Below are 85771 nucleotides of genomic sequence, written 5' to 3'. Positions count from 1 at the left end.
TGAAATCGAAGGCGCAGGGACCGACGATGCTCGACCGCATGCAGGGCGACGCCTACGGCATGTTCCTGGTGCACTATCCGATCGTGCTGTGGCTGCAATACTGGCTGTTCGACATGGAATTGCCGGCGATCGCCAAGGCCGCGATCGCGTTCTTCGCCACCGTGGCGCTGAGCTGGGCCGCCACCGCCGTGCTGCGCAAGCTGCCAGGCGCCAAATACGTGCTGTAACTACGCAGCACGTACTATTCGCGACGTCGAGACTGCGCTGCCTCTCCCGCTTGCGGGGCAGCGCCAGGTGGAGTCTCTCTCCGCGCATCCCACTTGGAGAACGCTGACGGCAAGATCGCGGCCGACAAGTTGCGCACAACCTGCCATTGGTCACATGCCGCGACGTGATTCTCGGTTATGCTGGCCGGACTGCTGACCCTAGGGAGTCCTGAGATGAACGACCCTCAAGTTGGATGGATCGCCGCTATCATCGTCGGCGGATTGGCCGGCTGGCTCGCCGAGATGTTCATGAAGACCGGAACCGGCATCTTCATGAATATCATCCTCGGCATCGTCGGCGCCGCGCTGGCGAACTGGCTATTGGGTCTGCTCGGCGTGTCGCTCGGCGGCGGATGGATCGGCTTTCTCGTCGCCGGCTTCATCGGCGCCTGCATCATCATCTTTGCGTGGCGCGCGATCCGCGGCGCGACGTAGGCTTGATCCGCAGGGACAGCGGTCGAATAGACGAAAATAGCGCGATGATGGGTTCATCGCGCTATTGAGATCGTTGCTTCGCGCCGCAGCGGCGGATCAGGCGGCAGCGCCGTGCATGTAGTTCGGCAGCCAGTGCTCGAAGGCGCGGGACAGGCTTTCGATCGTCACAGGCGGCTCGCCGGCGACCGCAATCGCGTCGCCGCCGGTGGTGCCGATGCGCGCACAGGGCACGCCGGCGCCCTTCATCTTGGCCAGCACGAGGCCCGCGTCGGCCGCAGGCACGGTGACGATGTAGCGCGCCTGATCCTCGCCGAACCAATAGGCATGCGGCACGATCGAGGACGGCGCCGCCAGGAGCTGCGCGCCGATGCCGCTTGCGATCGCCATCTCGGCGAGCGCGATCAGGAGCCCGCCGTCGGAGACGTCATGCGCCGCACTCGCGGTGCCGGCGTGGATCATGCCGCGCACCACGTCGCCGTTGCGCTTCTCGGTGGCGAGATCGACCGGCGGCGGAGCGCCCTCCTCGCGGCCGCAGACATCGCGCAGGTAGACCGACTGGCCGAGCCAGCCTTGCGTATCGCCGACCAAAAGAATTGCCTCGCCGGCCGCCTTGAACGCCAGGGTCGCCGACTTGGTGAAGTCGTCGAGCAGGCCGACGCCGCCGATCGAGGGCGTCGGCAGGATGCCGCGGCCGTTGGTCTCGTTGTAGAGCGAGACGTTGCCGGACACGACCGGGAAGTCCAGCGCGCGGCAGGCTTCCGAAATGCCCTTCAGGCAGCCGACGAACTGGCCCATGATCTCGGGCCGCTCCGGATTGCCGAAGTTGAGATTGTCGGTGATGGCGAGCGGCCGGCCGCCGACCGCGGTGATGTTGCGCCAGGCTTCGGCCACCGCCTGCTTGCCGCCCTCGAACGGATCGGCCTCGCAATAGCGCGGCGTGACGTCGACGGTGAGCGCGAGCCCCTTCGGCCCGTCCTCGACGCGGACCACCGCGGCATCGCCGCCGGGACGCTGCATGGTATTGCCCAGGATGACGTGGTCGTACTGCTCCCAGACCCAGCGCTTCGAGCACAATTCGGGCGTGCCGATCAGCTTGGTCAGCGCCTCTGCGATCCCGAGCGGCGGCTTGACGTCCTGCCCGCGGATCACCGGCAGCGCAGTCGATGCGACGTGCGGGCGGTCATAGACCGGCGCCTCGTCGCCGAGCTCCTTGATCGGCAGATCGGCCATCACGTCGCCGCCATGCTTGACGACGAAGCGCTTGCTCGGCGTGGTGTAGCCCACGATGGCGAAATCGAGCCCCCATTTGCGGAAGATCGCTTCGGCCTCTTTCTCCTTCTCGGGCTTGAGCACCATGAGCATGCGCTCCTGACTCTCCGAGAGCATCATCTCGTAGGCGCTCATGCCGGTCTCGCGGGTCGGCACCGCGTCGAGATCGAGGTCGACGCCGAGATCGCCCTTGGCGCCCATCTCGACCGCCGAGCAGGTCAGGCCGGCCGCGCCCATGTCCTGGATTGCGACCACGCAATCGGCTGCCATGATCTCGAGGCAGGCTTCGAGCAAAAGTTTCTCGGCGAAGGGATCGCCGACCTGCACGGTCGGGCGCTTCTCCTCGGAGGCGTCGTCGAATTCGGCCGAGGCCATCGAGGCGCCGTGGATGCCGTCGCGGCCGGTCTTGGAGCCGAGATAGACGATCGGCATGTTCACGCCGGAGGCCGCCGCGTAGAAGATCTTGTCGGCGTCGGCGAGGCCGACCGCCATCGCGTTGACCAAGATGTTGCCGTCATAGCGGGTGTGGAAGCGCACCTGGCCGCCGACCGTCGGCACGCCGAACGAATTGCCGTAGCCGCCGACGCCCGCGACCACGCCGGACACCAGATGCCGGGTCTTGGGATGCTCAGGGGCGCCGAAGCTCAGCGCGTTCAGGCAGGCGATCGGGCGGGCGCCCATGGTGAAGACGTCGCGCAGGATGCCGCCGACGCCGGTGGTCGCGCCCTGGTAGGGCTCGATGTAGCTCGGGTGGTTGTGGCTCTCCATCTTGAAGACCACGGCCTGGCCGTCGCCGATATCGATCACGCCGGCATTCTCGCCGGGCCCCTGGATCACCCAGGGAGCCTTGGTCGGCAGCCCGCGCAGATGGATGCGCGACGACTTGTACGAGCAATGCTCGTTCCACATCGCCGAGAAGATGCCGAGCTCGGTGAAGGTCGGAACCCGCCCGATCAGCTTCAGGATGCGCTCATACTCGTCCGGCTTCAGCCCGTGGGCAGCCACGAGTTCGGGGGTGATTTGAGGCTCGTTCTTGGGCGCGGTCATGGGACCCTTAATAGGTAGATCGAACGGGGGCGAAAAGGCCTTTTACGGCCCATTTCCGGCCTGTCCAGAGCTTTGCGGCGGTTTGGCGCGGCCCGGGATTTGCAGCCCGGAATTGCACCTGGAATTTGCACAATGGGGATGGATCGGATTTAAGGTCCCGAACCCGATAATTGAAGGCCAGATTTCGTGAACGAGCTCGCCAAGACCGCACTCACTACGGCATTCAACCGCCGCCCCGACCTGCACGTCGAGACCGAAGGCGAATTCGCCGGCTGGCGAACCTGGACCCGGGACAGTTTCGAGACCCATACCGGCCCATTCTACCACCGCATGGACGAGAACGGCCGCATCGCCTGCGCGTTCCGGGTCGGCCCGAAGCACCTCAACGGCTCCGGCAACGTCCATGGCGGCTGCCTCATGACCTTCGCGGATTACTGCCTGTTCGCGCTCGCCTCCCCGGTGCTCCAGGGCCCCGGGGTCACGGTCTCGTTCGCCTCGGAATTCCTCGATGCGGCGCGCGAGGGTGCCTTGATCGAATGCACCGGCGAGGTCACCCGCGCCGGCGGATCGCTGATCTTCGTACGCGGCATGCTGACATCGGCCGAGCGGCCGCTGTTCAGCTTCTCCGGCACCATCAAGCGAACGAAGCGCAAGGCGCCGGCGGCGACGACAGCGTAAAGCGCGCGAGGAGGCCGTTCCGATTGAATCGGAACGGGCTTCGGATTTTTCTTCGACGCGTTTCTTCGCGCGAACCGCTACCCACTTCGCTCGAAAACGCTTCGCGCCTGTGGACACCCGCCGTCATCCAGCCGTTACATCGCCACGGGATGAATCGACAGCACCGCGCTAGCGCGTTGTGTTCACGCGCGTTCTTTGCATGAAGCATTCAACGCCAGTTGTGACGCGACGACATGCTGTCGTTGCCTCGTCGCGCGCGCGTCACATGCTCGTCAGCCAAGCCCCCGAAGATTGCTGAACGGTTTCTGTTTGTGCATTCGCGCAGCGAAGTTGGGGCATTCTCATGAAATTAAAGACGCTTGTTTCCGTCACGTCGGTGATGTCGCTTGTCGCATCGCTGGCGTGCGTTGCAACTCCGGCGCGCGCCGGCCAGGACGGCGACAATGGCGATCGCGGCGTCGGCGAGTCCCGCGGTCACGATCAGGATCAGGACCATGACGGCGAGCATCGTGGCCGCAAGCCGCGCGTGGTGATGATCTCGCTCGATGGTGCCAAGCCCGATTTCATCCAGAAGTTCATCGAGGAAGGCGTGCTGCCACGCGACGGCGGGCTCGCCCGGCTCAGCCGGCGCGGCGCAGTGGCGCTGCAGAACGTGACGGCGTCACCGTCGCTCACCGCGGTCTCGCATATTGCGATCGCGACCGGTTCGACGGCGGTCCATAACGACATCCCTTCCAACACGTTCGAGCCGATCGTCGGCCCGATCTCCAGCAGCATCAGCGGCTTCGCCGCGCCGATCGGCGGCTACAACGAAAGCCCGCTCGGGCCGTCGGCGCACCCGACGGCACAGCCGCTCTGGGTGCAACTGCGCCAGCAGGGCAAGAAGGTCATCACCGCGACGTGGCCCGGCGGCGACGGCGCCGACATCTCGATCAACAAGACCGTGGTGCAGCCGGCCCACCCCACCCGCGTGACCGACTTCACGGTGCCGTTCGGCGCGTTCGGCGGCATCGGGGCCCAGGGCTTCACGCTGTCGCGCAGCGACTTCACGACCGATCCGGGCATCGTGGCGGCGCTGCAGGCTGCCGGCCATTTTTCATTCAGCCCGGTGCTGGTGACCTCGGCACCGATCGAGACGTTCTCATGTTCCGCGGCGGCAACCGCGACCTGCACCAATGCCGCGACGCTCGACGTCAAATATTCGATCCGCGTCGCCGCCATCGACACCACCAATGACCGCAAGGTGAACTACGACACGCTGGTGTTCTTCGATGCCAACAGCGGCATCACCGCAGGACCGTTCCACGCACCGTCGACCGGGCCGGCCTACGTCAAGTTTGGTGGCGAGAACGCACCGTTCTTCTTCGAAGGCAGCGGCGCGAAGGTCGGCGCCGCCTACTTCGTCTCGGAGCTGTCGCCGGACCTCTCGGTGGTGCGCTTCGCCCGCTACGGGGCCAACTTCATCCCGCGCAACACGCCGGTGCTGGCCGATGTCGACGACATCAACAACAATATCGGGTTCTGGCGTCCGCAGGCCGACTTCCGCATTCCGGAGCGCCTGAGCCCGGGCTTCACCAATTTCCCCGACGTCGAGATCGAGACGATGTACGAGGACATGGTGAAGACCTTCGTGCGCTACCAGGCCAATATCGGCGAGCGCGCGATCAAGACCCACCCGGACGCCGACCTCGTCATGGTCTATATCGAGCAGCCCGACGGCTCCGAGCACCAGTTCCTGCTCACCGACCCGCGCCAGGGCACCAACCCGACCGACGCGAATTCGATCGGCGCCAACCAGGATTCCGCCAAGGTCAAACGCTACGCCTCCTACATCCGCTTCGCCTACCAGACGGCCGACAGAGCGGTGAAGCAGATTGCCGACGCGGCGGGCCGCGACAGCAACGTCGTCGTGGTGTCGGACCACGGCTTCGCGCCGTTCCACACCTCGGTCAATCTCACCAACATCCTCCGCAACGCCGGCATCGACACCAGCAAAGTCGGGATCCGCACCTCGGGTCCTGCCGCCGACATCTACGTCAACCTGCAGAACCGCGAGCTCGGCGGCACCGTCGATCTGGCGACCTACCGGGCCCTGGTGGCGCAGATCACCGACGCGGTGAGAAACGCGGTCGACCCCAATGCGCGCTTCAACTACTCGCTCAAGGATCAGCGCATCTTCACCGTCGTCGAGACCCGGCCGCTGCAATGCGACGCCGGTACTGGACAGTGTACCAGCAAGACCGTCGGCCAGGACTATGGCGACGTGTTCGCGCTGATGGCGCCCGGCTACAATTTCGACGGCGTGCAGAATCCCGGCGTCGCGCGCCAGGGCGACGCGCCGTTCAACGCGGCGACCACCGCGCTATCGATGCCGAATTTCTACGGCGCCCACGGTCACGACCCCGAGCTTCCGGTGATGAGCGCGACGTTCATCGCCGCGGGGCCGCAGATCCGAAGGGACGCCGTGGTGCGGCACATGCGCAATATCGACGTCGCGCCGACCATCATGCGGCTCCTCGGCACCACACCGCACCAGGTCGACGGCGAGGTGCTGAGCGAGGTCCTGCGCTAGGATCCTTCGGCAAATTCAGTGCGGTGGACGTCAGACCGGCGTCCACCGCCTCTCCTGTCACGGCCCTCAATCCTCACGTGCGCGGCGTGCCGAACCGCTCGATCACCTCGGCAAGCGGAACGTGACCGGCGCAGCCGCCGGCGCCCCGGCTGTGCTCGCCCTTCTCCAGCGCCGTCGCGTAGATCACGGCCGGATCGGCCTCCAGTCGCGCGCGAAGGGCGGCCAATTTCGGCCAGCGATTGCGGTCGGCGACGGCATGGAAATCGAGCCAGCGCGCGACACCGATCAGCATCCCATCCGCCAATGTCGGGTGGTCGCCGAGCAGGAACGTCGCATCGCCGACCAGTTGCTCGAGCCGGTCGTGGCGCTGCACGGCATTGTCCTTCCCCCACTGCCGCAGCGCAGACTGCATCGCGGGATTCGGCGTCTGCATCTCCAGCGCCGCCCATAGCGGACTAAACGCGGCGGTGAAGCCGGTGTTCACGAAGGCCATCAGCTGACGCATCCGGTCGGCCTGCGGCGACAGCGGGTCGAAGCTGACGCGGCGCTCGGTATCGCGTGCCGCGAGCCAGCTTGCGATCGCCATGTTCTCGGTGAGCACCCTGCCCTGGTCCGTGACGAAGGCCGGCGTCTCATGCCGCGGATTGATCCGCGCATAGGAAGGATCGCGCATTTCGCCGAGCATGTCGACGCGGCAAAGGCGATAGGGCTTGCGCAGCCATTCGAGAGCTGCAACGAGCCCCATGGAGCTTCCCAGCGGGAAGCCATAGATGAGGATAGGTTCCATGATGTGGTCTCCGGTGATGTCAGACGATCACGCTGCGCAGCGGAGCCGGACCCTATTCGCCACAACCGTGAAGTAAATTACGCACCTTTTTGTAACCACGAGCCGCCATGAAATCTCTCGTCTCCCGCTGCCCGATCGAGGAAGTGATGCAGATCCTGAGCGGCCGCTGGCCGACGCTCCTGATCTACTATCTGAAGCAGGGCACCAAGCGCTTCAGCGACCTGCGCCGCGACAACCCGACCATCTCGCACAAGATGCTGACCCTGGAGCTGCGCAAGCTCGAGGACACAGGCATCGTCGAGCGCACCGAATTCGACGGGTATCCGCTGCGCGTCGAATACCAGCTGACGCCGGCCGGCCACCGGCTCGTGCTGCTGATCGACGCGCTGGGCGAGTGGTGGGAAACGACGTCGAGTGCCGCAGCCCCGTGCAGTTCCGTGGATGCCGAGCCGGTCATTCCGAATACCGTCTCGCGGGATTGAACGGCACGAAGCGCCGTCAAACTTGCGCTGGCATTGGATAGGCTCCCGAAGTATCAGTCTTGATGCGCGGCAATGCGCGGGGGAGCCAATCAAGGTGCCGAAGAGCACGGCCAGAGCATGATCCGGAAAAGTGTGAAGCGGTTTTCCGAAAAGATCATGCTCAGACAAAGAGCCAAGACGGGCGGCGTGACGGCTCCCGCTATCACGCCGATCCTGCCCACCGCGCCGGGTGCGCGCGGCTGGCGCGACTATGCCCTGCTCCTGGCGCTGGCCTGCTGCTGGAGCTCGACCTATCCACTGACCAAGATCGGGCTCGGCTCGATCCCGCCGGTCACCTTCATCTCGGCGCGCTCGCTGGTCGCAGCCCTCTTCCTGCTCCTGGTGCTGCGGATTCGCGGCATCCGTATCCCGACCGACATCAAGGCGTGGAAGCTGTTCGCCTTCCAGCAGACCATCAACTCGACGATCCCGTTCCTGGTGATCACCTGGGCGCAGCTCTATGTGCCGGCATCCAACACCGTGGTGCTGGCCTCGACGACGCCGATCTTCGCCTTCCTGATCACCTGGGCGATCACGCGGCACGAGCCGGCCTCGCTGCTCAAGCTCGTCGGCGCGATCCTCGGCCTCGCCGGCACGGTCGCGATCATCGGCCTCGACGCGCTCTCGGGCTTCGGCAAGGAGATTGTCGCCGAGATCGCGATCCTGCTCGCCACCGTCTCGTTCGCCTGCGCCACGATCTTCGGGCTTCGTCTCTCCGACTATGACCCCATGGTGGTGGCCGCCGGCTCGCTCTTGTTCGGCGGCACGGTGCTTCTGCCGGTCGCCCTGATCGTCGACCATCCCTGGACGCTGCACCCGACGCCGCAGGCGCTGGTCGCCACCGTCGTGATGGGCATCTTCTCGAGCGCGTTCGGCCTGATGCTGTTCTACATGTGCCTGACGCGGCTCGGCACGCTCACCACGAACGCGCAAGGCTATTTGCGGATTCCGATCGGCGTCGCGTTGTCGGTGATCCTGCTCGGGGAATCCGTGCCGTCGAACCTGGCGCTCGGCCTCTTGCTGGTGATGGCCGGCGTCGCGGCGATGACGGTGCCGGCCGAGGCCTATAAGCGCGCGCTGAGCCGATTGCGAAACCGCTAGCCTGTGTCGCAGCTCACGCCGACAATTGCTTCTCGGCGATCGAGAGCCACTCGGCCTGCGCATCGCGCAGGTATTTCGGCGCCCGCCGCATCTGGATCAAGAGCTCGTTGAACACGATGCGCGCTTCGGCGGTGCGGCCGACCAGCTGCAACAACAGGCCATAGCGGACCCGCGCTTCGGCTCCCGGAAAATACTGCGTGACCGCCTGGTATTCCTCCAGCGCCTCGTCGAGCCGGCCCGTTTCGGCGAGCGAGCGGGCGTAGAGCAGATGCCACTCGGCGGATTCGAAATCGGGCCAGCGCTCGCGCAAGGCGTCGAGCGTGGCCAGTGCCTCGGCAGGTAGCTTGCGGGCGAACTGGGCCTGCGCCTTGGCCAGCGCGTAGGCCGGATCGTCGCCCTGCGGCAGTCGCAAGACGTGGTCATAGTGGCCCTCCGCCTCCTCGAAGCGCCCGATGGTCTGGCACTCCGCAGCCAGCGCTGCGCGGTTGGCGATCGTGTCGGATGTCGCGAGCCGGTCGGACAGTTCGCGATACCGCTTCTCCGGATCGATACGGTTGGCGACGCGCCTGCGCGCCTGCGCGGCAGCCGGTCCGCCCCACCATTCCGGAACGAGCTCGACGACGATGTAGGCGAGCGCGCCGATCAGCGGCACCATCAGGATGATGAAAGCCCATGGCTGCAGGCGCCCGGTGCGCGAGGCGTGGTAGATCAGCGTGATGTCGAGCAGCAATATGACCAATGCAACGGGCATCAAGGATCCCAGCGAGCCGGACAAATCATCCAAATCGCCTCCGTCATAACGTGCCCGGCACGCTGCGACAATCCTCGGTTGCTATTCCGGCAGCGCTAGCGTGAAGAGATTGTAAAACGGAGGTAACTATCCCAGCATTGGTGTCTGATAGAACGGATCAGGTTCATTGGTCCGGGCGTCCGAGCGGGGCCCCATAAGCGCTATTTCTTGTCGTCCGCGAGCAACGTGCGGTATTTCGCGACGTCGCGGGTCACAAGCTGCTGCAACACCTCGGGTGCGAGCTCGTCGGCATCGGGCGCAACCGTCGACAACTCGACGAAGCGCTTCTTCACCGCCTCGCTCGCGACTGCGGAGCGCGCGGCGGCGTTGAGCTTGGCGATGATCTCGCCCGGGGTGCCCTTCGGCGCGAACAGGCCATTCCAGCCCTGCGCCTCGAACTCGGCTAGGCCAGCCTCGGCCGAGGTCGGCAGCTCCGGCAGCGAGGCGAGCCGCACGGTCGAGCCGACCACGACCGCCTTCACCAGTTTGTCGTCGATCGCCTGCGACACCGAGGCGGCGGCATCGCAGACGCCGTCGATCTGGCTGCCGATCGCGTCCGTCAGCGCGAGCGCCGCGCCGCGATAGCCGACCAGCTGCACGTCGATCCCGGCGGCATGCACGAAGCTTTTGCAGATCAAATAGTTCGACGAGCCGACGCCGGCATGGCCGAGATTGACCTTGCCCGGATTCTTCTTCGCGTAGTCGATGAATTCCTTGAGATCCTTGGCCGGAAAATCCTTGCGCAGCGCGACGATGCCGAAGGTCTTCGCCACCACGGCGACCGGCGCGAAGGAGTCGGGCGTGAACGACAGCTTTGGATAGATCGTGTAGGTCGCGGCATTGGTGCCGGCGTTGCCGATCGCGATCGTGTAGCCGTCCGGCTCGGCCCGCGCGGCAAGGGTCAGCGCGGTCGAGCCGCCGGCGCCGCCGACATTCTCGATGATGATGGTCTGGCCGAGCGCGGCGCTCATCTGGTCGGCCACCGCGCGGGCAATCACGTCCGAGGTGCCGCCGGCCGTGAACGGCACGATCATCGTGATCGGACGCTTCGGGAAGTCCAGCTTCGAGGTATCTTGGGCGTTGGCCGCCGTCGCAAGCAGCAGGACCGCGGCTGTCGCCACGGCAAGGAACCTTCCAAACATGGTGGTTACGCCGCCTTGTCGAACTGCTGGACCAGCCCTGCGAACAGGCCGCGGCCGTCGGTGCAGCCCATGATCTCTTCGACGTGGTTTTCCGGATGCGGCATCATGCCGAGCACGTTGCCGCGCTCGTTGACGATGCCGGCGATCGAATGCGCGGCGCCGTTGAAGTTGGAAGCTTCGTCGACCACGCCCTCGGCGGAGCAGTAGCGATAGAGCACCCGGCCCTCGCCCTCGAGCCGCTTCAGCGTCTCCTCGTCCGCCTCGTAATTGCCCTCGCCATGCGCGACCGGCACGCGGATCACCTGGCCGGCATTGTAGCCGCGGGTGAACGGCGTGTCGGAGCGTTCGATTCGCATATGCACGTCGCGGCAGACGAATTTCAGCCCGGCATTGCGCATCAGCACGCCCGGCAACAGCCCGGACTCGCAGAGGATCTGAAAACCGTTGCAGACGCCGAGCACCAGCCCGCCCGAGGCTGCGAAGTCGCGCACCGCGTCCATCACGGGCGCGCGGGCCGCGATCGCGCCACAGCGCAGATAGTCGCCATAGGAGAAACCGCCGGGCACCACCACGAGGTCGGTGCCCTTGGGCAGCGCGGTCTCGGCGTGCCAGACCATCGCGGTCTCATTGCCGGATGCAAGCTTGAGCGCGCGAGCCATGTCGCGCTCGCGGTTGATGCCTGGGAAGACGAGGACGGCTGATTTCATTGCATCACCTGGTTTTGGGTGCCAGCACGAGCTTAACTGCGGCGGCAAACTTCGCGTAATTGTCGTTGCTGGCCTTTTCGTCACGCGCCGAGCTGATCAGGCTGGCGGAGCCTTGTCCGGCAAGCAGCAAGCCGCTGACCTGATACTCGCTTGCGCCGTTGGCTGTCACGGTCAGGCGCCGTGCCTTGAACATGCGCGGCCCCGCGGTGCCCTTGTCGCCATCAACGCCGAGCAGCGTAATGCGCTGCCCCGGCGTCCGCTGCTCCAGCGCCTTGATGATCTGCTCCTGCCCCTCGCGGAACTGGTCGAGCGTCATCTGTTTTCCGCCGGTATAATACCGGTAGCTCACCTTGGAGCCCGCACCGCAGGACGATTGCGCGCAGCGGAACATATGCACATCGGAGCCCCGGCGCTCGTAGCTCCATCCGCTGACCGTGAACGGCGGCGGCTGCGTCGTCGCGGCAGGCGCCGCCGGTGCCGGTTGAGCCGAGGCCCCGCCGATACCGGCCGCGGTCAGCAAGCCGATGCAGAGCGCTCCGATGAAGATTCGGTCACGGCGAGCAGCGGCGGGAGCGGCTGTTATCATTTGGCTCGCTCGCTAGCTCAGAACCTCGACCCGGTAGTTCTCGATGACGGTATTGGCCAGCAGCTTGTCGGCGGCGGCCTTCAGCGCCGCCTCCGCCTTGGCCCTGTCGGTTGCGGCGAGCTCGATGTCGAACACCTTGCCCTGGCGAACGCTGGCGACGCCGTCGACGCCGAGCGATTTCAGCGCGCCCTCGATCGCCTTGCCCTGCGGATCGAGGATGCCCGACTTCAATGTCACAGTCACGCGTGCCTTCACGGTCGCCCCTTAAGCTTAGCTCTTCACCAGCACCGGGCCGCTGCCGGCCGGCCGCTCGTTCTCGATCAGAATGCCGAGCCGCTTCGCGACCTCGGTGTAGGCCTCAAGCAGGCCACCCAGATCCCGGCGGAAACGGTCCTTGTCGAGCTTCTCGTTCGACTTGATGTCCCACAGCCGGCAGGAGTCCGGCGAGATCTCGTCGGCGACGATGATCCGCATCATTTCGTTCTCGAACAGCCGCCCGCACTCCATCTTGAAGTCGACGAGGCGGATACCGATGCCGAGGAAGAGGCCGGTCAGGAAGTCGTTGACGCGGATGGCGAGCGCCATGATGTCGTCGATCTCCTGCGGCGTGGCCCAGCCGAACGCGGTGATGTGCTCTTCCGACACCATGGGGTCGTTGAGCTGGTCGTTCTTGTAATAGAACTCGATGATCGAGCGCGGCAGCTGGGTGCCCTCCTCGATCCCGAGCCGCTGCGACAGCGAGCCGGCGGCGACGTTCCGCACCACCACCTCGAGCGGCACGATCTCGACCTCGCGAATCAGCTGCTCGCGCATGTTGAGGCGGCGGATGAAGTGGGTCGGCACCCCGATGTCGTTGAGGTGCTGAAACAGGTACTCCGAAATCCGGTTGTTGAGGACGCCCTTGCCCTCGATCACCTGGTGTTTCTTGGCGTTGAACGCGGTCGCGTCGTCCTTGAAGTGCTGGATCAGGGTTCCCGGCTCGGGGCCTTCGTAAAGCACCTTGGCCTTGCCTTCATAAATACGGCGTCGACGGCTCATTGGGATGTACCGTGTTTTGTTGAAATCCATGGATTTGGGTGCTCCGGATGACTTGGGGTTACGACCCACGACGGAGCTGCCGCGGAGGCCTGGAACCTGGGCAATCCAACTGGAAACAGAACAAGAACCATGCCTGTTGGCAACCTATCCGATTGGCCCATCCAGCACAATCGATAGTGCCCCCATCGGGGCACTTATACCGCGCTATCAAAAGGGCCCGATTCCGCCTGTTTTGCCTGCGGCTTAACGGCTCGTTGTCTTGCCGATTCCTCCCGCTTATCTAGGCAGGCATCGGGGCTGCCGCAACGAGCATCACCCCGCATTCAGCAGGAATTGGAACTTCGGCATGAACGAATTCAACAAGCGCGAGGAAGGTTTCGAGAAGAAGTTCGCCCTCGACGAGGAGCAGAAGTTCAAGGCCGAAGCGCGCCGGAACAAGCTGCTCGGCCTGTGGGCCGCCGAGAAGCTCGGGATCACGGGCGATGCCGCCAACGCCTATGCCAAGGAAGTGGTGGCCGCCGACTTCGAGGAAGCCGGCGACAATGACGTGCTGCACAAGGTTCTGAGAGACCTCACCGCCAAGGGCCAGGCCACGACCGAGCGCGACGTTCGCGCCAAGATGGACGAATTGCTGGCCGTGGCGGTGGCCCAGGTCAAAGCCGGAACGTGAAGGAGGGAACTTAAGTTCTCGCGCCGCCTGAGCTCCGATTCGACTTTTTATGCACGCCGGACACCGTTCCGGCGCGACCTGTTTGTGCCCCTCGCTTTGGTAAAGTCGGCCCGGATGATCTCGAGCAGGCGGCGCGACGCGGCGCTGAGGAAGCCGCCATGCCGCGTCACCGCGACGACCTCATGACTTGCGGTGAGATTGCCGACACGAATCGTCGCGATCGAGGAGGCACGCAGCTCCTCCGCCGCATTGCTTCGTGACAGCAGGGCGATCCCGAGCCCCGCCTCGACCAGCCGCTTCTGCGCCGTGAGGCTGTCGACCGGCGTCCAGGCGACCTCGCCGAGCCCGTGCGTCAGGAACAGGGCGAATACATGCGAGGCGGTGATCTCGCGCCGTCCGGGCACCTCGGGAAAGGCGATCCAGCGCTCGTCCCTGAGATCGGCGAGACGGCCGACCCGGCGTCCCGCCAGCGGATGGTCCGGCGCGCAGACCACCCCGAGCGGCTCGGCGAACAGCACCTCGCAATCGAGGTCGCCCGAGCGGTCGCGGTCGTAGCGCAGCCCGATCGTCGCCTCGCCGCGCCGGATCAGATCGCTGACCTCGGCACTGGTCGCGGTGCGCAGCGTCAGCGCGACATCCGGATGCCGGCGGGTAAAGCGCTTCAGCACCTTCGAGAGCCGCTCGCCCGCAAGCGTGCCGGTCACCGCCAGCGCCACCGGGCCGGAATTGTCGCGCAGCAGCGCGCGCACCGCATTCTCGGCGTCCTGCGCCGCCGCCACCGCACGTTCGGCATAGGGCACCATCACCCGCCCCGCATCGCTCAATCTGGTCTTGCCCGCGATCCGCTCGAACAACGGCACGCCGAGCTCCTGCTCGAGCAGCGCGATGCGCCTCGAGATCGCCGGCTGCGAACGATGCAGCGCCTTCGCGGCGTTCGAGATTCCGCCGCGGCGATGCACTACCAGGAACGTGTTGAGCGCGTCGCTGTCCATCCCCACCTCATGCAAAAAGCTGATGATATCGAGAGAAATAACAAATTTGTCTGATGGCCGAAACCGCCCTATCGCTTGAGCCGGTCGCTTTTTCCAATCATCAGGAGTTCACATGCGCACCCAGGCAGACAAGGCAGCACGGTTTCGCGAGTTGCATCAGCGCCCCGGCACCTTCATCATCCCGAATCCCTGGGATGCCGGCACGGCGAAGCTGCTCGCGGCGATGGGTTTCGAGGCGCTCGCGACCACGAGCCTCGGGCTCGCCAACACGCTCGGCAGCGCAACCGTCAGCCTCGATGCCATCATCGAGAACTGCCTGGCGATCGCCGATGCCACCGACCTGCCCGTCAACGCCGATCTGGAGAATTGCGGCGCGGATGATCCGATGACCGCGGCAAAGGCGATCACCCGCGCCGCCGAAGCCGGCGTCGTCGGCGGCTCGATCGAGGATTCGACCGGCAATCCGCAGCATCCGATCTACGACTTCTCGCTCGCGGTCGAGCGGGTTCAGGCCGCCGTCGAAGCGGCACGGGCGCTGCCGTTCCCATTCACGCTGACCGCGCGCGCGGAGAACTTCCTGCACGGCCGCAAGGATCTCGACGACACCATCAAGCGGCTGCAGGCGTTCGAGGCCGCCGGCGCCGACGTGCTGTATTCGCCGGGCCTCTACGACATCGGCACCATCAAGACCGTGGTGTCGGCCGTGAAGCGGCCGTTCAATCTCGTGATGGGCTTTGCCGATCCGACCTTGACGGTCGAGCAGCTCTCCGCCGCCGGCGTCAAGCGCATCAGCGTCGGCGGCGCGATGGAGCGGCACGCGCTGGCCGCGTTCCTGCGCTGTGCCCGCGAGATGAAGGATCAGGGCGCGTTCACCTTCGTCCGCGACATGGCGCCGGTGAAGGACGTACGCGAGGCGTTTGCTGCCGCGAAAGGCGAGTAGCGCGTGGGACATCCTGTCCCGCGCCAGGGAATGCCAGCGCCGCCCCGGGATTTGCCTGAGGCGGCGTATCCACTGATCTGGTATGGTAGCGCCAACACCGCAAGTCCGGCCAAGGCACTACCAGACCTGACAATTCATGACAGGTCGCGACTTGCAGGCAGCCTCAGGCAATGCCAAGAGAGCGGGATCATGTCCCAGGATCACATTTCCAACGTTCTCGCTGAACGTTATGCCTCACCCGCCATGCGCGCCATCTGGAGTGGCGAGGGCAAGGTTCGCCTCGAACGCGACTACTGGATCGCCGTGCTGAAGGGCCAGCGCGATCTCGGGATTCCGGTTCCGGACGGCGTGATCGAAAGCTACGAGCGCGTCAAGGACCAGATCAACCTAGCCTCCATCATGCAGCGGGAGCGTGTCACCCGCCACGACGTCAAGGCGCGCATCGAGGAGTTCTGCGATCTGGCCGGCCATGAGCACCTGCACAAGGGCATGACCAGCCGCGACCTCACGGAGAACGTGGAGCAATTGCAGGTCTACCGCGCGCTGCAGCTGGTCGAGACCAAGAGCATCGCCGCGCTGATTCGGTTTGCGAAGCGCGCCCAGCAGTTGCGCGACATCCCGTTCACCGCACGCACCCACAACGTGGCCGCGCAAGTCACGACGCTCGGCAAGCGCATCGCCATGTCGGGCGAAGAAATGCTGCTGGCGCATCAGAGCCTGGTCAATGTGCTGCAGACCTACCCCGCTCGCGGCCTGAAGGGCGCAGTGGGTACCCGTCTCGATCAGATCACCCTGTTCAATGGCGATGCCGGCAAGGCGCGCGCGCTCGAGGAGCGCATCCTCGTTCACCTCGGCTTGCCGAAAGCGCTCGACGCCGTCGGCCAGGTGTATCCGCGCAGCCTCGACTTCCGTGCGGTCAGCGTGCTCACCGAGCTCGCCAGCGGTCCCGGCAACTTCGCCAAGACCATCCGCCTGATGGCCGGCCACGAACTCGCCAGCGAAGGCTTTGCCAAGGGCCAGGTCGGTTCCTCGGCCATGCCGCACAAGATGAACAGCCGCTCCTGCGAGCGCATCAATGGCCTGCATGTGATCCTGAAGGGCTATCTCGCGATGGCCGCCGGGCTCGCCGGCGATCAGTGGAACGAGGGTGACGTCTCCTGCTCGGTGGTCCGCCGCGTCATGCTGCCCGATGCCTTCCTCGCCACCGACGGCCTGCTCGAGACCTTGCTCACCGTGCTCGATCAGATGGAGGTGTTCGAAGCCGTCGTCGAGACCGAGCTCAACCGCTATTTGCCCTTCCTGCTGACCACCACGGTGATGATGGAAGCGGTCAAGAAGGGCGCCGGCCGTGAAGGCGCCCACGAGGCGATCAAGGAGCACGCCGTCGCCGCCATCGGCGACCTGCGCACCGGCAAGATCGTGCAGAACGACCTGCTGCAGCGTCTCGCGGCCGACCAGCGGCTTGGCTTGAGCGAAGCCGAGCTGCAGCTTGTGCTCGAGCAGGGTCGCGCCAACTCCGGCGACGCCGCCGCCCAGGTCGATCACTTCGCCGAGCAAGTCGACGCGCTGGCTAAGGCCGTGCCGGAAGCCGCGCGCTACACGCCAGGCACGATCTTGTAGCTGATAGTGAGGAGCGAATAGCGAGCGGACAAGATTCCGTTCGCTACTCGCAATTCGTCGCTTCGCCTCACTCTTCCTTGAAGCCGTATTCCGGCACGTTGCCGCTGGCGCCGTAATATTTGTAGGGCAGGAACTTGCCCGACATCGTGATCTTCACGCGATCGCCCTTCGGATTCGCGACACGCTCCATCGCCATGTCGAAGTCGATCGCCGACATGATGCCGTCGCCGAACTCCTCCTCGATCAGCGCCTTCCATGCCGGGCCGTTCACCATCACCATCTCGTAGAAGCGGTAGATCAGCGGATCGGTCGGCGGCATCGGCGTGCCGGCGCCGCGCATCGGCACCTCGTTGAGCATGGCGGTCTCGGCCTTCGACAGCCCGAACAGCTCGCCGGCATTCGCCGCCTGCGGTTTTGTCAGCTTCATCTGGCCGAGGATCGCGCCCACGATCAGCACCTCGGAATAGCCGCCGATCTTCTCGCAGATATGCTTCCAGCTCCAGCCCTTCTCGCGCTTGATGTCGAGCAGCTTCTCGGTGAGGTCTTCGCGTTTCATAAGGTTTCCTCCTCAGGCTTCAGCGCGCAACGCTCTGCGCGGGATTGGGTTCGACGACGCGCGGCGGCGAGACGATCGTGGGCTCCCCGACGCCGGGCCGCACCGTCGGGACGTGGCGCGGGTCGTGATCGGTCACCTCAGCGGCAAAGCTCTTGCTGCGGCTGACCAGGAAATCGACAATATGGTTGCGCAGCGCATAGTAATAGGGATGACGGTGCAGGTCGATCCGGCCGCGCTCCTTCGGCAGCGGGTTCTCGACAATCTCGGCCAGCACCGCGCCGGGCCCGTTGGTCATCAGGAAGATCTTGTCGGCGAGGAAGATCGCCTCATCGACGTCATGGGTGATCATGAAGGTGGTCTGCCCGGTCTCCAGGCAGATGCGCCGCACCTCGTCCTGCAGCGTGCCGCGGGTCAGCGCGTCCAGCGCCGAGAACGGCTCGTCCATCAGCATGATCTTCGGCGTGATCGACAGCGCGCGCGCAATGCCGACGCGCTGCTTCATGCCGCCCGACAGCTCCGACGGATGCTTGTGCTCGGAGCCGGTCAGCCCGACGAGATCGATGAATTTCTGCGCGTGGGCCCTGACCCGGGCGCGGTCCCATTTGCGCCATTTCGAGCTCACGGCATAGCCGACATTGCCGAGCACCGTACGCCACGGCAGCAGCGCATGGCTCTGGAAGATCACGGCGCGGTCGAGGCTGGTGCCCTCGATGCCCTGGCCATCGACGATGACCGTTCCCTCGCTCGGCTCGTCGAGCCCGGCGAGGATGTTCAGCACCGTGGTTTTGCCGCAGCCGGAATGGCCGATCACGCAGCCGAATTCGCCGCGCGTCATCGACAGCCAGAAGTCCTCGAATACAGTGGTGGTGCCGCCGCCGGCGCCGGGATAACGCCGGGCGATTCCCTCGATGGAGATGAACTTGTCGGTCATCGCTACTCCGGAAACGTCACCATGCGCGTGAAGCGCGCCAGCACCTGGTCGAGCAGCATGCCGACGAGGCCGATCAGAAGGATCGCGATGATCACATTGGTGATCGACAGATTATTCCACTCGTTCCAGACGAAGTAGCCGATGCCGGTGCCACCGACGAGCATCTCGGCAGCGACGATCACGAGCCAGGCGATCCCGATCGAGATCCGCATGCCCGTGAGGATCGTCGGCGCCGCCGCCGGCAGGATCACGGTGAAGGCGCGCCTGATGGTGCCGACCTCGAGCGTCCGCGCGACGTTGATCCACTCCTTGCGCACGCCGGCGACGCCGAACGCGGTGTTGAGCAGCATCGGCCACACCGAGCAGATGAAGATCACGAAGATCGCCGAGATCGAGGAATCCTTGATGGTGTAGAGCGCGAGCGGCATCCAGGCCAGCGGCGAGATCGGCTTCAGCAGCTGGATGAAGGGATCGAGCGCCTTGCTGATCAAAGGCGACATCCCGATCATGAAGCCGAGCGGGATCGCGACGATGACCGCGATCAGATAGCCGAGCCCGACGCGCCCGATCGAATAGGCGAGCTGGATGCCGAGCCCCTTGTCGTTCGGCCCGTTGTCGTAGAACGGCCGCTTCAGGTGCTCCCACAGCTTGGCGCCGACATCGAGCGGTCCGGGCATCGCCGACTTGCCCTGCGTCGCGGTCAGCCCCATCAGCCTGGCGTATTCGGGGCTCATGACCGCCGCCGTGCCGCTGCTGCGGGTCGCGAGGTGCCATGCGCCGAGGAAGGCCGCGAGCAGCGCAAGCGAGACGATGGCGGCGCGGAGGCGGAGGGAGAGAGTCATACGCGTTCCCTCCCCGCGTCGTCCCTGCGAGAGCAGGGACCCATAACCACCGGCCCCAATTGTTGCGCTGAGTGTCTCCCCGCGCGCCTAACCGAGACAACACGGCGTATGGGTCCCTGCTTTCGCAGGGACGACGGCGTGGATAGAATTTCGCCCCTCACGACGACTTCCTGATCTTGAAGCTTGCGAGATAATCCTCGGGCTTGGCCGGATCGAAACTCTTGCCCATCACCGAGAACGACTTGTAGGCGGTGGTCGGCGGCGTGAGCCCCATCTCGGCCATCACCTTTTTTGTGTCGGTGGCGAGATAGACCTGCTCGGCGACCGCCTTGTAGTCGACCTCGCCCTTGATCTGGCCCCAGCGCTTCATCTGCGTCAGCATCCACACCGCAAAGGACTGCCAGGGGAACGGATCGAAGTCGACGCGCTTCGGATCGGTCTTCACGCCGCCAAGGCCGTCGGCGTAGGTGCCGGTCAGGACCTGCTCCAGCACCGTCACCGGCGCGTTGATGTAGTTGGCCGGCGCGATCGCCTCCGCGATCTGCTTGCGGTTCTCGGCCTTCGCAGCAAAGCCGGTGGCGTCCACGATCGCGCGGGTCAGCGCCGCGAAGGAGTTCGGCGCCGTCGTGATGAATTCGCGGCTGGCGGCAAAGCTGCAGCAGGGATGACCGTCCCAGATCTCCTTGGACAGGGTGTGCAGGAAGCCGACCCCGTCATAGATCGCGCGCTGGCAGATGTTGTCGGGCGCGAGGAAGCCGTCGATGTTGTCGGCGCGCAGATTGGCGACCATCTCCGGCGGCGGCACCGAGCGGAGCTGCACGTCGGTATCCGGATCGAGCCCGTGCTCGGCGAGATAATAACGCAGCAGATAATTGTGCATGGAGTAGTCGAACGGAATGGCGAACTTCATGCCTTTCCAATCCTTCGGATCACGCTTGTCCTTGTGCTTCATGGCAAGCGTGATGCCTTGCCCGTTGATGTTCTCGATCGCGGGCACGGTGAAGGGTATGGCGTTGGCACCAAGGCCGAGCGAGATCGCGATCGGCATCGGCGCCAGCATGTGGGCGGCGTCGTATTCCTTGTTGATGGTCTTGTCGCGAATCACCGCCCAGCCGGCGGTCTTCACGACCTCGACGTTGAGGCCCTGCTTGGCATAGAAGCCGAGCGGCGCGGCCATGATGATCGGGGTTGCACAGGTGATCGGGATGAAGCCGACCTTGAGATCCTTCTTCTCCGGTGGTCCGGCGTCGGCGAACGCTTCCGTCGCGGTCTTCAACGGGAAGAACTGCGACAACGCGGCAAGCGCCGTCGCCGCCCCCACCGATTTCAGAAAGGCGCGGCGCGCAACGTCCTGCGGAAACACCGCGCGCATCACCGCCGACGCGACGATGCCTTCGTAACGCTTCTGTTCGCTGAGATCGGCGACCGGCTCGCAGCGCAGCGTGCGCGCGGCATGCGCATGCTCGGCGGCCGAGCGATACCGGCCACAGGCGCAGCCGGATCGCACGAGCGCGCGGTCGGCGTCGAAGGGATCGTCTGACGTGGACATGCTGCGCCCCATTGTCGCACCGAACCACGGAGAGCTCCGCGATCCGGTTCATTGATCGGCGTCCGGCCGCGTTTTGCGCCGCCGGACGCCGACAAACATGCAGGTTCTATGCCGCCTTGTCCGTGACGACGGCCGCGGTCGGCAGACCCTCGTCGATCGGCAGCGCCGGGTCGCGCGACCACTCGTTCCAGGAGCCGAAATACATCCGCACGTCCTTCACGCCGGCGTTCTTCAGCGCCAGGAAGGTGTTCGAGGCGCGCGCCCCCTTGAAGCAGTAGAGATAGACCGGCGTGGTCTGCGAGATGCCGACGGTGGCACATTCCGCCAGGATCTCGTCCTTCGACTTGAAGCGCGGGCCCTCGGCGGTCGGCTTCATCATCCGATACCATTCCAGCCAGACGGCGCCGGGGATGCGGCCCTTGCGCGGGCAGAAATCCTTGCCGTAGGGCGAGGAGCTTTCGCCAATCCACTCGTCGACGTCGCGCACGTCGAGGATCGCGACGCCGGGCTTGCCGACCGCCGCCAGCATCGCCTTGGCGTCGATCATGATGTCGCCGGCCTCCGGCACGATCGCAAAGGAGGCCTTCGCCGGCACCGCAACGTCGGTGGTGACAGGCAGATCGGCGGCTTTCCAGGCATCGAAGCCGCCATGCAGCACCTTGATCTTGGGATAGCCCAGCATCGTGAGGAGATAGTAGCCGCGGCAGGACTGGCCGAAGCCGGAATTCATCGACTGCTCGTAGATCACGGCGGTCTCCTTGCCGGAGAGACCGGCGGCGCCGAACGCGTCGGCGAACTTGGTCTTCAGCTCGTGGATGCCTTCCGGCGTCGAGGTCGCAAGGAATGTGAAGATGTCATGCACATTGACGGCGCCGGGCAGATGGCCGGCCGCATAGGCATCCGGATTCCGCGTGTCGATGATGACACATGGTTCTTTCTTGACGAGCTCGGCAAGTTCGCCGGCGGTGATCAGAACGTCCGTCATGGCTCTCTCCTGTTTGTGGTTGCAGTTGTGGTGGTCCCGAACTCCTGGTCAGCCGTCCGCCAGCATCTTGCGCAGCTGCTTGGTGGCAGGCGTGACGATGGCGACGAAATAGGCCTCGCGCAGCCTGCGCTGGGCGCGGTGGCTCATCAGATAGCCGCGCGCGCCGCAATGGAGCATCGCCGCATGCGCGAACGCGACGCTGGCATCGCCGATCCGCAGGCGCAGCGCGACGACGCGGCGCCAATAGCTGTCATCGGCGTTGTAGGGATCGCTTGCCAGCGTCATCGCCTCCTTCTCGAACTCGGCATAGAGCTCGCGGAATTGCAGCGGCTGCTGCGGCAGATAGCGGTTGACGTGACCGAGCGGCGCATGGACTTCGTCCATGATGTTGATGCAATCCTTCATCAGGCCGAGGCCCATGCCGGCCTGCAGCAGGATGAAGCCGGCGCGGATCTTCTTGACGAACGGCGCAGCCGGCTCGGCCAGGATCAGCTCGTCCGGCACGAACACGTCGCGGAACTGGACGCCGTAGGTGCCGGTGCCGTCCATCGCCAGGAACGGCTTGCACGGCGTCAGCGTGATCGCGGGGTCGGAGCAATCGGCAAGGAACATCACGGTGCTGCCTGGCTCGCCCTTGCTGCCCTCGTCCTCGCGCTCGAAGATCGTGCCGAAGTAATGGTCGGGTCCGAGATTGGACACCCAGGGCAGCGCGCCGCGGACGATGTAGCCGCCATCGACCTTGCGGCCCTTCAGCTTCAGCCGCTCGATGCCGAAGAAGCTCTTCATCGGGTTGGAGAGCCCGGTGCCGCCGAGCGCGCGCCCGCTGGAAAAGCAATTGCCGAAGCGCGCGGCGAGCTTCATGTTGGTGGAATTGGCGACGTACCAGACCAGCGTGTTCTGGCACCACGCCATGAAGGCGGTGGCGCCGCAGACCTCGCCGAGCGCGGCCATCGACTGGATCGCCCAACGCAGGTCGGCAGGCCCCTCCTGCGGTACGTGGCTGCTCCACGCGCCGACCTTGCCGAGCCGGCGCAGGAATTCGCCGGGATAGACCGAGCCGGCATCGATCGCGGATGCGAGCGGTGCCAGCTCCTGACGCGCCAGACGCGCGACCTCGTCCGTAATGGTCGGTGCGGGATCTTGAGCTGCGACCCGCGATAAAGCCAGTGAACCCATGGTTGGTCTCCGCACCTTGAATTGCCGGTCGAGCCTTACGCGCTGACCTCGAGATTGACGGGACGGGTGAAGGTGTTGGCGACCGGCGACCACTTCTTCACATGCGCCACCAGCGCGTCGATCTCGTCCTGCGCGACGCCCTCGCATTCCATGTCGACCTTGACGCGGACGTCGGTGAAGCCGACCGGCTTCTCGCTGACGTCGCCGGTGCCCCACACCGCGGTGATGTTGAGATCGCCCTCCAATTCCAATTCGAGCTTGTTGACGATCCAGCCGCGATGCACCGCGTTGGCGTGCAGGCCGACCGCAAGGCAGGAGCCGAGCGCGGCGAGCGAGGCCTCCGACGGATTGGGCGCGGTGTCGTCGCCGAGCAGCCCCGGCGGCTCGTCGACGATGTAGGGCGCGAGGTTGCGGATGTAGTTGGCATGACGGAACTTGCCCTCGGCCACCGTCCTGCACTTCAAGGTCTTGATGACCTTCGGGTTGGCCTTGCCGTTGGCAATCAGCTGCTCGAGCCCGCCTCTGTCGATCGGCGCGAGGCAGCCGGTCAGTGCGGTTTTTTGAGCGACAGCGGTCATCAGTTTTCTCCCTGGGAGCGATGGATTGGGTCAGGATACCGAACGGTCTGTTTCCTGCACGAAGCGTGCCAGCCCCGCCCCAAATCAAAAGGCGAAATCCCGCAGGCGCTTAGCCGTGCCTGCCTGCGGATTGATCAGGGCGCGACTGCTCAAACGCGGTGCATCTGCCGCGCCGCCGCGATTATTTTGAGCGCAGGACGGCGCACATGCCCGCCCCCGTGAAGATGCGGCTTGATGATTTCGCCGCGCTCCGATTTACTGCCGCGCATGGTCAAATCGCTTGCGAAGAAAAAACCTGCCGCGGCGTTCGCCGCCGGCGACGATGAATCGGCGCGTGGGCGCCTGCTGAATGCGGCGACGCATCTGTTCTGCAAGAACGGCATCAACGCCACCGGCATCGATGCGATCATCGACGAGGCCGGAACCGCCAAGACCACGCTCTACAAGCTGTTCGGCTCGAAGACCAACCTTGTGCATGCCGTGCTGGAGAGCGAAGGCAAGCAGTGGCGTGAGTGGTTCATCGGCGCGATCGAGGCCGGCGGCGGCGATCCGCAGACCAAGCTGGCACGGATATTCCCCGCCCTGAAGAGCTGGTTCGCCGAGGAACGCTTCTACGGCTGCCCCTTCATCAACGCGGTCGCCGAGCACGACAAGGACGCCAAACAGTTCCGCAACATCGCGCTGAAGCACAAGAGAGTGGTGCTGGCGCATATCGAGAAGCTCGCCGGCGAGATGGGCGCGACCGAGCCGGCCGTGCTCGCGCATCAGCTCGCGCTGTTGATCGACGGCGCCATCGTCGCCGCCATGGTGTCCTGTGACCCCACGGTCGCCGACACCGCGGGCCTCGCCGCAAGCAATCTGTTCGCGCCGGCGAAACTGAAGAAGGCGAAGCGCGCGGGCCGCGCGGCGGAGCAGCTGGTCGCGGTGTAGCGCGGAAACGGCTACAGATCGAAATTCGTCGGCAGCATCACGACGTCGCGGATGGTCATGCCGCGCGGCCGGGTCAGCATGAACATCACGACCTCGGCAACCTCGCTGGCTTCCAGCAGGCTGCCCGCCGCCTTGGCCTCCTCAAGCTTCTCCGCCGGCCAGTCTGCGAGCAGCGCGCTGATCACGGGCCCGGGCGAGATTGAGCCGACGCGGATGCCGTGCTTGAACACCTGGCGCCGCACCGTCTGCACGAAGCAGTTGATCGCCCATTTCGACGACGCATAGACCGGCTCCCACGGCGTCGGGAAATGCGCGGCGAGCGAGCTGGTCACGATGATGTCGCCGGTCCCGCGCGCGATCATGTGCGGCAGCACGTCGTGCACGTTCTTCATCACGACGTTGACGTTGAGGTTCAGCATCCGGTCGATGGCGCTGGTATCGGCATCGACGAGGTCGCCGCCGACATAGATCCCCGCATTGGCGTGCAGGATGTCGAGCTGGCCGGCGCTCTCGAGGATCGCGGGCAACAGCGTCGCGCAGGCCTTCGGATCGAGCAGGTCGATGACCAGCGGGATCACCGCATCGCCGTGCCGGCTGGCGAGCGCTTGCAGCGCGGCCGCGTCACGGTCGACCATCACCACGCGCGCGCCCGCGGCCAGCATCGCCTCGCTGCTCGCAAGTCCAATGCCCGACGCCGCCCCGGTCACCGCCGCGACCTTGCCTTCCAGTTGCTTCGCCATCGTCTCCACCCTGTCCGGTCAGTGCGGCACGCATGGCAACACATCGCGGCCGCGATGTCAGCTCCCATGCGATGAACGGCGGTGCGCATGTCTTTCACATGCGGAGCATCGGCGGTCGCGCAGCGAAGCGACGACGCAGCCATTTTGCCGCCGGCCCCGCCGGCCGCTGCTTGTGCCAGACCACTTCGAGCGCAACGGGATGCGCGCCCTCGTCGAATTCCAGCTCGGGAATTGCCAGTTCGTCGGCAACCTGCGAGCTCGCCATGATGTGCCCCGGGATCAGCGCCCAGCCGACGCCCTGCTTGAGGATCTGCAGGATCACCCAATGGCTCTCGACCCACCACACCTCCGCGGCGACACGAAGCCGATGCCGCTCGGTGCCTTCGTTGCGCACCGTGACCATGATCTGGCGATGCCGCTTCAGCTCCTCCCAGTCCACCCGCCCATGCGCCAGCGGATGATTCTTTCCGCACACGAGCTGCAGCGGCACCCAGCCGATGGTCTTGAAGCCGAGCTCGGGCGGCAAATGCTCCTGCCGCCACATCACGCCGACATCGGCCTTGCCGTCGAGGACGAGACGGCTGACGTCCTCCATGATCGGAAACAGCAGCTCCACTTCGACATGAGGAAAGCGCTTGGCGAATTCCGCAAACAGCTCGCCGACCGCGCTCTCCGGATAGAGCTCGTCGATCGCCACCACCAACCGCTTCTCGACATGCGCCTCGAAACTGCTCGCGACGCCGATCAGATGCTCACGGCGATCGAGGATCAATCTTGCTTCTGGCAACAGCCGCGCACCGGCTTCGGTCAGCACCGGGTTGCGACCGGTCCGGTCGAACAGCGCGATCCCGAGGTCTGTTTCCAAATTGGCGACGTGGGTGCTGACGGCCGATTGCGCTTTCTTCAGCAGCCGGGCCGCGCCGGAGAACGAGCCCTGCTCGGCCGCCGCCACGAAGGATTCGAGCTGGTCCATGGAAACGGCCATCTATCTCTTTTCCAGATATTACCTAACTTTCTTATCCCACAATATCAGATAGAAATCCGTTCACAACGACAAGAAAGGGTTTCAAAATGTCCATGCGTTCCTTCTCCGACCGGATCAGGCACGCAGTCCTGTTCGAACTGATCGGTATCGCCATCTTCACGCCGGCAGCCGCCTGGCTGTTCAATCAGCCGGTCGCCCATATGGGCGTCATCGGTGTCGTCTCGGCGACGGTGGCGACGATCTGGAACTTGCTGTTCAATCTCGGCTTCGACCACGCGCTGGTCCGCGTCACCGGCCGTGTCGTCAAGACGATGCCGATCCGTGTCGCTCACGCGATGCTGTTCGAGGCCGGCCTGATCGTGCTGCTGATCCCGTTCGTCGCCTGGTATCTCGGCATCTCGCTGTGGGCCGCGCTGATGATGGATATCTCCATCGTCGCGTTCTATCTGGTCTACGCGTTCGCCTTCAACATCGCTTACGATCGCGTCTTCCCGGTCCGCGAGCTCAGCGCGCACGGCCGCACGGCAAGCCGGGCCCTGCCGGCCTGATCGGCCCTCGGCGCCTCAGATCATGTGATCTGCGGCGCCGCGCCGGACCCTGACACCGCAGCAATATTCCTGATGGTAGCGACTGCGCACAAGTTCCGCTGTGCCGCGCTCATACACTGGCGCGGTACGATGCCTGAAGCCGACATGCCCGTCAGAGGCTACCAAACGGCCAACAATGCCAAAACGGCCAACAAGAAGAAGCAGAGGACTACAATGCCAAGGAACCGTTCACACCAGCTCACCCGCCGTCATCTCATCAAGGGCGCGGCCGCTACGTCGGCCACGCTGCTGCTCGGCAAGCCTGCGATTGCCAAGGGCAAGACCGAGATCGTGATCGGCAACATCGACGCCTATTCGGGACCGGCCGCGGTCTATTCGTCGATCGGCCGTACGCCTGGCGGCTATTTCAAGATGATCAACGAGCAAGGCGGCATCAACGGCCGCATGATCAGGTACATCACCTATGACGACGCCTACAGCCCGGCCAAGACCGTCGAGCAGGCGCGCAAGCTGGTCGAAGGCGACGAGATCGACGTGCTGTTTGCGCCGCTCGGTGCCCCGACCAATGCCGCGATCATGAAGTACATGAACCAGAAGAAGGTCCCGCACCTCTTCATCGCCTCGGGCGCCACCAAGTTCGGCGACTACAAGAACTTCCCCTACACGATGGGTTTCCAGCCCTGCTATCAGATCGAGGGTCGGGCCTTCGCGCAACATGTCCTGTCGACACAGAGTGATCCCAAGATCGGCATCGTCTACCAAAACGACGATTTCGGACGCGACGTGCTCAAGGGTTTCAAGGACGGACTTGGCGCGAAGGCGTCCGCAATCGTCGCCGAGTTGTCCTATGAGACATCAGACCCGACCATCGACAGCCAGGTGGTCCGCTGCAAATCCGCCGGTGCCAACGTGTTCATGAGCATGACCACGCCGAAATTCGCCGCGCAAGGCATCAAGAAGATCGCCGAGCTCGGCTGGCAGCCGGCGCATTACATCGGCAACAACGCCTCCTCCGCCGGCTCGACCCTGAAGGCCGCGGGCTTCGACGTGTCCAAGGGGATCATTTCGAGCGCCTATTTGAAAGATCCGGTCGACGCCGCCTGGGATAGCGATCCCGCCATTCAGAAATGGCGCGCCTTCCTCGACAAATACGATCCGGCGGCGGCCAAGAACGACATCTACGCGGTCACCGGCTATCTGACCAGCCAGATCCTGGTTCAGGTGCTCAAGCAGTGCGGCGACGACGTCTCGCCCGAAAGCATCATCAAGCAGGCGGCGAACCTCAGGGATGTCGAATCCGACATGCTGCTGCCGGGCATCAAGATCAACACCTCGCCGACCGACTACTATCCGCTCGAGCAACTGCAACTGACGCGCTTCAGCGGCGAACGCTACGAGCCGATGGGACCGGTGATCGACGGCGGCATTTCGAAGGCATGATCGTCCACGGCGTTCCGCGAAAACCGGCGCGGCGTACGCGAACCGTCTCGCGGTTGCCATCGGCCGCTCATCGGCCGATGATGCGCGAAACGGAGCCGAACCAACCGGGAGGAAGTGAATGCGTGGACGCCGTGTGCTGATGGAGTCGTTCGTGTCGCACGGCGTGCGTCATATCTTCGGCAATCCCGGCACGACGGAAACGCCGCTGCTCGACAGCCTGCCGGCATTTCCGCAACTCGAATACATCATGGCGCTGCATGAAGGCGTCGCAGTCAGCGCCGCCAGCTTCTACGCGCAGGCATCGGGCCGCGTCACCGTTGCCAACCTGCACGTCGCTCCCGGTCTTGGCAACGGTATCGGTTCGCTCTATGGCGCGCTGAAAGCGAATTCGCCCGTGCTCGTGACGGCCGGTCAGCAGGACACGCGCATGCGGCTCAACAATCCGCTGCTCGGCCACGACCTCGTTGCGATGGCAGCACCCGTGACAAAGTGGAGCGTTCAGATCGAGCGCGCCGACGAGATCGCGCCAATCATGCGACGCGCGTTCAAGGTGGCGACCGATGCGCCGCAGGGGCCGGTGTTCGTATCGCTCCCGATCGACGTCCTGGAACAGGAGACCGCGGTCGAGGCATCGACGCCGGACAATCTGTGGCGGTCGACACGCCCCGATCCGGCAGGCATCGAAGCGATGCTTGCGCTGCTTCTCAAGTCACACCATCCTGCCATCATCGCCGGTGACGACGTCGCGAGATCGGGCGGCGAGCAGGCGTTGGTCGCGCTTGCGGAAACGATCGGCGCCACCGTGTGGTTCGAAGGGTTGCGGCATCACGCGCCCTTCCCGACCAGCCATCCGAGCTATCGTCAGTCGCTCCCCGGCGACGCCCGGCAGGTACGCAAGGTGCTCGGCGATACCGATCTCGTCCTGCTGATCGGCGGTCCGTTCTTCGAGGACATCTGGTTCGCGCCTGATGGCCACATTCCCCACGGCGCATCCGTGCTCCAGATCGAAGCCTCGGCCGAGCGCCTCGCGCTCAACAATCGGCTCGATGCCGGTATCGTCGGTGACATTGCGGTCAGCATCAGTGCATTGACGGACGCGTTGCGCGCCAAGGCGAGCGCGGACTTCAGGCAGGCTGCGCAAAACCGCAATGCTGTGCTGGCCGAGCTGCAGGCGAAGGAGAAGGAAGCCTATCGCGGGCGCGTCGAGAAGAGCTGGAACCGCGAGCCGAGCTCCATGCCGCGCGTGACCGCGGAACTTCGTCGTGCCCTGCCTGATGATGTGGCCATCGTCGATGAGAGCATCACCGCGAGCCTCGATCTCGCCCGCGCCTTCGACTATCGCGGTTTCGGCGATTATTTCGGCGGACGTGGCGGCGGCATCGGCCAGGGTCTTGCCGGCGCGATCGGCGTCAAGGTCGCGATGCCGGACCGTCCCGTTGTCGCGATCTCCGGCGACGGCTCGGCGATGTATGCGATCCAGGCGCTGTGGACCGCCGCGCACCACAAGCTTGCGATCGTGTTCGTGGTGCTCGCGAACCGCGAGTACCGCATCCTCAAGCACAATGTGGATGTCTGGCGGCAGAATTTCGAGGCCGGCACCCAGCATCCCTATCAGAACATGGATATCACCGGTCCCGCGCTCGACTTCGTGCATCTCGCGGCCGGCATGGGCGTCGAGGCGGTCAAGGTCGAGAAGGCGGATGATATCGCTGGCGCAGTCGCAAAGGCTATCGCGGCCCGCCGGCCGTACCTCGTCGAGATCGCAATCGAAGGAAAGCGCTAGAGGAGTTTCCCATGGCAGGCATTCTGGACGGCAAGGCCGCATTGGTGACGGGCGGCGGCTCGGGCATCGGTCGGGCAACAGCGATTGCCATGGCGCGCGAGGGTGCGCGCGTGGCGGTGTCGGATCTCTCGAAGGATGGAATTGAACAGACGGTCGCTCTCATCAACGCCGCAGGCGGCCAGTCGATCGCGATCCAGGGCGATGTCACCGACGAGGCCGATGTCGGCAACATGGTGGCACGCACGGTGTCGGCGTTTGGGCGCATCGATTGCGCGTTCAACAATGCCGGCGTGGCCGGACGCTCTGTCGGCCCGCCCGGCCAACACATCCATGAACTCACGCAGTCCTCCGTGGCGAAGATGTTTTCGGTGAATCTGATGGGCGTGTTCCTGTGCCTGAAATACGAGGTTGCGCAAATGCTGAGGCAGGGCGGCGGCGGCGCGATCGTCAACACCGCCTCGATCGCCGGGCTGGTCGGCCTTGCCACGTCGGCCCACTATGTCGCGGCCAAGCACGGCGTCGTCGGGCTAACCAAATCTGCTGCGATCGAATACGCCCAGGACGGCATCCGCGTGAATTGCGTCAATCCCGGCTACATCAAAACGCCAATGACCAAGGAGACGATGGACGAACGTTATGACGAGATCATCGCCAAGGTGCCCGTACGTCGCCTGGGCGTGCCCGAGGAAATCGCGGAGGCCGTGGTCTGGATGTGCTCGGACAAGGCGTCCTTCATGACAGGCGCATCGCAGGTGGTCGACGGCGGCTACAGCGCGGCCTGAGGAGCGCTTCAGCGGGGCGCGTTGCGGCTATCAGACTATTCTTTTGGCGGCATCGTGCGCAGATAGGCGACGATGGCGTCGAGATCGGCAGCCGACACAGTGGCGTAGTAATGGAAGCCCATCGGCGGATTGAGCTTGCTGCCGTCCTTGCTGACGCCCTGAGTGATCGCGCGCTTGATCTCGTCGTCAGTCCAACCGCCAATGCCTTTGGTCTTGCTGGAGCTGATGTTCCGCGAAACCGAGACGCCCCAGGGTCCCGTAAACTTGCCGCCGCCAGCGCCCATGCTGGTCGCAAATTCTCGCCCTTGCGGCCCCATCGGGGTATGGCACTCCATGCAGTGCGCAATCGTGACGAGGTAGAATCCCTGCTGCACCTTGTCGCTCAACACCGCTTCGGTGTACGGGCTTTCACCGCCCGGGGGAACAGGATGTCCTTGTGCCATCTTGTAGACCGGCTCCGGCACCGCATTCCTGATCGGCTTGACCGTGCGCAGATAAGCGATCACCGCATCGAGATCGCGATCGGTCATGATCTCGTAGAAGCCGCTCGGCATGATCATGGCGACCCGCGCGCCGTTGCGCTTGACGCCCTTGCGCAGCAGTTGCTTGAGTTCGGCGTCGGTGTAATTGCCGATGCCGGTTTCCTTGTCTTGCGTGATGTTCGAGGCCGTGACCTTGAACGGTGGCTGATCCCATGACGTGCCGCCGGAAAAAGCCTTGTCCCTGATCTCGCCTGACGGTCCCTTCGGGGTATGGCAATTGCCGCAGGTCAGGATGCCGTTGACCAGATAATCACCGCGCGCGACCAATTCCGATTCTGCGCTGACCGGGCTGCTCAATACCGCACCGATAACGAGCGCTAGCGATCCGATACGGATCATGACGACGCCTCCAATCAATTAAAATATGGCGATTGAACTCTGATCGATGTCTGGCTTCAAAGAAGTACGTCAGCAAAAAATATGCGCACCGGTTTCAACGCTGCGAAGGCTGTGTGCAACATTACGTAGCTGGCGGGCAAGAAACGCCGCGCGCGGATCGATGGTACGATCGCCGCCCTCTCTTCTACAGATCCGATTGCCGGAGGGCTGGCCAGACAAACTCTAGCAGATTTCACGTGTTTGAGAAGGCAGCAAGACCACGCTGAAGTTCGAGGGGCAGGATAGGATCGACCTCACCGACCAATCGCTATCCGCTCGAGCACCTTGCAACCAGTGCAGCATTGAGGCGCAAACGCCGCAGGGAGCCGATCAGTCCTCGATATCGGCAATTCGCCCGAGGACGATCACGACGGCGAGAACCAAGCCAAGTGCGCCGCCAGCAACTTCGGCCAGGCCAGAACCAAAGGCACCGCCTACATCCCGGTCGGATAGCGCGAACGCGATTTTTTCAGCCGCGAAGCTTCGCAGGGACGACGATTGAGGATGTCGGCAATGCCACATTCAGTGTCGTCCTGGCGAAAGCCAGGACCCATTACCCCAAATCTCAATTGTAGCGCGACGCCGGGGCCGCGGTCCCGTTCATCACCGAATGCGGTGGTTATGGGTCCCCTGAGTTCACAAACGAAGTGCAACACTTCCGACTGGAGGTGTTGCCATGGGGCGGACTTACAAGCAGCTCTCTCTCGAAGATCGATGCGAGATTGCCCGGCTTTCGGCCAATGGCAGCTCGGTCCGGCAAATCGCGGCAGCTTTGGATCGCCCGCCATCAACGATCTCTCGGGAGCTGAACCGCAATGGGGGCGCTCAGGTGGGCTACAAACCCAGCTATGCCCAGCAACAGATGCGAGCGCGGCGCTGGACGGGCGGACGCCTCGAACGGGAGCCCGTCCTGCGCCGCGCGGTGTTGGAACGCCTGGGTCGGGGCTGGTCGCCCGAGCAGATCGCCGGCCGGCTGGCCCGCGACCACGGCCGCAAGTTGATCTCCCACGAGACCATCTACCGCTTCATTTACGCCCAGATCCGACGCACCTCGGACTTCAGCTGGCGACGCTACCTGCCGCGCGCCAAGAGCAAGCGCGGCCCCCGCGGCAAGAGGGGCGGCAGTCCCGCAAGCTTCATCGAAGGCCGTGTTTCGCTGGACAAGCGGCCGGTCGAGGCTGCCGACCGCAATGTCCCCGGACATTGGGAGGCCGACCTGATGATGTTCTCCAAATATGGTCAGGCGGTGCTGACCGTGCATGAGCGCACCTCGCGTCTGCTGCTCGGCATCCGCCTCGCCAGCAAGGTTGCGCGCGGTGTCGTCCGCCATCTCGTGCGCCTCTTCGCCACCCTTCCACAAGAGCTGCGCCAGACTGTCACCTTCGACAACGGCACCGAGTTTGCCGGTCACCTGGCGCTGCATCGCCTCTCGATCGAGACCTTCTTCTGCGATCCCCACGCGCCCTGGCAGAAGGGTGGTATCGAGAACGCCATCGGCAGGATGCGCCGCTTCATCCCTCGCAAAACGGATCTCGCAACCCTCTCGACCGCCAGATTCCGCCAGTTCATCGCCACCTACAACAACACCCCACGCAAATGCCTTGACTACCGCACGCCTGCGGAGTCCTTTGCCGATCAAGTGTTGCACTTCGAATGTGAGTCCACCTCCTGGCTTTCGCCAGGACGACGTGTGGAGAGGCCCGCGATCGATCTCGACGCAATCAGACTCTCAGCCGGCGAAAGATCACCGCCCCTGCTGAAGACTCCGCTCCAGCCGCGCCAGCTCGCCGTCGAGGTCGCGCTCGACATCGGCCACCTGCATGTCGACCACCCGATAGTCGCGCGCCTCGAGCCAGGCGCGGCGATTGGCGCGGTCCGTCCCGATGGCGTCGCTCTCGTTCGGATTGACCAGCTCGATCGCGAGCCGGTGCACGAAGGAGACGAAGTCAGGGATGTGGCGGCCGACCGGGGTCTGGCGCTTGAACTGGCCGGCGAAGCGGCGATCCCGCGTCAGGGCCTGCCACAGGATCCGCTCGGCGTCGGTCGGGTTGCGGCGGAGCAGCCGGGCGAGGCCGCGCACGGAGCTGGAGTTGTCGGCGACGGCGCCGCTCCCTCCCTGCTCGGCGAGCAGCGCCCGCAGCCGGGTCGCCTGGGCGCCGTCGAGCACCCCGCCCTTTGCCGGGCCCTTGCGACCTTCGGCGATGGCCATCACCACCCCGTGCAACGTGTGCATGTCCTGCTTGGTCGGATCCATCCGGGTGAAGATGTTGCGCAGGTTCACCAGCATGGTGTCGCGCTTCTCCGCCGGACGCAGGAACTCGACCTTGTCGAGCTCGGCGACGAGGTTGTCGAAGAACGCCTGCATCTGGTGCTGGGAGGCCGGCTCCGACCGCTCCGGCATCGCGAACGGCAGCGCGCCCGCAGTCGAGAGCTTGAACCATTCGTAGCCCATCAAGAGCACCGCCTGCGCGAGGTTGAGCGAGGCGAAGCCCGGATTGACGGGGAAGGTGATGATGCGGTTGGCGAGCGCGACCTCCTCATTGGTCAGGCCGGAGCGCTCCCGCCCGAACAGGATGCCGGCTCCGCCGCCGGAGGCGACATGGCCGACGATCTCATTCGCGGCGCCTTCCGGCCCGACCACCGGCTTGGCCTGGTCGTGGGCGCGCGCGGTGGTCGCAAACACCAGCGTGAGATCGGCGATCGCCTGCTCGACGGTGTCGAACAGCTCGACGGAACCGATGATGTGGTCGGCGCCGGCAGCGGCGCGTTGCGCGGCGACATTCGGCCAGCCGTCACGCGGATTGACGATGCGCATCCGGGTCAGCGCGAAGTTGCCCATCGCCCGCGCGGCCATGCCGATGTTCTCGCCAAGCTGCGGCTCGACCAGGATGACGACGGGACCGGCAAGGTCGTGCCCTGCCTTGGTCTTGTCGGTGCCGGACATCTCACTTCACTTTCTGATTCAACGTCTGAAGATTTTGAATCAGCTTCCGAAGCGGCTGATTCAAACTCTTATGCAGGGCCCGCAACCAGCTTTGCACCGGTTTTGCGGGGGGCCATTTTCTCCAAGGAGATAACAGGGTTAGCCGCGTTTGCGAATCCTCAATCGGAATCCCAATCGCACAGAGCGAAGGCCGCCGCTTGCGCGCGCTTCGCCTTCGGATAGGCTATCAACCACAACCAAAGCGAAGCTGTAAAGGCACGCTTGAGACGCCGCTTGAACGGCGAGGCACTTGGGTCGAAGCACTTGGGGGGGACGACGATGCGGGGCAGATGGGCGCTGGCGATTGTGGGCGTGGTCTTGATCGTGGCGGGGGGCCTGCTCGCCCACCTCACGCAGACCGCAGGCGGCATCCGGATCGAGGATGTCAGGTTCAAGGGAGCCAATGGCAACACCATGAGCGCCCTGCTCTACGTCCCACCGAACGCGACGCCGCAGATTCCGGCGCCCGGCATCCTGGCCGTCCACGGCTACATCAACTCGCGCGAGACCCAGGACGGCTTCGCCATCGAGTTCGCCCGCCGCGGCTATGTGGTGCTGGCGCTCGACCAGACCGGCCACGGCTACAGCGACCCGCCCTCCTTCGCCAACGGTTTTGGCGGACCTGACGGGCTTGCCTATCTCCGCAGCCTGCCATTCGTCGACAAGGACAACATTGGCCTCGAAGGCCATTCGATGGGCGGCTGGACCGTGCTGGCGGCGGCCGCAGCTCAGCCCAACGACTACAAGTCGATGGTGCTGGAGGGCTCGTCCACCGGCAAGCCGTTCGCCGCCGAGGGCACCGCGACCTGGCCGCGCAACACCGCGCTGGTGTTCGCCCAGTACGAGGAGTTCTCCACCCTGATGTGGGGCGTCGACCTCGCCCGCGACGTCACCAAGAGCCCGAAGCTCTGGGCCCTGTTCGGCACGCCAGGCGTGGTCGAGCCGGGCAAGGTCTATGGCGATCCGGACGCCGGCACCGCCCGGGTGCTGTACACCCCCGCAATGACCCATCCGGCCGAGCACATCTCGCATGAGGCGATCGGCTACAGCCTCGACTGGTTCGCCAAGACGTTGAAGGGCGGCACCCCTCGTCCAGTCGATGACCAGATCTGGTTCCGCAAGGAGATCGGCACCCTGATCGCTCTGATCGGCTTCGTGGCGCTCATGATCGGGACGTTCGACGGGCTGCTGGAGGCACCGATGTTCTCCCGCCTGCGGCTGCCCGCGGTTGCCGACGGCACCATGCCGGCGCACGTGGCTGCGAGCGGCCGGCGCTGGACCACGGCGTTCATCCTGTCGGCCTTCATCCCGGCGCTGACCTACTACCCAGCCTTTGCACTGGGCGGCATTGTTGTCACCCCGAGCGCGTTCCTGCCGCAGGGCATCACCAACCAGATCCTGGTGTGGGCCATCATCAACGGCCTGATCACGCTGGCGCTGATGTGGTTCGCCCCGAAGCGCGCCAGCCGGGCCGGCCTCGTCGGTCAATCCGTCGTGATCGCGGTGGCCTCGGTTGCGGTCGGCTACGCCGCGCTCTGGCTCGCCGACCTCGCCTTCAAGATCGACTTCAGATTCTGGATCGTCGCACTCAAATTGATGAGCGCGAAGCAATTCCTCATCTTCCTGATCTATCTGATTCCGCTCACGGCGTTTTTCGTGGTGGCGCTGCACGTGCTGCACCGGAACTTCTCGACCATGGGCGCCCCGCGCGCAGCGCTCTATCTGACCAATATCCTGGCGCTGACGCTCGGTTTCATCGTGTTGCTGGTGCTGCAATACGGCACGCTGTGGCTGACGGGTAAGCTGTTCAACCCGATCCCGGACCCCAGTTTCGTGCCGCTCTCGACCATCGTCGCGATCCAGTTCGTACCGCTCCTGGCAATCGTCGCCGTGATCGCGACCTTCACCTGGCGGCGGACCGGATCGAGCCTGCCGGGAGCCCTGATCGCGGGCCTGTTCGTGACCTGGTACATCGTGGCCGGGACCGCGACACAGGTCCCGATTTAGAGGGGGTCACGCGCCGTCGTCAGAATGGCGGTTCTCGGTGAAAAGATGGGCTGAAAGTGCATAACCGGTGCGCTTCCGCCCGTCCCCGGGCGGTGCTATAGCGCAGGCGTATTCCACCCCCGCCGTCAAAAGCGCGCCGTTCCCAAGAGGGCCTCCCCGTCATGGCAAAAATCAAGGTATCCAACCCCGTCGTCGAGCTCGATGGCGACGAGATGACCCGGATCATCTGGCAGTACATCAAGGACAAGCTGATCAACCCGTTCCTGGATGTCGAACTGCTCTATTTCGATCTGGGCATGGAATACCGCGATGAGACCAATGACCAGGTGACCATCGACGCCGCCGAAGCCATCAAGAAGGTCGGCGTCGGCGTCAAATGCGCCACCATCACCCCCGACGAGGCCCGGGTGAAGGAGTTCGGCCTGAAGCAGATGTGGAAGTCGCCGAACGGCACCATCCGCAACATCCTCGGCGGCGTGATCTTCCGCGAGCCGATCATCTGCAAGAACGTGCCGCGACTGGTTCCCGGCTGGACCAAGCCGATCATCATCGGCCGCCACGCCTATGGCGACCAGTACCGCGCCACCGACATCAAGTTCCCCGGCAAGGGCACGCTGTCGCTGAAGTTCGTCGGCGAGGACGGCACCGTGATCGAGCGGGAAGTGTTCAAGGCGCCGGGCGCCGGCGTCGCGATGGAGATGTACAATCTCGACGACTCCATCATCGATTTCGCCCGCGCCTCGCTGAATTACGGCCTGCTGCGCAACTACCCGGTCTACCTCTCGACCAAGAACACCATCCTCAAGGTCTATGACGGCCGCTTCAAGGACATCTTCCAGGACATCTACGACCGCGAGTTCAAGAAGGAATTCGAGGCCAAGGGCCTGACCTACGAGCACCGCCTGATCGACGACATGGTGGCCTCGGCGCTGAAATGGTCCGGCGGCTATGTCTGGGCCTGCAAGAACTATGACGGCGACGTGCAGTCCGACACCGTGGCCCAGGGCTACGGCTCGCTCGGCCTGATGACCTCGGTGCTGCTCACCCCGGACGGCAAGACGGTGGAAGCCGAAGCCGCCCACGGCACCGTCACCCGCCATTACCGCGAGCACCAGAAGGGCAAGGAGACCTCGACCAACTCGATCGCGTCGATCTTCGCCTGGACCCGTGGCCTCGCGCACCGCGCCAAGCTCGACAACAACCCGGAACTGGCGAAGTTCGCCACCACCCTGGAAAAGGTCTGCGTCGCGACCGTCGAAGAGGGCTACATGACCAAGGACCTTGCGCTCCTGGTCGGCGCCGACCAGCGCTGGCTCTCCACCACCGGCTTCCTCGACAAGGTTGCCGAGAATCTCGGAAAGGCGATGGCGGCCTAACGGCCGCCTGTTGCCGAACACAGCAGCGAGCGTGACCATGACCTTTCCCGGCCGGGTGACGCTCGCATCCTTGTTGCTGACCGGATCGGCGGCACTCGCTGCCGACCCGCTGCCCGCCCCCGTTGCCGCGCCCGACGAGACCGCGGTCCTGACCGTCCATGCCGAGGGCGTGCAGGTGTATGAGTGCAAGCCGGTCACCGACGGCAAGCTCGCCTGGTCGTTCCGCGAACCGGTCGCCACCCTGATCGCCGATGGCCGCACCGTCGGCCGGCACTATGCCGGGCCGAACTGGGAGCATGTGGACGGCAGCGCCGTGACCGCCCGCACCGCCGGCAGCGCGCCCGGCGCGACGCCAGCAGACATTGCCTGGTTGAAGCTCGAGGTGATCTCCCACCGCGGCAATGGCGTGCTCTCGAGCGTTGACACCGTGCAGCGGATCAACACCTCAGGCGGCGAGCTCGGCGGCGCCTGCGACAAGGCCGGCGCCTTGAAGGGCGCGGCGTATTCGGCGGATTACGTGTTCCTGCGCCGCGACTAATCGCGGATGCCGCCGTCGGTCTCGTGCGGCGCCTGCGCAATCTCGCTGGCGGCAAGGTCGCCACCGACCGCGAGCGGATCGGCGAGCCGCGCCTCCGCCGTCTCCCGGACATGCGCAGCGAGCGCCGGCATCCGCTCGATCAGGGCATGGAAGTCCTGCGCATCGAGCAGCAGCAGCTTGGTCTTCCGGATCGCCGTCACCGTGCCGGAACGGCTGGTCCGCCGGAGCAGTGCGATCTCGCCGAAGAATGCGCCGTCGACAAGCCGCACCCGTTGGCTCGGCAGGTCGATCTCGACCTCGCCGGCGGTGATGAAATACATCGACGACGCCGCATCTCCGCGCCGCACCAGCACCTCGCCGGCTTCGATGGTCTGCGACCGCAAGAGCCGCATGATGTCGGCGATCTCGGCAGCGTTGAGATGCGAGAACAGCGGCACCCGCGCCAGCATGCCCCAGGTCACGACGAAGTCGCGGCGCCGCACCTCGTCGGCGAACGCGGTCGAGACGATCGCGACCGGCAGCGCGATCATCGCAAACCCGACCACGATCGCAACCACGGTGACGATGCGGCCGAGCACCGTCACCGGGACGACGTCGCCGTAACCGACGGTCCCGAGCGTCACGATCGCCCACCACATCGCCTGCGGCATGGTGCCGAACTTGTCCGGCTGCACCTTGTGCTCGATCGCATAAAGCAGCGAGGCAAACAGCAGCACCGCGCCGGTCAGGATCACGACGCAGCCGAACAGCGTGCGCCGCTCGGCGTGCAATGCAGCCAGCAGCGAGCGCATCGCGGTCGAATAGCGCACCAGCTTCAGGAACGGCAGCATACCGAACAGCACCAGCGCGGTCTTGTCACCGATCGCGAGCGCGACGGCCGACGGCAGGAAAGCGAGCAGGTCGATCACGCCGAGCGCCGAGAAGGCGTATTCCAGCCGCGCCTGAAGCGGCGTCATGTCGCGCAGCGAGCGGCCGACCACGCTCCAGAGCCGCGCGGCATATTCCAGCGCGAAGGCGGTCACCGCGGTGATCTCGATCGCCGTGAACAGCCACCAGAATTGGACGTCGATCTCCGGCACCGACGCCAGGATCGCCGCCAGCACATCGACGGTGATGATCGCGACGACGAGCCGGACAAATCGCGCGCCGACCGAATATGGCAGGTGGTCCTGCTCGAGCAGCTCGTAGAGACGCCCCCGCAGTCCGGGATCGCTGATCGTGGGCTTGAGCGGAGCCGTCGCCACGATCAGCCTCTCCGTCAGGCGCCGGCCGATGCCTGTTGAGTCATGGCCTGCTCGATCGCCGACAGCGCGGCGTCGGCCTTGGCGCCATCTGGCCCGCCTGCCTGCGCCATGTCGGGCCGGCCACCGCCACCCTTGCCACCGAGCACCTCGGAGCCCTTGCGCACCAGCTCGACCGCGTTGAAGCGCGAGGTCAGGTCGGCGGTGACGCCGACCACGATGCCGGCTTTGCCGTCCTCGGTGACGCCGACGATCGCGACCACGCCGGAGCCGATCTGCTTCTTGCCGTCGTCGACCAGGCTCTTGAGGTCCTTGGTCTCGACGCCTTCGACCGCGCGCGCGAGCAGCTTGACGTTGCCGACCTCGCGAACGCCGGAGGCCGCACCATTCGACGATGCTCCGCCGCCCATCGCGAGCTTCTTGCGGGCATCCGACAGGTCGCGCTCGAGCTTCTTGCGCTCCTCCATCAGGGCCGCGATGCGCGACGGCACATCCTCGATCGTGGTGCGCAGTTCGGCCGCCGCGGTCTTCGCCAGTGTCATCGTGTCGTTGGCGTGCTTGCGCGCATGATGTCCGGTCAGCGCCTCGATGCGGCGGACGCCGGACGCGACCGCGCTCTCGCTGGTCACCGAAATCAGGCCGATGTCGCCGGTGCGACGAACATGGGTGCCGCCGCAGAGCTCGACCGACCAGCCAAGCGCGTTCTGGCCGTGCTCGCGGGCGCTCTTGCCCATCGAGACGACGCGAACCTCGTCGCCGTACTTCTCGCCGAACAGCGCGCGCGCACCGGCCTCGCGGGCGTCGTCGACACCCATGACGCGGGTCGTCACCTCGTCATTCTCGAGCACGACATCATTGGCGATGTCCTCGACCCGGGCGAGCTCTTCCGGCGTGATCGGCTTCGGATGCACGAAATCGAAGCGCAGGCGATCGGGCGCGACCAGCGAGCCGCGCTGCGCGATGTGATCGCCGAGCACCTGGCGCAGCGCCTCGTGCAACAGATGCGTCGCCGAGTGATTGGCGCGGATCGACGAACGCCTGGCGTGGTCGACCTCGAGCTGCAGGGCGGTGCCGACGTTCAGGGTGCCCTGCTCCACCGTGCCGACATGCACGAACAGGTCGCCGGCCTTCTTCTGCATGTCGGTAACGCGAAACTTGACGCCCTCGCCCGTCAGGATGCCGACGTCGCCGACCTGACCACCGGACTCCGCATAGAACGGCGTCTGGTTCAGCACGATCGCGCCGGTCTCGCCGGCCTTGAGGCCGTCGACCGCAGCGCCGTCCTTGACCAGCGCCGTCACCACGCCTTCCGCGCTCTCGGTCTCATAGCCGAGGAATTCGGTCGCACCGAGCTTCTCGCGCAGCGGGAACCAGATGGCCTCAGTCGCCGCCTCGCCCGAGCCTGCCCAGGAGGCGCGCGCCTTCTCGCGCTGACGGTTCATCGCGTCGGTGAACGAGGCCTGGTCGACGCTGATGCCGCGCGACTTCAGCGCGTCCTGCGTCAGGTCCAGCGGGAAACCATAGGTGTCGTACAGCGTGAACGCGGTGTCGCCGTCGAACATGTCGCCCTTCTTGAGGCCGGCGCTCTTCTCGTCGAGGATCGACAGGCCGCGCACCAGCGTCTTGCGGAAGCGGGTCTCTTCCAGCTGCAGTGTCTCCTCGATCAGCTTCTCCGCGCGCACCAGGTCCGGATAGGCCTGGCCCATCTCGCGGACCAGCGCCCAGACCAGGCGATGCATCAGGGGCTCGCTCGCACCCAGAAGCTGCGCGTGGCGCATCGCGCGGCGCATGATCCGGCGCAGCACATAGCCGCGGCCCTCGTTCGACGGCAGCACGCCGTCGGCAATCAGGAACGCCGAAGAGCGCAGATGGTCGGCCATCACCCGGTACGACGCCACGTTCTGCGGGTTCGGCCCATGGCCGAGGGCCGAAGCGGCCGCATCGATCAGGTGGCGGAACAGATCGGTCTCGAACACGCTCTCGACGCCCTGCAGGATGCAGGCCATGCGCTCCAGCCCCATGCCGGTGTCGATCGAGGGACGCGGCAGCGCCACGCGCTCCTCCTTCGTCACCTGCTCGTATTGCATGAACACCAGGTTCCAGAATTCGAGGAAGCGATCGCCGTCCTCTTCCGGGCTGCCCGGAGGTCCGCCCCAGACATGCTCGCCGCGATCGATGAATATCTCGGAGCACGGACCGCACGGGCCGGTATCGCCCATCGCCCAGAAATTGTCCGAGGTCGCGATGCGGATGATGCGATCATCCGAGAAGCCCGCGATCTTCTTCCAGTAGCCCGCCGCCTCGTCGTCGGTGTGGTAGACGGTGACGAGCAGCTTGTCCTTCTTCAGCCCGAAATCCTTGGTGATCAGATTCCAGGCGAGCTCGATCGCGCGCTCCTTGAAGTAGTCGCCGAACGAGAAGTTGCCGAGCATCTCGAAGAAGGTGAGATGGCGCGCGGTGTAGCCGACATTGTCGAGGTCGTTATGCTTGCCACCGGCGCGGACGCACTTCTGCGACGTCGTGGCACGCTGATAGCCGCGCCTCTCGACGCCGGTGAAGACGTTCTTGAACTGCACCATGCCGGCATTGGTGAACATCAGGGTCGGGTCGTTGCGCGGAACCAGCGGCGACGACGCCACGATCTCGTGGCCGTTCTCCTTGAAGAAGTTCAGAAATGTCGACCTGATGTCGTTGACGCTGCTCATGTTCATCCAATCGGAAAAAGGGGCCGGCCAGCCGCAAAAAGGCGTCATTTTCCGGCCGAACGCTTTTAGACATTGCCAGCTGCGGTGTCCAGAAACTGTGCAGGCGGATCATGGGCTTGCCGCGGCAGCACAAAGCCCCATTGGATAGCAGCAAGAGCTGCGTTGACAGTCTTGGTGGCGCCGTGTTTTCTACCTACCTGTTACCCCGTCACGTCGGGAGAGACCGGCCTTACTGCCGGCGCCGAAGGAGCAACCGCCCCGGAAACTCTCAGGCAAAAGGACCGCGTGACGTCTAACATCTGGAAAGAGGCGCTGGGTTCTCCCCGATGCGTCCGCCGACGGGATAATACTCTCAGGCACAGCGACAGATGGGGCTTTCTGCAGGTTTCTCAAGGGGAAATAGGTCCCCGGCGGGAACCGCGAGGGCCCTGTGATGCTTGCGCGCGAAACCTCCCCGCTGAAACAGACCCCGCTGCACGCGCTGCATCTGGCGCGCGGCGCCAAGATGGTGCCGTTCGCCGGCTACGACATGCCGGTGCAATACACGGCCGGCGTGCTGAAGGAGCACCTGCACACCCGCAAGGAGGCCGGCCTGTTCGACGTGTCCCACATGGGACAGCTCGTGCTGAAGGCCAAATCCGGCAAGGTCGGCGACGCGGCGCTCGCGCTGGAAAAACTGGTGCCGCAGGACATCGTCGGCATCGCGCCGGGACGGCAGCGCTACGCGCAATTCACCAACGACGACGGCGGACTGCTCGACGACCTGATGGTCGCGAATTTCGGCGATCACCTGTTCCTGGTGGTCAACGCGGCCTGCAAGGCCGAGGACGAGGCGCATCTGCGCGCGCATCTCTCCGACGCGTGCGAGATCGTGTCGCTGGCCGACCGCGCGCTGATCGCATTGCAGGGACCAAAGGCCGAATCGGCGCTGGCGAAACTTTGTGCAGATGTCAGTTCGATGAAATTCATGGACGCTGGTCCCCGCCGCGTTGGCGACATCGACTGCTTCGTCTCTCGCTCCGGCTATACCGGCGAGGACGGTTTTGAGATTTCCGTGCCCGCAGACAAGGCGGAGGCCCTGGTCACCGCACTCCTGGACAATCCCGACGTGCTGCCGATCGGGCTCGGCGCGCGCGATAGCCTGCGGCTCGAGGCCGGGCTTTGTCTCTATGGCCACGATATCGACACCACGACGACCCCGGTCGAAGGCGCGCTGGAATGGTCGGTGCAGAAAGTCCGCCGCAGCGGCGGCGCCCGGGCCGGCAGTTTTCCTGGCGCCGACAAGATTCTCGCGCAATTCGCACAGGGCGCCGCTCGCCGCCGCGTCGGCCTGAAGCCCGACGGCCGCGCACCGGTGCGCGAAGGCGCTGCCCTGTTCGCCGATCCGACCTCGACCGAGCCGATCGGCAAGGTGACCTCGGGCGGCTTCGGCCCGAGCCTCAATGCGCCGGTTGCGATGGGCTATCTGCCGACATCCCTTTCCGCGCTCGGCACCACGGTTTTCGCCGAAGTGCGCGGCCAACGGCTGCCGCTCAAGGTCGCCGCCACGCCCTTCGTCCCCAATACCTACAAACGCTAAACGCCAAAGGATCGATCCCCATGACGACGCTGTACACGTCCGACCACGAATGGCTCCGCATCGAGGGCGACGTCGCCACGATCGGGATCACCGATTACGCGCAGTCGCAGCTCGGCGACGTCGTGTTCGTCGAACTGCCCAAGGTCGGCCGCAGCCTGAAGAAAGCCGAGGCCGCCGCGGTCGTCGAATCCGTCAAGGCCGCCTCCGACGTCTACGCGCCGATCACCGGCGAAGTGATCGAGGTCAACGAGGCGCTCGCCGCCGAGCCCGCGCTGGTCAATTCGGATGCCGGCGGCAAGGCCTGGTTCTTCAAGCTCAGGATTGCCGACAAGGGCGAACTCGGCGGCCTGATGGACGAGGCCGCCTACGCCGCGCACACCGCCTGAGGATCAGTCTTTAAGGATCAAGCCATGAACGCGCCCTTCAAGCCGATCAACGAAGCCGCCACCGATTTCGTCCGCCGCCACATCGGACCATCCCCGCGCGACGTCAACGCGATGCTGGAAACGGTCGGCGCCGCGAGCCTGCAGGCGCTGATGAATGAGACGCTGCCGGCATCGATCCTTCAGAAGGCGCCGCTCGATCTCGGCCGGGCGCTGAGCGAGACCGAGGCGCTCGCGCATATGAGCGAGCTCGCCGCGCAGAACCAGACCTTCACCTCGCTGATTGGCCAAGGCTATTCCGGCACCATTCTGCCCGCGGTGATCCAGCGCAACATCCTGGAGAACCCGGCCTGGTACACAGCCTATACGCCGTACCAGCCGGAGATCAGCCAGGGGCGGCTCGAAGCCTTGTTCAATTTCCAGACCATGATCTGCGACCTCACCGGGCTCGACGTCGCCAACGCCTCGCTGCTCGACGAGGCGACCGCGGCCGCCGAAGCGATGGCGCTCGCCGAGCGCCACTCGCAGGTGAAAGCAAAGGTGTTCTTCGTCGACAAGGAAGTTCATCCGCAGACGCTGGCGGTGATGCGCACGCGCGCCGCCCCATTGGGCTGGGCGCTGGTGGTCGGCGATCCCCTGACCGAGCTCGACAAGGCCGACGTGCTCGGCGCGCTGCTGCAATATCCCGGCACGACGGGCGCGGTGCGCGACCTCCGGCCCGCGATCGCATCGCTGCACGCCAAGGGTGCGCTTGCGATCGTGGCCGCGGACCTGCTGTCGCTGGCCCTGCTGACCTCACCCGGTGAGCTCGGCGCCGACATCGCCATCGGTTCGGCGCAGCGGTTCGGCGTGCCGATGGGTTATGGCGGACCGCACGCCGCCTACATGGCGGTGCGTGACACGTTGAAGCGCTCGCTGCCCGGCCGCATCGTTGGCCTCTCGGTGGATACGCGCGGTGCACCGGCCTATCGGCTGGCGCTGCAGACCCGCGAGCAGCATATCCGCCGCGAGAAAGCGACCTCCAACATCTGCACCGCGCAGGTGCTGCTCGCCGTGATCGCCTCGATGTATGCGGTCTATCACGGCCCCGAGGGCCTGACGCACATCGCACGCGGCGTGCATCGCCGCGCCACCGTGCTCGCCGCCGGCCTGCGCAAGCTCGGCTTTGCGCCGACCAGCGAGGCATTCTTCGACACCGTGACCGTCGAGGTCGGCGCGAAGCAGATCGAGATCGTCTCCCGCGCGCAGGCGGAGCGGATCAATCTGCGCATCGGCGCAACCACGCTCGGCATCGCGCTCGACGAGACCACGACGCCGGAGACTGTCGAAGCGGTGTGGCGCGTGTTCGGCGGCAAGCTCAGCTTCGCCGAGATCGAGGCGGCCGCGCGCGAGGCGCTGCCGAAGGAGCTGCGCCGCACCAGCGCATTCCTCACCCACCCGGTGTTCAACACGCACCGTTCGGAGACCGAGCTGCTGCGCTACATGCGCAAGCTCAGCGATCGCGACCTCGCGCTCGACCGCGCGATGATCCCGCTCGGCTCCTGCACGATGAAGCTCAACGCGACCACCGAGATGATCCCGCTGACTTGGCCGGCGTTCGGCAATCTGCACCCGTTCGCGCCTGCGGATCAGGCCAAGGGCTATCACGCGCTGTTCAAGCGGCTGGAGCAGTGGCTGTGCGACATCACCGGCTATGACGCGATCTCGCTGCAGCCGAACTCCGGTGCGCAGGGCGAATATGCCGGGCTGCTGGCCATCCGTGGCTATCACCTCGCGCGCGGCGAGCCGCACCGCAAGGTGTGCCTGATCCCCTCCTCCGCGCACGGCACCAATCCGGCCTCGGCCGCGATGGTCGGCATGGACGTCGTGGTGGTAGCCTGCGACGCCCGCGGCGATGTCGACGTCAATGATCTGCGCGCCAAGGCGGAGAAGCATTCGGCCAATCTCGCCGCCGTCATGATCACCTATCCGTCGACCCACGGCGTGTTCGAGGAGCATATCAGCGAGATCTGCGACATCGTGCACGCGCATGGCGGCCAGGTCTATCTCGACGGCGCCAACATGAACGCGCAGGTCGGGCTGTCGCGGCCCGGCGATTACGGCGCCGACGTCAGCCATCTCAATCTGCACAAGACCTTCTGCATCCCGCATGGCGGCGGCGGCCCCGGCATGGGCCCGATCGGCGTGAAGGCGCATCTTGCGCCCTATCTCCCGGGTCATCTCGCAACCGACGGCGCGACGGCACACGCCATCGGCCCGGTGTCGGCCGCGCCGTTCGGCTCGGCGTCGATCCTGACCATCTCCTACATCTACATCCTGATGATGGGCGGCGAAGGGCTCACGCGCGCCACCGAGGTTGCGATCCTCAATGCCAATTACATTGCAGCGCGGCTGCAGCCGCACTTCCCGGTGCTGTACCGCAACGAGCGCGGCCGCGTCGCGCATGAGTGCATCGTCGATCCCAGGGCGCTGAAGACGACCAGCGGCGTCACCGTCGACGATATCGCCAAGCGGCTGATCGACTACGGCTTCCATGCGCCGACCATGAGCTTCCCGGTGGCGGGCACGCTGATGATCGAGCCGACGGAATCGGAATCGAAGTTCGAGATCGACCGCTTCTGCGACGCCATGATCGCGATCCGGGGCGAGATCGCGGAGATCGAGAAGGGCCGCTGGAAGGTCGAGGCCTCGCCGCTGCGCCACGCACCGCACACCGTCCACGACATCGCCGACGACGCCTGGAACCGGGCCTACACCCGCGCCGAGGGCTGCTTCCCCGCCGGCGTGTCGCGGTCCGACAAATACTGGAGCCCGGTCGGCCGCGTCGACAATGTCTACGGCGATCGCAATCTGGTGTGCTCGTGCCCGCCGATCGAGGATTACGCGCAGGCGGCGGAGTAACGGGCCATGTTGCAGGATGGGTAGAGCGCAGCGAAGCCCATCCTACGGTCCGGCAATCATAAGGCCCGACGAGACCGCGGGCGAACGACGGCGAGCAATACCGCCGCAGGAGGAAACATGCGCGAGGAATTCTGGTTTCATTTCCCGTTTCGCGTCCGCTATTCCGAAGTCGACGCCCAGGCCGTGGTGTTCAACGCGCACTACCTGACCTACTTCGATACCGCGATAACAGAATATTTCCGCGCGCTCGGCTACGACTATCTCGGCGAGGTCGCGCGGACCGGCATCGACTTTCACACCGTGAAATCGGTGGTCGAGTACAAGGCGCCGATCCGGTTCGACGAGGACATCGAGGTCTGCGTGCGGGTCGCGAAGATCGGCCGTTCCTCGATCGTGCTTACACTCGCGATCTTCGCCAAGGGCTCCGACGACCTGCGCGCGACCGGCGAGATCATCTGGGTCGCCACAGATCAGAAGACCCACCAATCGGTCGCGGTGACCGAAGACCTGCGCACGCTGATCGCGAGCCGGGAAACGGCGCTGGCGCGCGGGTAAGCGCCAGATATCGGTTTCAACACGGCACAAAACCAAACAGGCGCCGAAGACGTCGGCAACTCAACGTCCTCAGCGCCCGCTTGCAGCGAAATGATTTGATCGTTTGAGCATGATCTTTTCGGAAATCCGCTTCGCACTTTTCCGGATCATGCTTGCGGCTTACTCCTCCACGGGCTCCTCGCCCTCGGCATCGCGCTCGGGCGTACCGGCAAGGATCTGCTCGGCGATCAGGCCAGAGTTCTGGCGGATCGCAGCTTCGATCTTGGCGGTGATGTCGGGATTCGCCTTCAGGAACGCCTTGGAGTTCTCGCGTCCCTGGCCGAGCCGCTGGCTGTCATAGGAGAACCAAGCGCCGGACTTCTCGACGATGCCGGCCTTGACGCCGAGGTCGAGGATCTCGCCCATCTTGGAGACGCCCTCGCCGTACATGATGTCGAACTCGACCTGCTTGAACGGCGGTGCCAGCTTGTTCTTCACCACCTTGACGCGGGTGGTGTTGCCGACCACCTCGTCGCGCTCCTTGATTGCGCCGATGCGGCGGATATCGAGGCGGACCGAGGCATAGAACTTCAGCGCATTGCCGCCGGTCGTGGTCTCCGGCGAGCCGTACATCACGCCGATCTTCATGCGGATCTGGTTGATGAAGATCACCATGGTGTGGGACTTGTTGATCGAGGCGGTGAGCTTGCGCAGCGCCTGGCTCATCAAGCGCGCCTGCAGGCCCGGCAGCGCATCGCCCATCTCGCCCTCGAGCTCGGCCTTCGGCACCAGGGCCGCAACCGAATCGATCACCAGCACGTCCACCGCACCGGAGCGCACCAGCGTGTCGCAGATTTCCAGCGCCTGCTCGCCGGTGTCGGGCTGCGAGATCAGGAGCTCGTCGATGTTGACGCCGAGCTTGCGCGCATAGACCGGGTCGAGCGCGTGTTCGGCGTCGATGAAGGCGCAGATGCCGCCCTTCTTCTGGCCTTCCGCCACGGTGTGCAGCGCCAGCGTGGTCTTGCCCGACGATTCCGGCCCGTAGATCTCGACGACACGCCCCTTCGGCAGACCGCCGACGCCGAGCGCAATGTCGAGCCCCAGCGATCCCGAGGACACCGTCTCGACATCCATCGAACGGTCGTTCTTGCCGAGCTTCATCACCGAGCCCTTGCCGAACTGACGCTCGATCTGGGAGAGCGCGGCTGAGAGGGCCTTGGACTTGTCCATGGAGGATCCTTCGACGATACGCAGTGCAGTAGCGGACATTTGGGATGTGCTCCTTATGGCGGGGATTCGCTAGCGGGAAAAACGGGCGATGCGATCAGGCGGAACGCGTTGTTGATAGGAACCTCGTACCACGTTTGTTCTGTGTTCGCAATATGTTCTTTTTGGCGTGTTGGTACTGTCCGTATTTAAGCCCCTGTGTCCTAATTTGAATTTGAGAGTGTCCTAATTCCGATTAAGCGAGCGGAAACCATGGCTTGGCCGTTGTTCTCGGTAGGACTACTGAGTCGGCAATCCAATGTTCTGTCGATAGCAATTCTTATTGTCCGACAACTGTTCTTCTCCACAGGGGAGAAGAGTTACCGGAGTTCTCCGTGGGCGAACGGAGTTTCTCTATGTTATTGCCCGCCGAGTTCCATGTGGGATAATCCCCTCAATTCGGGGGAACTGTCCATGAAGGACATGCAGGCGCACTTAGAAAAGCTTCGGGTCGAAGCTGAGGAGTGCGAGCTAATCAGCAAGCTCGCTACTAACGAGACCAAGAAGGCGCTATTCGCCAAGTTGGCTGCCCATCACCGCACGTTGGCCGATGAAGTTGAGCGAGCGATGAATTCTCCGCAGACCTAAAAGTAAGGCCGCCTCAGTTGGTGGCCTCTTTCGCGTCCCGTTCCAGCCGTTCTGGCGCTTCACCTAGTGCCTCCAGCATGGTCTCAACGATCTCGCCACGCGATCAGCTTGAGGTGGTTCTGAGGGTTGGAAGGCGTCTTGACTTCAATCCAAAGAAACGGCCCCAGCGCCCTTGGAGATCGATGCTGGAGTCGTTTCGCCGCTCCGCCGAATCGAAGGCCGAGCCGTCCCGACCGATCGCCCGTGATAGCCAATTTGGGACATGTGCTGTGGCACAAATTGTATAGGCTCCCAGCTATCAGGATTTTGCACACCTTCCTGGGGCTAGGGCCAGCGCCGTCCGCAAGCATTTCAAGCGGGCGGCGTTGTGCTGTCAGGCATCAGCCCGAATGAAACCGGGCGGATCCGGGCACGCCGACGGGAGCCGTTGTCGAAGCGTCTGGGCTGCGGCGTTGCGCGATCCGTAGTTCTCCGGGGCAGAACAAAGTTCCGCGAGCAGGCGGCTCCGCGTTCGTCTCGACTTCATCAGATAATCAACGAGTTGCCGAAGGATTTGGCGACGCCGGATCACGATTGGCACAATTTGCATACTACCTTGGTACCCCTCCTGACGCCCAAAAAAACTACGTAGCGTTCAAAGGAACACTCGGGTTCCGGCAGTGTTCGTAACATTGGCTTGTCCGGCCGACGCACTGATTGCGCGTGATTGCGCATCGCGATGCAAGGCGACGCCGCCGGCGAACGGATCCACTTCGGGATCCGCAACGACGTCCAAACGGGCGCGACGATTCACTCCATCCTTTGACGGGTGTTAATTACTAATACAACCTTTGATTTAAATATCGACGACCGCCATTCATTCGCGGAACCGTTCCATATGATTCACAAGGGCGTCGAATTCAGCGTCACGCAGCTCATGCCCGGCGTCTGGAAATGGCGTTTCCAGATCGGCGATCGTGTCTTCACGGGCAAGACCGAAGCAAAGCTCGACCTGTTGGCGATCCGCCGCGTCCAGCTGCGGATCGACCGCGAGCTGAACAATCTCGGGCTCGGACGGACCCGCGGACGCCGCGATCAGGACTGAGACGCAGTCCGTCCGGCAAGCATCAGTCCGCGCTTGCCAGCCGCCGCATCGTGAACTCGATGTCGCCGCCTGGCAGCTCGCGCCAGCTCTCGACGGCGCTCATATAGGCGGCCTTCGGGTAGCGATTGAGAAAGTCGCGCGCCCGCAGGCGGGCCTGATCGCGCGGCAGGCTGAAGGTCTCGCGCAGATAGCCGTCATCCGGCTTGCGCCGGGCGGCCATCCGGCTGGCGAGATCGCGCGGACGAAACACCATTGCCGCAACTCCGGAATAGAGCCCCGTTCCGATTGAATCGGAACCGGGTTCTAGATTTCTAGTTGTGACGCGTTTTCTTCACGCGAACCGGTATCCACTTCGCTCGAAAACGCTCCAACTGACGACGCCCCCAATATAGGGGCGGCGCCACAAGAATCCGAGTCTGCGGGAAAACCGGCGAAGCCGGCCCAAACGGGGCTTACTGGCTGCGCTGCGCGGAGCCTCCGGGCTGCGCGGAGCTCCCGGTCTTGGTCTTCGGCTTGGCGGGAGGATGGGCTGCCGCCTTCGGCGCATCGCTGCGCACCGCGCCCCAAGGATCGGCCGATCCCTTGGCATCCGGAATCTTGCTCAACGAGTCCTTGTAGGCCTTGTCGTTGATCGCGTCGCGATCCTTCTCCTCCTGGGTCTTGGTCTTGACCTCAGGCATCAGATTGACGTTCGGTATTTGCGCATAGGCCGGCGCCGACAGCAGCACCGCAACCGCAACTGCGCTCAAAACTCTCATAAGAACGCTCCTTGCATTTTCGTCAGCGGTATATCACCCCAAGAAAGCCGCCGCCAAGCGCGCCCGTCCCTGCCCTAGAGGTGGTCTGACTTGCAGGATTTCGGCGACTGCATCCAGTCGTCCCAGATCGGACCGCACCGCGTGCAGCCGCCAAGCGCAAGTCCGATCGCGATCACGCCGCCCAGCAATACCAACCTGCGAAACATGGACGCCCCCACCACCGACGAGGGGCAATTGGGCGCCGAAACTGGGGCATTTTCAAGCCGGGCACGGCGCTTGCAACGCAGCGCCCGCGCGCCTGAGCACAGCGCCGGCGCAGCGTCCGCGCGATGGTTTGACCGGACGGCCCCCCAAACTACACTGCGCAACAAAGCAGAAAAGGAATCGACGACATGACTTTGGCGATGAGCTGGGACGAATGGACGCGGCATGACGGGACGGCGCTTGCCGAGCGCGTCCGCAGCGGCGAGCTGACGCCACGGGAGCTGGCGGCGCAGGCTGCCGCCGCCACAGCCAAGGTCGATCCCGTGCTCTCCGGCGTGGTCGAGCTGTTCGACGACGTGATCGCCGATCCCGCGCGCGACGGCGCCGATCTCAACGGCCCGTTCGCCGGCCTGCCCTTCCTGATGAAGGATCTCGGCCCCACGCTTAAAGGCCGGCTGCAGGAAATGGGCTCGCTGATGATGCGCGGCAACCGCGCCGCGGCCGACACCTTCCTGACCACGAAGCTGCGCAGGGCTGGTCTCAACCTGATCGGCCGCACCACCACGCCGGAGTTCGGGGTCTGCAGCTCGGCCGAGAACCCCGCGGTCTATGTCACGCGCAATCCCTGGAACACCGACTACACCACCTGCGGCTCGTCGGCCGGCAGCGCGGCGATGGTTGCCGCCGGCGCCGTTCCGATCGCGCATGCGACCGACGGTGGCGGCTCGATCCGGATTCCCGCCGGCGTCAACGGCAATATCGGGCTGAAAGTGTCGCGCGGCGTGTTCTCGCTCGCACCGCATCTGTCCGATCTCACAGGCCTCGTCTCGATCCAGGGCTGCCAGTCGCGCTCGGTGCGCGACACCGCCGCCTTCGTCGATAGCTGCCGCGGCCCGGCGCCCGGCGAGTTCATGCCGTTCTGGACTCCGCCGGAGCCCTATACAGCGATGATCGCGCGCGACCCCGGCCGGCTCAGAATCGCGCTGTCGCACACCTGGGGCGACTATCGCGCGACGCCGCATATCGCAGCCGAGCTCGAGCGGGTCGGACGTTTCCTCGAGGGCCTCGGCCATCAGGTCGATTACGCCCTGCCATCGATCGACTATCGCGAAGCCTTCGCGGCACAGACCACCTGCTACATCAGCAATTTCGCCGTCGTGATCGGCAACATGCTCGCGGCGCGCGGACTCGAGCGGCCCCCAGCGGACCTGATCGAGCCGATCAACATCCGCATCTGGGAGCATGGCCGCGACTTTAGCTTCGCCGACCGTGCCCGCATGCAGGCTGTCTTCAACACGACCGCGCGCGGCTTCGGTGCCTTCTTCGAGGATTGGGACATCATCCTGACGCCGATCACCGCGCTGCCGACACCGAAGATCGGCACCAAGGAATATCTCACCATCAGCGACAACCCGTCGGTGCTGGACTGGTTCGGCAATCTCTGGCGCAACTTCGCCTTCACGCCGCTCGCCAATCTCTGCGGCATCCCCGCAATCTCGCTGCCGCTCGCGACCAACGAGCACGGCCTGCCGCTCGGCATCCAGGCGATCGGCAAGCAGGCCGATGACGGCCTCCTGTTGCAGCTGGCCGCCCAGATCGAACGGGCGATCGACGGCAAATGGAATGACGGCAAGCGGCCTGGCGTGCATGTCACGCGCAACTAGGCAACAGACAGCAAACAAGACATCAGCGGAGGAAACGGAACGTCATGCAGCAGGCCGGTGAATTCGGGATCGACGACGCGAAACGCGTGCTCGGCGACGTCTTTGCGCCATGGGTGCAGGACCTCAATCTGTCGATCGAGCAGTTCGACATCGCGCCGCCCGCGGGCGGCGATGCCGACTGGCAGCCCGGCGCCATCCTGCGCATGCCGTTCTCGGAGCGGTTGTGCCGCAATGGCGGCATCGTCTGCGGCCAGGCACTGATGGCGTTCGCCGACACCGCGATGGTGCTCGCCAATCTCGCGGCCAACAAGGGCTATCGTCCGATGACGACGGTCGACCAGACCACGCACTTCATGCGCGCGGTGACCGCGTCCGACGTGCTGGCCGACGCGCGTGTGGTGCGGCTCGGCCGCACCATGAGCTTCGGCCGCGTCACGCTGCTCTCTGCCACCGACAACAAGCCGGTGGCGATGGTGTCGAGCGCATTCGCGATGCTGCCGGGATAGAGCATGATCCGGAAAAGTGTGAAGCGGTTTCCCGGTGAAATCATGCTCAAACTAAAGTTACTTGCAGCGCGCGGCGCGCGCCGCCGAACTACGCCGCCTTGACGCGACGCCTCCTGCGCCAACGCCAGAGCAGTGCGACGAGCACGATCAGCACCACACCGGCCGCGAATGCCTTGGCAGCAAACCGTCCGCCGGGACGATCGATCAGGCGCGTGAGAAGCGACACGCCCTCGCCCTGGCGCGGCAGCCGAAATGCCACCACGCTGTCGCCGATCGATGTGCCGCCCTCGGAATGGCCGCCGGCGCCGATCACGACATACTGCTCGCCCTTCCAGAGATAGGTCATTGGATTGGCGACGCCCGGCACCGGGAGCCGGCCGAGCCACAACTGCCGGCCCGACTTGACATCGAACGCGCGCAGATAGGCGTCCATCGCGCCGGTGAACACCAGTCCGCCCGCGGTGATCGCGACGCCGCTGAGCAGCGGCGTGCCGGTATTGAGCGCGATGCCGAGCGGCGCGAGATCCTCGCTGGTGCCGACCGTCGCATGCCAGAGGATCCTGCCGGCCTTGAGGTCGACCGCCACCGTCTCGCCCCACGGCGGCTTGTTGCACGGCGACCCAACCTCCGTACTCGCCAGCGCCCGCGACATCGCAAACGGCGAGCCCTGCTGCTGGCCGAAATCATGGCCGGGCGGCGGATTGAAGCCCTTGGCCTGGTCGCGCGGAATCAGCGTGATGACGTGCGCCGCGTGACTCACATTGGCGAACAGGATCTGGTTGACCGGATCGAAGGCAGCACTGCCCCAGTTCACGCCGCCGCCGGTCATCGGATAGACGATCGTGCCCTGCGTCGACGGCGGCGTGTAAAGCCCCTCATTGCGGGATTGCGCGAGCAGCGTCTTGCAGGCCGCGCTCCCGACGCCCGGCAACAGGCCGCGGACATCATCGGCCGTCATCCGCTGCGTCAGCAGCGGCGGCACATGGGTCGGGAACGGCTGTGTCGGCGACAGTTTCTCGCCCTCGGCGCCGTTCTGCGGCACCGCGCGCTCCTCGACCGGCCACACCGGCTTGCCGGTGTCGCGATCGAGCACGAACACGAAGCCCTGCTTGGTCGGCTGGATCACGACGTCGCGCATGCCATTGCCAGTGTCGATCCGCGCCAGCGTCGGCTGTGCCGGCAGGTCATAGTCCCAGACGTCGTGATGCACGGTCTGGAATGCCCATGCGAGCTCCCCGCTCTCGATGCGCAGTGCGACGACGGAATTGGCATGCTCGTCATTGCCGGGACGCTTGCCGCCCCAGAAATCGGGGCTGGGCGATGTCGTCGGCAGGAACACCAGGCCGCGCTCCTCGTCCACCGACATCGGCGCCCAGACGTTGCTGTGGCCGGCCTCGACGCCGTCATGCACCAGCGGATCGAAGGTCCAGCGCGGCTGGCCGGTCCGTGCATCGAAGGCGCGCACCACGCCGATCGGCGCATCGACCCGCCGGTTGTCACCGATCGCGGATCCGACCACGACCACACCGCGTCCCGTCACCGGCGCCGACGTGATCTGAAACTCGCCCGGCCATTCCAGCTTCATCCCGGCGTCGATCTTGATCTCGCCATTGTTGCCGAAATCGGCACAGGGCTTGCCGGTCCTGGCATCGAGCGCGATCAGGCGCGTGTCATTGGTGCCGGTGAAGATGCGTGACTTGCAGGCAGTGCCCTCAGCCGCACGATCATCGGTCCAGTGCGCGACACCACGGCAGACGAAGCGATTGGCCGGCCGCTGCGCCATGCTGATCTTCGGATCGAAACGCCATTTCTGCGCACCGGTGCCCGGATCGAGCGCGATCACCTCGTTGAACGGCGTGCAGAAGATCAGGCTGTCCTCGACGAACAGCGGCGTCACCTCGAACTTGGTGCGCTTCATGACCTCGGGCGGACGCGCGTCGAGATCGCCGGTGCGGAATTCCCAGCCGCGCACCAGCGTGCCGACATTGTCTGTTGTGATCTGCGTCAGCGGCGAGAAGCGCTGTCCGCCACGGTCGCCGCCCCAATACTCCCAGGCGAGCGCCGGCCGTACACACAGCACCAGCGCGGCAAGCAGGCGAAACAGCGACCGCATTGCGTCCTCCCGCGAGATGCGACCATCAAACGCCACATCTCATGCGGGGAAACCCTTTACGCGATCGGCGCGTCAGTATCCACCCCTGCGATAACCGCCGCCATAATGGCCGCGATAACCACCGCCGCCGATGCCAATCCCGATTCCGATCGGCGGCCCGACCGGCTCGTAGACCACGGCCGGAGGCGGCCGCCGCACCACCACGACGTCGTCCTCGACCACGACGCGCGGCGGGCGCTTGCCGGCGCGCCGCGGCGGATCGGGATCGGCACGTTTCTTCACGGGCGCTGCGGCCTTCTGCTGCTCCTGCGGCGGCGCGGCGTTGCAGGGACAGGTCGGAGCCGCCAGCGCGACGTTGGTTGCGGGCACACTGAGCGCGGCGGCGGGTGTCAGATCGGGACGGTAGCGCAACCGTTCGATCATCTTGCGCGCGGTCGCTGTCAGATCGCTGTCGGGGTACAGCACGAGGAAGCTGCGATAGCCCGCCGCCGTGTTGGCGAGCATGGCATCGTTCCAAGCCACCATGCGGCGATGCCGGTCGAGCCAGTCGCGCGCCTGCAAGCCGCGCGGCGTGCCGACGAAGATCGCAGCGAAGGCTTCATAGGCTTCATCGGTGCCGTCGACCACCATCAGTTCGTTTGCAACCTCGATCGGCTTGCCCTGCAATTCGCGCTTCCATTCGTCGACGGTGCGCTTGGCCGCGGCCGGCACCGGCGTGGCCGCGGGCGGCGCTGACGTACCTGCCATGAAGCGGAAGTCGTCGGTGAGCGACGAGGAGTCCCACGGCGTCTGGCGGCCGTCGGTCGCCTTGTTCACTGCAAGGCGGACGCGCTTGAAGGTATCCTCGATTGGAATCCCCGGCTCCTTCGCCGAGGCCAGCAACGCAGTCGTATAGGGGCTGTTGGCGCCGCTGCCGTCCTCCGCTTCGGCACCCGGTGACGTCGAGAACGAGACAAAGGTGCCGGGCGCGCCGATCTTGGCATCGACGATGGCAAGCCCATGCCCCGCGGTCCTGCTGAGTTCAGGGAAGGGATTGTTGCGGCAGGCATCGAGCAGCACGATGCGCATCCGGCTCGGCACCGAGGTCAGCGTGTTCAGGATGTCGTTGAGGCGAACCGCCTGGATCGGGATGTCGGCCTCGCGCTTCGGATCGACATCGACCGGCACCAGATAGTTCTCGCCATCGATCTGCAGGCCATGCCCGGCATAGAACACCAGCGCCACGGTGTCGGCGCCCTTCGCCGCGACCTGGCCGGCGAAGTCGCTGATCCTTGCGCGCATCTCGTCCTGGGACAGATCTGATGCCGTGGTCACGGCAAATCCGGCATCGGTCAGCAGCTGTGACATGGCTCTGGCGTCGTTGGCCGGATTGGGCAGCGCGGGCACCGACTTGTAGGCGGACTGCCCGATCACCAGCGCCAGACGGCTTTCCGCCAACGCCGGCACGACAGCGAACAGGATCGCTGCCGGAACGATCAGGCTGAGGACGGAACGGCGAAGCATGGCGGCCTCCGACAATGAAGATGGGTCGATAGCCGTCAGGTGAAGGTTCATGCCATGCGGCAATCTGCTGCCGCCGGCACCGGTTCTCGCGTCGGAATTGTCGCAGGGATCGGATGGGCCCGGCTATTTCGGCTTCTTGGCTGCATCGGCGGCCGGCTTGGTGACGCCCCAGGGATCATATTTCTCCTTGGGCTCGGGGATACGATCGAGCGCGGCCTTGTAGGCCTTCTCGTCGACCTTAGGCTTCTGCTCCGTCTTGGTATCGCTCCCCCCGCCGCCTCGCCGGCCCTGGGCCAGGGTCGGTGTCGCGATCAGCGCCAGAATGACGGCAGCAACCGTGAAGCTTTTCATGTCAGTCTCTCTCCCCCGCAGCCGTAGAAACATCCGGCAACACCTCTACCCCAAACATAGCTTGTCGCTCGACATTTGTTGATCGACAAAGCGCCGCGCGATGCGAATTCAGCGCCATCAGGGGGGCGCAATATGGGCGGCGGCACATTAAATTAACTCAATGGGACAGGGACAGGTACAAGTGGCGGCGCTGCTGGCCGGCGCCGCCTTGATGTTGAGTGGCTGCGGGCTGGCGGACAGCCACGCGGTGTGGCCTGACGTGTTAAAGGTCAAGGCCACCGAGCCGGCGCCGCTCGAAACGCCGCCGGACGTCAAGCGGCTGGTGGCCGGCAAGCTGGATTCGGTGTTCACGGCCGGCTCGCAGCCGACCCATGTGCGGGTCTCCGCTCCGCTGCACGACCCCCGCGGCACCGGCTGGACCGCCTGCGTGCGCGCCGAACTGACTTCGGTGATCGGCAAGCCGCTCGGGACGCAGACCTATCGCGTCTTCATCAATGACGGCGCGATCTTCGATCGCCGGCAGGTGGAGGCCGACGACAACTGCGTGACCGAGACTTACGAGCCGGTCGAAAGCTCCGTCCAAGAAGCGCAGCGAAGTCCCAAGCCGTAGCAATTGACGCACTGCCGCGGCATGAGCCCGCACAGCGCGAGCGCCGCGCGCGTGACGGCGGTATGCTGAACGCCGCCTTAACATGACCGCTCAAATTGCCGGATGGCCTCAACGGCATTTTCCATTTCTTTCCGCTAGCGTTGCCCGCGATGAACGTAAGGCTAATCAGCCTTGCCGACCGGGGAAACATGGGACGTGGCCGATATTGCTGATCAGGCAATGATCCGCCGTGCATCGCGCAAGGATGCCACGGACGATCGCGCGTTGCCGCCGCTGTCAGCCGCGCCGGTCGGCGCATGGCGTGCGCTTGCCGAGCGCGCGATCGAGGCCAATGGCTACTACCAACCCGACTGGGAATTGGCAGTCGATGCCTCCGCGCGCGGCCGCACCGGCGCATCGCTGCTCAGCGCCACCGGCGATGCCGGGCAATTGATCGGATTGTTGCCGGTCGTGCCTTTGCGCCGAATCTACCGGATCCCCCTGCCCGCGATGGTCGGCGCCGAACCCTACGGCACGCTGTGCACGCCGCTGCTCGACCGCAATGCCGCCGAGCAGGCCGCCGGCAAGATGCTGCAGCAGGCACGCAATGCGGGTGCGCACGCGCTGATCCTGCGCACCATGTCGCTCGAGGGGCCGGCCATGGCCGCGATCCGCGCGGTGCTCGCGCGCGACGGCTTGCAGCCGCGCGTGCTGAGCGCCTATCAGCGCGCCCAGCTCGATGCGACGCGCGATGCCGATGAACTGCTGCGCGACGCGCTCGGGCCCAAGAAGCTGAAGGAGCTGCGCCGGCAGCGCCATCGCCTGTCCGACCACGGCGCGGTGCGCTTTGACGTCGCGCGCACCCCGCGCGACGTTGCGGCGGCGCTCGAGACTTTCCTTGTACTCGAAGCCGGCGGCTGGAAGGGCCAGCGCGGCACCGCGCTCAGCCAGCATGCCGGCGACGCAACCTTCATCCGCCGCGCGACGTCGGCGCTGGCCGAGACTGGCCGCTGCGAGATCGTCATGCTGCATGCGGGCGGCACGGCGGTTGCGGGCGGCATCGTGGTGCGCCATCAGGACCGCGCCTTCTTCTTCAAGATCGGCATCGACGAGCGCTTTGCGAAGCATTCGCCAGGCGCACAATTGACGCTGGAGCTGACGCGCCATCTCTGCGCCGATCCTGCGATCAATTCGGCCGATTCCACCGCGGCGCCCGGCCATCCCATGATCGACCCGATCTGGCGCGGCCGCTTCGCGATCGGCGACGTGCTGCTGCCGCTGCGGCGGCGCGATCCGCTGGTCGCCGCCGTTTATGCCGCGCTGACCCTGAACAATCTCGCCTACGAGGCCGCGCGCGGCGCCGTCCACTTCATCCGCAGCCGGCGCGGCAAGCCCGGATGACACGGTCCCCCTTACGCGAGCCCGCGCGGATCGAGGCGGCCTTGTTCACCGCGACCAATGGTTTACCTTTTCGTAGCCATGCAGACACATCAAGAAACAATAAGTTCCCGCCGTCAGGTTGGTGTCAGCTGGCCCTTCTAGCGTTGTGGCGCGCTGTTTCTCAGGCAGCGCATGCCCTTGCCTGGAAAGCTTCATCGGATGGAAACATCGGGTGAGGCTTTCTGCCGCTGCACGCCCGGCCCAACCATCCTCTGCGTTACTGCAATGGCGAATGCGGGGCCGGCAGCATGATGGTCGAGTGCATCTCCTCGAGCAGCTGCGTTCCCTTGCCCAAAAATTCCAGCCAGGCCGGATCCTTCATCGCCCCGCCGCGCGCCGCCGCGCGAGCGTTGAGATCGGGATAGGCCCAGATGTGGCAGACCTCGTTGGGCTGCCCGGAATCGGTGTGCCAGAGGCCGACGATCTTGGAATATTTCTCGCGCTCCGGCAGCACGCCGGTGATGAGATCGAGCCATTGCTTGACACCGCCGAGCGGCTTGGCGCGATAGTTGCGGAATTCGTAGATGTTGCCCTTGGTCGCAGGCGCCACCGGCGGAATGATCGCATTCAGCAGCCGGACCTCCTGGCGCACCAAGAGCGGACGGATCGCCGGAATGTACTCGCCGGTCCAGCGCGGGTTCTTCGCAAGCTCGGCACGCAGCCGGGCCCGCTCGTTGAGATCGGCGTAGCTCCACATGTGCATGACCTGATTGAGCGGCCCGATCTCGGTGATCCAGTAGCCTTCCAGCTTGCCGAAATTGTCGGCGCGGATGTCGCGCGAGATCGTGCTCGCCGCCTTCACCATCTCGCCGACGGTCCCTGGACGTACCGTGTAGGTGCGCAGCTCATAGATCATGATGGTCTCCCTGATTGCTTCCGATGGATCGTGTGGGCAAACGAAAGAGCCCGGCATGCGCCGGGCTTTCGTGAACGACTGCGGACTACTCGGCCGCCTGCGCGTTGATCTCGGCGGAAACCTCGCGGATGGCGCGGGCGAGCTGCTCCGCCGGCTGGGCGCCGGATACCGCGTATTTCTGCGCGAACACGAAGGTCGGCACGCCCGATATCCCCTTCTCGGAGGCTTCCTGCGCTTGCGCGGACACCAGCGCCACATCCTCGTCGGTGGCGAGGCGCTTGCGCACGTCGGCGGCGTCGAGCCCGATATCGGATGCCGCCTGCACCAGCACATTGGTGTCGGTGAGATCGCCGCCGTCGCGGAAATACAACTCCATCAGGCGCTGCTTCATCTCGGCCGCCTTGCCCTTGGCCTCAGCCCAGTGGATCAGGCGATGGCAGTCGATCGTGTTGGGCTGCCGCTTGACGAGCTCGGGATGGTAGGTCAGCCCCTCCTCATTGGCGGCGGCGACCACACGGCCGGCGATGCCCTTGTAGGCGTCGACCGAGCCGAACTTGGCGGTGAGATATTCCTCGCGGCTGATGCCCTCGCGCGGCACCCAATTGTTGAGGAAGAACGGCCGCCAGTGCACCTCGACCGGCACATCAGGCACCAGCTTGAGCGCATCCTCGATGCGATGTTTGCCGATGTAGCACCAGGGGCAAACGACGTCGGAGACGATATCGAGGCGAAGCGGCTTCAGATCGCTCATGGCAGGGTTCCCGGCGGAATTGGAACACCAAAAGTAGACCGAAAGTGTCCCGAGACAAGCCGCTATTTCATACTGGCTGCCATCTGCCGCATCCGCTCGGCGGTCAGTTCGTCGGCGGGGAAGAAGGTCTCCAGCGCCAGTTCCTGCAGCGTGATGTCGACCGGGGTGCCGAACACCATGGTGGTCGAGATGAAGCTCAGGATCTCGCCATTGAGGCGGAGCTTGAACGGGAGCGCGACGTTGTTGTCGGGGGTGATCGGGGCGGCCCGCGCCGGGATCGGATAGGACTTCAGGTCCTGATAGAGCTTGAGCAGCTCCGGATCGGCCGTTGCCTCGCACTGCCGATGCAGCCGCTCCAACAGATGCGCTGCCCATTCCGCCAGGTTCACGGTCCGCGGCGCGAGGCCTTCCGGGTGAAACGCCAGCCGCAGGATGTTGAAGGGCTGGCCGAGCAGCCGCTGCGGCACGCCCTCGAGCAGCGGCGCCACCATGCGGTTGGCGGAGACCAGATTCCAGTGCCGGTCATAGGCCAGCGCCGGATTGGGCTCATGCGCCTTCAGCACCAGGTTGATCGCCTCACGCGCCGATTTCAGCGCGGGATCATCCAGCGAGCGTTGCGGGAATGCGGGTGCGAAACCCGCGGCGACCAGCAGCACGTTGCGTTCGCGTAGGGGCACGTCGAGGCGCTCCGCCAGTTTGAGGACCATGTCGCGCGACGGCGCCGAGCGGCCGGTCTCGACGAAGCTCAAATGCCGCGCCGAGATCTCGGCATCGACAGCGAGGTCGAGCTGGCTGAGATGGCGGCGCTGCCGCCACTCGCGCAGGTGCTCGCCGATCAGGACGGGTTTTGCGGGCTCGGCCCGCGCCATGGATGCATGTGCGTTCATGGTGCAAAACCTACCATGCGAAATTCGCCCGTTCCATTACGCCCGAGGTAATCGAATTGGCGCGCACGGCGGCTCATCTTCCGCGGCACAGGAGATGACCATGCTGATGCTGTCCCTTATCCGCGCCCTCGCCGTCCTGATCCCGTGGCTGGTCCATCTGGCCACCTGGCTGGTCGCGCGCTCGCTCAACATGCCCCAGCCGCTCGTGCACGCGACCAGCATGTTCGTGTTCGCGCAGGTCTATGCGGTCGAGATGCGGGTCGGCAAGGGCCTGTGGCGTCAGCTGCAGTCCCTGATGCGCTGAAAACCCATCCCAACCCGAGGAGACGCTGCCATGATCCATTCGTCCCAGCTGCTGCGCCGCGCCTTGCTTGCCGATGCCGTGTTCAGCGGCATATCCGCCATCGCGATGGTGCTCGACACCGGCGCGCTGGCCTCGCTGCTCGGCCTGCCGGAAGCGCTGCTGCGCGAGACCGGGCTGTTCCTGATCGCCTACACGGCGCTGGTCGGCTGGCTCGGCGCGCGAACCTCGCTGCCGAAAGGACCCGTGATCCTCGTGGTCGCCGGCAATGCGGCCTGGACGCTTGCCAGCATCGCGCTGCTGCTCTCGGGCGCAGTGTCGCCGAACCTGCTCGGCATCATCGTGATCCTCGCCCAGGCGATCGCCACCGGCGTGTTCGCCGAGCTGCAATACATGGGCTTGCGGAAGAGCGAGGGCGTGGTGCCGGCGTAACGGCAGCCGCCTGCTGTGATTGCGAGCGAAGCGAAGCAATCCATCGAGCCACATGTGCGGAAGCACGGATTGCTTCGTCGCTTCGCTCCTCGCAATGACGGGGTCGGAGTGCGACCTTACTGCACGGCCCCCGCCTCGCTTCGCCGAAATCTCTCGCCAACCCCGAGCATCACGCCCCGCCCGCTGGCGACACCCATCTCGAGGCTCGAAGCGATGCGCCGCGCGCGCTCGATGAAATGAAGTGCCGCGACCGCCGGGCATAGTTCGTGCGCCGTCGCCTCGAACAGTTCGAGCCAGCGGTCGAAATGCGCGGCATCGACCGGCAGCGGCATGTGCTTGACCATCGGCGTGCCGTGATAGCGCCCGGTCATCAGCGCGACCGACGACCAGAACGCGCACATCTGGGCCAGATGCGGCTCCCAATTGGTGATCCTGGCCTCGAACACCGGCCCGATCATCGGGTCCTTGCGGACCTTGGCGTAGAAGCCGTGCACCAGCTGCTCGATCATGGCCTCGGTGATCCCGGTCCGCGCGACGATCTCGGCGGTGATCTGCTCGCGGCGCTCTGCTCCCGTCATTCGCTCACATCCTAAATGGGTATTTTAAATACCTATTTAGACTGCTATAGCGGATCCGCCAAGGGCTGATTTCGAAGGGCTTCCATGCGCCTGACATCATTCACGGATTTTGCGCTGCGCGCGCTGATGCGGCTGGCCGGCGAGCCGGACCGCTCATTTGCCACAAGCGAGATCGCGGCCGAGTTCGGCATTTCCCGCAATCACCTCGCCAAGGTGGTGCGCGACCTCGCGGAGGCCGGCTTCATCGCGACCCAGCGCGGCGCCGGCGGCGGGTTCTCGCTGGCGCGCGCCCCACAGGCGATCACGCTCGGCGAAGTGGTGCGCGCGCTCGAAGGCGGCAGCGCGCTGGTCGAATGTTTCAGGGATGATGGCGGCGATTGCGTGCTGCTGCCACGCTGCCGCCTGAAGGCGAGGCTCGCGGCGGCCCGCGAGGCCTTCATGCGCGAGCTCGACGGAACCACGCTCGCCGAATGCGCCTATCTGCCGCGTCCTGCGCGCCATTCGGCGCGCGCGTCATGACGATCGTCGAACCTGATCGGTCTCGGAACTCAGGCCTGCAGCATCCGCGCGGCGCCGCGCTTTGAAGGGGCCGCCCGCTTGCCGGTCGCAGCCGTCAGGCTGTGGCCGTTGAGGTGCTTGCCGTTCAAGGCCTTGCTATTTAGAGCCTTGCCGTTCAGGCCGTTGCCATTCAGAGCCGCGCCATTCGACGTCTTGCCATTGCCGAGCTTGCCGTTTGCTTTGGCAGCTTTCTTCGCACTGGCCTTCCTCTGCCTCGCCCGCATTTCAGCGAGCTTCTCGGCCTCACGCTTGGCTTTCCGCTCGGCCTTTTCCTTCAGCCGGAGCCGCTCCGCCCTCGCCTCCGCGCGCTTCTTCTTGCGCTTCTTCTCGCAGGCATCACACTTGCACCCGATCGGCTTCAGATAGGCCTTGAAATAGTCGGTTCCATAGTCGTAGTTGATCTCGTCGCCCGGCTCGATGTCCTTGATGGCGCGGATGAAGACCTTGCGCTTGCGCGGCTTGACGTCGGATTCCGCGTTCGGCCTGCAGGCGTGGTTGATGTAGCGGGCGACGTTCTCGCGGATCGAGCCGTCGATGGTCCATCGGTTGGTGAGCTCGAACAGATATTTGTTCTCGATCGCGTCCTCATCCTTCTTCTTCGAGTCGAGCAACGGCCCGAAATAGCGGATGATCTTGGTGCCTTTCTTGATCGGCTTGGTGGCGAAAAGGCCAAGGCCAGTACGGGAACGGCCGACGCGATAGGGCTTTTGCGATGATGATGCGGGCATGACGATCGAGGCTAAGGCACGCAAGGTGCACGCGACAGAAGTTGCGAAGCCGCCCTTCTAGGACGATTCCGCGCGCCTGTCAGGTGTTTCCCGCGTGTCTGTTGAACCTTCCCCAGATTGCATATGTCAGGCACAAAGTAACGTCCGGATTGCAGGTTTCCCCTGATGAAATACCCTGCTTTTGCAACAATCGTTATGGCGCTTGCCTGCGCAAATCCTGGTCAGGCTGGCGCTGAGACGATCAGCAGCAGCTACACGTCGACCGCGCCGAAGGCCTGCCGCATGATCGGCAAGCCCAACGAAGAGGACGGCAGCGCCACGCGGGTCTGCCCGGGGAAATCCGGCCTTGTGGTGCTGATCAACGAAGGCGATCTGCGCGAAGTGGTCTCGGTGGGCCGAAACCGCGCGGCAGCAGCCAGGGAACCGGCGGCGCAGGCCTGGTTCGGCCCGTTCAGCTCGACCGGCGATACGGTCGAATGGCGTGCCGCCGGCAGCAAGCCCTTTGCGATCATCCAGCGCTGGCAGATCGCCGACAGCAGCGAGCAGGACAAGCGCGGCGGCCCGGTCTCACGGGCGATGCTCGCCGTGACGCGGCTGCCGCCGGGCGAGGTCTGTCACGTCGCCTATGTCGACGTTGCCGCCAATCCCAACGCCAACGCGCTGGCGCGGCAGGCCGCCGACGATTTCGCCCGCGATTTCAAATGCGGCGCGGACCAGGTGAAAACGATCGGACAGAGCGGCCGCTCGACGTTGCTGACGAAACGCTAGAACGCCGCCGCAGGCGCAATATCGGTTACGGCCGCGCTGAGCGGCCCGCGGACAAACGCAGCATCGCGGTCAACAACGCTTCCACTGAAGTGCCCTCGGGCGACCGATCGAGAATCGTCTTGAGGCGGCCGTCGAGCAGCAGCATGGTAAAGCCATGCACCAGCGACCAGGCCGACGCGATCGCAGCCGCCTGGTCCAACGTAAGCTGCTCCTTGGAAATCTGCTCATGTCGGCTGGCGCCGACGCCGCGGGTCAGCCCGGCGAACGACGCCTCGGACGCCTCGTGCAGTGACGGCCGCTCATGATCGAGCCGCTCGCTGCGGAACATCAGCCCATACATGCCGGGATGCGCCTGCGCATAGGCGACATAAGCCTTGGCGCTCGCCACTCCCTTTTCGGGCGTCGTCGCCGCTGAAGCGTCCGCCGCTGCCATCGCCTGGCCGAATTGCCGGAAGCCGATCGCCGCGAGCTCACTGAGCAATCCGGTGAGATCGCCGAAATGATGCGTGGGCGCGGCATGCGACACGCCGGCCTCGCGCGCCACCGCACGCAATGTCAATCCCGCCAGTCCATCACGCTCGAGCACGCGCTCCGCGGCCTTCAATAGCGCTTCATGCAGATCGCCATGATGATACGGCGTGTCATTGGTCCGGCGCCGCGGTGCCGAGCGATCGGCTGCACGCGCAACCCGGCGGGTCGGAGCCCGTGTTGGACGAGTCGCCTTGTTTTCTTTGGACAATCTTGCCATGCGGCTCTTATATGTCGCAATTTTTACACTGTAAAGATTTTGCTTGACGATCGATCGCGTCATCCCTACTGATATCTTTACGGTGTAAAGATCATAATGCAGGGAGAAGCGGAATGCTCGATCAGGTCACCTCCAACACGGCGCGGACCAATCTGGCGCCCATCCCGTTTGAAGCCGATGCGCCGTTCCTGAAGGTCACAGGCGAATTGCCGCGCGAGCTGAACGGCACGCTGTACCGCAACGGCCCCAATCCGCAGTTCGAGGCGCCGGGCGCGCACTGGTTCGTCGGCGACGGCATGCTGCACGCCTTCCATCTCGAGAACGGCCGCGCCAGCTACCGCAACCGTTGGGTCCGCACCCCGAAATGGCAGGCCGAGCATGACGCCGGCCGCGCGCTGTTCGGCGGCTTCGGCCGCAAGATGCCGGACGCCCCTGCCAACATCACGACCGACGGCGGCGTCGCCAACACCAACATCATCTTCCATGGCGGCCGCCTGCTCGCGCTCGAGGAAGGCCATCTGCCGACCGAGATCGAGCCTGGCACGCTCGATCGCCTTGGCTATTGCGACTACAAGGGGGCGATCTCCGGGCCCTTCTCGGCGCACCCGAAGATCGATCCGGTCACCGGCGAGATGGTGTTCTTCGGCTACAACGCCGCGGGTCCGCTGACACCGGCGCTGTCGTTCGGCGCGGTGAGCCCATCCGGCGTGGTGACGCGGTTCGAGCGGTTCGAGGCGCCCTATGCCAGCATGGTGCATGACTTCATCGTCACCGAGAACCACGTGCTGTTTCCTATCCTGCCGATCACAGGCAGCATGCAGCGCGCGATGCGCGGCCAGGCGCCCTATGCCTGGGAGCCGGAGAAAGGCGCCTATGTCGGCGTGATGAAGCGCAGCGGCGCATCGAAGGACATCGTCTGGTTCCGCGCCGAGACCTGCTACGTGTTCCATGTCATGAACGCGTGGGAAGAGGGCAATCGCATCATCGCCGACGTGATGCAGTTCGAGGAAGCGCCGCTGTTCAACCATCCCGACGGCTCGCCGACCGATCCCAAGAAGAACCGCGCGCGCTACTGCCGCTGGACCTTCGATCTCTCAGGCAATATCGACCGCTTCACACAGGCCTATCTCGACGATCTCACCGGCGAATTCCCCCGCGTCGACGATCGCCGCGCGGGCCTTGCGAGCAATCACGGCTGGTACGCCTGCGCCAACCCCGATCTGCCGATGTTCGGTGCGCTGTCCGGCATCGTGCATGTCGACGGCCGTGGCAAGCGGCTCGGCCATTATCTGTTGCCCGCCGGCGACACGATCTCCGAGCCCGTCTTCGTCGAGCGCGGCGCTGATGCCGCAGAAGGCGACGGCTGGCTGCTCGCAGTGGTCTGGCGCGCCCGCGAAAACCGCAGCGACCTCGCCGTCTTCAACGCAAGGGATGTCGAGGCGGGTCCCGCGGCGCTGGTCCATCTCGGCCATCGCGTGCCGGACGGTTTCCACGGCAATTGGGTGGGGGCGAAGTAGCTGCGCGTCACTCCATGCGTGAGAATACCCTGTCCCTTCACTCGTCTTGCCCGGGCTTGTCCCGGGCATCCACGTCTTTGTTGGTTCTTGCAGGAAAGACGTAGATGGCCGGGCCAAGACGGCCGCCAGAACGCGAAGCGGCCTACGGTCGCTTGTGCATCAATCTGAAAAACTCATCTTCTCAGGACGGCATCACGATTTTGACACTGTAAAGATTTCGCTTGACGCCTCCTCCGCCCGCCTCTAGGTTATCTTTACGCTGTAAAGATCAGCCTTCGAGGCTCCCAATGACGATCTTCCTGATCCTCGCCCCTTACGGCGCCTTCGCCACGCTGATGCTGGTGACCTCGGCCACGGTGAGCTTGCTTGCTGCCGCGCTGATCTGCCTTGGCGTCATCGCGTTCGATATCGCGCGCGGCCGCAGCATCAAGATCCTCGGCGTCGGTTCGGTGATCGTGTTCACCGCAGTCGGCAGCTACCTCACCTTCGTCGATCCGACGCCAAGCACGATCGCGGTGAAGATCGCCGTCGATGCCGGCATCCTGCTGGTGTCGCTCGCCTCGATCCTGATCGGCCATCCCTTCACGCGGCAATATGCGCTCGAGCAGGTCGATGCCGAGATCGCAAAGCAGCCGGGCTTCCTCACAGCCAACTACCTGATCACCGGAGCCTGGACCGCTGCGACGCTGTTGATGTTGATCGGCAACATCGCGGTGCTCTATGTGCCGGCCCTGCCGCTGTGGACCGGCCTCCTGATCGCCTTCGCCGCCCGCAACGCCGCGGTGTGCTTCACGCGCTGGTATCCGCACTATCGCGCGGCCAAGTACGGGACGCCGCCGGCTGGCGCGCTGCCGTCACGCTAGACGCTGCAACAACAACATCACAGCGATCATCCTGCCTGAGGAAACGGAAACCACGAAGATGAAGAGCGTATTTGCCAGGCTCGCGAGCGACTTCCTCTCCACCATCGTGTTCCTGGTGGTCTATCTCGCCACCGACAATGTCCTGATCGCCACCGCTGTCGCGATCGTGGGTGCAATTGCGCAAGTGCTCTATGCGCGCGTCAAGGGACAGGCGCTCGGCTACATGACCTGGGCGAGCCTTGGGCTGGTGGTCGTGCTCGGCGGCGCGACTCTGCTGACCAACGATCCCCGCTTCGTGCTGGCGAAGCCCGCGATCGGCCACATCGCGATCGGCGCGATCATGCTCAAGCGCGGCTGGATGCTGCGCTATCTGCCGCCGATCGTGACCGAGACCATTCCGGAATACGCGACCCTCGCCGGCTACGCGTGGGCCGGGCTGATGTTCATCCTCGCCGCCGGCACCATCGCGATCGCGGCGACCGGCGACATGAAGCTATGGGCGTTCTACGTGTCGGTGGTGCTGGTCGGCGCCAAGATCGCGGCGTTCGCGATCCAGTACGTCGCCTTCCGCTTCCTGGTCGGCAACCGGCTCCGCGCCGCCGCCCGCGCCTGATCGCCGCAGCCGCGAACTAGGCGCGCGCGCCAAGATAGGCTATACCCGCGCACGCTTTTTACCGGAGGGGAGACATCAATGGCGGTGGACGGAAACTGGAATTTGACCATGACGACGCCGATGGGCGAGCGCAAGGCGACGCTGTCGCTGGCGAGCTCGGGCGGCACGCTCACCGGCACGCAAGGCGCCGAGGGCAACTCCACCGACATCTTCGACGGCACCGTGAACGGCGACAGCGTCGCCTGGAAGGTTTCCATCACCAATCCGATGCCGCTGACGCTCGAATTCTCCGGCACGGTCGCAGGCGACGGCATCTCCGGCGAGATGGGCATCGGCCCGATGGGCAGCTTCCCCTTCACCGGCACCCGGGCGTAAGCGTCCCATCTTGTTTTGACGCGTTTTCTTCACGCGAACCGGTGTCCACTTCGCTCGAAAACGCTTTAGAACCAGATCTGCATCGGCAGATCATGTCCATCCAGCGGCTGCGATCCCCCAGGAACGCAGCCGCTTGGTTGATGAGCAGCCAAAGCCACCGCGCAGGCATCCAGCACATCGTCACGCTTCGCGCCGGTGCCGATCCGCACCTCGCCGAGCCAGCGATCGATCTCGCGAAAGCCTGATCGCTTCACCAGCCTGCGCCGGAGCGTATCGCCCTCCTCCGACTTCTTGCGCGGCAAGGGCGTGCCGCCGTTTAGCCGCAGGAACACCAGTTCGGGATGCACCTCGCGGATGTCGCGTGTGGCGTTCGCGCGCACGAACGCGTCGACCTCCATGATCTTGCTGCCGAGGTGCCAGAGCTGGCGCGAGACGCGGGTCTGACCGCGGCGCAGCGCTTCACGGTTCGCCGCGTCGGGATCGCGAAACTCCTGCCACAGCCAGCGCCGCGCGCCGGTGAAGACACGCGAGGTGTGCGGGCGCAGCCGCTCGCGGGCAAGCAGGTCGCAATCGCGCTGGCCGTCCTCCGTCATGCCGATCGGGATATCGATCCCGGCGCGATCGAACGGACGCGCCAGCGCGCCCGCAATATCGCCGTGAAAAGAAATCGAGCGCTGGTCGCCGTCGATGGTGACGGCGACCCAGCCTTTGGAGAATCCGTCGAGGCCTGTTGCCCTCAACCCGGATCCTCAACCCAGATTCAATTCCTTGAAGAAGTCGTTGCCCTTATCATCGATGATGATGAAGGCCGGGAAGTCGACCACTTCGATGCGCCAGATCGCTTCCATGCCGAGCTCGGGATACTCGACCACCTCGACTTTCTTGATGCAGTGCTCGGCGAGGTTCGCTGCCGCGCCGCCGATCGAGCCGAGATAGAAGCCGCCGTGCTTCTTGCAGGCCTCGCGCACCGCGACCGCGCGGTTGCCCTTGGCGACCATCACCATCGATCCGCCCGCGGCCTGGAACTGGTCGACGAAGGAATCCATGCGGCCGGCGGTGGTCGGGCCGAACGCGCCGGAGGCGTAGCCGTCGGGCGTCTTGGCCGGGCCGGCGTAGTACACCGGATGGTTCTTGAAATAATCCGGCAGCGGCTCGCCCTTCTCCAGTCGCTCGCGCAGCTTGGCGTGGGCGGAGTCGCGCGCCACGATCATGGTGCCGGTCATCGAGACGCGGGTCTTGATCGGATATTGCGACAGCGTCGCGAGGATATCCTTCATCGGCTGGTTGAGGTCGATCTTGACGACGTCGCCGCCGAGCGACTGCTCCACCGCAGGCAGATATTGCGCCGGATTGTGCTCGAGTTCCTCGAGATAGACGCCGTCCTTGGTGATCTTGCCAAGCACCTGGCGGTCCGCCGAGCATGAGACGCCGAGGCCGATCGGCAGCGAGGCGCCGTGGCGCGGCATCCGGATCACGCGCACGTCGTGACAGAAATACTTGCCGCCGAACTGCGCGCCTACCCCCAAGCTTTGCGTCATCTTGAGGATTTCCTGCTCCATCTCGAGATCGCGGAAGGCGTTGCCGTCGGGGGAGCCGTGGGTCGGCAGCGCATCGAGATAGCGCGCGGAAGCAAGCTTCACGGTCTTCATGCAGAGCTCGGCCGAGGTGCCGCCGATCACGATAGCAAGGTGATAGGGCGGACAGGCCGCGGTGCCGAGCGTCAGCACCTTCTCCTTCAGGAACGCAAGCAGCCGGTCCCTGGTCAGCACCGAGGGCGTCGCCTGGAACAGGAAGCTCTTGTTGGCCGAGCCGCCGCCCTTGGCCATGAACATGAACTTGTAGGCATCATCACCCTCGGCGTAGATCTCGCACTGCGCCGGCATGTTGTTGGCGGTGTTCTTCTCCTCATACATCGACAGCGGCGCGACCTGCGAATAGCGCAGATTGCGCCGCAGATAGGCGTCGCGCGCGCCTTCGGAGAGCGCGGCCTCGTCGTCGCCGTCGGTGATGACGTTGCAGCCCTTCTTGCCCATGATGATCGCGGTGCCGGTGTCCTGGCACATCGGCAGCACGCCGCCGGCCGCGATGTTGGCGTTCTTCAGGAAGTCGAAGGCGACGAACTTGTCGTTGTCGCTGGCTTCCTTGTCCTCGAGGATCGAGCGCAGCTGCTTCAAATGGCCCGGCCGCAGATAGTGGTTGATGTCGCCGAAGGCGGCCTCGGACAGCGCCCGCAGCGCCTCCCGCGACACCACCAGCATTTCCTTGCCCAGCACCTTCTCGACCCGGACGCCCTCGCTTGTCACCTTCTTGTAGGGCGTGGTGTCGGCACCCAGCGGGAACAGCGGGGTGTGCTTGTAGGGTGGAACGGGCTTCTGGTCGGGGAAGGCTGAGGGGGCGTTCATGAGCTGCTCTTTGGGCTTGCAGGTCGGGTTCGTAAGGCCGGTCCGGCCGCGCGGCCACCGGCAATGTAGAGCCGTTCTAAGCCTTTTTCGGACAAAGGAAAGGGAAGCCGGCCGCCTTCCAGCCATGCGCGGGATCGGCAATCCGCGTGCTATGTTTCATCCCTCCGTAATCTCTGGTTGCCACAACGCTTCAGCGATCCGGGAAGCCGCCAAGGAAGCCATCGGGAGACCATCATGAAGACAGCGCTTTTGATCTGGTTCGCGGCGCTGGCCCTGTTGATCGCGATCCCGACCGGCGCCGATGCGGCCCGCCTCGGCAAGCCATGCGGCGGCCTCGCCGGCGTTCAATGCAGCCGTGTCGGTCAGTTCTGCCAGTTCAAATCGGGACAATGTGGCCGCTTCGACCAGACCGGCACCTGCGCGTTCCGGCCGACGATCTGCAACAAGATCTTCAAGCCGGTGTGCGGCTGCGACGGCAAGACCTACGGCAATGATTGCGAGCGTCGCGCCGCCGGAGCCTCCAAGGCGCAGGACGGCAAGTGCGCATCCTGACGGACCGCCCATATTGACGCGCTGCGCGGGAGCCTGCATGTAGCTTCGCGTATATTCATACCGCGGGGGTATTTCGTGACAGCACCGTTGCGCCGACGCTTTGCCTTGAGCATCCGCTCTTTCATGCCGGCCGCGCTGATCGCGCTGGCGACGGCCTTCGCCGCAGCGCCTGCGCACGCCGATCCCTGCGAGGACATCGCCAAGCAGCTCGCCGGCCAGATCGACGGGCTGAAGGTCAATTTCAGCGCCGCCAACATCACATACCTCACCCACCCGGCGGCGAAGGAATTGTCGCTCGGCTGCCGCGGCAAGGACTATTCGATCGAGCTCTTTGCCAAGACCGATCGCAAGATGAAGCCCGAGTTCTTCAACCTGGTCGGTTCGGCCACCGCGCTGGTCTTCACCGTGCCGAAGGATGACGCCGCCACCGGCACCTCGCGCTGCCTGAAGCGCATGGGCATCCTGCGCGGCAATACCATCACGATGCGCTATCGCCGTCTCAATCTCGAATGCACGCGCAACCGCACCGACGCCTCGATCACGGTCCGGCGCGGCAAGAACGAGTGATCCGTTAGAGCGTTTTCGAGCGAAGTGGGTTCGCGTGAAGAAAACGCGTCAAAACTAAAATCTAGGGCCCTGTTCCGATTCAATCGGAACGGAAAGTGCTCTAAGCTTCCGCGGCGACCCGTCCGATCGCATCGACGATCTTGCCCCAGCCCGGGCTCATCATGTCGAAGGCGTAGCGGTTGCCGGGGAACACGAAGCCGTCATGCACCATGCGGACCTGCGTGCCGCCCTCGACCGGCGTCAGCGTCCAGGTGACGACCGAGTCGAGCTTTGAGCCGTATTCCGGATTGGTGTCGGCGCCGCCCTTCCAGGAATAGCGCAGCAGGCGCGGCGGATCGCAATCCAGCACCTCGCAATGCACGACGCCGTCCCAGTCCCCCATCGGCTTGGTGCGGAAATTGAACCGGTGTCCGACGGCGGCAACGAAATCGTTCGGCATCAGCCATTTCATCAGCAAGTCGCTCGTGGTCAGCGTTCGCCAGATCTTGTCGGCGGCGTAAGGCAGCACCTTCTCGACCGTGATCGCGTGCGTCTCACCCATCACTCACTCTCCTTCAACAATTTCTCTAGATTTGCGAAACGCTCGGCCCAGAACGTCTCGTAATGGCCGAGCCAGTCGATCAGCGGGCCGAGCCCCTTCGGCGCGACCCGATAATGGATATGCCGGCCCTCGCGCCGCTCGGTGACGAGCCCGGCATCGCGCAGCGCGCGCAGATGCTGCGACACCGCCGGCTGCGACACCTTGGAGCCCTGCACCAGCCCGGTCGCGGCGATCTCCCCTTCCCGGATGATCCGCTCGAACACCGCCCGCCGCGTCGGGTCCGCGAGGGTCTTGAGCACATTGGTCAGCTGCATGGCGGCGGTCATAGAAATATATAAGCAACTGCTTATACGAATGTCAATGCAGAGACGATGCAGTCGCGGCGCAGGAACGCCTCGCCTGCTCCGAAAGTTGATGAATGCGGTCGCGTGTTTGCCGGAAAAAGGGTGCGATAATCGCGGCTGGAATCACGGTGCCCGCCCATGATCGCAAAGCTCCTCCTGCAGAACACCTTGTTCGTCCTCGCCATGGCCGCGCTGCTGTTTGGCTTCGCCGGCACGCTGCACTGGCCCGGCGCGTGGGCGTACCTGATCGCCTCGGCGCTGATCGGCCCGGGCTGCGGGCTGTGGCTTGCCAAGGTCGATCCCGGCCTGCTGGCCGAGCGCATGCGGCTTACCGCGCGCGAAGGCCAGCCCGCCGAGGACAAGCGCTTCATGCTGGTGTTCCTGGTCATTGCCGTGCTGTGGTTCGTCGCGATGGGCCTCGATCGCCGGTTTGGCGGCGCCAATGCCGGCGTGCTGCTGATCGTGCTCGGCCTGGTGCTGTATCTGGCCTCGACCGCGCTGATCCTGTGGGTGTTCCGCACCAATTCGTTCGCCGCGCCGGTCGTCAAGGTGCAGACCGAGCGCCACCATCACGTGATCTCGACCGGGCCCTACGCGCTGGTCCGCCATCCAATGTATATGAGCGTGATGCTGTTCTTCATCGGCGTGCCGCTGACGCTCGGCTCCTGGTGGGGCCTTGCCTTCGTGCCGGTGTTCTTCGCGATGTTCGCGTTCCGCACCGGGATCGAGGAACGCACGCTGATGGCGGGATTGTCAGGCTATGCCGATTACGCGGCACGGGTGCGCTATCGCCTCGTGCCCGGACTGTGGTGAGGGCCCATCATGGCAGAGAGCAAGACCTACACCGGCGGCTGCCATTGCGGCCAGGTGCGCTTCGAATGCACCACCGACATGGCGATGGTCACCGCCTGCAACTGCTCGATCTGCACCAAGAAGGGCCTGCACTTCGTGTTCTTGCCGCCATCGAGCTTCCAGCTCCGTGCCGGCGCCGACAACCTGAAGGAGTATCTGTTCAACCGCCATGCGATCCGCCACCAGCTCTGCGTCGATTGCGGCGTCGACGTGTTCGCGCGCGGCAAGAAGCCGGACGGCACCGACATCGTGGCGCTCAATGTCAGCTGCATCGACGGCATCGATCTGTCGAAGATCAAGATGACGCCGGTGGACGGGCGGGATCGATAGAACTCACCGCCCACATCCGTCATGCCGGGCTGACCCGGGCATCTATCATCTGGAGACAAAGACGTAGATGGCCGGATCACCTAGCGCGAAGACGCGATTCGCGCCTTTGCCCGGCCATGAAGAGAGCAGCAGGACTGCGCACAAGCGATCACAGATCCAGCGCCTTGTAGCGCCGGAAGATCCCCTCCTCGTTGAACGGAATCCGCCGCGCGCTCGCCAGATACGCCTTGATGTTCGGCCGCTCGGCGACGCGGTCGCGCAGCGCAATCAGGCGCGGCACCTTCTCCTCGAACGCGGTCATCCGCTTCGGAAACGCGTAGCGCAGGCCTTCCACGATCTGGAACAACGACAGATCGGCGTAGGTCAATCGGCGTCCGGTGACGAAGGCACCGCCATTGGCCCGCACAAGATCCTCGAAATAGCCGAGATATTTCGGCACCCGCGATTTCCAGAACTCTTCCGTGCGCTTCTTCGCCGGCGCCTTCTGGTCCTCGTAATACAGCGACGGGCCGAGCGGGTGATGGGTGTCGTGGATTTCCAGCACCAGGTCCGCAATCGTCAATTGCAGCTCGTGCACCCAGAGCTTCCCACCTTCCGCCTTCGGCGCCAGGCCATGGCGCGCGCCGAGATAGAGCAGGATGTTGGCGGTCTGCCCGATCACGAGTTGGCCGGCCTTGAGGAACGGCGGCGCAAAGGGCGGCGTGCCCTTGTGGGCGTCCATCATCTTCATCATGGCGCCGGTGCCGCCCTTGCCGCGCGCGACATCGGTATATTCGGCGCCCGCATCCTCGAGCGCGAGGCGGACATATTCGCCGCGGCCCTGGATCATTGGCCAGTAGTAAAGCTGATAGTGCATGCACTTACCTCCATAAACTTCACCGCATCGCTTTGCTTCACGGTGATCGTAGCCGTGGTGTGGTCAGATCGTCCACCGCGCACCGCGCGTCTGTCCGAACCGCGCGGAGACTGCTAAGGTTCCAGCGTCGAATCTTCGATGAAGGATCAACTTATGGCGGACAACAAGAAGAAGCGGGGCGCACAAGATCGCGCTCTGATCGCGTTGAGCGAGTCCTACGAAGTTGCGTACTGGTCCAAGAAGTTCAAGGTCACACCGGCAAAGCTCAAGGCGGCCGTCAAGAAGGTCGGGCATTCCGCCAAGAAGGTGGAAGCCCATTTCAAGGAGCAGCGGCACATGGCCGCCGACCGCGCGCGGATCGCGATCAGCGAGCCCTACGAGGTCCGCTACTGGTCGAAGAAGTTCAAGGTGACCCCTGCCCGCCTCAAGGCCGCGGTGGCCGAGGTCGGACATTCCTCGAAGAAGGTCGAGGCCCATTTCGCGGCAAAGAAGAAGACCGCGAAGAAAAAGAAGACCGCAAAGAAGACCGCCAAGCGCAAGAAGAGCTGAGCGCGGCCGCAGCACAATGAGCGGCGGTTATTGGTGTCCGCCGTACTATCCGCGTCATTGCGAGCCAACGGGTCGGCGCGAAGCGCCGCCCGATGACAGGCTCCGCGAAGCAATCCATCGCGCGGCATATGCGGAAAGATGGATTGCTTCGTCGCTATCGCTCCTCGCAATGACGGGGGACATGACACACGGCTCCGCCCGTTCCCCGTCCCCTCAATTCGCCGCGAAGCAGTACAGCAGGCCGTCGCCTCCAGTGCTCTTCAGATCGGCTTGCGAGCAGCCGCCGTCAGGACCGCGCGAAGGATGCGACGTATTCCAGGATTTTGACGGCTCGTCATCGCGCAGGCCCTTGCGGTCGAAATGCCCGACCATGGCGGCGCCTTGCGTGCTGCTTGTCCAGTTCTTGCAGGTGCGGTCCTCACCGGCCGCAAACGCCGTACCGTCGGCCTGCGATCCCGTCAGCACGTCGTGGCGGTTCGGCGTGTCACCGGCACCGTTGATGACTTCGCCCTTCTCGGACAGGGCGGTCTGCTTGGTGAGATTGTTGCCGGCGCTGTGCAGATCGGCGACGTCCTTGGCGACCACGATGCCCTTCACATTCTTCCACGGGCCCTTGCCGATGCGATCGCGCGCATTCACCGCTGGCTGGCCGTCGGCCGCCTGGGTCGAGAGATAGGCGCGCCATGTCTTCGGCGCGCCGAAACCCGCGGCTTGCGCCAGGGTCTGGCATTGATTGTCGGCGCCGGCGAGACCGCCGAGATTGCCGCCATTGCCGATGCCGTTGCTGGTCACGAAGAAGCTGGGGTCGGCGGTCTGCGCTCTTGCCGGGGACACGGCCATGACGACAAACGCAAGACAGGCGGGAACCGCAATTTGCGCAATGTTCTTCATCTCTTCCTCCCGATGGTTGTTATGGTCCGCTCACATCAACCCGCTGCTCGTCCGGATATTCCGGCGCTGCGACACGCGAATGAAGCGCACAAAACGAAAGCGCCGCGGTTGATGCCGCGGCGCCTTGTAGTCGTCGTGACCGGCTGTCGATCAGTTGGTCTGCTGGATCGCCGAGAGCTCCCAATTGCCGCCGCGCTGGCGCACGAAGGTCCAGACCTCGGTGACCTCCTCCGGTTGCCCGCCGCTGACCTGGCGGCCGGTGCCGCGCTCCAGCATGGTGTCGACCAGCGCGTAGCGCATCGCGACCGTCGCATATTCGCTGTCGCCTTCACGCCATGCTTCCGCGAGATCGCCCTGCAAGAGCTTCACATTGGACGTCTTGTTGGTGACGTTGCGCGCCTTGTTCTCCTCGAGATCCTTCGAGAAGTACGACACCATTTCCGGCGTCGCGAGCGTGTGCAGCTTCGCAATGTCCTCGTTCGACCACGCGGCCTGGATGTCGCCGAGCAACCGCTCGAACGTCTCGTAGTCACCGGGCGTGATCTCGACCGGCGCGTTCGAGCCGCCGCCGAGGCCAAAGCCGAAGCCCGAACGGGCGTTGGCCTGCGGACCAGGGCCGACGTCGGGGCCACCCGCGTAAGCGGCGGCCGGCGTATTGCGCCGCTGCCACCACGACATCGCGAGCCGGACCACCAGCACGATCAGACCGATCTGCAGCAGCAGGCCGAGCATCGACGACAGGCCGCCGAGGCCCGAGAACAGGCCGCCGCCGAACAGCATGCCGAACAGGCCGGCGCCAAGGAAGCCCGCGGCCAGGCCGCCGAGCAGGCCGCGACCCATTCCGCCGCGGCCGAACAGGCCGCCGGAATTCGCCGCCGCCGGCGAGCCCAGGCTGGGGCTACCAGGCTGGCTGAAGGTACGGTTCATCGGAGCAACCGAGCCCGGTGCGGTGCTGGTCGAGGGCGGCGCGGAGAATGTCCGCGAGCCGCGCGAGCCGCCGCCGCCAACGCGGGCGTCGGCCGCCGAAACGGTCATCATCACGGGCAGCGCCAGCGCCATCGCGACGGCGATCGCCCGGACAATTCCACGCGTGCGTTGCGAGAAATTCATGTTGGTTTCCTCAAAGGATTCCCCGGCATGGGGAAACGCCCTTAACATGGGCAGCGCCCGATAAAAGTGAAGCGGGAAACGGGAACCGCGGCTGCGGCCCTCGGTCGCGGCGATGTGACACTATGGTCCTTGTGGATGCGACAGCGCGTCCTAGCGCGAGATGGGGCTCAGGTTCAACAGCGACCGCATTGCAACATTGCCTCTGCCCTGCGGGAAGCGAAGGGGTATCGTGGCTCGTCACCCGGGCCTAATTCGCCGTCATGGTTTCCTTCACCGCGGCAACCAGCTGCGTCAGCGTGAACGGCTTCGGCAGGAACGCGAACTGCTGGTTCTCCGGCAGGCTCTTCTCGAAGGCGTCCTCGGCATAGCCCGAGACGAAGATGATCTTCAGCTCCGCATTGCGGCTGCGCATTTCCTTCAGCAGCGTCGGCCCGTCCATTTCCGGCATCACGACGTCGGACACCACGAGATCGACCTTGCCGTTGTTCTCCTCGAACGCCTCCAGCGCCTCGACGCCGTTCGCCGCCTCGATCACGCTGTAGCCGCGCGAACGCAGGCCGCGCGCATTCAGCGAGCGCAGGCCGTCCTCGTCCTCGACCAGCAGGATGGTGCCCTGCCCGGTGAGATCCGGCTTCGGCTTGGCGGCTTCTGTGGTAGCAGTCTCCAATGCCGCGCCGTTGCCGGCGTGCACCTCCGGTGCGACCTCCTGCTCCTGGTGATGCCGCGGCAAATAGATCCGGAACGTGGTGCCGCCGCCCGGCACGGAATCGACATAGACGAAGCCGCCGGTCTGCTTGACGATGCCGTAGACCGTGGACAGGCCGAGGCCGGTGCCCTTGCCGACTTCCTTGGTCGAGAAGAACGGCTCGAAGATCTTGTCGATGATCTCGTGCGGAATGCCGGTGCCGGTGTCCGAAATCTCGATCTTCACGTAATCCGCTGCCGGCATGCCCTTGTTGGCGAGCTGCGCGGCCTCCTCGGTCGGCACATTGGTGGTGCGGATGATCAGCTTGCCGCCGTCGGGCATCGCGTCGCGCGCGTTCACCGCGAGATTGACCACCACCTGCTCGAATTGCGAGACGTCGACCTTGACCGGCCATAGATCGCGGCCATGCACGAGGTCGAGCTTGACCTTCTCGCCGATCAGCCGGCGCAGCAGCATGGTGAGGTCAGAGAGCGCATCGCCGAGATCGAGCACCTGCGGCCGCAGCGTCTGGCGGCGCGAGAACGCAAGCAGCTGCCGCACCAGCGTCGCGGCGCGGGTAGCGTTCTGCTTGATCTGCATGATGTCCTGGAACGACGGGTCAGTCGGCTTGTGCGCGTTCAGCAGGAAGTCATTCGCCATCATGATGGCCGACAGCACGTTGTTGAAGTCGTGCGCGATGCCGCCGGCGAGCTGGCCGACCATCTCCATCTTCTGCGACTGGTTGATCTGGTTTTCCAGCGCGCGCCGCTCGGTGGTCTCGAGCATGTAGACGATCGCGGTCTCGGCGTCGCGCTCGTCCTTCTCGACGGTGGTGACGAAGAACTGGGCGGAGCGCTCCTTGGGCCCGTCGAGCATCACCTCGACCGGCGCGATGTCGCCCTGGCCTTCGGCAGCCTGGTTGATCGCGGCGATCAGCAGGCCCCGGTCGCGCGGATTGACTGCGCGGAAGATCGACTTGGCCGCGCCGCCGTCGCCGTTCAGCCCCTGCGCCAGCTTGGCATAGCGCGCATTGGCGCCGACCACGTTGCCGCCGCGATCGACGGTCGCGATCGCCATCGGCGTATGGTCGAAGAAGCGCATGAAGCGCACCTCGGCGGCACGCTCCGGATCGGAATGCTCGTCGCGGGCGCGGCTGATCACCAGCGTGCGCGAGGCGCCCGCCGCGCCGTCGGCGCCGAAGGCGAGCTTGTGATAGAGCCGCACCGGCACGGTCTTGCCGCCGCGCATCCGCAGGTCGATGTCGAACACCTCGGTCTTGACCTCGCCGGGCACCGCCGCGATCGAGGTCAGCAGCGCCGCGCCGTCGCCCGAGACGATGTCGGTCAGCTTCAGGCCGCCCGAGCCGATCTCGGCGAGATCGTAGTCCAGCCAGTTGGCCAGCGTAGCGTTGATATAGGCGATCTCGCCCGCCGGATTGACCGAGAAGAAGCCGCACGGCGCATGATCGAGATATTCGATCGCGTGCCGCAGCTCCTGGAACACGTCTTCCTGGCGCTCGCGGTCGCGGGTGACGTCGGCGATCGACCACACCGCATATTTCGCGTCGCGCTTGCCCTCGCCGAGCGGGCGGACCCGCAGGCGCAGCCAGCGGCCTTGTCCACCACCTTGCCCGGCCTCGTGCCCGGCGACACGGACCTCCTCCTGCTGCCGCTTGCCCTCGCGCGCCGCCTTCAACAGGCGGAACACCGCCTCGGAGACGTCGGGGTTGCCGATGAAGACGCGTTCGACGGGGCGGACGTCCTGCGGACCGGCCGCGCCGGTCAGCGCGAGATAGGCGGCGTTGGAATAGACCACGTGGCCCCGGGAATCGGTGACGACGAGCCCTTCATGGGCGTGGTCGGCGATCCGCCCCATCACCGGGTCGTCGCTCGTGCGGTCGGAGAAGCGGATGATGCCGGCGGCAAGGGCGAACAGGTTGAACAGCCCGACGGTGGCGAGCAGCGCCAGCACAAAGAGGATATAGGGCTGCGCTTGGGTCCGGCCGATGGTCATGAGCCAGACCGCCACCGCGACGATGCCGGTGGCGATCAGGAGCACCAGCAGGATACTGCCGCTCCGCCGCGCTGGCCCGTGAGCCACGAACGGCTCGGTCGCGGGAGGTTCGTTGCTATCGGCGGTCATCTGGAGAGACATGGCTCGTCTGCATCACGAAGGCGACCGGCCGGCCACCTCGCCCCTGAGTGCCTGAATCGGACCCGAAAACGCAAGTCCATCAGGCGGCAATTTCGCAAGTTACGCGCATTTCAAGCGGTTTTCCGCCCCTTACTGGCGCAGGCCGGACAGGCCGCGCCTCAGCCGCATCACGTAGCCGATGATTTCGGCAACCGCATGGTAGTGCTCGACCGGGATTTCCTTGTCGATTTCGACGGTCGCATAGAGCGCCCGGGCCAGCGGCACGTTCTCCACGATCGGAATGTCGTGCTCCTTTGCGATCTCCCGGATCTTGAAGGCGAGGTTGTCGACGCCCTTGGCGACGCAGATCGGCGCCGACATGCTGCGGTCATAGGCCAGCGCCACCGAATAGTGGGTCGGGTTGGTGATGATCACCGAGGCCTTCGGAACCTGGGCCATCATGCGCTTCTTGGCGCGCTGCACCCGCAACTGCTTGATCCTGCCCTTGACGTGCGGGTCGCCTTCCGACTGCTTGAACTCCTCCTTCATCTCCTGCAGCGACATCTTGTGACGCTCGTACCAGGTCCGGTACTGGAAGAAGTAGTCGGCGATCGCAACCACGGCGAGGAGGGCGACCACCGCCGCCAGCAGGTGCACCGTCATGCCGGTGATGGCGGGCAGCAGCTCGGCCGGGTCGACCCGCAGGAACGATTCCATCCGCAGCCGATCGGGCCACAGCACCATGACCATCACGACGCCGAGCGCGATCAGCTTGAACAGGCCTTTGAGGAAGTTCGCCACCGCCTGCTTGCCGAACAGCCGCTTGAAGCCGGCCGCCGGCGAGATCTTGGAGAATTTCGGCTTGAGCTGCTCGCCCGACCACACCAGCTGATGCTGGATCATGTTGCCCGCGATCGCCGCCAGCGCCAGCATCAGGAACGGCACGCCGATCGCGGCGACCACGGCGTAGCCGAGCGTCTGGGTCAGTTGCAGCAGACCGGCACCGTCGGTGCGGATCATCCATGAATTGGCGATCAGATTGCGCAGCGGCATCAAGATGCCACCGCCGATCGAGCCCGAGAAGGTCGACAGCACCAGCGTGGCGCCGGCGATGATGAACCAGGTGTTGACCTCCTGGCTCTTGACGACGTCGCCTTTCTCAAGAGCGTCATCGAGACGTTTTTGCGTAGGGTCTTCTGTTTTGTCTTCGGTATCGTCGGCCATCTCTTCTCCTGATTAATTCATTGGAGCGAGTTGGCGCATGACGCCGTTGAAGTAGTCGAAATAGGTATTCATCATCGCCGCGAGCACGACGCCGAAGATCAGGAAGCCGACCACGATCGAGAGCGGCACGCCGACGAAGTAGACCTGCATCTGCGGCATCAGCCGCGCCAGCACGCCGAGCCCGATGTTGAAGACGAGGCCGAACACCAGGAACGGCGCCGACAGCTGCAGGCCGATCTTGAAGGCGGCGGAGAACGCGGAGGTCGCTAGCGCGGCGACGTCGCCGGTCGGCATGATCTCGCCCGGCGAGAAGATGCGGTAGCTTTCGCTCAGCGCCGCGATGACGAGGTAGTGGCTGTCGGTGGCGAACAGCAGCGTCAGGCCGAGGATGGTGAGGAAGTTGCCGACGATCTGGCCCTGCTGCCCCTGGGTCGGGTCGACCGCGGTGACGAAGCCGAGCCCGAGCTGCTGCGCAATCACGGAGCCCGCGACGTTGAGCGCCGACAGCGTCACCCGCGCGGTCGCGCCGAGCACGATGCCGATGATCAGCTCGTGCACCATCAGGACGCCGAGCGAGGAGATCGACGTCAGGTCGACATGATAGGCGTTGCGATGCAGGGGAAGGATGATCAGCGTCAGCAGCAGCGCGATCGACAGCTTGACCCGTGCCGGGATGTTGCTCTCGCCGAAACCGGGCAGCAGCATCACCATCGCGCCCACGCGCGCGAAGACCAGCACGAAGATTGCGGCCAGCGCCGGAAGCAGGGAGACATCGATGCGCATGACCGCCGCATTAGTGCATCAACCGCCGATGATTCGCGACGAAATCCGCATCATGTGGCTACTGAGCGCGTCCGCCATGAAGGGCAGCGCCAGCAGTAATGTGACGAAGATTGCGAGAATCTTCGGCACGAAGACGAGCGTCTGTTCCTGGATCTGGGTCAGTGCCTGGAACAACGACACCACGACGCCGACCACGAGGCCGACCACCATCAAAGGCGACGACACCAGCACGATGGTCCAGATCGCATCGCGCGCCACGTCGAGTGTTTCAGGGCCGGTCATTGCAGTGTTCTCGCTATTATTGTTTTGCACCGTCGTTCCGGAGCCATGCAGAGCATCGAACCCGGAACCTCGAGATCCCGGGTTCGATGCTGCGCATCGCCCCGGGATCGGGATAACGTCCTGACGGGCGTCAAATCGGCATCTTCATGATGTCTTCATAGGCCTGGATCACGCGGTCGCGCACCGAGACCAGCGTCGACACCGCAACGTCGGTGTCAGCGACCGCCGTCACCACATCCATCACATTCGCCTTGCCGGAGGCCATCGCCATGGTCTGCGCGTCGGACTTCTTGCCCGCTTCCAGCACGCTGCCGACGGAGTCTTTCAGCAGCGCGCTGAAGGACGGGCCGGCGACGGCCTGCCCGGCCTTCTCAACACCGCCGCGCTCCATCAATTTCGCGAGGTTGGCGTAGGCGTTGGCGGCGACGGTCGGTGTAGCCATGATTTACGTTCCCTGTTCTTGCTGCGTCAGGACTTGAGGATGTCGAGCGTGCGCTGGATCATTCGCCGCGTCGCGCTGATGATGTTGAGGTTCGCCTCGTAGGAGCGCTGGGCGTCGCGCATGTCGGTCATTTCGACCATCGAATTGACGTTCGGATATTTGACGTTGCCGGAGGCGTCCGCCGCCGGATTGCCCGGCTCGTGCTTGATGCGGAATGACGACTGGTCGGGGCGGATCCGACCGAGCGTCACGACCTGGGCGTCGAGCGAACGATCGAGCGCCGAGGAGAAGGTCGGCACCTTGCGGCGGTAGGGATCGCCGCCCGCGGTCTGCGCCGTCGAATCGGCGTTGGCGATATTTTCCGAGATCACCCGCATCCGCCCCGCCTGCGCGCGCAGGCCTGACGTCGCGATGCTCATCGAGCGGGTGAAATCGCTTGTTCCATCTGCCATGGGATCCTCCCGCCGCCGTCAGGCGGCCTAGCCCTTGCCGATCGCGGTCTTCAGCAGATGCAGGCTCTTGCTGTAGAGCGAGGTGACGGCCGCGTAGTCCATCTGGTTGGCCGACACTTTCAGCATCTGGTCCTCGAGATTGACCGCATTGCCGGCCGGGCGGGTCTGGAACCCGCTCTTGCCGCGATCATTGTCGAACGTGTCGGGGGCGCCGGAGGCCGCCATGTGGGTGGCGCTGGTCTGCATCATCGGCAGCGTCCCCATGCCGCCGCCGACCGTGGTGCCGGTCCGGTCGAACTTCGGCTCGACCAGGTCGCGCGGCCGGAAGTTCGGCGTGTCGGAATTGGAAATGTTCTCGGCGAGCACCCGCTGGCGCTCCTGGTGCCACTGCATCTTGCTGCGCAACGCCGACAGGATCGGCAGATCGTTCATGGACATCGCCGCGGCTCCGTTAACCTCTTGGACGCCCCTTGGGCCTTCCGAGGTAGGCAGAATTTGCCCGGTGTATGGTTAACGGGTGGTTAAAATGTCGGACGGAGCCGTGGAGAACGCTGCAACAGCGGCCCGCGAGCGCATTTTCGC

General features: G+C 64.9%; 89 protein-coding genes, 2 pseudogenes and 1 riboswitch. Of the genes and pseudogenes, 41 read left to right on the top strand and 50 right to left on the bottom strand.

Annotated features, from left to right (window positions below; translation table 11 throughout):
- Positions 1 to 227 (top strand): annotated as a pseudogene (locus AC066Y_RS14640) (acyltransferase family protein); the annotation flags it as partial.
- A gap of 213 nt (positions 228 to 440) precedes the next feature.
- Positions 441 to 701: a GlsB/YeaQ/YmgE family stress response membrane protein gene (locus AC066Y_RS14635; protein ID WP_176530316.1), complete on the top strand. Its 261-nt coding sequence runs from the start codon at positions 441 to 443 to the stop codon at positions 699 to 701.
- A gap of 96 nt (positions 702 to 797) precedes the next feature.
- On the opposite strand, the gene purL is transcribed toward AC066Y_RS14635, so the two are convergent.
- A complete protein-coding gene (purL, locus tag AC066Y_RS14630) occupies positions 798 to 3017 on the bottom strand; it encodes a phosphoribosylformylglycinamidine synthase subunit PurL (RefSeq protein WP_478274462.1) in 2220 nt (739 codons plus the stop codon).
- Between the two features lie 186 nt (positions 3018 to 3203).
- On the opposite strand from purL, the gene AC066Y_RS14625 reads away from it, so the two are divergent.
- Together AC066Y_RS14625 and AC066Y_RS14620 are read left to right on the top strand one after the other, a co-directional pair.
- Entirely contained in the window at positions 3204 to 3695 is a 492-nt protein-coding gene (locus AC066Y_RS14625) for a PaaI family thioesterase (RefSeq protein WP_092115310.1), read from the top strand.
- 343 nt (positions 3696 to 4038) lie between these two features.
- Positions 4039 to 6267: an alkaline phosphatase family protein gene (locus AC066Y_RS14620; RefSeq protein WP_478274461.1), complete on the top strand. Its 2229-nt coding sequence runs from the start codon at positions 4039 to 4041 to the stop codon at positions 6265 to 6267.
- A gap of 73 nt (positions 6268 to 6340) precedes the next feature.
- Here AC066Y_RS14620 and AC066Y_RS14615 read toward each other — a convergent pair whose 3' ends face one another.
- Positions 6341 to 7054 carry a glutathione S-transferase family protein gene (locus tag AC066Y_RS14615; RefSeq protein WP_478274460.1) on the bottom strand — a complete coding sequence of 238 codons (714 nt, stop codon included), beginning with the start codon at positions 7052 to 7054 and terminating at the stop codon, positions 6341 to 6343.
- Between the two features lie 107 nt (positions 7055 to 7161).
- On the opposite strand from AC066Y_RS14615, the gene AC066Y_RS14610 reads away from it, so the two are divergent.
- Together AC066Y_RS14610 and AC066Y_RS14605 are read left to right on the top strand one after the other, a co-directional pair.
- On the top strand, positions 7162 to 7536 hold the full coding sequence (locus AC066Y_RS14610; RefSeq protein ID WP_478274459.1) for a winged helix-turn-helix transcriptional regulator: 375 nt from the start codon (positions 7162 to 7164) through the stop codon (positions 7534 to 7536).
- Between the two features lie 156 nt (positions 7537 to 7692).
- Positions 7693 to 8676: a DMT family transporter gene (locus tag AC066Y_RS14605; RefSeq protein ID WP_478274458.1), complete on the top strand. Its 984-nt coding sequence runs from the start codon at positions 7693 to 7695 to the stop codon at positions 8674 to 8676.
- Positions 8677 to 8689: 13 nt separating this feature from the next.
- Here AC066Y_RS14605 and AC066Y_RS14600 read toward each other — a convergent pair whose 3' ends face one another.
- The 6 genes from AC066Y_RS14600 to purC all read right to left on the bottom strand — a co-directional run bounded on the left by AC066Y_RS14600 (position 8690) and on the right by purC (position 12939).
- Positions 8690 to 9427 carry a tetratricopeptide repeat protein gene (locus tag AC066Y_RS14600; protein ID WP_478274457.1) on the bottom strand — a complete coding sequence of 246 codons (738 nt, stop codon included), beginning with the start codon at positions 9425 to 9427 and terminating at the stop codon, positions 8690 to 8692.
- Between the two features lie 200 nt (positions 9428 to 9627).
- Positions 9628 to 10608 carry a tripartite tricarboxylate transporter substrate-binding protein gene (locus AC066Y_RS14595; RefSeq protein ID WP_478274456.1) on the bottom strand — a complete coding sequence of 327 codons (981 nt, stop codon included), beginning with the start codon at positions 10606 to 10608 and terminating at the stop codon, positions 9628 to 9630.
- Positions 10609 to 10613: 5 nt separating this feature from the next.
- Entirely contained in the window at positions 10614 to 11315 is a 702-nt protein-coding gene (gene purQ / locus AC066Y_RS14590; RefSeq protein ID WP_478274455.1) for a phosphoribosylformylglycinamidine synthase subunit PurQ, read from the bottom strand.
- Positions 11316 to 11319: 4 nt separating this feature from the next.
- Positions 11320 to 11835 (bottom strand): hypothetical protein, encoded by a 516-nt coding sequence (locus AC066Y_RS14585; protein ID WP_420964873.1) that lies wholly within the window; start codon positions 11833 to 11835, stop codon positions 11320 to 11322.
- Between the two features lie 78 nt (positions 11836 to 11913).
- Entirely contained in the window at positions 11914 to 12156 is a 243-nt protein-coding gene (gene purS, locus AC066Y_RS14580) for a phosphoribosylformylglycinamidine synthase subunit PurS (protein ID WP_173637481.1), read from the bottom strand.
- Positions 12157 to 12171: 15 nt separating this feature from the next.
- The gene (purC, locus tag AC066Y_RS14575) at positions 12172 to 12939 is read right to left on the bottom strand and encodes a phosphoribosylaminoimidazolesuccinocarboxamide synthase (RefSeq protein ID WP_016843454.1); all 768 of its coding nucleotides are present in this window, start codon (positions 12937 to 12939) and stop codon (positions 12172 to 12174) included.
- A 346-nt stretch (positions 12940 to 13285) separates the two neighbouring features.
- Between purC and AC066Y_RS14570 the strand changes: the two genes are divergently transcribed.
- The gene (locus AC066Y_RS14570) at positions 13286 to 13609 is read left to right on the top strand and encodes a DUF1476 domain-containing protein (protein WP_478274454.1); all 324 of its coding nucleotides are present in this window, start codon (positions 13286 to 13288) and stop codon (positions 13607 to 13609) included.
- A gap of 47 nt (positions 13610 to 13656) precedes the next feature.
- On the opposite strand, the gene AC066Y_RS14565 is transcribed toward AC066Y_RS14570, so the two are convergent.
- Positions 13657 to 14601: a LysR family transcriptional regulator gene (locus AC066Y_RS14565; protein ID WP_478274453.1), complete on the bottom strand. Its 945-nt coding sequence runs from the start codon at positions 14599 to 14601 to the stop codon at positions 13657 to 13659.
- 112 nt (positions 14602 to 14713) lie between these two features.
- Between AC066Y_RS14565 and AC066Y_RS14560 the strand changes: the two genes are divergently transcribed.
- Both AC066Y_RS14560 and purB read left to right on the top strand, forming a co-directional pair.
- Complete coding sequence (locus AC066Y_RS14560; RefSeq protein ID WP_478274452.1) at positions 14714 to 15541, top strand: isocitrate lyase/PEP mutase family protein; 828 nt, start codon at positions 14714 to 14716, stop codon at positions 15539 to 15541.
- Between the two features lie 189 nt (positions 15542 to 15730).
- Positions 15731 to 17161, top strand: coding sequence for an adenylosuccinate lyase (gene purB / locus AC066Y_RS14555; protein WP_478274451.1), 1431 nt, complete (start codon positions 15731 to 15733; stop codon positions 17159 to 17161).
- Positions 17162 to 17228: 67 nt separating this feature from the next.
- Here purB and cynS read toward each other — a convergent pair whose 3' ends face one another.
- The 7 genes from cynS to AC066Y_RS14520 form a co-directional block, all read right to left on the bottom strand.
- A complete protein-coding gene (gene cynS, locus AC066Y_RS14550; protein WP_092115321.1) occupies positions 17229 to 17717 on the bottom strand; it encodes a cyanase in 489 nt (162 codons plus the stop codon).
- Between the two features lie 19 nt (positions 17718 to 17736).
- Complete coding sequence (locus tag AC066Y_RS14545; protein ID WP_478274450.1) at positions 17737 to 18648, bottom strand: ABC transporter ATP-binding protein; 912 nt, start codon at positions 18646 to 18648, stop codon at positions 17737 to 17739.
- Positions 18649 to 18650: 2 nt separating this feature from the next.
- A complete protein-coding gene (gene ntrB / locus AC066Y_RS14540) occupies positions 18651 to 19490 on the bottom strand; it encodes a nitrate ABC transporter permease (protein ID WP_478274449.1) in 840 nt (279 codons plus the stop codon).
- A gap of 157 nt (positions 19491 to 19647) precedes the next feature.
- Positions 19648 to 21039: a CmpA/NrtA family ABC transporter substrate-binding protein gene (locus AC066Y_RS14535; RefSeq protein ID WP_478274448.1), complete on the bottom strand. Its 1392-nt coding sequence runs from the start codon at positions 21037 to 21039 to the stop codon at positions 19648 to 19650.
- A 106-nt stretch (positions 21040 to 21145) separates the two neighbouring features.
- Positions 21146 to 22024 (bottom strand): sulfurtransferase, encoded by an 879-nt coding sequence (locus AC066Y_RS14530; RefSeq protein WP_478274447.1) that lies wholly within the window; start codon positions 22022 to 22024, stop codon positions 21146 to 21148.
- A 48-nt stretch (positions 22025 to 22072) separates the two neighbouring features.
- Positions 22073 to 23200 carry an acyl-CoA dehydrogenase family protein gene (locus tag AC066Y_RS14525; protein ID WP_478274446.1) on the bottom strand — a complete coding sequence of 376 codons (1128 nt, stop codon included), beginning with the start codon at positions 23198 to 23200 and terminating at the stop codon, positions 22073 to 22075.
- 35 nt (positions 23201 to 23235) lie between these two features.
- Positions 23236 to 23778, bottom strand: coding sequence for an OsmC family protein (locus AC066Y_RS14520; RefSeq protein ID WP_050402025.1), 543 nt, complete (start codon positions 23776 to 23778; stop codon positions 23236 to 23238).
- Positions 23779 to 24045: 267 nt separating this feature from the next.
- Here AC066Y_RS14520 and AC066Y_RS14515 point away from each other — a divergent pair, with 267 nt between their 5' ends.
- Positions 24046 to 24708, top strand: coding sequence for a TetR/AcrR family transcriptional regulator (locus AC066Y_RS14515; protein WP_478274473.1), 663 nt, complete (start codon positions 24046 to 24048; stop codon positions 24706 to 24708).
- 11 nt (positions 24709 to 24719) lie between these two features.
- Here the strand turns inward: AC066Y_RS14515 and AC066Y_RS14510 are convergent, their stop codons facing one another.
- Positions 24720 to 25448 carry an SDR family oxidoreductase gene (locus AC066Y_RS14510; protein WP_478274445.1) on the bottom strand — a complete coding sequence of 243 codons (729 nt, stop codon included), beginning with the start codon at positions 25446 to 25448 and terminating at the stop codon, positions 24720 to 24722.
- A 94-nt stretch (positions 25449 to 25542) separates the two neighbouring features.
- The gene (locus tag AC066Y_RS14505) at positions 25543 to 26433 is read right to left on the bottom strand and encodes a LysR family transcriptional regulator (RefSeq protein ID WP_478274444.1); all 891 of its coding nucleotides are present in this window, start codon (positions 26431 to 26433) and stop codon (positions 25543 to 25545) included.
- Positions 26434 to 26519: 86 nt separating this feature from the next.
- On the opposite strand from AC066Y_RS14505, the gene AC066Y_RS14500 reads away from it, so the two are divergent.
- From AC066Y_RS14500 to AC066Y_RS14485, 4 genes are all read left to right on the top strand, one after another.
- The gene (locus AC066Y_RS14500; protein ID WP_478274443.1) at positions 26520 to 26981 is read left to right on the top strand and encodes a PACE efflux transporter; all 462 of its coding nucleotides are present in this window, start codon (positions 26520 to 26522) and stop codon (positions 26979 to 26981) included.
- A 213-nt stretch (positions 26982 to 27194) separates the two neighbouring features.
- Positions 27195 to 28421 (top strand): ABC transporter substrate-binding protein, encoded by a 1227-nt coding sequence (locus AC066Y_RS14495; RefSeq protein WP_478274442.1) that lies wholly within the window; start codon positions 27195 to 27197, stop codon positions 28419 to 28421.
- A 118-nt stretch (positions 28422 to 28539) separates the two neighbouring features.
- Positions 28540 to 30204, top strand: a complete 1665-nt coding sequence (locus tag AC066Y_RS14490) for a thiamine pyrophosphate-binding protein (protein WP_478274441.1) — start codon at positions 28540 to 28542, stop codon at positions 30202 to 30204.
- An 11-nt stretch (positions 30205 to 30215) separates the two neighbouring features.
- Positions 30216 to 30986 carry an SDR family NAD(P)-dependent oxidoreductase gene (locus tag AC066Y_RS14485; RefSeq protein ID WP_478274440.1) on the top strand — a complete coding sequence of 257 codons (771 nt, stop codon included), beginning with the start codon at positions 30216 to 30218 and terminating at the stop codon, positions 30984 to 30986.
- A 35-nt stretch (positions 30987 to 31021) separates the two neighbouring features.
- Here AC066Y_RS14485 and AC066Y_RS14480 read toward each other — a convergent pair whose 3' ends face one another.
- Both AC066Y_RS14480 and AC066Y_RS14475 read right to left on the bottom strand, forming a co-directional pair.
- Positions 31022 to 31867 (bottom strand): c-type cytochrome, encoded by an 846-nt coding sequence (locus AC066Y_RS14480; RefSeq protein WP_478274439.1) that lies wholly within the window; start codon positions 31865 to 31867, stop codon positions 31022 to 31024.
- 369 nt (positions 31868 to 32236) lie between these two features.
- Positions 32237 to 32428, bottom strand: coding sequence for a hypothetical protein (locus AC066Y_RS14475; protein ID WP_478274438.1), 192 nt, complete (start codon positions 32426 to 32428; stop codon positions 32237 to 32239).
- A gap of 154 nt (positions 32429 to 32582) precedes the next feature.
- On the opposite strand from AC066Y_RS14475, the pseudogene AC066Y_RS14470 reads away from it, so the two are divergent.
- A pseudogene (locus AC066Y_RS14470) lies at positions 32583 to 33572 on the top strand (IS30 family transposase); the annotation flags it as partial.
- Between the two features lie 78 nt (positions 33573 to 33650).
- On the opposite strand, the gene AC066Y_RS14465 reads toward AC066Y_RS14470, so the two are convergent.
- A complete protein-coding gene (locus AC066Y_RS14465; protein ID WP_478274437.1) occupies positions 33651 to 34850 on the bottom strand; it encodes a TrmJ/YjtD family RNA methyltransferase in 1200 nt (399 codons plus the stop codon).
- A gap of 318 nt (positions 34851 to 35168) precedes the next feature.
- Here AC066Y_RS14465 and AC066Y_RS14460 point away from each other — a divergent pair, with 318 nt between their 5' ends.
- The 3 genes from AC066Y_RS14460 (at position 35169) to AC066Y_RS14450 (ending at position 38810) form a co-directional block, all read left to right on the top strand.
- Positions 35169 to 36896 (top strand): alpha/beta hydrolase family protein, encoded by a 1728-nt coding sequence (locus tag AC066Y_RS14460; protein ID WP_478274436.1) that lies wholly within the window; start codon positions 35169 to 35171, stop codon positions 36894 to 36896.
- A gap of 161 nt (positions 36897 to 37057) precedes the next feature.
- Positions 37058 to 38272, top strand: coding sequence for an NADP-dependent isocitrate dehydrogenase (locus AC066Y_RS14455; RefSeq protein ID WP_092115336.1), 1215 nt, complete (start codon positions 37058 to 37060; stop codon positions 38270 to 38272).
- Between the two features lie 37 nt (positions 38273 to 38309).
- Positions 38310 to 38810: a DUF3455 domain-containing protein gene (locus tag AC066Y_RS14450; protein ID WP_456722252.1), complete on the top strand. Its 501-nt coding sequence runs from the start codon at positions 38310 to 38312 to the stop codon at positions 38808 to 38810.
- Here AC066Y_RS14450 and AC066Y_RS14445 read toward each other — a convergent pair.
- Entirely contained in the window at positions 38807 to 40057 is a 1251-nt protein-coding gene (locus AC066Y_RS14445; protein WP_478274472.1) for a cyclic nucleotide-gated ion channel, read from the bottom strand. The two genes, AC066Y_RS14450 and AC066Y_RS14445, sit on opposite strands and share 4 nt — an antisense overlap.
- 11 nt (positions 40058 to 40068) lie before the next feature.
- Positions 40069 to 42756, bottom strand: a complete 2688-nt coding sequence (alaS, locus tag AC066Y_RS14440) for an alanine--tRNA ligase (RefSeq protein WP_478274435.1) — start codon at positions 42754 to 42756, stop codon at positions 40069 to 40071.
- Between the two features lie 203 nt (positions 42757 to 42959).
- Positions 42960 to 43050, top strand: a riboswitch (glycine riboswitch).
- Between the two features lie 139 nt (positions 43051 to 43189).
- On the opposite strand from alaS, the gene gcvT reads away from it, so the two are divergent.
- The 4 genes from gcvT (at position 43190) to AC066Y_RS14420 (ending at position 48174) form a co-directional block, all read left to right on the top strand.
- Entirely contained in the window at positions 43190 to 44335 is a 1146-nt protein-coding gene (gcvT, locus tag AC066Y_RS14435; protein ID WP_478274434.1) for a glycine cleavage system aminomethyltransferase GcvT, read from the top strand.
- A gap of 20 nt (positions 44336 to 44355) precedes the next feature.
- On the top strand, positions 44356 to 44721 hold the full coding sequence (gene gcvH / locus AC066Y_RS14430; protein WP_146988090.1) for a glycine cleavage system protein GcvH: 366 nt from the start codon (positions 44356 to 44358) through the stop codon (positions 44719 to 44721).
- Between the two features lie 24 nt (positions 44722 to 44745).
- Positions 44746 to 47619 carry an aminomethyl-transferring glycine dehydrogenase gene (gcvP, locus tag AC066Y_RS14425; protein WP_478274433.1) on the top strand — a complete coding sequence of 958 codons (2874 nt, stop codon included), beginning with the start codon at positions 44746 to 44748 and terminating at the stop codon, positions 47617 to 47619.
- Positions 47620 to 47736: 117 nt separating this feature from the next.
- Positions 47737 to 48174, top strand: a complete 438-nt coding sequence (locus AC066Y_RS14420; protein ID WP_478274432.1) for an acyl-CoA thioesterase — start codon at positions 47737 to 47739, stop codon at positions 48172 to 48174.
- A gap of 159 nt (positions 48175 to 48333) precedes the next feature.
- Here AC066Y_RS14420 and recA read toward each other — a convergent pair whose 3' ends face one another.
- Positions 48334 to 49422, bottom strand: coding sequence for a recombinase RecA (recA, locus tag AC066Y_RS14415; RefSeq protein ID WP_456722246.1), 1089 nt, complete (start codon positions 49420 to 49422; stop codon positions 48334 to 48336).
- A 411-nt stretch (positions 49423 to 49833) separates the two neighbouring features.
- On the opposite strand from recA, the gene AC066Y_RS14410 reads away from it, so the two are divergent.
- Together AC066Y_RS14410 and AC066Y_RS14405 are read left to right on the top strand one after the other, a co-directional pair.
- On the top strand, positions 49834 to 50007 hold the full coding sequence (locus AC066Y_RS14410; protein ID WP_478274431.1) for a hypothetical protein: 174 nt from the start codon (positions 49834 to 49836) through the stop codon (positions 50005 to 50007).
- Between the two features lie 877 nt (positions 50008 to 50884).
- Positions 50885 to 51091: a hypothetical protein gene (locus tag AC066Y_RS14405; RefSeq protein ID WP_478274430.1), complete on the top strand. Its 207-nt coding sequence runs from the start codon at positions 50885 to 50887 to the stop codon at positions 51089 to 51091.
- A 22-nt stretch (positions 51092 to 51113) separates the two neighbouring features.
- On the opposite strand, the gene AC066Y_RS14400 is transcribed toward AC066Y_RS14405, so the two are convergent.
- The 3 genes from AC066Y_RS14400 to AC066Y_RS14390 form a co-directional block, all read right to left on the bottom strand.
- Positions 51114 to 51344, bottom strand: a complete 231-nt coding sequence (locus AC066Y_RS14400; protein WP_478274429.1) for a hypothetical protein — start codon at positions 51342 to 51344, stop codon at positions 51114 to 51116.
- Between the two features lie 199 nt (positions 51345 to 51543).
- A complete protein-coding gene (locus tag AC066Y_RS14395) occupies positions 51544 to 51849 on the bottom strand; it encodes a hypothetical protein (RefSeq protein WP_478274428.1) in 306 nt (101 codons plus the stop codon).
- Between the two features lie 74 nt (positions 51850 to 51923).
- Complete coding sequence (locus AC066Y_RS14390) at positions 51924 to 52055, bottom strand: hypothetical protein (protein ID WP_050421256.1); 132 nt, start codon at positions 52053 to 52055, stop codon at positions 51924 to 51926.
- Between the two features lie 186 nt (positions 52056 to 52241).
- Between AC066Y_RS14390 and AC066Y_RS14385 the strand changes: the two genes are divergently transcribed.
- Both AC066Y_RS14385 and AC066Y_RS14380 read left to right on the top strand, forming a co-directional pair.
- Positions 52242 to 53717 carry an amidase gene (locus AC066Y_RS14385; protein WP_478274427.1) on the top strand — a complete coding sequence of 492 codons (1476 nt, stop codon included), beginning with the start codon at positions 52242 to 52244 and terminating at the stop codon, positions 53715 to 53717.
- A gap of 44 nt (positions 53718 to 53761) precedes the next feature.
- Entirely contained in the window at positions 53762 to 54223 is a 462-nt protein-coding gene (locus AC066Y_RS14380; RefSeq protein ID WP_478274426.1) for a PaaI family thioesterase, read from the top strand.
- 88 nt (positions 54224 to 54311) lie between these two features.
- On the opposite strand, the gene AC066Y_RS14375 is transcribed toward AC066Y_RS14380, so the two are convergent.
- The 3 genes from AC066Y_RS14375 to AC066Y_RS14365 all read right to left on the bottom strand — a co-directional run bounded on the left by AC066Y_RS14375 (position 54312) and on the right by AC066Y_RS14365 (position 58190).
- Positions 54312 to 56336: a pyrroloquinoline quinone-dependent dehydrogenase gene (locus AC066Y_RS14375; RefSeq protein WP_478274425.1), complete on the bottom strand. Its 2025-nt coding sequence runs from the start codon at positions 56334 to 56336 to the stop codon at positions 54312 to 54314.
- A gap of 72 nt (positions 56337 to 56408) precedes the next feature.
- Positions 56409 to 57839 (bottom strand): caspase family protein, encoded by a 1431-nt coding sequence (locus AC066Y_RS14370; protein WP_478274424.1) that lies wholly within the window; start codon positions 57837 to 57839, stop codon positions 56409 to 56411.
- 123 nt (positions 57840 to 57962) lie between these two features.
- Positions 57963 to 58190: a hypothetical protein gene (locus tag AC066Y_RS14365; protein ID WP_478274423.1), complete on the bottom strand. Its 228-nt coding sequence runs from the start codon at positions 58188 to 58190 to the stop codon at positions 57963 to 57965.
- A gap of 181 nt (positions 58191 to 58371) precedes the next feature.
- Here AC066Y_RS14365 and AC066Y_RS14360 point away from each other — a divergent pair, with 181 nt between their 5' ends.
- Positions 58372 to 58800 carry a hypothetical protein gene (locus AC066Y_RS14360; protein WP_478274422.1) on the top strand — a complete coding sequence of 143 codons (429 nt, stop codon included), beginning with the start codon at positions 58372 to 58374 and terminating at the stop codon, positions 58798 to 58800.
- Positions 58801 to 58995: 195 nt separating this feature from the next.
- On the top strand, positions 58996 to 60180 hold the full coding sequence (locus tag AC066Y_RS14355) for a GNAT family N-acetyltransferase (protein ID WP_478274421.1): 1185 nt from the start codon (positions 58996 to 58998) through the stop codon (positions 60178 to 60180).
- 256 nt (positions 60181 to 60436) lie between these two features.
- Here AC066Y_RS14355 and AC066Y_RS14350 read toward each other — a convergent pair whose 3' ends face one another.
- The 3 genes from AC066Y_RS14350 to AC066Y_RS14340 form a co-directional block, all read right to left on the bottom strand.
- Complete coding sequence (locus AC066Y_RS14350) at positions 60437 to 61075, bottom strand: NIPSNAP family protein (protein WP_229169821.1); 639 nt, start codon at positions 61073 to 61075, stop codon at positions 60437 to 60439.
- An 85-nt stretch (positions 61076 to 61160) separates the two neighbouring features.
- Entirely contained in the window at positions 61161 to 61826 is a 666-nt protein-coding gene (locus AC066Y_RS14345) for a DsbA family oxidoreductase (RefSeq protein WP_478274420.1), read from the bottom strand.
- A 62-nt stretch (positions 61827 to 61888) separates the two neighbouring features.
- Entirely contained in the window at positions 61889 to 62713 is an 825-nt protein-coding gene (locus tag AC066Y_RS14340) for a helix-turn-helix domain-containing protein (protein WP_456762107.1), read from the bottom strand.
- Positions 62714 to 62807: 94 nt separating this feature from the next.
- Between AC066Y_RS14340 and AC066Y_RS14335 the strand changes: the two genes are divergently transcribed.
- On the top strand, positions 62808 to 63017 hold the full coding sequence (locus AC066Y_RS14335) for a hypothetical protein (protein ID WP_478274419.1): 210 nt from the start codon (positions 62808 to 62810) through the stop codon (positions 63015 to 63017).
- A gap of 30 nt (positions 63018 to 63047) precedes the next feature.
- Entirely contained in the window at positions 63048 to 63446 is a 399-nt protein-coding gene (locus AC066Y_RS14330) for a hypothetical protein (RefSeq protein ID WP_478274418.1), read from the top strand.
- Between the two features lie 116 nt (positions 63447 to 63562).
- Here the strand turns inward: AC066Y_RS14330 and AC066Y_RS14325 are convergent, their stop codons facing one another.
- Positions 63563 to 64024 carry a group III truncated hemoglobin gene (locus tag AC066Y_RS14325; RefSeq protein ID WP_478274417.1) on the bottom strand — a complete coding sequence of 154 codons (462 nt, stop codon included), beginning with the start codon at positions 64022 to 64024 and terminating at the stop codon, positions 63563 to 63565.
- Positions 64025 to 64108: 84 nt separating this feature from the next.
- Here AC066Y_RS14325 and AC066Y_RS14320 point away from each other — a divergent pair, with 84 nt between their 5' ends.
- Positions 64109 to 64543 carry an RrF2 family transcriptional regulator gene (locus tag AC066Y_RS14320; protein WP_478274416.1) on the top strand — a complete coding sequence of 145 codons (435 nt, stop codon included), beginning with the start codon at positions 64109 to 64111 and terminating at the stop codon, positions 64541 to 64543.
- Between the two features lie 29 nt (positions 64544 to 64572).
- Here AC066Y_RS14320 and AC066Y_RS14315 read toward each other — a convergent pair whose 3' ends face one another.
- Positions 64573 to 65310 (bottom strand): SET domain-containing protein, encoded by a 738-nt coding sequence (locus AC066Y_RS14315; RefSeq protein WP_478274415.1) that lies wholly within the window; start codon positions 65308 to 65310, stop codon positions 64573 to 64575.
- A 195-nt stretch (positions 65311 to 65505) separates the two neighbouring features.
- Here AC066Y_RS14315 and AC066Y_RS14310 point away from each other — a divergent pair, with 195 nt between their 5' ends.
- The gene (locus tag AC066Y_RS14310; protein ID WP_478274471.1) at positions 65506 to 66078 is read left to right on the top strand and encodes a hypothetical protein; all 573 of its coding nucleotides are present in this window, start codon (positions 65506 to 65508) and stop codon (positions 66076 to 66078) included.
- A gap of 25 nt (positions 66079 to 66103) precedes the next feature.
- Here AC066Y_RS14310 and AC066Y_RS14305 read toward each other — a convergent pair whose 3' ends face one another.
- Positions 66104 to 66826, bottom strand: a complete 723-nt coding sequence (locus AC066Y_RS14305; protein ID WP_478274414.1) for a TetR/AcrR family transcriptional regulator — start codon at positions 66824 to 66826, stop codon at positions 66104 to 66106.
- Between the two features lie 113 nt (positions 66827 to 66939).
- Between AC066Y_RS14305 and AC066Y_RS14300 the strand changes: the two genes are divergently transcribed.
- The 4 genes from AC066Y_RS14300 (at position 66940) to AC066Y_RS14285 (ending at position 70194) form a co-directional block, all read left to right on the top strand.
- On the top strand, positions 66940 to 68343 hold the full coding sequence (locus tag AC066Y_RS14300) for a carotenoid oxygenase family protein (RefSeq protein ID WP_478274413.1): 1404 nt from the start codon (positions 66940 to 66942) through the stop codon (positions 68341 to 68343).
- 287 nt (positions 68344 to 68630) lie between these two features.
- Entirely contained in the window at positions 68631 to 69206 is a 576-nt protein-coding gene (locus AC066Y_RS14295; protein ID WP_478274412.1) for a hypothetical protein, read from the top strand.
- Between the two features lie 58 nt (positions 69207 to 69264).
- Positions 69265 to 69819, top strand: coding sequence for an inner membrane-spanning protein YciB (locus AC066Y_RS14290; RefSeq protein WP_478274411.1), 555 nt, complete (start codon positions 69265 to 69267; stop codon positions 69817 to 69819).
- A 78-nt stretch (positions 69820 to 69897) separates the two neighbouring features.
- On the top strand, positions 69898 to 70194 hold the full coding sequence (locus AC066Y_RS14285; RefSeq protein ID WP_478274410.1) for a hypothetical protein: 297 nt from the start codon (positions 69898 to 69900) through the stop codon (positions 70192 to 70194).
- Positions 70195 to 70259: 65 nt separating this feature from the next.
- On the opposite strand, the gene AC066Y_RS14280 is transcribed toward AC066Y_RS14285, so the two are convergent.
- Positions 70260 to 70934 (bottom strand): DUF429 domain-containing protein, encoded by a 675-nt coding sequence (locus AC066Y_RS14280; protein ID WP_478274409.1) that lies wholly within the window; start codon positions 70932 to 70934, stop codon positions 70260 to 70262.
- A gap of 9 nt (positions 70935 to 70943) precedes the next feature.
- Positions 70944 to 72596 carry a fumarate hydratase gene (locus tag AC066Y_RS14275; protein ID WP_478274408.1) on the bottom strand — a complete coding sequence of 551 codons (1653 nt, stop codon included), beginning with the start codon at positions 72594 to 72596 and terminating at the stop codon, positions 70944 to 70946.
- A gap of 234 nt (positions 72597 to 72830) precedes the next feature.
- Here AC066Y_RS14275 and AC066Y_RS14270 point away from each other — a divergent pair, with 234 nt between their 5' ends.
- Entirely contained in the window at positions 72831 to 73148 is a 318-nt protein-coding gene (locus AC066Y_RS14270; protein ID WP_478274407.1) for a Kazal-type serine protease inhibitor family protein, read from the top strand.
- Positions 73149 to 73271: 123 nt separating this feature from the next.
- Complete coding sequence (locus AC066Y_RS14265) at positions 73272 to 73715, top strand: hypothetical protein (RefSeq protein WP_173640490.1); 444 nt, start codon at positions 73272 to 73274, stop codon at positions 73713 to 73715.
- Between the two features lie 100 nt (positions 73716 to 73815).
- Here the strand turns inward: AC066Y_RS14265 and AC066Y_RS14260 are convergent, their stop codons facing one another.
- Complete coding sequence (locus tag AC066Y_RS14260; protein ID WP_478274406.1) at positions 73816 to 74256, bottom strand: SRPBCC family protein; 441 nt, start codon at positions 74254 to 74256, stop codon at positions 73816 to 73818.
- Positions 74256 to 74582 (bottom strand): ArsR/SmtB family transcription factor, encoded by a 327-nt coding sequence (locus AC066Y_RS14255; protein WP_478274405.1) that lies wholly within the window; start codon positions 74580 to 74582, stop codon positions 74256 to 74258. Before AC066Y_RS14255 ends, AC066Y_RS14260 begins: the two co-directional genes overlap by 1 nt.
- Positions 74583 to 74738: 156 nt before the next feature.
- Between AC066Y_RS14255 and AC066Y_RS14250 the strand changes: the two genes are divergently transcribed.
- Entirely contained in the window at positions 74739 to 75413 is a 675-nt protein-coding gene (locus AC066Y_RS14250) for a methyltransferase family protein (protein WP_478274404.1), read from the top strand.
- A gap of 9 nt (positions 75414 to 75422) precedes the next feature.
- Positions 75423 to 75782: a GFA family protein gene (locus AC066Y_RS14245; RefSeq protein WP_478274403.1), complete on the top strand. Its 360-nt coding sequence runs from the start codon at positions 75423 to 75425 to the stop codon at positions 75780 to 75782.
- Positions 75783 to 75930: 148 nt separating this feature from the next.
- Here the strand turns inward: AC066Y_RS14245 and AC066Y_RS14240 are convergent, their stop codons facing one another.
- Positions 75931 to 76638 carry a glutathione S-transferase gene (locus tag AC066Y_RS14240; protein ID WP_478274402.1) on the bottom strand — a complete coding sequence of 236 codons (708 nt, stop codon included), beginning with the start codon at positions 76636 to 76638 and terminating at the stop codon, positions 75931 to 75933.
- A 153-nt stretch (positions 76639 to 76791) separates the two neighbouring features.
- On the opposite strand from AC066Y_RS14240, the gene AC066Y_RS14235 reads away from it, so the two are divergent.
- Entirely contained in the window at positions 76792 to 77187 is a 396-nt protein-coding gene (locus tag AC066Y_RS14235; protein ID WP_478274470.1) for a DUF3606 domain-containing protein, read from the top strand.
- A 213-nt stretch (positions 77188 to 77400) separates the two neighbouring features.
- Here AC066Y_RS14235 and AC066Y_RS14230 read toward each other — a convergent pair whose 3' ends face one another.
- From AC066Y_RS14230 to flgB, 9 genes are all read right to left on the bottom strand, one after another.
- Entirely contained in the window at positions 77401 to 78027 is a 627-nt protein-coding gene (locus AC066Y_RS14230; RefSeq protein ID WP_478274469.1) for a lectin, read from the bottom strand.
- Positions 78028 to 78228: 201 nt separating this feature from the next.
- Complete coding sequence (locus AC066Y_RS14225) at positions 78229 to 79188, bottom strand: Tim44 domain-containing protein (protein WP_478274401.1); 960 nt, start codon at positions 79186 to 79188, stop codon at positions 78229 to 78231.
- A gap of 247 nt (positions 79189 to 79435) precedes the next feature.
- Positions 79436 to 82015, bottom strand: coding sequence for a cell cycle histidine kinase CckA (cckA, locus tag AC066Y_RS14220; protein ID WP_478274468.1), 2580 nt, complete (start codon positions 82013 to 82015; stop codon positions 79436 to 79438).
- Between the two features lie 141 nt (positions 82016 to 82156).
- On the bottom strand, positions 82157 to 83230 hold the full coding sequence (gene flhB / locus AC066Y_RS14215) for a flagellar biosynthesis protein FlhB (protein WP_092115391.1): 1074 nt from the start codon (positions 83228 to 83230) through the stop codon (positions 82157 to 82159).
- A 12-nt stretch (positions 83231 to 83242) separates the two neighbouring features.
- The gene (fliR, locus tag AC066Y_RS14210) at positions 83243 to 84013 is read right to left on the bottom strand and encodes a flagellar biosynthetic protein FliR (protein WP_092115392.1); all 771 of its coding nucleotides are present in this window, start codon (positions 84011 to 84013) and stop codon (positions 83243 to 83245) included.
- An 18-nt stretch (positions 84014 to 84031) separates the two neighbouring features.
- Positions 84032 to 84295 (bottom strand): flagellar biosynthesis protein FliQ, encoded by a 264-nt coding sequence (gene fliQ / locus AC066Y_RS14205; RefSeq protein ID WP_050401183.1) that lies wholly within the window; start codon positions 84293 to 84295, stop codon positions 84032 to 84034.
- Between the two features lie 130 nt (positions 84296 to 84425).
- Positions 84426 to 84737, bottom strand: a complete 312-nt coding sequence (gene fliE / locus AC066Y_RS14200; protein ID WP_092115393.1) for a flagellar hook-basal body complex protein FliE — start codon at positions 84735 to 84737, stop codon at positions 84426 to 84428.
- A 26-nt stretch (positions 84738 to 84763) separates the two neighbouring features.
- Positions 84764 to 85189, bottom strand: coding sequence for a flagellar basal body rod protein FlgC (flgC, locus tag AC066Y_RS14195; protein ID WP_097675999.1), 426 nt, complete (start codon positions 85187 to 85189; stop codon positions 84764 to 84766).
- A gap of 27 nt (positions 85190 to 85216) precedes the next feature.
- Positions 85217 to 85627 carry a flagellar basal body rod protein FlgB gene (flgB, locus tag AC066Y_RS14190; RefSeq protein ID WP_092115395.1) on the bottom strand — a complete coding sequence of 137 codons (411 nt, stop codon included), beginning with the start codon at positions 85625 to 85627 and terminating at the stop codon, positions 85217 to 85219.
- Positions 85628 to 85771 lie beyond the last annotated feature (144 nt).

This window comes from Bradyrhizobium sp. USDA3010 (assembly GCF_056429065.1).
The sequence above is the reverse complement of the archived record's forward strand: the minus strand, read 5'-3'. Positions and strand labels throughout refer to the sequence as shown.

Bases quoted from the DNA above. Each gene is read 5' to 3' on its own strand.
- AC066Y_RS14635 (WP_176530316.1), top strand. From the start codon at position 441: ATGAACGACCCTCAAGTTGGATGGATCGCCGCTATCATCGTCGGCGGA.
- purL (WP_478274462.1), bottom strand. From the start codon at position 3,017: ATGACCGCGCCCAAGAACGAGCCTCAAATCACCCCCGAACTCGTGGCT.
- AC066Y_RS14620 (WP_478274461.1), top strand. From the start codon at position 4,039: ATGAAATTAAAGACGCTTGTTTCCGTCACGTCGGTGATGTCGCTTGTC.
- AC066Y_RS14615 (WP_478274460.1), bottom strand. From the start codon at position 7,054: ATGGAACCTATCCTCATCTATGGCTTCCCGCTGGGAAGCTCCATGGGG.
- AC066Y_RS14610 (WP_478274459.1), top strand. From the start codon at position 7,162: ATGAAATCTCTCGTCTCCCGCTGCCCGATCGAGGAAGTGATGCAGATC.
- AC066Y_RS14605 (WP_478274458.1), top strand. From the start codon at position 7,693: ATGCTCAGACAAAGAGCCAAGACGGGCGGCGTGACGGCTCCCGCTATC.
- AC066Y_RS14600 (WP_478274457.1), bottom strand. From the start codon at position 9,427: ATGCCCGTTGCATTGGTCATATTGCTGCTCGACATCACGCTGATCTAC.
- AC066Y_RS14595 (WP_478274456.1), bottom strand. From the start codon at position 10,608: ATGTTTGGAAGGTTCCTTGCCGTGGCGACAGCCGCGGTCCTGCTGCTT.
- purQ (WP_478274455.1), bottom strand. From the start codon at position 11,315: ATGAAATCAGCCGTCCTCGTCTTCCCAGGCATCAACCGCGAGCGCGAC.
- purC (WP_016843454.1), bottom strand. From the start codon at position 12,939: ATGAGCCGTCGACGCCGTATTTATGAAGGCAAGGCCAAGGTGCTTTAC.
- AC066Y_RS14570 (WP_478274454.1), top strand. From the start codon at position 13,286: ATGAACGAATTCAACAAGCGCGAGGAAGGTTTCGAGAAGAAGTTCGCC.
- AC066Y_RS14565 (WP_478274453.1), bottom strand. From the start codon at position 14,601: ATGGACAGCGACGCGCTCAACACGTTCCTGGTAGTGCATCGCCGCGGC.
- AC066Y_RS14560 (WP_478274452.1), top strand. From the start codon at position 14,714: ATGCGCACCCAGGCAGACAAGGCAGCACGGTTTCGCGAGTTGCATCAG.
- purB (WP_478274451.1), top strand. From the start codon at position 15,731: ATGTCCCAGGATCACATTTCCAACGTTCTCGCTGAACGTTATGCCTCA.
- cynS (WP_092115321.1), bottom strand. From the start codon at position 17,717: ATGAAACGCGAAGACCTCACCGAGAAGCTGCTCGACATCAAGCGCGAG.
- AC066Y_RS14545 (WP_478274450.1), bottom strand. From the start codon at position 18,648: ATGACCGACAAGTTCATCTCCATCGAGGGAATCGCCCGGCGTTATCCC.
- ntrB (WP_478274449.1), bottom strand. From the start codon at position 19,490: ATGACTCTCTCCCTCCGCCTCCGCGCCGCCATCGTCTCGCTTGCGCTG.
- AC066Y_RS14535 (WP_478274448.1), bottom strand. From the start codon at position 21,039: ATGTCCACGTCAGACGATCCCTTCGACGCCGACCGCGCGCTCGTGCGA.
- AC066Y_RS14530 (WP_478274447.1), bottom strand. From the start codon at position 22,024: ATGACGGACGTTCTGATCACCGCCGGCGAACTTGCCGAGCTCGTCAAG.
- AC066Y_RS14525 (WP_478274446.1), bottom strand. From the start codon at position 23,200: ATGGGTTCACTGGCTTTATCGCGGGTCGCAGCTCAAGATCCCGCACCG.
- AC066Y_RS14520 (WP_050402025.1), bottom strand. From the start codon at position 23,778: ATGACCGCTGTCGCTCAAAAAACCGCACTGACCGGCTGCCTCGCGCCG.
- AC066Y_RS14515 (WP_478274473.1), top strand. From the start codon at position 24,046: ATGGTCAAATCGCTTGCGAAGAAAAAACCTGCCGCGGCGTTCGCCGCC.
- AC066Y_RS14510 (WP_478274445.1), bottom strand. From the start codon at position 25,448: ATGGCGAAGCAACTGGAAGGCAAGGTCGCGGCGGTGACCGGGGCGGCG.
- AC066Y_RS14505 (WP_478274444.1), bottom strand. From the start codon at position 26,433: ATGGCCGTTTCCATGGACCAGCTCGAATCCTTCGTGGCGGCGGCCGAG.
- AC066Y_RS14500 (WP_478274443.1), top strand. From the start codon at position 26,520: ATGTCCATGCGTTCCTTCTCCGACCGGATCAGGCACGCAGTCCTGTTC.
- AC066Y_RS14495 (WP_478274442.1), top strand. From the start codon at position 27,195: ATGCCAAGGAACCGTTCACACCAGCTCACCCGCCGTCATCTCATCAAG.
- AC066Y_RS14490 (WP_478274441.1), top strand. From the start codon at position 28,540: ATGCGTGGACGCCGTGTGCTGATGGAGTCGTTCGTGTCGCACGGCGTG.
- AC066Y_RS14485 (WP_478274440.1), top strand. From the start codon at position 30,216: ATGGCAGGCATTCTGGACGGCAAGGCCGCATTGGTGACGGGCGGCGGC.
- AC066Y_RS14480 (WP_478274439.1), bottom strand. From the start codon at position 31,867: ATGATCCGTATCGGATCGCTAGCGCTCGTTATCGGTGCGGTATTGAGC.
- AC066Y_RS14475 (WP_478274438.1), bottom strand. From the start codon at position 32,428: ATGTGGCATTGCCGACATCCTCAATCGTCGTCCCTGCGAAGCTTCGCG.
- AC066Y_RS14465 (WP_478274437.1), bottom strand. From the start codon at position 34,850: ATGTCCGGCACCGACAAGACCAAGGCAGGGCACGACCTTGCCGGTCCC.
- AC066Y_RS14460 (WP_478274436.1), top strand. From the start codon at position 35,169: ATGCGGGGCAGATGGGCGCTGGCGATTGTGGGCGTGGTCTTGATCGTG.
- AC066Y_RS14455 (WP_092115336.1), top strand. From the start codon at position 37,058: ATGGCAAAAATCAAGGTATCCAACCCCGTCGTCGAGCTCGATGGCGAC.
- AC066Y_RS14450 (WP_456722252.1), top strand. From the start codon at position 38,310: ATGACCTTTCCCGGCCGGGTGACGCTCGCATCCTTGTTGCTGACCGGA.
- alaS (WP_478274435.1), bottom strand. From the start codon at position 42,756: ATGAGCAGCGTCAACGACATCAGGTCGACATTTCTGAACTTCTTCAAG.
- gcvT (WP_478274434.1), top strand. From the start codon at position 43,190: ATGCTTGCGCGCGAAACCTCCCCGCTGAAACAGACCCCGCTGCACGCG.
- gcvH (WP_146988090.1), top strand. From the start codon at position 44,356: ATGACGACGCTGTACACGTCCGACCACGAATGGCTCCGCATCGAGGGC.
- gcvP (WP_478274433.1), top strand. From the start codon at position 44,746: ATGAACGCGCCCTTCAAGCCGATCAACGAAGCCGCCACCGATTTCGTC.
- AC066Y_RS14420 (WP_478274432.1), top strand. From the start codon at position 47,737: ATGCGCGAGGAATTCTGGTTTCATTTCCCGTTTCGCGTCCGCTATTCC.
- recA (WP_456722246.1), bottom strand. From the start codon at position 49,422: ATGTCCGCTACTGCACTGCGTATCGTCGAAGGATCCTCCATGGACAAG.
- AC066Y_RS14410 (WP_478274431.1), top strand. From the start codon at position 49,834: ATGAAGGACATGCAGGCGCACTTAGAAAAGCTTCGGGTCGAAGCTGAG.
- AC066Y_RS14405 (WP_478274430.1), top strand. From the start codon at position 50,885: ATGATTCACAAGGGCGTCGAATTCAGCGTCACGCAGCTCATGCCCGGC.
- AC066Y_RS14400 (WP_478274429.1), bottom strand. From the start codon at position 51,344: ATGGTGTTTCGTCCGCGCGATCTCGCCAGCCGGATGGCCGCCCGGCGC.
- AC066Y_RS14395 (WP_478274428.1), bottom strand. From the start codon at position 51,849: ATGAGAGTTTTGAGCGCAGTTGCGGTTGCGGTGCTGCTGTCGGCGCCG.
- AC066Y_RS14390 (WP_050421256.1), bottom strand. From the start codon at position 52,055: ATGTTTCGCAGGTTGGTATTGCTGGGCGGCGTGATCGCGATCGGACTT.
- AC066Y_RS14385 (WP_478274427.1), top strand. From the start codon at position 52,242: ATGACTTTGGCGATGAGCTGGGACGAATGGACGCGGCATGACGGGACG.
- AC066Y_RS14380 (WP_478274426.1), top strand. From the start codon at position 53,762: ATGCAGCAGGCCGGTGAATTCGGGATCGACGACGCGAAACGCGTGCTC.
- AC066Y_RS14375 (WP_478274425.1), bottom strand. From the start codon at position 56,336: ATGCGGTCGCTGTTTCGCCTGCTTGCCGCGCTGGTGCTGTGTGTACGG.
- AC066Y_RS14370 (WP_478274424.1), bottom strand. From the start codon at position 57,839: ATGCTTCGCCGTTCCGTCCTCAGCCTGATCGTTCCGGCAGCGATCCTG.
- AC066Y_RS14365 (WP_478274423.1), bottom strand. From the start codon at position 58,190: ATGAAAAGCTTCACGGTTGCTGCCGTCATTCTGGCGCTGATCGCGACA.
- AC066Y_RS14350 (WP_229169821.1), bottom strand. From the start codon at position 61,075: ATGATCTATGAGCTGCGCACCTACACGGTACGTCCAGGGACCGTCGGC.
- AC066Y_RS14345 (WP_478274420.1), bottom strand. From the start codon at position 61,826: ATGAGCGATCTGAAGCCGCTTCGCCTCGATATCGTCTCCGACGTCGTT.
- AC066Y_RS14340 (WP_456762107.1), bottom strand. From the start codon at position 62,713: ATGAACGCACATGCATCCATGGCGCGGGCCGAGCCCGCAAAACCCGTC.
- AC066Y_RS14335 (WP_478274419.1), top strand. From the start codon at position 62,808: ATGACCATGCTGATGCTGTCCCTTATCCGCGCCCTCGCCGTCCTGATC.
- AC066Y_RS14330 (WP_478274418.1), top strand. From the start codon at position 63,048: ATGATCCATTCGTCCCAGCTGCTGCGCCGCGCCTTGCTTGCCGATGCC.
- AC066Y_RS14325 (WP_478274417.1), bottom strand. From the start codon at position 64,024: ATGACGGGAGCAGAGCGCCGCGAGCAGATCACCGCCGAGATCGTCGCG.
- AC066Y_RS14320 (WP_478274416.1), top strand. From the start codon at position 64,109: ATGCGCCTGACATCATTCACGGATTTTGCGCTGCGCGCGCTGATGCGG.
- AC066Y_RS14315 (WP_478274415.1), bottom strand. From the start codon at position 65,310: ATGCCCGCATCATCATCGCAAAAGCCCTATCGCGTCGGCCGTTCCCGT.
- AC066Y_RS14310 (WP_478274471.1), top strand. From the start codon at position 65,506: ATGGCGCTTGCCTGCGCAAATCCTGGTCAGGCTGGCGCTGAGACGATC.
- AC066Y_RS14305 (WP_478274414.1), bottom strand. From the start codon at position 66,826: ATGGCAAGATTGTCCAAAGAAAACAAGGCGACTCGTCCAACACGGGCT.
- AC066Y_RS14300 (WP_478274413.1), top strand. From the start codon at position 66,940: ATGCTCGATCAGGTCACCTCCAACACGGCGCGGACCAATCTGGCGCCC.
- AC066Y_RS14295 (WP_478274412.1), top strand. From the start codon at position 68,631: ATGACGATCTTCCTGATCCTCGCCCCTTACGGCGCCTTCGCCACGCTG.
- AC066Y_RS14290 (WP_478274411.1), top strand. From the start codon at position 69,265: ATGAAGAGCGTATTTGCCAGGCTCGCGAGCGACTTCCTCTCCACCATC.
- AC066Y_RS14285 (WP_478274410.1), top strand. From the start codon at position 69,898: ATGGCGGTGGACGGAAACTGGAATTTGACCATGACGACGCCGATGGGC.
- AC066Y_RS14275 (WP_478274408.1), bottom strand. From the start codon at position 72,596: ATGAACGCCCCCTCAGCCTTCCCCGACCAGAAGCCCGTTCCACCCTAC.
- AC066Y_RS14270 (WP_478274407.1), top strand. From the start codon at position 72,831: ATGAAGACAGCGCTTTTGATCTGGTTCGCGGCGCTGGCCCTGTTGATC.
- AC066Y_RS14265 (WP_173640490.1), top strand. From the start codon at position 73,272: ATGCCGGCCGCGCTGATCGCGCTGGCGACGGCCTTCGCCGCAGCGCCT.
- AC066Y_RS14260 (WP_478274406.1), bottom strand. From the start codon at position 74,256: ATGGGTGAGACGCACGCGATCACGGTCGAGAAGGTGCTGCCTTACGCC.
- AC066Y_RS14255 (WP_478274405.1), bottom strand. From the start codon at position 74,582: ATGACCGCCGCCATGCAGCTGACCAATGTGCTCAAGACCCTCGCGGAC.
- AC066Y_RS14250 (WP_478274404.1), top strand. From the start codon at position 74,739: ATGATCGCAAAGCTCCTCCTGCAGAACACCTTGTTCGTCCTCGCCATG.
- AC066Y_RS14245 (WP_478274403.1), top strand. From the start codon at position 75,423: ATGGCAGAGAGCAAGACCTACACCGGCGGCTGCCATTGCGGCCAGGTG.
- AC066Y_RS14240 (WP_478274402.1), bottom strand. From the start codon at position 76,638: ATGCACTATCAGCTTTACTACTGGCCAATGATCCAGGGCCGCGGCGAA.
- AC066Y_RS14235 (WP_478274470.1), top strand. From the start codon at position 76,792: ATGGCGGACAACAAGAAGAAGCGGGGCGCACAAGATCGCGCTCTGATC.
- AC066Y_RS14230 (WP_478274469.1), bottom strand. From the start codon at position 78,027: ATGGCCGTGTCCCCGGCAAGAGCGCAGACCGCCGACCCCAGCTTCTTC.
- AC066Y_RS14225 (WP_478274401.1), bottom strand. From the start codon at position 79,188: ATGAATTTCTCGCAACGCACGCGTGGAATTGTCCGGGCGATCGCCGTC.
- cckA (WP_478274468.1), bottom strand. From the start codon at position 82,015: ATGACCGCCGATAGCAACGAACCTCCCGCGACCGAGCCGTTCGTGGCT.
- flhB (WP_092115391.1), bottom strand. From the start codon at position 83,230: ATGGCCGACGATACCGAAGACAAAACAGAAGACCCTACGCAAAAACGT.
- fliR (WP_092115392.1), bottom strand. From the start codon at position 84,013: ATGCGCATCGATGTCTCCCTGCTTCCGGCGCTGGCCGCAATCTTCGTG.
- fliQ (WP_050401183.1), bottom strand. From the start codon at position 84,295: ATGACCGGCCCTGAAACACTCGACGTGGCGCGCGATGCGATCTGGACC.
- fliE (WP_092115393.1), bottom strand. From the start codon at position 84,737: ATGGCTACACCGACCGTCGCCGCCAACGCCTACGCCAACCTCGCGAAA.
- flgC (WP_097675999.1), bottom strand. From the start codon at position 85,189: ATGGCAGATGGAACAAGCGATTTCACCCGCTCGATGAGCATCGCGACG.
- flgB (WP_092115395.1), bottom strand. From the start codon at position 85,627: ATGTCCATGAACGATCTGCCGATCCTGTCGGCGTTGCGCAGCAAGATG.